The following is a 114,426-nucleotide window of genomic DNA, read 5'->3' as shown; positions in this document are numbered from 1 at the left end:
AGGAAAATTCTATTTTTAACATTTAAACAATCAAGTGGATCAATTGATACGGGCTGCTTAAGATGCGTACATCGAATGCAAACGCAGCAAACCACTGCATTTTCTTATTTCACCGACTGGAGAAAAACATGTCCGTATCGCTGATCAATACCGAAGTCAAACCGTTCAAGGCTACTGCTTTTCACAATGGCAAATTCATCGACGTCAGCGACGCCGACCTGAAGGGCAAGTGGTCGGTAGTGTTCTTCTACCCGGCTGACTTCACCTTCGTCTGCCCGACCGAACTGGGCGACCTGGCTGACAACTACGCCGAATTCTCCAAGCTGGGCGTGGAAATCTACTCGGTATCCACCGACACCCACTTCACCCACAAGGCCTGGCACGACAGCTCGGAAACCATCGGCAAGATCAACTACCCGATGATTGGCGACCCGACCGGCATCATCAGCCGCAACTTCGGCGTGATGATCGAAGAAGCTGGCCTGGCCGAGCGCGGCACTTTCGTGATCGACCCGCAAGGCAAGATCCAGATCATCGAAATCAACGCTGGTGGCATCGGCCGTGACGCCAGCGAACTGCTGCGCAAGGTAAAGGCTGCCCAGTACGTGGCCAGCCACCCGGGTGAAGTATGCCCGGCCAAGTGGAAAGAAGGCGAAGCGACGCTGGCTCCTTCTCTGGATCTGGTTGGCAAGATCTAAGAACCAACTCATGGTCTGCTGCGCTAGTTAAATATGGGGCGATACTGCGTTAAAAACGCCTTCGAAATGCTCATTTACTCCATGTAAATTCCGCTTTCTCAGTCGTTTTCGCCTTGTCTCGCTCTAGCTCGCGAGACCCTGAACAGGCTCTTCGCCCACCATGGTGCCGTGCCGCGTACTGCGGTACGGCCTCCGGGCCGCAGCCAGCGGCCCGTCTCCCTACTACCCGATTGCAGCGGCAAGCTGTTGGCAGCACATGAGCTTGCCAGTGCAATTGCCTGAGGACTTCCCATGCTCGACACCACCATCAAAACCCAACTGACCGCCTACCTGGAAAAACTGCAGCAGCCGATCGAATTGGTTGCCAGCCTGGATGACAGCGCCAAGGCGCAGGAAATGTTCAGCCTGTTGCAAGACATTGCCAGCCTGTCGCCCAAGGTGACGCTGAACAGCAATGGCCAGGCTGCGCGTCGCCCGTCGTTTGCCATTGCCCGTCCGGGTGAGGCGGGGCGTATCGAGTTTGCCGGTATCCCGATGGGCCACGAATTCACCTCGCTGGTGCTGGCCCTGCTGCAAACCGGTGGCCATCCGCCCAAGGTGGACGAGGACACCATCGCCCAGATTCGAGGCCTGCAAGGCAGCTACCAGTTTGAAGTGTTTGTCTCGCTCAGCTGCCACAACTGTCCGGACGTGGTGCAGGCCGTCAACCTGATGGCGGTGCTCAACCCCAATGTGCGCAGCGTGATGATTGATGGTGGCGTGTTCCAGCAGGAAGTCACCGACCGCCAGATCATGGGCGTGCCGGCCATTTATCTGAATGGCGAACAGTTTGGCAGTGGCCGCATGGGCCTGGAAGAAATCATCGCCAAGCTGGATACCGGTGCCGTGGCGCGTGAAGCGGAAAAGATTGCCGCCAAAGAGCCGTTCGACGTGCTGATCGTCGGTGGCGGCCCGGCCGGCGCTGCTGCCGCCATCTATGCCGCCCGCAAGGGTATACGTACTGGTGTGGTGGCCGAGCGTTTTGGTGGCCAGGTACTGGATACGCTGGCGATTGAAAACTTCATCTCGGTGCAGGAAACCGAAGGGCCGAAGCTGGCCATGGCGCTGGAGCAGCACGTCAAATCCTACGATGTGGACGTGATGAACCTGCAACGCGCTGCTGCGCTCAAGCCAGCACAAAACGGCCAGCTGGCCGAGGTGACGCTGGAAAGCGGTGCCGTACTCAAGAGCAAGGCGGTGATTGTGGCCACCGGTGCGCGCTGGCGTGAAATGAATGTGCCGGGCGAAGCCGAATACCGCGCCAAGGGCGTGGCCTATTGCCCGCACTGCGATGGTCCGCTGTTCAAGGGCAAGCGCGTGGCGGTGATTGGTGGCGGTAATTCCGGCGTGGAGGCAGCCATCGACCTGGCTGGCATTGTTACCCACGTTACCCTGCTGGAGTTTGGCGATAGCCTGCGTGCCGATGCGGTACTACAGAAGAAGCTGTACAGCCTGCCCAATGTCCGCGTCATCACCAATGCCCAGACCACCGAAGTGACTGGCGATGGCCAAAAGGTAAATGGCCTGCGCTATCAGGAGCGCATCACCGGTGAAAACCATCATGTGGCACTGGAAGGCATCTTCGTGCAGATCGGACTGCTGCCCAATACCGATTGGCTGAAAGGCAGTGTTGCCCTGTCGCCGCGAGGCGAGATCGAAGTGGATGCCAGAGGCCAGACGTCGGCCGAGGGGGTGTTTGCTGCCGGTGATGCCACCACGGCTCCGTACAAGCAGATCATCATCGCCATGGGCGAGGGTGCCAAAGCCAGTCTGTCGGCTTTTGATCACCTGATCCGTAGCTAAAATCCGTCGTATTCAGGCAAAAATCCCCTTGTGTCCGCAGTGGACGCAAGGGGATTTTGTCATTGCTGGCGCGTGCTCCGGCATGTGCCTTGGCACGGCTAACAAGAGCGTAGCATCCCTGGGGCAAGGCACGCCGATGCAGGCCGTATCAGGGGTACAACGCCGCAACAGGTTTTTTGTTAGCGGTGCTTAGTGGTGGTGCGCTTCACCCTGCTCGGTCACCTGCAACACGGCCGCTGGGGATTTCAGGCTATGCGCATCCTGGCCGGCCGCTGGAATTTCCACCCAGCTGGTACTGCCCTGGGCGCATTGCTGCGTCACCTTGAAAAACAGCTTGCCGGGCTTGGCGGCAATGCGGGTCTGGAATACGAATTCATCGTAAAAATCTGCCGGCAGATTGCCACCGCTCCAGCTGATACGGCTGACATCTTCCTTGAGCAGCGTGCCGTAGTTATCAAAGGGTTTTACCGCGCTCTTGGTAACTTGAACCTGCCAGCCGGCCTTGGGCATGGGGCGGGCCAGTTGGGCACCTTCCGGCAGTTCCACGCTGATGCCGGTGGTGGGGCTGCCGTCGCAACCATGGCCTACCTTCAGCACGGCCTTGTAATAGCTGCCGCTGGCGGCGCTGGGGGTTTCCAGGGTGACGTGGGCTTGGGCCGCGCTGGACAGCAGCAGGGCGAGGATGGCGAGCTTTTGCATGACGTATTTATGAATAAGAATGGTTATCAATACTATATTGTACGTGAAATCCATGCCATCGCCCTGCGACATGTTGTCGCAGCCATTGCTGCCGGCCCTGGCCGGCTGTGGCATGCTGGTGCTTCTTTGCAGGAAAGGAATTGTCGTGCAGGACTACCAGGACATTGAGGACTATCTGTATCAGGCCATCCCGCTGGCACAGGCGATGGCGGTGAAAGTACGCCATGCCGACGAGGATGCCATCACCCTGGCGGCTCCGCTGGAGCCGAACATCAATCATTGCGCCACGGTATTTGGTGGCAGTGCGGCAGCCGTGGCCACGCTCGCCGGCTGGCTGCTGGTATATCGCAAGTTGCAAGTGCTGGGGGTGCGCGGTCAGGTGATGGTGCGGCGCAGCCAGATGGATTACCAGAAAGCCATGCACGGTGCTTTCACTGCCACCACCTTGCCTGTGGCCGCCACAGCATGGCAGCGCATGGCGGCCACGCTGGCCAAGGGGCGCATGGCCCGGCTGCAATTGACGGTAGAACTGGAGTGCGGCGCAGTGACGGCCGGACGGCTGGATGGCGAGTTCGTGGTGCTGCCGCCCAACTGAGTGCAGCAGATAAGGGACCTGGAACCGCTAACAAAACCTCGTAGAGAACCCGGGACAAGACCCACCGCCGCAGACAGTCCATGGCGTATGGCAAGGCGGCGCAACGCTGGAGCGGGGGATTTGTTATCGGGTCTTATTCGCGGTGGTAGGGGTGGTTGTTGAGGATGGAGTAGGCGCGGTAGATCTGCTCGCCCAGCATCACCCGCACCATGCCGTGCGGCAGCGTCATGGCGGATAATTGCAACAGCACGTCGGCGCGCTGCTTGAGTTCGGCGGACAGGCCGTCGGCCCCACCAATGATGAAACAGACATCATCGCCACCCGCCATCCATTCTTTCAGCCCGGCAGCCAGGCGCACCGAGGTCCAGTTCTGGCCGCGCTCATCCATCACCACCAGCTTGCAGCGGGCAGGGATGGCGGCCATCAGTCTGTCGTGCTCGGCGGCAATGCCTTTTTCCGTCGTGACGCCACCACCGCGTTTTTCCGGTTTGATTTCTTTGAGTTCCAGGCTGATGTCGCGGCCAAAGCGTTTGGCGTAGTCGTTATACGCTTCGTCGACCCAGCGCGGCATCTTGGTGCCGACGGCAAGAATGGTGATTTTCATGGCAATGCTTCAGAGCGCAGTAGGCAGCAGGGGCATGACGCTGCCTGCGATGGGGAAAACGGAGGTTGGCGACAGACGGGGCGGGTGCCACTCGTCTGTCGCGCCTGATGCAGCCTGGACGGCCTATCAGGTATTGGCTTGCCACGGACGACCGCCAACCGGGGTAAAGCTCGGCTTCTGGCCGCCCCACAGTTGTTCCAGGTCGTAGTAGTCGCGTACCGCCGGCAGCATGACGTGAACCACCACGTCACCGGCGTCTACCAGCACCCATTCGCCGCTTTCGTGGCCTTCGGTGCCAACCAGATCAACGCCGGCTTCCTTCAGGGTCACCGCCACGTTGTTGGCCAGTGCCTTGACCTGGCGATTGGAGTCGCCGGTAGCCACGATCATGCGCTGAAACAGCGATGTCAGCGCGGAAGTGTCCATTTCGATGATGTCTTTGCCCTTGATGTCTTCCAGGGCGGTAAGTGCCAGTTTGGCAATGTCTTGAACTTCCATGATGTCCTTTGATGTCGGTGGCGATACGTGGCGGCAGCTTGGCGGCCAGAGGTATCTGGTAAAGATCGTTTACCGCAACGTGCGGCAAAAACGGGCAGGGGCCGCGACCTGAGGCGGGCGGCCCGGCCGGCAGTATTGGTGCCGGCACTGGAAAACCGTTGCGCGCTGCCGGTGCAACAGTGTGCGGCGGGCAGGCGTGGAACGGCTTCTTGCTTCAGAGATATAGCCGGTGCTGGCGAATATAATCTAGTACCGGTGCGCAAAGCAGATGCTCGACGCTGGCTCCGCTATGCAGGCGGTGGCGTATCTCGGTGGCCGAGACATCCAGCGGCGGCAGGGCCAGGGGGCGCATTGTACCGGAAGGCGCGCCATTTGAAAAATCAGTGACTTGGCGCGCCTGCCATTGTGTGCGCACTGCGGCGGGAAGACGGGCGGCATCGAAGCCGGGGCGCAGTGCCACGGCGATGTTGGCCAGTTCGAATAATTGCTCCCAGCGCCGCCAGGTATGCAGGCTGGCCAGCGAGTCGCCACCGATCAGCCACCATAGTGCTGGGTCGGGGCCGATTTCGGCACGGATTTCCTGCAGGGTGTCGATGGTATAGGCGGGCTTGTTGCGTTGTACTTCACGCGGGTCGACGGTCAGACCGGGCTGGCCGTCGATTGCCAGTTGTGCCATTTCCAGCCGCTGTTGCGGGCTGGCATGGGTACCGTGCTGGCGATGGTAGGGTTGGCCGGCGGGGATCAGCCGCACTTCGGCCAGCCGCAATTCCTGGCGAAAAGCCTGCGCCATGCGCAGGTGGGCGGCGTGGATAGGATCGAAAGTGCCGCCAAACAGTCCCAGCGCAGCCGTTTGCGTCATTCTTGTACGGGTGGCTTGCCGGTGTAGCCGTCGATGATCAGTTCCAGCCGGCCGGTGGATGGATGAATCACCATGCCGTGGATGGGAATGTCCTTGGGCATCAGCGGGTGATTGCGGATGGTCTGCACACTGTGGCGTACGCTGTCGGACACGTTGTCAAAGCCCTTGAGCCAGTTGTCCAGATCAATGCCGGCATTGCGCAGGGTGTGGATGGTATCTTCGCTGATGCCGCGCTCGGTGGCGTGGGTCAGAATCTTGTTGGGATCAATGGCGCGCATGCCGCAATCACGGTGGGCCACCACGCAGATTTCCTCGGCACGCAGTTCGTAGACCGCCACAATCAGCGAGCGCATGACCGAACCCCAAGGATGGGTGATCAGTGCGCCGGCGTTCTTGATCAGCTTGGCATCGCCGTTTTTCAGGCCCATGGCCTTGGGCAGCAGCTCGACCAGGCGGGCATCCATGCAGGCGAGGACGGCAAGGCCTTTATCGGGAAATTTGTCGGTTTTGAATTGTTCGTACTCGCGGTTTTCGACGAAGCTCCGATTGTGCTCGAGAATGGTATTCAGCACACCCATGCGCGTAATCTCCTGGCTGAGGTTAGATTGAGTGCTCTAATCGGGGCGCCATGCTAACACGGAGTCAGCAGCGAAGAAGGGGTATTTCGCCATGGCACCCGGCTCGACAGCGCGGCTATGGTAGACCAGATTCAGGCGGGAAAGCCAACTTTGTTGCCCTGCGGCATCCGGCCGGCGCAGTCTGATTTGCAAAGAGTTTTTCCCGTTAAAACAGGTAAAGCCAAGTCAGGATGCAGCCGGCAAGGCGCAGGTTTGCGCGGGGGGGCTAGCTGTTGTCGTCGAGTTGCTTGCGGAAGGTATTTTGGGCATTGCTGAGCTGGTAGCCCTGATTCTGGTAGAAGTCCGGCGCTTCTTCGCGGTGGATGGTGGAGCGCAGCGTGACGGTAGTGGCACCCTTGGCCAGCGCCCAGCGTTCGGCCACATGGACCAGGGCGCGGCCGGCACCGCGTCGTCGCCAGCGCAGGCCCACCGCCAGCCCGCCGATTTCCACTGCCGCTGGTGCTTCCAGCAGTGGCCGCCAGAAAGCATGCAGCCAGCCGGCCACTTCGCCTTCGATTTCAGCAACCCACAGCTGGTGCAGATCAGGGCTGCCCAGCAGCATGGTCAGCCGGTTGCCCAGGGCTTCCACTCCAGAGGGGTAGCCCATCTCGGCGGTGAGTGCGGTCAGGGCCGGTACATCCTGGTAGTTAGCCGGCCGGATAATGATGGTCATGGTGTTACCAACGTGCGTAATGGTCTTCGGTGACGCCTGTCAGCGCCTGCACCACATGGCGCGTACCGCTGAGCGGATCAGTCAGGTAGCCGTCGAAACGGCCTATAGCTTGAATATAACGGCTACTGGCGATCAGAAGGTTCTGATTTTTTGCCCGCATGCCTTCCGGGGTGAACTGCAATTCCAGCAAACCGTCGCGGCTGCGCAGTTGCCAGGGTTGTAGCGGCTGTTGCGGACCGAATGTGAATTCAACTGCAGACAGCGGGTATAGCTTGCCCTGTAGCCAGCAGGCATTTTCTGCTTCCCCCATATAACCCTGTTGCAGATTGAAGCCCAGCCCGCTGCTGTGGGCGCTGGCCCAACGCCAGTCAGTGCGGCGTGCCAACAGGCCATTGGAGTAATCCAGGCTGGCGACGGCACCATCCAGCGAAAAGCGCTGGCCCTGGCAATCGGCAAAGCCGCTGACCGCCAGGGCGGTGGATTTGTGGGTGGAGTGGGCCAACCAGTTGGCTGGGCCAATGGCAGCCAGTACGGGTGGCATCGGGTCGAGCCCGACGTGAGCGGCCAGCCGTAACTGGGGTGAGCTGACTTCCACCGCCAGGCGGCTGCCTTGACGCTCAAAGCGCACGGTCAATTCCCTGCCGGCAAAGCGGGCGTCGGCAAATGGCTGGTCGGCGAGCTGTGCACCATGCTGGGGAAAACTGTCGGCGGCGACATCGGCCAGGATACGGCCCTGGCGACGGTCAAACAGATAGGCAAAGGCCGCTGCGGTCCAGCCCACATCCACTACGGCCAAGCCGATAACGTAATCGGCATGTGTCAGCGCCAGATATTGCCAGCGCTTGTGGCGCAGTGGCCGCAGCAGCCGCTGCCAGCGCGTCATCGGCAGGGCTCGCCAGTCGTGCTGGGCGATGCAGCCCTGGTAGCGGCCATGCTGTGGCTGGCCCTGGCTATCAAGCAGACTCGGTGGTGCGGCGGGAAGGGCAGACCAGCTCATGCGGATGACCGTGGCTTAAACACTTGTTCGAGTCTACAGCATATCCAGCGGTATTTTCAGGTAACGCACGCCATTGTTTTCTGCTGCGGGCAACTGTCCGGCGCGGATGTTGACCTGGATGGCCGGCAAGATCAGCTGTGGCATGTCCAGCGTGGCATCGCGTGCCTGACGCAAGGCGACGAATTCGCTTTGGCTGATGCCCGCATGCAGGTGGATATTGTGCTGTTTCTGTTCGGCCACGGTGCTTTGCCAGGCGATGGGGCGTGGCTGTGGCGGATAGTCGTGGCACATCAACAGGCGGGTGTCATCCGGCAGCGTCAGCAATTTTTGCACCGATTGATAGAGCATGGCAGCATCGCCGCCGGGAAAGTCGCAGCGGGCGCTGCCGACATCCGGCATGAACAGGGTGTCACCGACAAACACCATGTCACCGATCTGGTAGGCCATGTCGGCCGGAGTATGGCCGGGTACGAACACAGCCCTAGCCGTGAGCTGGCCGATATGGAAGACCTCGCCATCTGCGAACAGGTGATCAAACTGGCTGCCGTCGCAGGTGAAGTCCTCGCCCAGGTTGAAGACGCCTTTGAACAGCTGCTGGACCTGGGTAATCCCCTCGCCAATGGCCATGCGACCACCCGCCTGCTGTTGCAGCCAGGCGGCTGCCGACAGATGATCGGCATGGGCATGGGTTTCCAGAATCCACTGCAGGCTAAGATGCTGCTGCCGGATAAAATCCAGTACGCGCCCGGCGGATCCGTGGGCGATGCGTCCGGATTTGGCGTCATAGTCCAGCACCGGGTCGATGATGGCAGCGTGGCCTCCCGGCTGGTCGTACACCACATGGGAAATGGTGGCGGTTCCGGGGTCGAAGAAGGAAGCGAGCTGTGGCTGCAGCATGGTGAACTCCGCAACAGGATGGGATGGGTGATAGGCCGGTATGGCTGGCACTATCGCACACTGCGCAACATTATACTATAATGTATATTATAAAAATAAGCCGGTATCAGCCAGCGTTGCATAGCGCACAACGGCCGGGCCGGTAGTCGGGACGGTGACAATGGATTTGAGCATATTGCGTGATAACGCCAGCCGGGCTGCCGCCCTGCTGAAGAGTCTGGCCAACGAAGACCGGCTGATGCTGTTATGCCAGCTGGTGGATGGTGAGAAGACGGTTTCCGAACTGGAAAAACTCACCGGTATCCGCCAGCCCACCTTGTCGCAGCAGCTGGGCGTGCTGCGCAACGAGGGGCTGGTGGCAACCCGACGCGAAGGCAAATGGATTTATTACAGCATCGCCAGCGCCGAGGCCATGATCATGCTGTCGGCGTTGCATGGCGTGTTTTGTGGTGACGGTACGGATGATGGATCTTCCGCGGCACATTGAGGAGAAAGCGTGCAGATAGCCTGGGATAGCTTTACCCCGTTCGCTTCGCTGGCTGGCGGGCTGCTGATTGGGCTGGCCGCCAGCTGGCTGGTGCTGATGAATGGCCGCATTGCCGGCATCAGCGGCATGCTGGGTGGCTTGGTGGACCGGGCCGGTGACTGGCCGCTGCGGCTGGCTTTCGTGCTGGGGCTGATCGCGGCACCTCTGGCCTGGCGTGGGCTGATCGGCCCACTGCCGCTGCCTCAGCTGGGCACACCATTGCCGCTGCTGTTGCTGGCCGGGCTGCTGGTGGGGATTGGCACCAGGCTGGCTGCCGGTTGCACCAGTGGCCACGGGGTATGCGGGCTGTCACGTCTGTCGCCGCGCTCCCTGGTCGCCACGCTCAGCTTCATGGGCAGTGCCGGGGTGACCGTATTTGTGATGCGTCATCTGTTGGGGTGGAGCTGAACATGGCCAAGTTACTGTCTGCACTGATCGCCGGCCTGTTGTTCGGCTTGGGCCTGCTGTTGTCCGGCATGAGTAATCCGGCCAAGGTACTGGGTTTTCTCGATGTGACTGGCCGCTGGGATCCCAGCCTGGCACTGGTGATGGCGGGTGCCATTGCCGTGGCGTTTTTTGCTTTTCGCCGGGCCGAGGGCAAAACCCACGCCTTGCTGGGTGACCCGCTGCAGTTACCCGACAAAAGCCGGCTGACGCTGCGGCTGGTGTTGGGCAGCGTGCTGTTCGGCATCGGGTGGGGGCTGGCTGGCATCTGTCCAGGGCCTGGCCTGGTGCTGGCCGGCATGGCGCTGCCCGCTGGCTGGTGGTTTGTGGCAGCCATGCTGCTGGGCATGTTGTTGTTTCGCCCGCTGTCGCGATGCCTGCCCTGAGCCGGCTATTGCCGGACTGGCTCCGCGACTATCGCCGGGTCTGGCTGGCGGGTGATATTACCGCTGGTGTGGTGGTGACCCTGCTGCTGGTGCCGCAGAGTCTGGCTTATGCCCTGCTTGCCGGCCTGCCGGTGGAGGCCGGTTTGTACGCCAGCGTGGCACCGCTGTTGGTATATGCCTTTATTGGTCGTAGCCCGGCACAGTCGGTCGGCCCGATGGCGCTGACCTCGCTGCTGACTGCCGCCACCTTGTCGCGCTTTGCCGATGCCGGCGCCACCGACTATCTGGTCCTGGCGGTATGGCTGGCGCTGCTCTCCGGCCTGATGTTGCTGGCCATGGGGCTGGCGCGGCTGGGCTTTATCGCCGATCTGTTGTCCGAGCCGGTACTGGCTGCCTTCACCACCGCCTCTGCCTTGTTAATCATCCTGTCGCAGCTGGCCCCTTTGGCTGGCTTGCATAATCCCGGCAACTCCCTGCCGCAATGGCTGGTGGGCATGTGGCATCAGCCAGTCTCGTGGCAACCAGCTGCGCTGTTGGTGGGCCTGCTGGCCCTGGCTTGGCTGCTGCTGGTGCGGCGCTGGGGAGGCCGTCTGCTGCAAAGGCTGGGCCTGTCCGCCGACGCTGCCGGCGTACTGGTACGTACCGCGCCGGTAGTGGCCATGCTGGCTGGCATCCTGCTGCTGCCAGCATCGCTGCAGGTGCCGGTGGTCGGCCCGGTGCCGGCCGGCCTGCCGCGGCTGGTACTGCCTGCCATCGCGCTGGAGCAACTGGCCGACCTGGCCTTACCGGCCTTCTTCATTGCCCTCATCAACTATCTGCAGAGCCTGTCGGTGGCGCAGCTGCTGGCTGCGCGCACTCAGGACCGCGTCGACCCCGACCGCGAACTGGTGGCGCTGGGCCTGTGCAATATCGCGGCCGGGCTGGTGGGTGGCTTCCCGGTGACCGGCGGGCTGAGCCGTTCGGTGGTCAACGCCGAGGCCGGTGCCCGTTCCCAGCTGGCCTCGCTGCTGACCGCCACCGGCATGCTGCTGGTGATGTGTCTGGCCACTTCCGCGCTGGAACACCTGCCTCTGCCGGTGCTGGCCGCCACTATCATTGCGGCGTTGCTGGCCATGCTGGATATCGGCAGCCTGCGTCGTGCCTGGCTGACCGAGCGCGCCGATGCCGTGGCCTGGCTGCTGACCTTTGCGCTGGTGCTGTTGCTGGGCGTGGATAGCGGCATCATGGCCGGGGTGCTGGTGTCGCTGGCGACACTGTTGTGGCGCAGCAGCCGGCCACATATTGCCGAGCTGGGGCGGTTGCCTGGTACTCATCATTTTCGCAACTGCCAGCGTCACGCGGTGGAAACCCTGCCCGGCGTGCTGCTGCTGCGGGTGGATGAGAGCCTGTATTTCGGCAATGCCCGCCAGGTTGGCACGATCTTGCTGCAGAGAGCCGGGCAGACGCCCCACTTGCGACAGCTGGTGCTGGTGATGAGTGCGGTCAACCGGGTGGATACCACCGCCTTGTCCATGCTGGAGAGTCTGGACCAGCGTTTGCAGCAGGTCGGGGTGGTGCTGCATCTGGCCGAAATCAAGGGCCCAGTGGCGGATATCCTGCAACGCAGCGGACTGGGGCAGCGCTTTGCCGGCCGGGTGTATCTGTCGACACAGGTGGCCTGGCAAAGTCTGGCAGGCCTGCCGGATTATCATATCTAAACAATTCTCCTGGCATGATCCTGCCGCATGGCGCTGGTCCGCACGGTGCGGGGCAGCTATGCTGTGGCTGTTTCTGGCGCTGGCTACTTTCCCGGCCGGCATGCAACCAAATCGACGCTGCCCGCTCACATCAAAGATGAAAACAACCCTGCTGGCCAGCCTGTTGGCCATGACCCTGCTGCAACCGCTGGCAGCCTATGCCGATCTGCCTTCCCTGCCTGATCTGGGTGAAATATCCGATGCGTCCTTGTCGATGGCCGACGAAGCCCGTATCGGCCGCGATTTCATGCGCGCCATGCGCGATGCCGGCGATGTGGTGGAGGATGCCGAGGTCAACGACTACATCAATGTCCTGGGACACCGGCTGTCGGCAGCAGTACGCATGCCGGGTTTGCAACTCACCTATTTTGTCGTCAACGACAAGCAGATCAACGCCTTTGCCATGCCCGGCGGCTATGTCGGCATCAATAGCGGGCTGCTGGTGGGTACCCAGAGCGAGGGTGAACTGGCTTCGGTAGTGGGGCATGAAACTGCCCACGTCACCCAGCGCCATATCGCGCGCATGAAGGCTGCCAGCGATGCCACCAGCCCCTTGTTGCTGCTGGGGACCGTACTGGCAGCGGTACTGGCGTCGCGAGCCGGTGGTAGCCAGGCCTCCATCGGCACTCTGTCCGCCGGTTTGGGCTTGCAGATATCCAACCAGCTGTCATTCTCGCGCGATTTCGAACGTGAAGCTGACCGTGTCGGCATGCAATACCTGGCCCAGGGCGGCTTCGACGTGCGCGCCATGCCTGCCTTCTTCCAACGGCTGGATGCCGCCAACCGCTACAGCGACAACAACGCCTATGCCTTTCTGCGCACTCATCCGGTAACTTCACAGCGTATCAGCGAGGCGCAGAACCGCGCACTGGAGTACCCGGTGAAAATGAAGGCGGACAGCACTGCCTACCTGCTGGTGCGGGAAAAACTGCGTGTCATGGCAATGTCGCCGGACGAAGCGGTGCGCTATTACCAGACCATGCTGGAAAAAGGTCAGTATCTCAACGAGGGGGCCGCGTGGTACGGCATGTCGCGCGCGCAACTGGCCAACCACCAGTTGCCGGCCGCACGCAGTGCATTGGTCAAGGCGCAAAGCCGCTTGCCGGCTGATCCCATGCTATTTGGGCAGGAATCGGCCATCGCCCGTGAGGGCGGAGACTGGAGCACTGCCCTGGCCAGCCTGCGGCGTGGGCAGGCGCAGTTCAAAGACAGCCAGCCCTTGCAATTGGCCGAGCTGGATGTCCTTATAGATAGTGGCAACCGCACGGCCGCACTGGCATTGCTGCGCCAGCTGCAAAGCCGCTATCCGCGCGAGGCCGCGCTGTACCGCAGCGAGGCCAGGCTGTTTGCAGACAAGGATGCCCAGCGTTATCACGCGGCCCTGGGTAATGCCTTCTACTTCGAGCGGCGCTACGAGGCCGCTCTGGAGCAGTTCCAGTTTGCTGCGCAAGCCAAGGGCGATGACTTTTATCTGCGTTCTTCCATCGAAGCGCGGATGCGCGAAGTTGAAAAAATGCTGAAAGAAGAAAAGAAGGACTCGGGGAAGTAAACGGGAGTTGCGACTGTATGACACCGTATCGCAAAAAAACAACATGATGCAGCGCAATATACTGATAAACGGAGCAAATATTGAGTGATAACCCTAATTGCCTATTCCGTTGTCGCCTCCTGAAACTATACACTCCGCAACACCAGAAGAGCTTTTCATAAATGAACATTTTTATTGCGAAAGTGATCGTTTATAATCTGTCTCCAACGAGTCCGGTTCGTTTTTTCGTTTTCGATCCGGTAACACAATAAAGTGGGCATGGACTTGATCCCTGCCCCGGTCACCCCCGATGTGAGGATGAGATATGGCTGCAACCTTCCCTGACGATATCGATCCCCTGGAAACCCAGGAGTGGACTGAAGCGCTGGAGTCGGTTCTGGATACCGAAGGTTCCGAGCGTGCGCATTTCCTGTTGGAAAACCTGGTCGAGCGTACCCGCCGCCGCGGCGCTTACCTGCCCTTCGACGCGACCACCGCGTACCAGAACACCATCCCGGTAGGCAAAGAACAGAAATCCCCCGGTAATCACGAGATGGAGCACCGCATCCGCTCCATCAACCGCTGGAACGCCGCCGCACTGGTACTGCGAGCTGGCAAGAAAAACCTGGAACTGGGCGGCCATATCGCCAGCTTCCAATCCTCCGCCACCCTGTACGACGTGGGTTTCAACCACTTCTGGCGTGCCCCGAATGACGAGCAGGACGGCGATCTGATCTACTTCCAGGGCCATATTGCTCCGGGCGTGTATTCCCGCGCCTTCCTGGAGGGCCGCCTGTCCGAAGCGCAGCTGGACAGCTTCCGTCAGGAGGTGGATGGCGATGGCCTGTCTTCCTACCCGCACCCGTGGTTGATGGATGACTTCTGGCAGTTCCCCACCGTTTCCATGGGTCTTGGCCCGCTGATGGCCATCTATCAGGCCCGCTTCCTCAAGTACCTGGAAAGCCGTGGCCTGGCCCGCACGCCGGGTCGCAAGGTATGGTGCTTCTGCGGCGACGGCGAGATGGACGAGCCGGAATCCCTGGGTGCCATCTCCATGGCCGCCCGCGAAGGCCTGGATAACCTGATCTTCGTCATCAACTGCAACCTGCAGCGCCTGGACGGCCCGGTACGCGGCAATGGCAAGATCATCCAGGAACTGGAAGGCGACTTCCGTGGTTCCGGCTGGAATGTGCTGAAAGTGATCTGGGGCAGCCGCTGGGATCCGCTGCTGGCCATGGATACCAAGGGCCTGCTCAAGAAGCGCATGAACGAATGCGTGGATGGCGACTACCAGACCTTCAAATCCAAGGACGGTGCCTACGTTCGCGAACACTTCTTCGGCAAGTATCCGGAGCTGCGCGAAATGGTGGCCAATATGTCCGATGACGAAATCTGGGCACTGAACCGTGGCGGTCACGATCCGCACAAGGTCTACGCCGCTTACCACGAGGCTACCCACAACGCCAACGGTCGTCCGACCGTGATCCTGGCCAAGACCATCAAGGGCTATGGCATGGGTTCCTCGGGTGAAGCGCAGAATATTGCCCACCAGGCCAAGAAGATGGATATCGAAAGCCTGCGCAAATTCCGCGACCGCTTTGGTATTCCGGTATCCGATGCCGACCTGCCGAACGTACCGTACTACAAGCCGGCCGAAGACAGCCCGGAAATGAAGTACATGCGCGAACGCCGCGCCGCGCTGGGTGGCTATCTGCCGGCCCGCAAGCCGGTGAAGGCTCCGCTGGCCATTCCGGGTCTGCACGTGTTCGACAGCCAGCTGGGTGATTCGGGCGAGCGCGAGTTCTCCACCACCATGGCCTTCGTGCGCATGCTGGGCACCCTGCTGAAAGACAAGAACATCAGCAAGCAGATCGTCCCGATCGTGCCGGATGAATCCCGCACCTTCGGTATGGAAGGCATGTTCCGTCAGTACGGCATCTGGTCCACCCAGGGTCAGAACTACGTACCGCAAGATGCCGACCAGCTGATGTTCTACAAGGAATCCAAGGACGGCCAGATGCTGCAGGAAGGCATCAACGAGCCGGGCGCGATGTCCTCGTGGATTGCCGCAGCCACCAGCTACGCCAACCACGGCATCCCGATGATTCCGTTCTACATCTACTACTCGATGTTCGGTTTCCAGCGTATTGGCGACCTGGCCTGGGCTGCTGGCGACATGCGCGCCCGTGGCTTCATGCTGGGCGGCACTGCCGGCCGTACCACGCTGAACGGTGAAGGCCTGCAGCACGAAGACGGTCACAGCCACATCCAGGCTGGCCTGATCCCCAACTGCGTGTCCTACGACCCGACCTTCGCCTACGAGCTGGCAGTCATCCTGCAAGATGGCCTGCGCCGCATGTATGGCGAGCAGGAAGACGTGTTCTATTACATCACCCTGATGAACGAGAACTACACCCACCCGGCCATGCCGCAAGGCGCCGAGCAGGGCATCATCAAGGGCATATACCTGCTGAAGGACGGCGGCGACGCCAAGGTGAAGGTACAGCTGATGGGTTCCGGCACCATCCTGCGTGAAGTGATGGCCGCTGCCGACCTGCTGCGCAACGATTTCGGCATCGCTTCCGACATCTGGAGCGTGACTTCCTTCAACGAACTGCGTCGCGACGGCATGGAAGCTTCCCGCTTCAACCTGCTGCACCCGACCGAAGCTGCCCGCAAGTCCTTTGTCGAGCAGCAGCTGGAAGGCCGCAGCGGTCCGGTGATTGCCGCTACCGACTACATCCGCAACTACGCCGACCAGATCCGCGAATACGTACCGGGTCGCTATGTGGTACTGGGCACCGATGGTTTCGGCCGCTCCGACAGCCGCGCCAAGCTGCGCGAGTTCTTCGAAGTGGATCGTCACTACGTTGCCGTGGCTGCCCTGTCCGCCCTGGCCCGCGAAGGCAAGATCGAAGCAGCCAAGGTGGCCGAAGCGATCGCCAAGTACGGCATCAAGGCTGACAAGCTGCCTTCCTGGAAGGCATGAGGCCGGGCCGGATACGGCCAAGCTTGAGGTAGGGAGTCCGCAGTGCAGCAGCGCGGCGGACTCCGCAACGTAGCCGAATATCGGCGGGGGTGCCGCACCGGTGCCGCCGCCCTACGGATGGAAAGCTCATGAGCAATCTGATCGAACTGAAAGTGCCCGACATCGGTGGGCACAGCAATGTAGACATTATCGAAGTGTTCATCACCGCCGGTCAGACCGTGGCGGTGGACGACTCGCTGATCACCCTGGAAACCGACAAGGCCACCATGGAAGTTCCAGCCGAAGCGGCTGGTGTGGTCAAGGAAGTGAAGGCCGTGCTTGGCGGCAAGATTTCCGAGGGCGACGTCATCGCCATCATCGAAGTGGCTGCCAGTGCAGCTGCTCCGGCAACGGCCGCTGCTGTAGCTGCTCCTGTTGCAGCCCCGGTTGCGGCTGTTGCTGCCGCGCCTGCCGCTGTGCCTGCCGCCCCGGCAGCCAGTGGTCGTATCGATATCGTGGTGCCGGATATCGGCGGCCACAATGGTGTGGATGTGATCGAAGTCTCGGTCAAGGTAGGCGATGTCATCAGCGTGGACGACTCGCTGATCACGCTGGAAACCGACAAGGCCACCATGGAAGTGCCGGCCACTGCTGCGGGCAAGGTGCTTGAAGTCAAGGTTGCCGTTGGCAGCAAGGTAAGCCAGGGTGACCTGATCGTGGTAGTGGAAGGCACTGTTGCCGCTGCCGCTGCACCGGTGGCCGCACCTGCTGCAGCACCGGCTCCGGCTCCGGCTGCTGCGCCTGCTCCGGCTGCCGCCGCAGCCCCTGTTGCCGCCAGCGCCAGCCTGCCGGCCATCAACGAAGCCAGCTTCTCCAAATCTCACGCCGGCCCGTCGGTTCGCCGTCTGGCACGTGAGCTGGGTGTGGACCTGGGCCGGGTCAAGGGCACGGGTCGCAAGGGTCGCATCATCGATGCCGACGTGAAGGCCTTTGTGAAGGGTGTGCTGCAAAACCCGGTGGCTGCTGCGCCGGCTGCTGCGGGTGGTTCCGGTGTGGGTCTGGACCTGCTGCCGTGGCCAAAGGTGGACTTCGCCAAGTTCGGCCCGATCGAAACCAAGCCGCTGTCGCGCATCCAGAAGATTTCCGGTGCCAACCTCAGCCGCAACTGGGTGATGATCCCGCACGTGACGTTCAACGACGAGTGCGACATCACCGAGCTGGAAGACTTCCGCAAGACTATCGGCAAGGAATGGGAAAAGTCCGGCCTGAAGATTTCGCCGCTGGCCTTCATCATCAAGGCCGCTGCTGAAGCGCTCAAGGCTTTCCCCAATTTCAACAGCTCGCTGGATGGCGACAACCTGGTGCTCAAGCAGTACTACCACATCGGTTTTGCCGCTGATACGCCGAATGGCCTGGTGGTGCCGGTGATCAAGGATGCCGACAAGAAGGGCCTGAAGCAGATCGCCCAGGAGCTGACCAATCTGTCCGCGCTGGCGCGAGACGGCAAGCTCAAGCCGACCGACATGCAAGGCGCCACCTTCACCATCTCCAGCCTGGGCGGCATTGGTGGCAGCGGCTTTACCCCGATTGTGAATGCGCCGGAAGTGGCCATCCTGGGTGTGTGCAAGAGCCAGATCAAGCCAGTATGGAATGGCAAGGAATTTGCCCCGCGCCTGATGTGCCCGCTGTCGCTGTCCTTCGATCACCGCGTGATCGACGGTGCTGCCGCTGCACGCTTTACCGTGTATCTGGGCAAGCTGCTGTCCGACGTGCGTCGCCTGATCCTCTGATGATCGGGTCGGACGGGTCCCTGTGGCCCGTCCACGTCTGCCGAACACTGGTGCGGCCCGCGTGCGGGCCCGCGCCCAACGGATGAAAAGCCATGAGCAATCTGATTGAACTGAAAGTCCCGGATATCGGCGGCCACAGCAATGTGGACGTGATCGAAGTCTTTGTGAAACCGGGCGATGTGGTGAGCAAGGACGACAGCCTCATCACGCTGGAAACCGACAAGGCCACCATGGAAGTGCCGGCGGAAACCGCTGGCGTGGTGAAGGAAGTCAAAGTGGCCGTAGGTAGCAAGGTGAGCGAAGGCGACGTGATCGTCATCGTCGAAGCCGCTGCCGCCGCCAGCGCTGCCCCGGCAGAAGCCAAGCCGCTGGAAACCACCGGCGTGGCCTCTGCCCATACCGATGCCGGTTTCGCCCCGCAAGCAGCTCCAGTCGCCGCCAGCCATGGCGGTGGTGCCGATATCGAATGCGACGTGATGGTACTGGGCGGTGGCCCTGGCGGCTATTCCGCGGCCTTCCGCGCGGCCGACCTTGGCCAGAAAGTGGTCATCGTCGAGCGTTACTCCACCCTGGGTGGCGTGTGCCTGAATGTGGGCTGCATTCCGTCCAAGGCCCTGTTGCACAATGCCGCAGTGATCGACGAAGTCAGCCATCTGGCGGCCAACGGCATCAAGTTCGGCAAGCCGGAAGTGGATATTGATCTGCTGCGCGGCTACAAGGAAAAGGTCATCGGCAAGCTGACCGGTGGCCTGGCCGGCATGGCCAAGGCGCGCAAGGTGCAGATCGTGCGCGGTAATGGCCGTTTCATCGACCCGCATCATCTGGAAGTGTCGGTGACTACCGGCAACGGCCGTGAAGAATCCGGCGAGAAAACCATCGTCAAGTTCAGCAATGCCATCATCGCCGCCGGTTCGCGCGTGGTGAAACTGCCGTTCATCCCGGATGATCCGCGTGTGGTGGACTCCACCGGCGCACTGGAACTGAAAGCCGTACCGGAAAAAATGCTGATCATCGGTGGCGGCATCATCGGTCTGGAAATGGGTACGGTGTATTCCACGCTGGGTGCACGCCTGGACGTGGTGGAAATGCTGGACGGTCTGATGCAGGGTGCCGATCGTGACCTGGTCAAGGTATGGCAGAAGTGGAATGCCCACCGCTTCGACAACATCATGCTCAACACCAAGACCGTGGCTGTCGAGCCGAAGGAAGACGGTGTTTACGTCACTTTCGAGGGTGAACAGGCCCCGAAAGAACCGCAACGCTACGACCTGGTGCTGTACGCCACCGGCCGTGCGCCGAACGGCAAGCTGCTGGCCGCGGAAAACGCTGGCGTGGCGGTGACCGACCGTGGCTTCATCCCGGTGGACAAGCAACAGCGCACCAATGTGCCGCATATCTACGCCATCGGCGACATCGTCGGTCAGCCTATGCTGGCACACAAGGGTGTGCATGAGGGCCACGTGGCGGCGGAAAACTGCGCCGGTCACAAGGCCTTCTTCGATGCCCGCGTGATTCCGGGCGTGGCCTATACCGATCCGGAAGTGGCTTGGGTGGGCATGACCGAAGACGAAGCCAAGAAGCAGGGTATCAAGGTGGAGAAATCCGTCTTCCCATGGGCGGCTTCCGGTCGCGCCATTGCCAACGGTCGTGATGAAGGCTTCACCAAGCTGATTTTCGATCCGGCTACCCACCAGGTGATCGGTGGCGGCATTGTCGGCCCACATGCCGGCGACATGATTGGTGAAATCTGTCTGGCGATTGAAATGGGCTGCGATGCCGAAGACATCGCCAAGACCATTCACCCGCACCCGACCATGGGCGAATCCATCGGCATGGCTGCCGAAGTGTTCGAAGGTAGCTGCACCGACTTGCCGCCGCAGCGCAAGAAGTAAGTGACCGGTCCCGGCAACCTTGCCGGGCTGGTGTACTGCAGTGACGGCCCGCATTAGCGGGCCGTGTCGTATCTCTCTCAGTCTTGTGGCGGAACCTTCCGCCTTTTTTTACGGCTGTCAGTCAGGTATATGCTCGGCTGCCGGTAGCGCAGCTACCGACATTCCTCGCCAGAGTGAACCAGTTTCGTTACCATCAGTCGGATTCCAGATGAATGTCGACATGTTGCCACGCACCCATCCTCTTGCCTTGTCATCCGCTCTCACCCTCGCCCTGTGCGCTGCGCCGGCGTGGGCCAAGGTGGATTACACCGTCAGTGTGGAAGCACCGGCGGCTCTCGCTACCCTGCTCAATGACCACCTGGAGTTGATCTCCGCCCGCAACGATGCGGATCTGGACGATTTCCAGCTGCAGGCCATCATCAAGGAAACGCCCTCTGCCGCGCAGGCACTGCTGGAAACCGAAGGTTATTTTACTGCCCGCATCCGCGTGGAAGAGCAGGGGGCGCAGCATTATGTGCTCAAGGTGGATGCCGGCGAGCCGGTGATTATCGACGATGTCACCCTGCAACTGAACGGGCCGATTCGCCAACAGGCGGATTATCAGCAAAGGCTGGCCGCCGTGCTGGAGGCCTGGGCCTTGCCGATGGGCGCGCCCTACCGCCAGGATGACTGGAGCAGCAGCAAGCGCGCCATGCTGCGTTTGCTCACCATCGACCGTTTCCCATTGGCCCGCATCATCAAAAGCCAGGCCGACATTGATCCGCAAACCCATCGTGGGCAGTTGCTGGTACAGGTCGACAGCGGGCCGCTGATCCGTTTCGGTCCCACCCATATCAGTGGCAACCAGCGCTATCCGCTGACGGTGGCTACCGGGCTGGCTGATTTCCGCCAGGGTGACCCCTATCAGCAAAAAAAGCTGCTGGATTATCAATCGGCGCTGGAGCAATCACCGCATTATTCCGGCGTGGTGGTCAGCGCCGATATGGCGCGCATCGAGCAGGATCAGGTACCGGTGGAAGTCAGCCTCACCGAATTCCCCAAGCAGAAGCTGGAGTTGGGCCTGACTTACGACTCGGAAGATGGTCCGGGTACGCGTATCGGTTATGACTACTACAATCTGTTCGGCAAGGGCTGGACCGGTTCGGTATTGCTGGACTGGAAAAACAGCGACCGCAATCTCAGCTTCGGCCTGGGCTTTCCGCGCCAGGCCAATGGCTACTCACACTCGATTACCTCCTCGTTCAAGCAAACCGACATCCAGGGTGTGAAAACCACTGCGATAGATGCCGGTGCCTGGCGTATTCGTTCGCATGACAAGATCAATGCCCGCTTCGGGGTGGAGTTCATCCAGGAAAAGGAAACCATCGGCAACACGCCCAGCAACAATACCCGGGCGCTGTTGGGGGCATTTGGCTGGACCCGGCGCGATGTGGATGATCCGCTGCGCCCACGCTCCGGCACGCTGCTCGATGTCTCGCTGTCCAGCACGCTTGGCTCCTTGTTGTCCACCACCAGTTTTGTGCGCGGTTACGCGCGCGGCGTGAGCTACTGGAGCCCCTGGCCCAAGTACGGCACCTTGCTGACCCGGCTGGAGCTGGGGCAGGTGTGGGCCAAGGACAGTGATGAAGTACCATCTTCCCAGCTGTTCCGCGCGGGTGGCTCCAACAGTGTGCGCGGTTACGATTATCAGAGCCTGGGCCTGCCCGGCCCGGATGGTGCGGTGGTGGGTGGACGCGTGGTAGCGACGGCCACGCTGGAATACCAGATTCCGGTGGCCAAGGATTGGGCCATCGCCCTGTTCCACGATGCCGGTAACGCCGCCCAAAGCTGGCAAAGCTTCAAGCTGGAACACGCCAATGGTGTCGGGCTGCGCTGGCTGAGCCCGGTGGCACCCTTGTCGATGGATATTGCCAAGGCTGAGAAAGACGGCAAATTGCGTTGGAATATGAGTTTGGGGCTGGCATTCTGATGAGTGATCACCTGCCTCCCGTCGTACCGGCTCCGCCGGACACCTCCCAGCCCGCCACGCCACCGGCCCGTCCTCGCCGGCGCTGGTGGCGCTATCTCTGCTTGCTACTGGTGCTGGCTCTGCTCAGTGTGTTGGGCTGGCTGACTGGCAATGAGCAAGGTTTTGCCTGGCTGTGCCAGCAGCTACCGGTGCTGACCGGGCAGCAATTGAGCATCGCGCGTAGCGAGGGCTCGCTGTGGTCGGGCTTCACCCTGCACGATATCCGCTGGCGTGCGCAGTACGAGGATGCCGACATCGACCGCCTGCAGCTGCAATGGCAGCCGGCCGCCTTATGGCAGGGCCAGGTGCAGGTACAGGCGCTCAGCATCGGTCATGTGCGACTGACCACGCGTCCCAGCCCAGCCACGCCTGCGGCGGGCGCACCCGCCTCGCTGTCACTGCCGCTGGCCGTGCAAGTGGACAAGCTTAGTCTGGCCAGCCTTACCATGCTGCCAGACGATGTGCGTTTGTACGGCCTGCAGGCGGCTTATCGCTATGACCGGCAGCAGCACAGCTTGCAGCTGCACAGTCTGCAAACTCCCTGGGGCAGTACCAGCGCCACGCTGCAGCTGGCCGACAGCAGCCCCTTTGCCATCCGTGGCCAGCTACAGGGCCAGGGCGAACTGGAACAGATCGCGCTACTGGCTGGCCTGAAGCTGGGCGGTAATCTGCTGCAACTGCAAGTGGATGGTACCGCCAGCGGCAAGGGCATGCTGGCCGAGGCCCATGGGCTGCTGCACCCTTTCGCTTTCAATCCCTATAACCGTTTCAGCCGGCTGGATGTGCGCGTTGGCGGTATCAACCCGCAGGCCATTATGCCGGCCTGGCCCAAGGCCAGGCTGGGTTTTGCTGTCCATGCCGAGCCTGATGGCGGCCCGCGCATCAAGGGTGGGCTATCCCTGCTCAATAGTCAGCCCGGCCCGCTGTCAGCCAGCCAGCTCCCCTTGTCGCTGCTGGTGGGGGAGTTCCGTGCTGACGAAAAAGCACTGCATCTGGACAAGCTGATGGCCCAGCTGGGCGGTGGTCAACTCAACCTCACCGGCAAGGTCGAGCACAACTCGCTGGACATCGTGGCGTTGCTGGACAATATCGGCCTGCGTACCCTGCATGAGGCTGCGCCGGATGATGTCATCAAGGGAACGGCGCGGGTGGCCGGAGCGCTGAGCGGACCCGACATCAAGGCCAGCTTGTATGGCAAGACCCTGCAATTGCAGACGGCCCTGGGCTTTCAGCAGGCAGCGGCCGGCAAGGTGCTGCTGTTGCGTCAGCTGGACCTGACTGCCGGTGCCGGCAAAGTATCGCTGAGTGGTCAGCTGGGGCTGGAGGGACGGCAGGAGTACCAGCTGGAAGGCAAGCTGCTCAAGGCTGATCCCTCTCGCTTGCAAGCCGGTTTGCCGGCTGGCGAGCTGAATGCTGCCATCAAGGCCACTGGCCAGTTGGTGGCACCACTCAGTGGCAAGGTGGGCCTGCAGTTCGCTCCTAGCCGGCTGTCTGGTGCTGCGCTGTCCGGCCAGCTCAGTGCCGACTGGCAGGGACAGCGTTTACGCCAGCTGGTGGCCGATCTCAGGCTGGCCAGCAACCGCTTGCAAGCCAATGGTGCTTATGGCGCCGCTGGCGACAAACTCAAACTGTTGATCGATGCCCCCAATCTGTCGCTGCTGGGACGGGATTTCTCCGGCGTGATCAAGGGTCAGGCCGAACTAGCCGGTACCCCCAAAGTGCCGCTGCTCAGCGCCAGCCTGCGCGCCGAGCGGCTGCGCCTGCCCGGCAATCTGGCGGTACAGAGCCTGAGCCTGGACGGGGATATCAAGGCTGACCCCAGCAGTCCTTTCCGCTTGCAATTGGCAGCCGACAAGCTGCAGGCCGGCAGCTTCAGTGCCGAGCAATTGCGGGCGCAGGGCAGTGGTACCCGCACCCGCCATCGCTTGCAATTGGATGGCCGACTGCGGCTGGATGGCCGCCCCTATGGCTTACAGCTGGCGGCCAGTGGTGGTCTGCCGGTTAATAGCGGCCAGTGGCAAGGTGTGCTGGAACGTTTGGAACTGACGGGCAAGCCCGGACTGAGCCTGCTGTCACCGCTAGCGCTGGAAGCTGGCGCTGCACGTATCAAACTGGGTAGTACCCGGCTGGCGCTACTGGGTGGCAGCCTGAGCCTGAGCGAGCTGACCCGCACCAGCGACGGTGTCTTGAGCACGCGAGGGCATGCCGAAAGCTTGCGGCTGGCCGAACTGGCCCCGCTGCTACATTTGCCGGTAGAGCAGAATCTGCTGCTGGATAGCGGCTGGGACCTGAAGCTGAACGGTAACCGGCCGCAAGGTCAGTTCTGGCTGAAACGCGTAGCTGGCGATATCAGCCTGCCGGCCGAGGCCGGACGTCCTGCCGCACTGGGCCTGAAGGCCGCGCAGCTCAGGCTGCGTTTTGACGGTGGCAGCCTGTTGTTCGATACCGACATCGACAGCCGCTATGCCCAGCTGACAGGCAAGGGCAGCCTGCCATGGAACGGCGGGGTCATCGACAGCCGCACCCCGCTGTCGGCCACCGCCTCGGTATCGCTACCGTCATTGGCCAACCTGGCGCAGCTGTCTTCGCCCTCGCTCGAACTGGCCGGCCAGCTATCGGCCAATTTATCACTGACCGGGCCACTGGGGCAGTTGCAGGCTCAGGGCTTGATCCAGGGCAGCAAGCTGCTGCTGGCCGACCACAAAACCGGTATCCGGCTGGGGGATGGTGTGTTGCAGGCCAGAATGAGTGGCCGTAGCCTGATCCTGGACAAACTGCGCTTTGCCGGTGGTCAGGGCGAAGTCAGTGCCAGCGGCAGCCTGGACCTGAAAGAAGCCGGCCCGGATGCCATGGTGAGGGTCACCCTGAACAAGTTCAGTGTGTTCGATAAGCCCAGCCGCAAATTGGTGGTATCCGGCAGCACTGAACTGAGCATGGTGGACCGGAAAATTTCGCTGATTGGCCGTATCCGTGCCGATCAGGGCCGTATCGACCTGCCCAAGACCGGAGCGCCCAGCCTCAGCGACGACGTGGTGGTGAAGGGGCGCGAGACTGCCGAGCCTTCAGCCTTTGCCAGCCTGCCGCTCACCGTGGCGCTGGATCTCGACCTGGGCGAGCGTTTCCGCCTGGTTGGTCAGGGGCTGGATGTAGAGCTGACCGGCGTGGTCAAGGTCAGCGCCAATCCGGGCATGCCCCCGGGGGCGCGTGGTCAGGTTCGAGTGGTCAAGGGCCGTTACAAGGCGTATGGCCAGGATCTGGACATCGAGCAGGGCATCATCAGCTTTGTCGGCCCGCTGGACAATCCGGTGCTGAATGTTGTGGCCAAACGTCACCTGTCCCCGGTGGGGGCTGGTGTAGAGGTCACTGGCAGCGTGGCCGCGCCGCGCATCCGGCTGGTGGCCGACGAGTCGATGTCGGAAAAGGACAAGCTGTCCTGGCTGGTGCTGGGCCATGCCGCCAGTGGTGATCGCGACGATGCTGCGCTGGCGGCTTCCGCCGGCATGATGCTGGCCGGTTCCATCAATGATCAGGTTGGCCTGTTTGATGAGCTGGGTCTGGCCAGCCGCAAGGAAAGAACCCTGGCTAATGGTACGGTAAGCCCGGCCGAGCAGGTGGTGACGGTGGGGCGCCAGCTCACCCGCGAACTCTACCTGGGCTACGAATATGGCGTGACCAGCGCGGATCAGGCGGTCAAGCTGGCCTACCAGCTGAGCAAGGGCTGGTCCATGGTCTTGCGTGCCGGCACCAATACCTCGGTGGAGTCGCGCTACACCCTGCGTTTCGATTAGAGCCCCACTCCTGGCGGGCAAGCCTGCACTTTGTCCCGGTATCGCCTGCCAGGGGTTTTCTCCCAGTCTTTGCAGTCCTGTTCCTGATTGCGGAGACTGTTTCCATGCATAGCGCCATCCTGCCCGGCATCCTGCGTATCAACGATGAAATGGTGGCCCTGCGCCGCCAGTTGCATGCCCATCCCGAACTGGGTTTCGAGGAATTCAATACCCGGCGGCTGGTGATGGAAAAGCTGCAGGGCTGGGGCTACCAGCTTACCGAGGGAATTGGCGGTACCGGGGTGGTGGCGACACTGCATTGTGGTCGCGGGCCGACCATCGGTCTGCGGGCCGATATGGACGCCCTGCCCATCCAGGAGGAAACCGGCCTGCCCTGGGCCAGTCGCATCGATGGCAAGATGCATGCCTGCGGCCACGATGGCCACACCGCCATCCTGCTGGCCGCCGCTTGCGAGTTGGCACACAGCCGGCGTTTTGCCGGCACCCTGCACCTGATTTTCCAGCCGGCCGAAGAGGGGCATGGCGGCTCTGGTGCCCAGCGCATGCTGGATGACGGATTGTTTCAGCGCTTTCCCTGCGATGCCATCTTCGCCCTGCACAATATGCCGGGCATCCCGCTGGGCAAGCTGGGTTTCCGTGCCGGTGCCTTCATGGCCTCCACCGATACCATCACCATTCTGATCCATGGCACGGGTGGCCATGGCGCGATGCCACAACGCGCGGTAGATCCGGTGGTGGTGGCTGCGTCGCTGGTACTGGCACTGCAAACCATCGTCTCACGCAATGTGCCACCGCTGGAAACCGCCGTGCTCACCGTGGGCGCCATCCTGGCTGGCGATGCTGCCAACGTGATTCCGGCCAGTGCCGAATTGCGCCTCACCGTACGTGCGCTGAACCCGGCCGTGCGCGATCTGCTGCACCAGCGCATCCACCAACTGGCCGAGCAGCATGCCGCTGGCTTCGGCGCACAGGCGGAAGTGCTGTTTCAGCACGGCTATCCGGTACTGGTCAACGATGATGTCATCACCCAGCAGGCCATGTTGCTGGCGAGCGAGTGGCTGGGTGAAAACAATGTCATCCGGGATCTGGAGCCGCTGACCGGTAGCGAGGATTTTGCTTACTGGCTGGAGCAAATACCTGGCTGCTACTTCATCGTCGGCAATGGCGATGGTGATGGCGGCTGCATGGTGCACAACCCCGGCTATGACTTCAACGACCAGGCTTTGCCGCTAGCCGCCAGTTTCTGGGTGCGGTTGGTGGAACACTGGCTGGGGCCGGCCACGGCCGCCACAGCTGATTGAGCGCGGAAACTGGCGTTTGCGCCAGCATCCACCCTCGTTGCCAGCGGTTCACAATGGCAGCCCTGTCTCAATCGCCCGCTTAAGGACACTCCATGCCCCGCAAGATCATCCTCGATTGCGATCCCGGCCACGACGATGCCATCGCCATGCTGCTGGCCCATGGCAGCCCGGCCATCGAACTGTTGGCCATCACCACGGTGGCTGGTAATCAGACGCTGGAAAAAGTGACGCGCAATGCACTGGCTGTGGCTGAACTGGCCGGTATTCATGTCCCCATTGCCGCTGGCTGCCCACGCCCACTGGTGCGGGAAATCGAAGTGGCACCCTCCATTCACGGCGATAGCGGCATGGATGGCCCGCAGTTGCCGGAGCCACGACGCCAGCTGGATCCGCGCCACGCAGTGGACCTGATCATCGAGCTGATCATGCAGCACCCACCGGGCGAGATCACGCTGGTGCCCACCGGCGCGCTGAGCAATATCGCGCTGGCGGTACGCAAGGAGCCACGCATCGCCAGCCGGGTGCGCGAGGTGGTGTTGATGGGTGGTGGCTACCATACCGGTAACTGGAGCGCGGTGGCCGAATTCAATATCAAGATCGATCCCGAGGCTGCCCACATCGTGTTCAACACTCCTTGGCCGCTTACCATGGTAGGGCTGGACCTGACCCACCAGGCGCTTGCCACACCGGAGGTACAGGCGCGCATTGCTGCGCTGCAGACGGCCCCGGCCCGCTTCGTGCAGGAACTACTGGCCTTCTTTGGCGAAACCTACCTCCGTGAACAGGGCTTTGCCTCTCCGCCGGTACACGACCCCTGTGCGGTGGCCTATGTCATCGACTCGCAGGTGATGACAGTACGCAAGGCACAGCTGGATGTGGAATTGCACGGCACGCTGACGCTGGGCATGACCGTGGCCGATTTTCGTGCGCCGCCGCCAGCAGACTGCCATACCCAGGTCGCGGTACAGCTGGATCATAACTATTTCTGGCAGATGATCATCGATGCCCTGCAGCACATCGCGGCGAAGCAGTCATGAGCCAGCCTGCTCCTTCCACTACCAGCCTGATGACGGCGCTGCTGGCTGCCTGTGTCGCCTTCCAACTCAATGCCAGCATGCTCAGTCCGGTGCTGGTGACCATCGCCCGCGAATTGCAGGCCAGTGACGCGGCAGTGGGCATGTCGCAGACGGCCTTTTTCACTGCGGCGGCCTTGTTTTCGCTGTTCCTGCCCCGTCTGGGCGACATGCTGGGCCGTCGGCGGGTGTTATTGGGCATGTTGTTGATCATGCTGGGTGGTAGCGTACTGGCGGCACTGGCTCCTTCCATCGCGGTACTGCAACTGGCCCGGCTGATCCAGGGGGTATCCGGCCCGGTGGTGCCCATCTGTTTGCTGATGTTGCACCATCAGATAGCGGAGCCTAAGCGTTACGGCCTGCTGATGGGCGTGATCACGGCAGTCAATGGTGGCATCGCCGGCATCGATGCCATTGCCGGAGGGCTGCTGGCGACCCACTTCGGTTTTCGGGCGGTATTCTGGTGTATTGCCATCGTGGCCGCCGTGGCCTGTGTGCTGGTTGCCAGATGTGCGCCAGAGTCACGCCCGTCGGTTGGGGCGGCCATGGACTGGCCCGGTGTGGGGTGGCTGGTGTTGACGCTGGCCAGCCTGCTGTGGGCGCTGAATCTGGCGGCCGCGGCTGGCCCTGCCCAGTGGGGTGGCATCGGTGGCATGGTCTTGCTGGCGCTAGTGGCTTTTGCCCTGTTCCTGCGCCGGCAGCAGCACAGTCCGCAGCCGCTGGTGGCCCTGGATATCCTGCGCCAGCGCAGCACCTGGGCCTTGCTGCTGACCACGATACTGACCATGAGCGGCGTGTTCGCCATCATCAATGGCCTGGTGATGGCGCATGCCCAGCAAACGGGCAGTGGTTTTGGTCTGGCGGCGGATCATGCTTCCTGGTTGTTGCTGACCCCCTATGCGCTGGTGGGCTGGCTGGTGGGGCCATGGGCCGGGCGGCTGGCGCCGCAATGGGGCTATGGCCGGGTATTGCGGCTGGGCTTGGCCGGCAGCATGCTTGCCATCGTGCTGATGCTGGTTTTTGGCCTGTACAGCCTGTGGTGGATGGTGCTTGCCTGCGTGCTGGCCGGCGTGGCTTATGCCGGTACGGCCAACATCATGCTGAATGGCCTGGGCGTGGTGCTGTCGCCTCCGCAATATCCGGGGCTGTTGCCCGGCCTGAATGCGGGTGCCTTCAATCTGGGAGCCGGGCTCAGCTTCGCCGTGCTGCCAGCGCTGCCGGCTTGGCTGCCGGGCGTTCCCGCCGCATCCAGTGGCATGCTGGTTGGCTTGTGCATCGTGGGGCTGGCCTGGCTGACTTCGCTGCTGATACCGCGTCCGCATAAGGCCGAGCTGACGACAACTGCCAGGCGCATGTCAGCTGACCAGCTCGCCTAGCTGACGTGCAATGGAGTTGGCATCCTGTGGCTTGCCCAGCAGATAACCCTGGATGCCGCTGCAACCCAGTTGGCGCAGGAAGTCGCACTGCTCCATGGTTTCCACGCCTTCGGCCAGGGTGCTCATGCCAAGGGCCCGTGCCAGATGAATGATGGCGGACACAATGGCGGCGTCTTCGCTGTCGCCGGGCAGGTCGCTGACAAAGGAGCGGTCGATCTTGATGGTGTCTGGGGCAAAGCGCTTGAGGTAGGCCAGGCTGGAGTAGCCGGTGCCAAAATCGTCGACCGATAGCCGCACCCCCATGGCCTTGATGATGGCCAGTTGGCGCGATGCCAGGTCTGCATCTTCCATCAATGTGCTTTCGGTAACCTCGATTTCCAGGCAATGACCGGGCAGCCCGCTTTCTTGCAGGGCATCCCGCACTTCGTCGGTGAAGTCCAGCCGTGCCAGCTGGCGAGCCGACACATTGACGGCGATCTTGGGCAGCTGCAGGCCTTGTGCGCGCCAGCGTGCCATCTGCAGGCAGGCTTCTCGCAAGACCCAGCGTCCCAGTGGCACGATCAGGCCGCTGTCTTCTGCAATGGGGATAAAGCGACTGGGCATGATCAGCCCCTCTGTCGGGTCCTGCCAGCGTAGCAATACCTCGCAGCCGATCAGCGCCTGGCTGTTGATGTCGTGTTGTGGCTGGAACAACAGGAACAGCTCATCCTGCTCCAGCGCCCGGCGCAGCCGGTTTTCCAGTTGCAGTCGGTCCGCTACCTGGGTATTCATTTCGCGGGTATAGAAGCGGAAGGTATTCCGGCCATGGGCCTTGGCGTGGTACATCGCCAGGTCGGCATTCATCAGCAGGGTCTGGATGTCGTTGCCATCACCCGGCAGCAGGCTGATGCCGATGCTGCATCCCACCACCAGTGCATTGTCATCAATATCAAATGGTGCCTGCATGGCGCGCAGGATGCGTTCGGCAACCTGCGCGGCTTCGTCTGGCTGGGCAATGGCCGGCAGGATGAGTACGAACTCGTCGCCACCGGTACGGCCCACGGTGTCCAGCTCACGCACTGCACCGCACAGCCGGCTGGCTACCTGCTTGAGCAGTTCGTCGCCGCTGTTGTGGCCCAGGGTGTCGTTGATGTTCTTGAAGTGATCCAGGTCGACAAACAGTACCGCCAGCTGGCCGCCATGGCGTTCCGCCAGGCGGATGGCTTGCTGCAGGCGGTCGTTGACCAGGATGCGATTGGGCAGGTCGGTCAGCGCATCGTATTCCGCCAGATGCTGGATGCGTGCCTCGTGTTCCTTGCGTTCCGAGATGTCGGTAAATAGCGCCACGTGGTGGGTGATCTGGCCCTGTTCGTCGGTCAGTACACTGATATTCAGCCACTCGGGAAAGGCTTCACCGTTTTTGCGACGGTTCCAGATTTCCCCGGACCACTGGCCACGCTTGTCCAGGCTTTCCCACATGCGGCTATAGAAATCGGCATCGTGTTGGCCAGAAGCCAGCAGGGCAGGGGTCAGTCCCAATACCTCCTGCTCGGCAAAGCCGGTAATCAGGCTGAAGGCACGGTTGACTGCCAGGATATGGTTGTCGGCATCGGTGATCAGGATGGCTTCATTGCTGGATTCGAATACCTTGGCTGCCAGCCGCTGCTGCCGGTCGGCGTGATGGCGTGGGGTGATGTCGCGGGCGGTGGCACACAGATAACTGTCACCGTGGTAGTCGATGCCGGTGAGGGTGACCTCCAGATGCAGATGCCCCTGGCAGCATTCCAGCCGTGTTTCAAAGGTGTGTGGCAGGCTGACGCCGGTCGGGGCAAACAGCTGTTTTTTCAGTCGCTGCTGTCCTTCTGCTTCGGCCCCCAGGCAATCCAGTGCGGCGCGGTTGGCATAGACCAGCCTGCCATCGGCCGCTTGCAGTGCGACCAGGTCGGTAGCGTGGTCGATCATGAAATGGCTGAGTTTCAACTCGCGGGTACTGGCTTCCAGCTCGGCATGGCTTTGACGCAAGTCCTGCTGATAGCGTGCCACCAGCGCATCCATCCAGCGCACGAAGAACCAGGAAAACAGCGCTGCACTGGCCATGGCCAGCAGCGTCATCAGCAGAGTGGTATTGATACGGCGCAGCAATTGCTGGTCCAGCTGTTCGCGCGCCTGTACGCTGCCATCGCGGATGGACTGGATATGCATGGCCGTCACCAGCGTCCACTCCCAGCCCGGCAAGTGGCGGGCATAGGCCAGGTGAGCGACCGGATTGGCATTGCCGGCCTCACGCACGGTGTATTCCATGAAGCCGCCGCGATTGCCCAGTTGCAGTACTTCCAGCACCCGCTTGCGCAGTTCGGGTGGCAGCGCCAGGTAATGCTTGCCCTGCAAGGCAGGTTCGGCGGGATAAAACTGTAATACCCCCTGGTTGTCCACCAGCATGAAATCGTCACCATCACGGCCCATGTGCATGCGGGAGAGCAGGGTGATGGCCCGTTGCTGCAGGCTGGCCTCGACATTGGCAATGTACTCGCCGCTGCCAATGACCCAGCGATAGGGCTTGAACTGGCGCGAATACGCCACTTTTTCCGACATGCTGTGGCTGCCCGGCAAATACCAGCGATAAGCGGTAAAACCTCGCTGCTCCGGGTTGCTGACCGATTCGATCAGCGCTTGCATGATGTAGCGGCCATGGTCGTCACGGTTATCCAGCAGCGAGCTGCCTTCGCGTTCCGGCGCGGTGGGCAGCAACACGCAGCGCCCGTCCATGGTGTCGATGAAGAAATAGCCACGACCTTCGAAAAAGCGCAGCGGGCGCAGCGCCTCGACAATCAGTGCCTTGACCCGCGCCTCCGGCAAGCGCTGGTGTTCGCGTTGCCAGATGCCTTCGGCCACATGGTAGGCCTGGTCGACCTGTTCTTTCAGTTGCTGCTTGAGGGTGTCGGTGGAGTGGTCGCGCAAAGCCAGCAGGGTCAGGGTGGTGTGATCACCAGAGGATTGCAGGTAATCGCGGGCATGCTGGTAGGCATCGCCTTCGATCTGTTGCTGGCGGGAATGGAAGTCTGTCCAGCTGGTCAGCAGGAAATAGCCTGCCAGCGTTAATGCCAGCAAGAAAATGATGACCAGCGTGCCAAGCAGCTGCAAGCGCGACAGCCTGGCTTGATTCAGCTCCATTCTTAAACGAACCCCGCAGAAATGACCCGCTAGTATAAATGAATGCTATTTGGCTGCAGGAAAAAATGCCGCGTGTTTGATCTGCTTCGGGTAAACTGTCGGCTGGAAGTCAGACAGACAGTCGCCGCGTCGCTGCGCAAGCAGGGGCGGGGAGGAAAGTCCGGGCTCCGTAGAGCATGATGCCGGCTAACGGCCGGGCGCCGTGAGGCGACGGAAAGTGGAACAGAGAGCTGAACCGCCGATGGCTGACTTGTCAGCACAGGTAAGGGTGAAAAGGTGCGGTAAGAGCGCACCGCGGACGTGGCGACACGGACGGCAGGCTAAACCCCATCAGGAGCAAGACCAAATAGGGGGGCGTTAACGTGGCTCGCGTTGTCCCCGGGTAGGTTGCTTGAGACTGTCGGTAACGGCAGTACTAGAGGAATGACTGTCCAACGACAGAACCCGGCTTATCGGCTGACTTCCAATCCCCACCCCTCCAGCAGTACCCGACTGTACCATTTCTTCTCGCTATCGACCTTGCTCAAAAAATAAGCAAAAAGGTTTTTACTGCTCAAAAAAAAAGCATTACAATGGCCGCCCTTTTGCTTGTTTGACCGCAGAAAACCCTGATGCGCATTGGTCCTTATACCCTGAAAAACCGGCTGATCGTGGCACCCATGGCCGGTGTGACGGACAGACCGTTTCGCATGCTGTGCAAGAAAATGGGCGCAGCCATGGCGGTGTCGGAGATGATTACCTCCAACAAATCGCTGTGGGCTACCGCCAAGACCTTGCGCCGGGCTGATCATGCCGGCGAGGTGGAGCCGATTTCGGTGCAGATCGCCGGTTCGGACCCGCAGCAGATGGCCGAGGCCGCACGCATCAATGTCGAGCAGGGTGCGCAGATCATCGACATCAATATGGGTTGTCCGGCCAAGAAGGTATGCAATGTGGCGGCGGGTTCCGCCCTGCTGCGCGACGAAGCGTTGGTCGGGCGCATTCTGGAAGCCGTTGTCCGCGCGGTAGATGTGCCGGTTACGCTGAAAACCCGCACCGGCTGGAGTCCCGAGCACCGCAATGCCCTACGGGTGGCCAAACTGGCGGAAGACTGCGGCATTGCCGCGCTGGCCTTGCATGGCCGCACCCGTGAAGACATGTACCGGGGGGACGCCGAATACGACACCATCCGTGCGGTGAAAGCCAGCATCGGTATTCCGCTGATTGCCAACGGAGATATCGATACGCCGCACAAGGCGCAGCAGGTATTGCAGTACACCGGAGCTGACGCGGTGATGATAGGCCGGGCAGCACAAGGCCGGCCGTGGATTTTTCGCGAGATACAGCATTTTCTCGACACCGGCGCGCTGTTGCCGCCGCCGCAGGTCAGTGAAATCAGCCAGATCATGCTGGAACATCTGGATGATTTGTATGGTTTTTATGGCGAATACTCCGGCTGTCGTATCGCGCGCAAGCATATTGCCTGGTACACCAGGGGGCTGAGGGGCTCCAACGAGTTTCGCCAGGCGATGTATCAGCTGGAAGACACGACGACGCAACGACAGGCCGTGGCCGGCTATTTTGATCAGTTGGCCGCGCAATCGGAGCGGCTGGAATATGACTCCCTGCCGGAGGCGTCGCTGCCGGTCTAGCGGGCAGGGAAGTACGGCGGTAAAGGTGCCCGGGGCCGACATCGGGGCGAAGCAGCAGTGTTCACACGAAATGCTGAAGACAGAACAATAAACATGCAAAACAACGAACATATTTCCCAGTCGGTACGACTGGCGATGGAACAATATTTCCGTGATCTGGACGGCGAGATACCTGCCTCCATCTACGACATGGTGCTGGCCTGCGTGGAAAAGCCACTGATAGAGGTGGTGCTGACACACACCCAGGGCAACCAGACTCGGGCAGCCGAGTTGTTGGGGCTCAATCGCAATACCCTGCGTAAAAAAATGAAGTCGTATGATTTGATATGAAGATAAACCGGCCATACCCCATACAGGATGGCCGGTTTTTTTGTGCCTGCCTGCGGTGCAGGGCATACCGTACCAGACCTGATGCGGGCATCAGGTCCAAGCTTGACCAGTTTTTTTCATTCATTAGCCAAGGTGGTAGAGAAACATGACCAAAATCGAACGCGCGCTGATCAGCGTCTCCGACAAGACCGGTGTTCTGGAATTCGCACGGGAACTGGCCAAACTGGGCGTGCACATCCTGTCTACCGGCGGCACCGCCAAACTGCTGGCCGATAATGGCGTGCCGGTGACCGAAGTATCCGACTACACCGGTTTTCCGGAAATGCTGGATGGCCGCGTCAAGACCCTGCACCCCAAGGTGCACGGCGGCATCCTGGGGCGTCGCGACCTGCCGGAACACGTGGCCAAGATGGCCGAATACGATATCGGCAATATCGACCTGGTATGTGTAAACCTCTACCCGTTTGAAGCCACCATCGCCAACCCGGACTGTGTGCTGGAAGACGCCATCGAGAATATCGACATCGGCGGCCCGACCATGGTGCGCTCTGCCGCCAAGAACTGGGCCCATGTTGCCATCATCACCGATGCCGCCGACTACGCCGCGCTGACTGCCGAACTGCAAGCCAATGACGGCAAACTGGCCAAGACCACCCGCTTTGAACTGGCCAAGAAAGCCTTCACCCACACCGCTGCTTACGACGGTGCCATTTCCAACTACCTGACCAGCCTGGCCGATGGCGTGGTGAGCGGCAAGCCGGAACGCGTGGCCTTCCCGAACCGCCTGAACGCCCAGTTCGTCAAGGTGCAGGACATGCGTTACGGTGAAAACCCGCACCAGTCCGCCGCCTTCTACCGCGATCTGGATCCGGCTGCCGGCACCATCTCCGGCTACCGTCAGCTGCAAGGCAAGGAACTGTCCTACAACAATATCGCGGACGCCGACGCTGCCTGGGAAGCCGTCAAGACTTTCGACCAAACCGCCTGCGTCATCGTCAAGCATGCCAACCCCTGCGGCGTGGCCGTGGCGGGTGACACCCTGAGCGCCTATCGTCTGGCCTTCGCCACCGATACCACCAGCGCCTTTGGCGGCATCATCGCCTTCAACCGTCCGGTGGATGCCGAAACCGTGGAAGCGGTGACCGGCCAGTTCCTGGAAGTGCTGATCGCCCCGTCCTTCACCGAAGAAGCCAAGGCCATCATCGCCGCCAAGAAGAACGTGCGCGTGCTGGAAATTCCGCTGGAAGCCGGTGCCAACCGTTTCGAACTGAAGCGCGTGGGCGGCGGTGTGCTGGTACAGACCCCGGACATCCGCAATGTGGCGCTGGACGAACTGCGCGTGGTGACCAAGCGTCAACCGACCCCGCAAGAGCTGTCCGACCTGCTGTTCGCCTGGCGCGTGGCCAAGTTCGTCAAATCCAATGCCATCGTGTTCTGCAATAAGGGCCAGACCGTCGGTATCGGTGCCGGCCAGATGAGTCGCGTGGACTCCACCCGCATCGCCGCCCGCAAGGCACAGGATGCCGGTTTGAGCCTGCAAGGTGCCGTGGCCTCCAGCGATGCCTTCTTCCCCTTCCGCGACGGCATCGACGTGATTGCCGAGCAGGGCATCAAAGCCATCATCCAGCCGGGTGGCTCCATGCGTGACGAAGAAGTGTTCGCCGCAGCCGACGAGCATGGTATTGCCATGGTGCTGACCGGCGTACGTCATTTCCGCCACTAAGCGCGAACGGCCTCTCCACGCACAGGGCGGCGGGGAGGCCGCACACCTATTGCTTTGCCGCCAGCCGGAGAAGCCGTGACCAAGACCAACAGGACCATGCTGCTGATTGTGCTGATACTCGGCCTGGCCGCTGGAGTCTACTGGCTGGAACAGCCATCCACGCCGCCAGCAGCCCTGCCCGCTGTGACCAGTGCGCCTGACCTGAACCGTCTGGCCGAACAGGCCGTGGCGCTATACCGCAGCAGCCAGGACATGCAGGCCGGGCCAAAGCCGGGACAATGGAAGCTGGAAGCTAAGGCCAGCAATAGCGCAGGACCGTTTGTCGGTGTATTCGGCCCCTTGCAGCAGGCGCAGGATGGCCAGGGCCGCCAGCTGTTGCTGAGCACCTTTGTGGCAGATACGGCAGATTCGGCCGGCGAAGGCATGGACAGCTTTGCCGCCTCTGGCATCAGCCGCCTGCTGCTGTTTGTGCTGCAGAACGGCCAGTATGTGTTGCAGACGGAAAAACAGCTGGAAATGGGGACCAACGGCATGGCAGCCGCTGCCCGCGTGGTGCAGCTTGGCCCGCATGAATGGGGCTGGGTCCTGCAAAGCGGCTATGTGCAGCAAGGCTATACCGCCAGCACGGTGGAGTTTTTCCATGCCACGGCCAGCGACATCCGCAGCATGGGGCATTTGACTGAACAAGCCGACAACAAAGGCGTGTGCGGTGATGCCGCAGGCGCTGGCTGCCCAGCGGTGACGGAACTGCAGACACATTGGCGCTGGTTGCCGCAGGCAGCCACGCCAGGAGGTCGTTTCTACCCGCTGGACATACAGTGGCAGGGCATGATCGATGGCAAAAAAGTCAGCCAGCACAGCCAGCTGCTACCTGATGCCAACAGTGGAAACTACCCGTTTCCCCCCAGCTTGAATGTACAATTCTGACCGTAGTCCCACCATGGCTGCGGCACAATGCCGGCGACGGCAACAAGCCTGTCGCCCAACGATGAAGGATCTCGCAAGATGAAAGTGTTGGTAATCGGCTCTGGTGGCCGCGAACACGCGCTGGCCTGGCGTATCGCCAAGTCCAGCCGCGTCTCCAAGGTGTTTGTGGCACCGGGCAATGCCGGCACCGCGCTCGACCCCAATCTCACCAATATTGCGCTGGCCAGCAACGAAGAACTGGTTGCCTTTGCCCGCAGCGAAGACATCCAGCTGACCGTGGTCGGCCCGGAAGCCCCGCTGGCTGCCGGTGTGGTGGACGCCTTCCGTGCTGCCGGTCTGAAAATCTTCGGCCCCACCCAGTATTGTGCCCAGCTGGAAAGCTCCAAGGACTTTGCCAAGGCCTTCATGCAGCGCCATGGCATCCCCACCGCGGGTTATCAGACTTTCAGCGACGCGGCACAAGCGCATGCCTATGTCGATGCCAAGGGCGCGCCCATTGTGATCAAGGCCGATGGCCTGGCCGCTGGCAAGGGCGTGGTGGTGGCGCTGACGCTGGACGAAGCGCATGCCGCCATCGACGACATGCTGGTGGGCAACAAGATGGGCAGCGCCGGTGCACGCGTGGTGATCGAAGACTTCCTGCAGGGCGAAGAAGCCAGCTTCATCGTCATGGTGGATGGCGATCACGTGCTGCCGATGGCCACCAGCCAGGATCACAAGCGCCTGCTGGACGACGACCTCGGCCCCAATACCGGCGGCATGGGCGCGTATAGCCCGGCACCGGTGGTCACCCCGCAGGTGCACAACCGCGTGATGCGCGAAATCATCCTGCCGACGGTGCAAGGCATGAAAAAGGACGGCCACAATTATACCGGCTTCCTGTATGCCGGGCTGATGATAGACAAGGACGGCAACCCGTTTACCATCGAATTCAACTGCCGCTTTGGCGACCCGGAAACCCAGCCCATCATGGCTCGGCTGAAGTCCGACTTCACCGTGCTCCTGGAGGCCGGCGTCAACGGCAAGCTCGATCAGGTCGAAGCCGAATGGGACCGCCGTGTGGCGCTGGGTGTGGTACTGGCGGCTGCCGGCTACCCCGAAGCACCGCGCAAGGGCGATGTCATCAGCGGCTTGCCGGCCGAAACCGCCGACAGCATGGTGTTCCATGCCGGTACCACCTTTAACGACAGCAAGCAGGTAGTCAGCCATGGCGGCCGCGTGCTGTGTGCGGTGGGCCTGGGGGACAGCGTCAAGATGGCACAGGCCAAGGCCTACACCGTGGCCGATGCCATCCATTTCGATGGTTGCCAGCTGCGTCGTGACATTGGCAGCAAGGCCATCAACCGGCCCAAATAAGCGCAACTCATCCGCGCCATCCAGTGAACGGCATCCGCAAGGCTGCCGTTTTTTTTTGCGACTTTTTTATAGGAGACAGCCATCTCTTGACAGGATATTCACCGGCCCGGGGCTATATTTTTTTCATCGAAGCCGCCTGTGTCCAGGAGAAAAAAATGTTCTGTCAGCACCATGCAAACGCCACATCCCCGGAGCCCGACAGTTGGGGCCATGCCCTGCTACGTTTCATTCGACACGAGCGCCGCTGCTGGCGGCGTGTCGGCTACTGGCTGGCCCGGTCCCGCTGCGAAACCCCCACCATGCGCTGCGAGGCCTGGCATGCACAGGTTTCAGGTCGGCCACAGCAACTGGCAGGCCAGCACCATCAGCATGGTCAGAATGAACCTGATTCGATGACGCGCTGAAGCTGAGGCCGAGCCCGCCTGGTGCATCATCCAGTGGTTGTTACCATAAAAAGCACCATTCAGCTGGGTATGATGCAGCAATGACAGGCGTAGCTGCTGATAGCGTTGCGGGTCAGGCACTGGTATGCACCGCCAGAATTCAGCCAACTGGCACTGCGCAGTCAGCCCAGGCATGTCATACAGCGCGCTACCCAGCGTGATGACTGGTTTACCGTGATGCAGAGCGGACAGCCCGACCGTACTGTTGATGGTAATCACCCCTCGACTGGCCTTGAGCAATGAGGGTAGATGGGCATCGTGCAGGTAATGTACACGCTGGTCGACACCCAGCTGTAGCGCGATCTGGCGTATCTGCTGCCGATACTGCCGGTGCCCCCGGTCCATCGGGTGGTGCTTCAGCAGCAGGTGCTGATCATGCGCTGCATGGTGAGCAAAGGAGGTGATGACCTCGGTAATGAATTCCCGCACATCGCCGTAGCTGCTGTGATGCCGCACCTGGCTATCATTGAATACTTGCAGGGCTACCAGAAAGAATCGATTCTGCCGCAGACCCAGCATATCGCGCCGCAGTCGGTATTCCGTAAGGGTGTAGAGCATTTTGCGCAGGCCGGAGCGTATCCATCGCCAGGCTTCCGGTAAGGGCTGGAGCGATTTGTGGTGCACATAATGTGGATAGCGCCAGTGCAACAGCCAGCAGGCACAGTAATACGCCATCGCCGACATGGCCATGCGTGGATAAGACGCGTTAACCGGTTTGGCTGGAAGATGTTCGCCCAGCGCTGGAGGTGGAAGCGAAGCGAAATACCCGGCTAGCGATGAGCGGGCATTGACACCGTCTTGTTCCAGTGTGATGTAATCCGGGCGCAGGTAGCCTTCTTCAAATACAAAGAATGCCATATTGCACTGTTGAGCAATTGCCGCTGCGACCTGGTGATATTGGCGACAGTCACCGAAGCAGACGATGGCCTCAATGTCCCATTCGGCCAGATAGAGGGGTAACCAGATGGCAAACTCTTCTGCTTTGCCACGGAAATGTTCCGCCTGTCGGCTGCGATAAAACAGCCAGTCACCGCCATTAAACAGCACGCGGTAAACCATATGCTTGCGTTGCTGTAGCCAGTGGCCAAACTGGTAAAAGAAAAAGCCCATGGGTCCTTGCAGCAATAATATGCGCTTGTGGCTGAGCAGGACTTGTAGTGCAGGTGCTGTTGTTACTGCTGCGGGTGTGGGGGAAAAAGGCCCCCATACCGAACTGGTGTCGTTAGGCGGTGTGATCGGGCTGGGTGGAGATAAATCATTGGGCGACAAACGCGACTCCTGCACTGTTTCGGATACCTTGTCCGGAGGCTTGTGTCTTGGCACCTCAGGCAGCTATAAGTACAACCGAAAATGCAGAGCGAATCTGTTACCAGATACTGGTTGCCGAGCGGGAAAACTCCTAGATATGCGACTGATATTCATCAGTTAGATGCTGGATATGCCGGCCGTGGTCAGCGCCTGATACAGCGCCATAGCATGCGCAGTTTGCCCAGTTGTTTGGAAAGCGAATGGCCATGCAGGCGGGTCGTGGTTTTGTCGGCCTTTTGGCAGGCAAGCAGAGTGGCGGCCTGGCTGGCTGAGATGGCATTACCACTGATGGGATCGATATAACAGGGATAGAGCAACAGGCTGGCTGCAATCAATTCTTTCAGTATCAGGCGTCTGGAGCGACGTTCCCAGGCTGGATGAGTCGCGCCACTTGCCAGTGGAGCATGGGCGAACACATCCTCAGTCAGACCCCACCCGGCATAAAAGGGCAGACCGTAGCACACCACGTGCTTACCACGCAGCAATGCTTCAAAACCAGTGAGTGAGGTCATGGTGTGTACTTCGTCCACCTGCTGTAAACAGAGATGTATATCGCATTGTGTCGTGACCATGTCAGCCAAGCCGTCACTGTCTTTAGCCGCGATGCTGCCAATGCGATTGCCACTGACTACATCGGGATGCGGTTTGTAAACGATGAAGGCTGCTGGACGTGCCCGCCGTACCGCCTTGAGTAGATCAAGGTTAGTCTTTATCCATGGCGAACCGGTACAAATTGAGGCATCGTCCTCTACCTGTCCTACAACCAGCACCACGGCCGTTGGCCTGGGTTGAGGCAACGGCAAGGCACCCTGACCGATATTGTATTTACCAAGTCCGGTGCGGATGAGTTGCGCATGTAGTGCCTCTGCCTCTACCAGATCCATGTCTTCAAACTGCTTCGTAGCCAGTAGTGTTTCCAGGCGAGAAGGCTGGCGGGGGTCGAAATATATGCCTTCATCATCTAGAACTAGCGACAAGGGTTGAGTCAGGTTTGAACCTAAACCCACCGAACGAATGAACCCATCTTCTATCCGTAACAGAGGCCAACCGCGCTCGTGCGCCAGATGCAGAAGGTCAGCCTGACCGCTGCCCCATGTGGCGATCTTGCGCATTGGCTGCACGGGTAAACGCTCAAGCGCTTTGGCCGATCGGACAAAACGCACGGTGCAGGAGGGCTGCCGTAGGAAGGGGCTGAGCACTGCCCGCTTCCACCAGCTCATGCCGATACAGACCAATTCCCCGCGTAGGCGATCATTGATTACCTTTTGGCGCTGCAGATGATGGATGACATCGAATAGCGTGCCTATGTCGCCCGTGCTTGGATTCACATAGCGGCAATACTGCAGATAGGCAGCAGCAAACAATTGCGGTAGCGTTGCGGTCCCCCGCCGCACTGCCAGGCTGGTAGCCAAAGGGTGGCGATCATCGCTCAGACCCCAGCCGGCGTACCAAGGTTGGCCGAAGGTAATGACTGGTTTTCCACACAGCAGGGCTTCAAAGCCCAATTGGGAACAGACGGTGTAAACCTGTGACACATGTGGCAGTAGCGTGAGTGGGTTGGCGTCAACACCAAGCAACTGCACGCGCTCCTCCATTCCGACTAGCCGGGTAAGATAGCCCTGCTTCTTGCCGCACAATACATCTGGATGTGTTTTTACCCAGATCTGCTTGGTCGGGTTTTCTTGCACGGCGGCACGCAACATCTGTCGGAAAGTGTCGGCATCCGCATTGCCGTAACGTACAGACATATCCCCTACTGTCTGGTCGACCACCAGTACCGCATCGTGTTGCCAGCCCGCAGGTGGCACGAAGTCCGGCGCATGGTTGTATTTGGACAAGCGGTAAGCCATTAACAAGTCTATGCCACGGCCGGCATCATCTAGCAGAGCTTGTGCTACCACTTGTCGTGCCGGCTCGGCAGTGCTCTCGCCGTCGGCGATCAATTGCCTGATCAGAACCTCCAGTCGTGACGGTTGGCTGGCGTCATAGTAAATACCAAGATCATCCACCACGATGGACAAGGGGGGGTGGCCCTGTACCCCCAATCCCAGTGAGCGGATGAAACCGTCTTCCAGTGCAAGATAGAGCCCGCCATGGCAATGGGCATGTTGGCGTAGTGGCTTGGTTGCTGGCTTATACCCCCAGCCTGCCCAGATGCGATATGTCTGGTTGTAGTTGCTACCCAGAGGGTGCCAATGACAAGGGCTTTGCAGCAGTATTTCCAACCCAGGCAAGTTGAATAGCTGTCGTGAGTGGATGGCGATATCGTCACCGCAGCGATATGTGTTTTGGCTCATCCCAGCAAGCGTCTGTCCCAGTTGATGCCTTGCCGGATAGAGCGGGCAGGAATGCCGGCTATAATCTGGCCACCGTCGGGGAAACTATTACATACCAGAGAGTGAATCCCCACAACGCAGTCGCTTCCTATATGGCTACCTTTAAGTATGGTGCAGTGTGCACCAATCCAGACATGGTTTTCCACACGGATATCAGCTGCAGGATTAATCCGCTTTCCATCGCTGGATTGAAAAATGGCATGTGAGTCGGTTGAACGTATTTCAATCCCCCAGGACAGCATACAGTCTGTTCCAATGAAAATGCTGCTTCCTTCACCACAAATCAAATTGGCACCGCCCATTGTGCAATTATTTCCGATACTTATTTGATTTTTGTCAGTTACTTTCATAATAAAACGACCTTTTATTCGACATGAATTCCCAATGGACAATATATTCCCGCTGCTTTCGATTTGAATGGTTAGTCCATTTAACTCACATCCATGGCCAATAACTATTTTGTTATTATTTCCTTTGGTTTGAATGCTCAGATTTGGCTGGTCGTCTATATCTGTTTTGCTGTGAATCTCATTGCCAGATCCAAAGATTGAAATGTTTGCCATCAGAGTATTTTCCCCAGCAAATTAAGCAGCCGATAGCGAGAGTCTAAGAAAAATGATCTGGGATCGTCGCGCAATTTTTTTATTTTTCGATCGCGAGTGGATGGGTGAAGTTTTGTTATTGCTTTTTCGATTTCTTGTTCAGATTTATTTGGTTGAGTATTAGTGATTGTCTTTTCCGTTGCAATAGGCTGTGGGTGCGAGATGGGTGACTTTTGAACACGGTAGCGATCAAATAAAATTGAATTTTGTGAAACGGGTTTTTCTTGTTGATAATAATTCATACCAACTTGACCTGGTACTCTTATTTGATAAAAATCAATGGACGTTGTAATGGTCATACGGCCAGTTCCTTCCCATGGTATTTCACGCGTTTGGAAATGACCAAATGAGTAGTAGTCCATGATCAGATATTTCAAAAACCGTAAAGTAGTTTCCTGATGTGGTTGGAAATTTTTCAATCCATTTTCAACATCATTGATTGTTGTGACCTGATGGGTTAGTAGTGGAGAACCATAAAATGCCTCGCCTGCTAATAGAACAGGTTTCCCATACATCATGGCTAGTATCCCAACCCCCGAGTTGATGAGAAGGACTGCTGAGCTGATGGAAAGCAGATCTTTGATGTTGATATTGTTAGCAAAAATTGCACCGGGCAGATCAGGGGTTTCATCTTCTAAAGGGTGTTTTTTTATAACAAATACATACTCGTCGTGGAGTCGAGGTATTGCGTCCCTGACGAGGTCAATAAAATGGTCATATCCGCCTATTTTTTTACAAAAGTGGATAATTACTGTATCGCTTGGCCTTTGTAGTGGGACGAAGATGACTTTTTTATGTCGCGGTAACGTTAATTTTTTTCTTGTTGCTTCTATGCCTAGCAGTGCAGGTTGTTTTTCCAATGATTCATTTAATATTTTATCTTCGATAATATAATCGCGAATATAATTCTGTTCATGCTCTGAAATAGGTATGTTCCAAATTTTCTCTTTGAATTTTGTGCTGTCCGCATTGAAGCCGGTATCGTCAAAAAACACCGAATTACGCAATGCGCCTCGCTCTGCAATCAGAAATTCAGTCTTGTTTTTTTTAACAGATTCAAATAGTGATTGGCGATGATCATTTGCATAAGGGTTGTGAAAAAGTACCCGAGTTATATTGTGTTTTTTAATATATGCGATCAATGTTTCTGAAGTGAATTTTTTTTCATCTTCACAGGATATTTTTCCAAGAAAAGGAGCCGTCTTTCTATTGTAGATGAAAGGATTTGTTAGGGAGAAGCATAGTGTATTTCCCTTGTCTAGTGCCGCAAGAGGTGGTGGTTCTTCTCCTCGTGAGCTGAATCGTTTTACTTTTTCTTCAAATAATTGTTTGTTTATGGTTTTTCTTTTCATGTAGCCAGAATGATTATCAATAGCATGCCAGGCGTGAAATAGAACAATTCCTTTTTGGAAGGTAATGTCTCCAAAAAGCCTATAAATGCTTTTCCAGCCCTGATAGCGGTTAATGTGGCGGAATGATTGATTGTCAGTTAGGAAATTTTCTGGCAAAGGGAAGTAGCGCGATGCACGAATGCAGCGTGTGTTGAATTCAATATCTTCATAACCCCACTCAATGAAGTCTTCATCATATCCTCCTCGTGATAGATAGTAATTACGGTTGAATACGGTGACGGATGTTCCTGTAGAGAATTTTTCTATGTAGTTGGTGTTTTCATTAAGCAAATGCTGGATGAATAAATTTTTACGCAAATGAGCGGGAGTCGTATGATAAAGAGCGGTAGCGGGCTGTGTGAGATAGATGACTCCAAACATCAAGAAAAGTGATGCATTATCGTTTAGGTTTTGTATTTGTATTTCATTGAGTACGTCATGATAAAACCCATCGTAAGGCATCAAATCAACATCTTGAAACATGATGAACTGTGCTGGAACAGCACTAACTCCAATATTGCGTGCCCTGCTCATACAAACTGGCTCAAACTCACTTTCAATATGTAGATAATTATATCCGTGAATTTTGCATATTTTTTCCAACTCTTTGCTGATGTGAGTTGGCGAACCATCATCGGCGATGGTGAAATGAACCGAGTCTGGGCGCTGTGTATCCATAAGTGGATAGTTTAAGCGTTCTAGCAGGTCTGGACGTTTGTCAGTCCATCTAAATGGAATAATTACTTCAAGTATTGTTGGTGCGTGATTTGTGCTGAGTTTAAAAGATTTCATATTTTATTTTCGATAAAATTAAGATAAATATTTAAAATGAAAAAATTACTTTAGCTGATACCGCAATTTGATACAAAATCTGAGTGATTCCGCGCGTAATTTCAATGTTTTTTGCTTCTATTTTGGGTAATACCATTATTTCATCGCCGGCAAGAATGGGTGGGTTTCGTTCTGTAATGACGGCACCGTTTTGCCGAATAATGACAATGCGAGAATCGTCTGGCTCTTGCATGAAGCCACCTGCACGTTTGATATAGTCAGTTGCGCCTAGATTGCGTTGCCAACTCAGTGCATTGGGAAACAGCACCTCGCCGTGTACCTGTACCACACTGCTTTTTTCCGGGATGCGAATGATGTCGCCATCTTCCAAGAGGGTGCTGCTCAGATTTTCTTCATTCAGAATCACCTGCCCCTTGGGGGTGACCTTGCGTGCCTGTTCGACGAATTTGCTGATTAGTTCGGCTTCCTTGCTGCGTAGGTCGGCTTCTTCCTTGGTTGCCGAGCGGGCTGAAAGTGCACTTTCCTGTAGTTTATTGAGTGCTACCTCCAGCATTTCCTTTTGTCGTTGAGCGACGGACTGGCGAAACAGTTGTAGCGCACTGGTTTGTGACATGCGGTTGCCGCGCAGTTGGACAAGGATGTCGGCCATACTGGCACCATAGGGAAGAACGATGGCATGTTCGCCGGAGTGGGCTCCTTCCACACGGATCTGGATGGTGCCGGCATAGCGGTCGGCGGTGACGGTTAGTTGGTCGCCGTCTTCCAGTTGCAGCCCCTCTATGGCAGCCAGTGCGTGGTATTCGCTGCGGCGTGCGCTGCCCTGGCCACGCACAATGCTGACGTGGGTGGCACCAGGTTTTGCCCTGGCCATGGCCAGAGCCTGCTGCAGCGTGATGCTGGGATGGGGAAATTCGAAGTCATAGGCGTTGTACACCTCGCCGCGCATGGAGAAGGTATGCTGGCGCGGTCCGACAACGATCACGTCGCCATCAGCAAACTGGGTGACATCCAGCTGTCCGTTCAGCAGGAAACGGTAGAGATCGATCTGCAGTCGCAATTGCCCGGCGCGCAAGATGCGAATATCCACATAACTGCCTCTGGCACTGTCCACGCCTCCGGCCTTGTCCAGATAGCTGAGTGGGCTGTCGGCCGCCAGGCCGCCATAGAGACCAGGTTGTTTGACGTAGCCTGTAACGAAGACCTTGACCGGCTGGGCCGTATCCAGACTGGCGTACATGCGGACATTGGATTTGTACACTTTGCCGAGTTGTTGGTTGATATGTGAGTTCAGTTCGGCATTGCGTACGCCAGCCACTGCGACTGGGCCGACATTGGGGATGAAAATATTGCCTTGCGGATCGACTGGCAATTGGCCTTCGTAGGGAAATGCTCCCCACAGGCGCAGATTGATGCGGTCACCCAGGCTGATCCGGTAGTCTGGATTGAAGCCGCTGCTTTGTATCTGGCTAAAATGACCGTCGAATAATTGCGCTCCAAACATGTTGGAAGTTGTTTTTCCCGGATAAGCCACGGCGGCTTGAGCAGTCACAGCGTTTTCAACACCGGTCGCGGCCAAGGCTGCTGCTCCAGAGGCCAGCCATGCCAGACCGAGCAGTAGCGCGAGGCTTGTGGGCAGCGCAGTAGTCCGTGCGTGTTGGGATGAGATGCGCATGAGTGTGTTGCCTAGGTGTAATGGTCTTCAATGATGGCGCTGGCCAGTTTTAGAGTGCCGCATAGCAGGAGCAGTACGACTGCTGCGCTAATCAGCCACCACCCGCGCTGCGGGTATTCGGCCTCTTCTGCGAGGCTGGGCGCGGCAATAACCGCTAGGCTTTTGATGTTGCGGCCACTATCGACCCGGGCTTTTTCCAGACTGTTTAGTGCTAGTTTGTAGAGATCGGCGGCAAAGTCGAGCCGTCCTTTGAGTTCGGCATATTCGGCAGCAGTGCGGTTGAGGCGATCGCCGGAGGGGGCGCTGAGCTTGGCCTTTTCCTTTTCGATTTGCTGTTTCAATGCCCCCAGGGTATGTCGTGCGGCTTCGATCTGGGGAGCATCTGCCTGAAGGTAGCGTTGCAGATTGTCTAGTTCTGCTTCTTGTTGTGCCTGGCGGGTTTCCATTTCGGCGATCATGCGGCTGGCTGCCAGGCCTTGCTCTACAGGGTTGATGACCCGGTGCTGGTTCTGAAAGCGCAGCAGTCGCTCGCGCGCCTGGCTTAGCGCTAAATAGGCATGATCGGTTTCCTGGCGGGCGAACTGCATTTCTTCCCGTGCAATCTTGTGAGAAAGCTCGTTGAGAAAGCGCCCGCTCTCCTTGAGTAAGATCTGGTTCAGGCGCTGGGCGGCGTCAGGTGTGAACCCTTCGCTACGCACGACCAGCATGCCGGTCTTGTCGTCGAAACGCAGGCTGAGCCGATGGCGGTAGTAGTCCAGCAGTTGTTCCCTACTGGCATCGGCGGGCAGTTGGTAAAACCAGTCCATCCCGGCGGCGCCAAAGGCATGGTGCAGGTTGAACTGGCGGTGGACCAGATACAGCATGTCCGGTGATAGCAGATACTCTTGCAGCAGCATGGCATCGTCGCGCAGGGCGCTATTGCCATTGCCGATGAGGCTGCCCAGCGTCAGTTCTGCATTGCCGGTCTGGCCTGCTTGTTTGACCACGATGCGGGATTCGCTGACATAGCGTGGCTGCGCTAGCAGCAGATACACTCCGAGCAATGCCAGCGGCAGGACGACGAGCCAAAGCGTCAGGGATTTGCCGCGCAAGTGCAGCAGCAGCGCCGGAGTGTCAGACATGGTTCTCTGCCCGGTATTGTGCGATGCCGAGGTCAATATCATCGAAGTAGCGCAGGCCCTGGCTATCTAGCAGCAGGGCGACATCACAGAACTGGCGTAGTTGCTGGATATTGTGCGAGACAAAAATGAATTGGCTGTGCTGGCGGCGCTGTTGGATCAGTGCGGCGCTTTTCTGTCGAAAGACGGCGTCGCCCACCGAGGTGATTTCATCCAGCAGGTAGTAGTCAAAATCGAAAGCCATGGACAGTCCGAAGCCCAGACGTGAGCGCATACCCGAGGAATAGCTTTTGAGTGGCATATCGAAGTAGCGCCCCAATTCGGCAAACTCTTCTACAAAACCTACCTTGGCAGCCAATTCATGCGGCTTTGCATACAGCCGCGCTACGAACTTGACGTTTTCACGGCCGCTCATGCTCCCTTGGAAACCAGTGGATAAGCCGACTGGCCAGGAAATGGTTTTGTCGCTGTGAATGCGGCCACAATCTGGTCGATCCATGCCGCCGATCAGCCGCAGCAGCGTGGATTTGCCGGCACCGTTGCGGCCGAGCAGGGCGATGCTTTTACCGGAAGGAATTTCCAGGTTGACCTGTCGGAACAGATAATGCCGTCCGGCAGGTGTCTTGTACGATTTGCAAAGGTTCTCGAAACGGATCATGAACGCCGCAGGGCATTGGCCCGGCCCTTGTATAACAGCAGGCTGAAAAACAGCAGACCCAGAGTCCACAGCAGCAGATAGCTGCCATGGACATGGCCTGCCGGATAGGATGCCACCAGAGCGTGGCGGATCAGCTCGAGCGCGTGTGCTAGGGGATTCCACAACAAATAGGCCTGATATGGTGCAGGGACCAGTGCCAGGGGGAACATCACTCCGCTGAGGAAATACAGTGGCTTGAGCAGTAGCGGAATGAGCTTTTCACTCTCTGGGTAAGCATGGCCGAGTAGCATGAACAGCAGGCCGAGGCTGAAACTGAAGAGCAATAACAATATCCAGTAGCCGCATAGTGTAGGGAGCTGATCCAGTGCAATGGTCTGTCCGGTGAGTGCCAAGCCCAGCAGCAGCAGCACGAAGACTACGGTGCCGATGACCCCCTCCAGCAGGGTGCGTGCCAATATCAGATCGATGGCTTGCACCGGGCGGTAGCTGAGCAGGCCCTGATTGGCATCAAGTGCGTTGAGGGAGCGGGAGACAATCTGGTTGAACATCAGAAATGGCAGTACTCCGCACAGCAGAAAAAGCGGAAACGGAATGGACGGAATACTGCGGTGCATGATGTAGCCAAACAGCAGTAGCAAGATGCTGATATGGGCCAGTGGCTCCAGTAGGCACCACAGATAGCCCAGCCGGTATTTGCCGAAGCGGGTTTTCATTTCGCGCAGAAACAAAGCCAGTACGGTACGGCGGATCAGATCCAGTTGTGGTTTCATGCGCACAGGTCAAGCAGCCTGATAACCCCGGTCGCCATGTGCTGAGGGTTGATTGCCACCAGTGCGGTCACCTGATGGCGCGCCATCTTCTCCTGTGCTGCGCTTAATGGTGCATCCTGCGGGATGGTGAGTGGAGCGGGCGTCATTAACTGATGTGCCTGCAACTGGCCGAGTGCCTCATGCTGTTCCATGGCACGGCGCAGATCGCCATCGGTAATGATGCCAAGCGTCTCTTGTGTCTCGCCCACGACCAGGGTCAATCCCAACTGGCCGTGAGTCATGACGTTGACGATGGTGCGGAAAGGGGCCGACAGTGAACAGCAGGGAGGGTGTCGATGCATCACGTCGCCGACCCGGGTCAATAGTTTTTTCCCCAGCGATCCTCCGGGATGCCGTCGGGCAAAGTCTTCTGGCTGAAATGCCCGCTTTGTCATCAGTGCCATGGCGAGGGCATCGCCCATCACCAGCATCATGGTGGTCGAGGTGGTGGGGGCCAGATTATTCGGGCAGCACTCGCGGGGAACATCGACATGCAGCGTCAGATCGGCGACGGTGGCCAGTGTCGATACAGCCACCGCAGTGATGGCGATCACCGGTGCGCCTAGTTGTTGCAAGTGTGGGAGTAGTCGCCGGATTTCTTCAGTTTCACCGCTGTAGGACAGCAATAGCACACTGTCCTGTGCGGTAATCATGCCCAGATCGCCATGAAAGGCTTCTGCCGGGTGAACAAAAAAGCTGGGACTGCCAGTAGAGGCCAGGGTGGCGGCAATCTTGCGACCGATGATGCCCGATTTCCCCATACCACAGACCACCAGCTTGCCTTGTGTATCAGCAATCAATTGGACCGCCTGCTCGAAATCCCCTGACAGACTCTCGGCCTGTTTGAGTAGGGCATGTCCCTGCTGCAAGAATACATTCGCACCGATTTGCACGCTGTCGGGCATGAGCGACACTTCCCAGATGATTCGAAGCGTTCACCTTAGGGCTAGCCTGGCTATTGATCTATCAGACTGGTCATGCCATTTGGGCGGATCAGTCTGCTGTGAATCACTTCTATTTCTTGTCAGCGCAAGTACCCGATAGCGCAAGCTCTTATCCTTGACTAATGTGAACAGTGGGAGTCGGTATGGTTACCGCGTGGTATTGGGAGGGGTAAGATGCGCATCCAACTATATTTGGCTAGCCTGTTGTTGCTGTGCAGCCAACTGGTCCAGGCAGCCCCTCCGCTCAGGGTGCTGACCGAGGATTACCCGCCCTTCAACATGATGGGGCAGGGCGGTCACATCAGTGGTTTGTCCACTGACATCGTGCAGGAGCTGTTCCGACGTGCTGGCGTCAGTTATGACATCAGCTTGCTGCCGTGGATACGCGCTTTCAATCTGACGGTACTGGAAGCCAATACCTGCCTTTACTCCACGACGCGGACCGATAGCCGCGAGCATCAGTTCAAGTGGATAGGCCCGCTGGTGGAAAACCCCTGGGTGCTGTATGCGCGAGCCGACAGCCGGCATGCCATCCTGTCGCTGGAGGAGGCGCGCAGTTTCAAGATCGGCGGTTATAGCGGCGATGCCATCTCGCAATACCTGATCGACCGTGGCTTTGATGTGGATTTGGCCAACACCGACCAGCTCAATGTCAAAAAGCTGCTGGTCGGACGCATCGATTTCTGGGCTACCGGCAAATATCTCGGCGCATCCTTGCTGGCACGCGAAAAGGTCAGTCAGCTCAAACCGGTGCTGACCTTCAATACCACCTTGCTCTATCTAGCCTGTAATCCTGCGATGGCGGACAGCCAGGTTCAGCAACTGAATGAATTGCTGCGTGGCATGCAGCGCGACGGTACGCTGGCGCGCATCAATGCCAAATATCTTAACCAGAAAGACTGAAACTGCTGCAGATCGCGGTTTCATCCCGGGGGACGCTGCCGCTACAATGGCAGCTTCTGTTTTTTTGTGGTTTGTTCGCCGATGTCCCACCTGCCATTGCGGTCGTCCCGTCGCCGCTTGCCCAAGGCCGGCCTGATGCAGCAGGCACGCGCGCGCTTGCAAGCGGGCGGCATGATCGCCTATTCCACCGAATCCTGTTTTGGCCTGGGCTGTCTGCCTGAGGATGCGCGCGCCATCCGGCGCGTATTGGCGGTGAAAGCCAGGCCGAACCACAAGGGCCTGATCGTCATCGCTGCCGATGTCAGCCAGATCCGCCACCTGGTCAAGCCGCTGTCGCCGGCACAATGGGCGGAACTTGCCGGCTACTGGCCCGGTCCTTATACCTTTTTGTTGCCAGCCTCGCATAAAGTGCCGCCGGCCTTGCGCGGTCGCCATGCGCAGCTAGCCGTACGCATTACCGCCCATGGCGAAGCAGCTGCCTTGTGCCGGGCGCTGGGCACGGCGCTGGTGTCGACCTCGGCCAACCGTGCTGGCCAGCGTTCGCTCAAGACTGCCCGTGCTTGTCGGCAGGCCTTTGGCGAGCGGGTTTTGACCCTGCCGGGTCGTATCGGCAAGCGCAGAAAGCCTTCCACCATCATCGATTTCGCTAGCGGCCGCGTTTTGCGCTAGGCCGCGCTTTTAGACAAGGAAACATCGTGCAGCAGATTTCCATTTTCAGTCTGGTGATGAATGCCAGTCTGGTGGTGCAGCTGGTCATGGCCGGTCTGGCCGTGGTGTCCGTGCTGTCCTGGGCACTCATCTTCAACAAGATTGCCGTGCTGCGGGCGGCTCGGCGCCATAGTGACGAGTTCGAGCGCAATTTCTGGAGCGGGGCCGACCTGAACCGGCTGTACGAGGATGCCAACCGGCGCAATGACAGCGTGGGCATGGAGCGCATCTTTCAGTCTGGCTTTGCCGAATTCCTCAAGCTACGCGGTCGTAGCGGGGCCGAGCTGTCCGACATCATGGATGGTTCGCGCCGTGCCATGCGCGCCGCTGCCCAGCGTGAGCTGGATGCGTTGGATAGCCATACTTCCTTTCTGGCGACGGTGGGTTCGGTCAGCCCCTATGTCGGCCTGTTCGGCACAGTGTGGGGCATCATGCATGCCTTTATCGGGCTGGGTAATGCCGGCCAGGCCACCTTGTCCACCGTGGCACCGGGTATTGCCGAAGCACTGGTAGCCACGGCCATCGGTCTGTTCGCCGCCATTCCGGCGGTAGTGGCCTATAACCGCTTTGCCACCGATGTCGACCGCCTGGCTACCCGCTTTGACACCTATATGGAAGAGTTTTCCAACATCCTGCAGCGGCTGGCCACCCGCTAGGCTGCAGGGTCGAAGGCCGGGATTGTTCTGCCTGCAGAACAGATATTTTCCCGGCAAGGCTTGAGTTTTCTGCATGCGGAAGGCATGGTAAGCGGCCAGTATCCCCGAGTCCGCCATGCCTTCCCGCCACGCTTCGCTGTCCGTGCTGACCCTGTCGGCCTTCTTCGCCCTGTATGTGATCTGGGGCTCTACCTATTTCTTCATACGCATCGGTATCGAATCCTGGCCGCCCTTCATGATGGCCGGCTTGCGTTTTCTGTTTGCCGGCAGCGTGATGCTGGCTTTCCTGCTGCTGCGTGGCCATCGTCTGCCTAGCCGACAGGAGCTGCGCGGGGCCGCCATTCTGGGGGTGTTGATGCCGGCTATCGGCAATGGCTTTGTCACCCTGGCAGAAAAACAGGTGTCCTCCGGGGTGGCGGCGCTGGTGGTGGCCACCGTACCCTTGTTTACCGTGCTGTTTGGCCGCTTCTGTTTTGGTCTGCGCGCCACGCGGCGCGAGTGGGCGGGCATTGCGCTGGGTATGCTGGGCATGCTGGTACTGAATCTGGGGTCCAATTTGCGTGCCAGCCCGCTGGGGGCGTTCTGGCTGCTGTTTGCTTCGGCCGGCTGGGCGCTGGGTTCGGCCTGGAGCCGGGTCATCGTGCAGCCCAAGGGGCCGATGGGCAGTGCCTGGATGATGATTTTTGGTGGTCTGGCCTTGCTGCTGGGCAGTACTGTGGTGGGCGAAAGGCTGGCAGCCGCGCCGTCATGGCAGGGCTGGGCAGCCATTGCCTATCTGTCGATCTTTGGCTCCATGCTGGCCTACAGCGCTTATCTGCATCTGCTGAAGACCGTGTCGCCGGCAGCGGCTACCAGCTATGCCTACGTCAACCCGATCATTGCGGTGATGCTGGGGGTATTACTGTTGGGCGAACATGTTGGCCAGCAGGAAATCATCGCCATGGTCATCATCCTGTCCGGGGTCATTCTCATCAGCTGGCGCAAGCGCTGATTACGACTTGCGGCAGACCGCTGCCGCTTCATTCCTCCGGCAAAGGGCCCCTGCGAAAGCAGTGGCCCTTTTTCCATGTCTGCGACCATGCTCATACCAGTTGCTGTGGTTTTCTGGCCACGCATCGTGCGGCGATGCGGAGGCCGCGCTGTCCTGTGCAAGGCGTGCTGCGCCCTGCGGCCTGTCAGCGGTGATCAGCCGGGCTCTGCACGGTTTAGCTGCTTATTTATTACCAATTCAATACCAATTTGCCGTTGTGCTTGCTGGGAAGTACTTGTCACTTCGCGTGGAGTGTCACCGGTTTTTCCTGCATTTACTACCTGTTTCCCGTGCTTGCTACATCTTTTTATGGGGGTTTTGAGAAAATTGGTATTGACGTGGTATTTAAGTGGTATTAACTTCATCAGCAATCCAGCCGCTAGGCGCAGCCGGGAATGAGTGCGATATTCAGGCTGTTATCGTCAAGACCACATGCAGACCGCTTATGGAAAATCGCTGGAGTGCACTCAAGCCCGAGGGTGAATCCACCACCCCGCTGTATTTGCAACTGGCCAGAAAACTGGCCGATGCCATTAATGCCGGCTGGTGGCAGGCCGATGAGGCCCTGCCATCGGAGCGGACTTTTTCTGAAGAACTCGGTATTTCGCGGGTGACTGCCCGCAAGGCCATGGATGTATTGCTGGAGCAGGGGCTGATTCGCCGCCGTCATGGCTCGGGCACCTTTATCACGCCCCGGCTGGAGCAGCCCCTGTCGCGGCTGACCGGATTTACCGAACAGCTGCGTCAGCGCGGGTTCGAACCTTCGTCGGTATGGCTGGAGCGGGGCATTCATCCGCCCAGCAACGACGAGGTGATCAAGCTGGGCTTGTCCCCCACCTCGCAGGTGGCGCGGCTGAAGCGGCAGCGGCTGGCTGATGGCGTGGTGATGGCGATAGAGATGACCACATTGCCAGTGGCCTATCTGCCAGAGCCGCATAAAGTAGGCAACTCGCTGTACGCCTACCTGGATGCCGCTGGCCACTCGGTGGTGCGCGCCTTGCAGCATATCCGGGCGGTGAATGCCTCGCCGGAGATCGCTGCGCTGGCCGGCATCCGCCAGGGCGAGGCCATGCTGTTGATTACCCGGATCGGCTTCAATGCCGACAATCTGGCAATAGAACTGACTGATACCTATTGCCGTAACGATTACTACGACTTTGTCGCTGAACTGAGACGATGACGACACAACATGTACTGCAGGGCCGCATCCTGAGCGGCAATGGCTGGCTGGACGGCACGATCACCCTGGGTGCGGATGGCCGCATCGCCGCCATCGATGGCCGGCTGGCCTCTGGCCGCGCGGTAGAGCGTTACATCCTGCCCGGCTTCATCGACCTGCATGTACACGGCGGCGGCGGGGTAGACATCATGGAAGGCGGCCGCGCGGCCGAAGCGGTTGCCCGGCTGCATGCGCGGCATGGCACTACCGCCATGCTGGCCACCACCATGACCGCGCCGATGGACGAGATTGAAAACGTGTTGGCCGCGCTGGGGCCTTGCTGCCGTCAGCGCACCCCCGGCACGGCACGGCTGCTGGGCGTGCATCTGGAAGGCCCGTACATCAATCCGGGCAAGCTGGGTGCCCAGCCGGACGATGCCTGTCGTGCCGTGCTGTCGCAAATCGACAAGCTGGGTCAACTGGCCCCCATCGCGCTGCTGACGCTGGCGCCGGAAATTCCCGGCCATATGGAGATCATCCGTGCGCTGAGCGATGCCGGCATCCGGGTGCAGATCGGCCATACCCTGGGCAGTTACGAGGACGGTGTGCAAGCGCTGCAGCAGGGTGCGGCTGGTTTTACCCATTTGTTCAATGCCATGAGCGGCCTGCATCACCGCGAGCCGGGCATGGTGGGGGCCGCGCTGGCGCATGCCGAATATGCCGAGCTGATCCCGGACCTGCTGCATGTGCATCCCGGTGCCATCCGCACTGCCTTGCGTGCCATTCCCCGGCTGTACTGTGTCACCGACTCCACTGCCGCTGCCGGCATGCCGGACGGTGAGTACAAGCTCGGTTCGCATGCGGTGACCAAGTGCATGGGCGGGGTGCGGCTGGCCGACGGCACGCTGGCGGGCAGTACGCTGACCATGGATCAGGCCTTGCGCAATCTGCTGGCCATCGGGCTGCCGCTGGCCGAGGCCTCGCACCGGCTGTCCTTGTATCCGGCCGACTACCTGGGCCATGCCGACCGTGGCCGGCTGGAAACCGGCGCCTGGGCCGATGTGCTGGTACTGGACGATGCCTTGAATTTGCTGGATGTCTATCTGGAAGGGGAACACCTTGTCGTCTCTGATGTATGAAGAAGCGCTGTCTGCGGCCGATGCCGTAGCCACACAACACATGTATGCCGATGAAGGCCTGGCGGTGCTGGGCCGCGAACTGGCTAATGCCCGGCCCACGCTGGCGCTGACGGTGGCGCGTGGCAGCTCCGACCATGCTGCCAGCTATTTTGCCTATCTGGCCATGCAGCGCCTGGGTGTGCCGGTGGTGTCCCTGCCTATGTCGCTGGTGACGCTGCACCACGCGCCGCTGGCGGTGAAGGGACAACTGGCGGTGGCGCTGTCGCAGTCGGGCCAGAGCCCGGACCTGATCGACACCATGAGCCGCCTGGCCGAAGCCGGTGCCCGCACCGTGGCGCTGGTCAACAAGCATGAATCGCCGCTGGCTGCTGCCTGTGAGTGGTCGCTACCCTTGTGTGCCGGTGAGGAAAAGAGCGTGGCCGCCACCAAGAGCTATATCGCTTCGCTGTCGGCAGTAGCCCGGCTGGTGGCGCACTGGCAGGGTGATAACGGCCTGCTGCGGGCGCTCGATGCCCTGCCGGAGCAACTGAAAGAAGCTTGCCGCCAGGACTGGAGTGCTGCCATTCCCGTGCTGGCCAGTGCCGAACGCATCATGGTGGTAGGGCGCGGTCTCGGTTTTGCCGTGGCACTGGAAGCTGCGCTCAAGTTCAAGGAAACCTGCGCCATCCAGGCCGAAGCCTTCTCTGGTGCGGAAATCAAGCATGGGCCGATGGCGCTGATCGACGAAGGCTACCCCTTGCTGGTGTTTGCCCCGCGTGGACCGGAGCAGCAGGGGCTGATTGCCCTGGCCGCCGAGATGCGTTGCCGTGGAGCGCGGGTGCTGCTGGCCGCGCCGGCCGATGAGCCCAGTCGTGACCTGACGCTCAGTGTTGCGGATGACGAGGCACTGGATCCCTTGCTGGCCATCCAGAGCTTCTACCTGATGGCTGCACAATTGTCCGAGGCGCGTGGCCTCAATCCCGATACCCCGCGTCATCTGTCCAAGGTAACGCGCACGCATTGAAGCCTGATCCAGACATGGCTGCCAGCAGGCCGCCAATGACAGACCAGACACGGTTTGGCGCCGTGTCCGGCCCGGCTTGCGCCTATTGCTGGCGCAGCTGGCCGGGCAGGGCCTGAACGCCAGGAGTCCTCCCTGCGGGACGGCACCTCCTGGCATAGACAGGAGGATGTCCGATGAACCCTTCGCTGCAACTCATAGCCCCATTCAGCGGGCTGCTGCTGCCTTTGTCGCAGGTGCCCGATCCGGTCTTCGCCGGCCTGATGATGGGCGATGGCCTGGCCATCGAACCCCTGTCCTCCACCCTGCTTGCCCCCTGTGATGGCGTCATCAGCCAGTTGGCGCGCACCCACCACGCCCTGACACTGACTGCTGCCAATGGTGCGCAAATCCTGCTGCATATCGGCATCGACACCGTGCAGCTGGCTGGGGCCGGCTTTACTGCCCTGGTGGCACAGGGCGACCGCGTGCGACAGGGGCAGGCGTTGATCGAGGTCGATCTGGATGTCGTGGCGCGCCGGGCAGCTTCGCTGATCAGCATGCTGGTGATCGCCAACGGCGAACACTACCAGCTGGACGAGCGCGCCAGCGGGCTGGCGCAGGCCGGACAAACGCCGTTGCTGCGTCTGCATGCCTTGCCTGCCGCTACCACTGCCTATGCCAGCGAGCTGACTGGCGAAAGCCATGGGCGCGCCACGGTACGGCATGCCGGCGGCCTGCATGCCCGCCCGGCAGCACTGGTACAGAATGCGGCGCGGCCGTTTGCCGCCCAGGTGCAGGTGGCGTTCAAGGGACATAGCGTCAACGCCAAAAGCATGGTGGCACTGATGACTTTGGGTGTTGCCGAAGAGGACGATGTCGAGGTGCTGGCACAGGGCAGCGATGCCGCAGCGGCGGCTGCCGCCGTCATTGCTGCGTTGCAGACCCGTAGCCAGGGCGCGCATGCCACGGCACAGCCGGTGGCGCGGCCTACGGTGGCGGCAGGCATGTTGAGTGGAGTGTGCGCTGCGCCCGGTCTGGCCATCGCCCCGGTACTCAGGCTGGATATCCGCGAGCCGGAACCGGTGCAATGGGCCGATGATCCAGGGCAGGAAGCACGCTGGCTGCAGCAAGCCTTGCAGCAGCTGCGTGGTCGGATAGGCCAGTCCGTCAACGATGCCCTGCGCCGTGGAGCGCAGGCACAAAGCGAAATTTTTTCAGCTCATCTGGCCTTGCTGGACGACCCGGAGCTGTTGCAGGCCTGCCAGAAGGGCATCGCCAGCGGCCTGAGTGCCGGTTTTGCCTTTCGCCAGGCCATCAGTACCCAGTGCCAGCTGCTGGCTGCGCTGGGCAATCCGCTGCTGGCCGAGCGCATTGCCGACCTGCGCGATCTGCAGCGGCAGTTACTGCAGATCTTGCTGGGCGAGGAGAGCCAGCCACCGGTGTTGAGCGTCCCGGTCATTCTGGTGGCCGAAGATCTTGCCCCGTCCCAGCTGGCCAGCCTGCCGCAGGACAAGGTGGCCGGCATGCTCACCGCAGCCGGTGGTGCCACGTCACATGTGGCCATTCTGGCGCGTGCGCTGGGCATTCCGGCACTGGTGGCCTGCGGGCCTGCCGCCCTGCAATTGCACACCGGGCAGCAGGTATTGCTGGATGCCAGCCAGGGCTGGTGCCATCCGGCTCCGGATGAGCGCACCCTGAGCGAGGCTGCCGGGCGCATTGCCGCGCTGGTCCAGCGAAGACAGCACATGCAGGCCTGCGCCAATGCCGCCGCCGTCACGCTGGATGGTGTCAGCATCGAGGTGGCCGTCAATGTCGCCAATGCCGATGAAGCCCGCGACGGCCTGCGTCATGGCGCGGACAGCGTGGGCCTGACCCGGACCGAATTCCTGTTCATCGACCGGCAGCAGGCACCGGATGCCGCCGAGCAGCAACAGGCTTATCAGGCGGTATTGGATGCCATGCCGGAGCGTCCCGTCATCATCCGCACCCTAGATGTGGGCGGCGACAAGGAAGTGCCTTATCTGCAGCTGCCGGCCGAGACGAATCCGGCACTGGGCTTGCGCGGCATCCGCAGCGGCTTTGCCGACCCGGCCCTGCTTGATATGCAGCTGAACGCACTGTTGGCGGTACAGCCGCTGTCACGGCTGCGCATCCTGCTGCCGATGATCAGCGAAGTGGACGAGCTGTTGCGGGTAAGGCAGCGGCTGGAGCTGTTGGCCGGTCAACTGGGCTTGAGCGAGCGTCCACAGCTGGGCGTGATGATCGAAGTACCTGCCGCGGCCCTGCTAGCCGACCAGTTGGCCCGTCATGCCGATTTTCTCTCTATCGGTACCAATGACCTGACCCAGTACACCCTGGCCATGGACCGCTGCAATGCCACGCTGGCATCGCGGATGGATGCCCTGCACCCCGCGCTGTTGCGGCTGATCGCCATGACGGTGGAGGGCGCACGCCAGCATGGCAAGTGGGTGGGTGTGTGCGGTGCCCTGGCTTCCGATCCGCTTGCGGTACCGGTGCTGGTCGGGCTGGGCGTGACCGAACTATCGGTCAGTCCAGGCCTGGTACCGGAAATCAAGAGCCGCATCCGCGCGCTGGATTTAGCCGTATGCCAGCGCGAAGCACGCTCCATGCAGACGCTGAGCTCTGCCAGCGAAGTACGACAACGCGCACAACACTGTTGGCCGGCTGCCTGAGCCGGCTTGCGGACAAAACGGGATGGCCGCCAGGTCATCCGATAAACCCAAGGAGGAGTTGAGGTGAGTACACAGAACAAGTTTGCTGGCATCCAGCAGCTGGGCCGTGCCCTGATGCTGCCGATTGCCGTATTGCCCGTGGCCGGCTTGCTATTGCGGCTGGGCCAGCCGGATCTCTTGAACATCAAGGTGATGGCCCAGGCCGGCGATGCCATTTTTGGCAATCTGGCGCTGATTTTTGCCATCGGTGTGGCCGTGGGCTTTGCCCGCGACAACAACGGCGCGGCCGGGCTGGCCGGTGCCATCGGCTATATGGTGCTGACCGCGGTGCTGAAGGTAATGCCCGACACCCTGCTGGGCTACGATGCTTTCAAGACGCTGGTGCATCTCGATCCGGCGGGCAAGCCTTTCGCCATCAATATGGGTGTGCTGGCCGGTATTCTGGCGGGCCTGGTGGCCGGTGTGCTGTACAACCGCTACAAGGACATCAAGCTGCCGACCTATCTGGCCTTTTTCGGTGGCCGACGCTTTGTACCGATTGCCACCGGCTTTGCCATGCTGCTGCTGGGTGTTGTGCTTGGCCTGGCCTGGCCGCCGGTGCAGAACGGCATCGATGCGCTGGGCAAATGGCTGATTGGCGTTGGTGAGATCGGCCTGTTCCTGTACGGCATTCTCAACCGGCTGCTCATCGTCACCGGTCTGCATCACATCCTCAACACCATGGTGTGGTTCCAGGTGGGCGATTACACCGATGCCGCCGGCAAGCTGGTGCACGGTGACCTGACCCGTTTCTTTGCTGGTGACAAGAGTGCCGGCATGTTCATGAGCGGCTTTTTTCCGGTGATGATGTTCGGCCTGCCCGCCGCCTGCCTGGCCATGTATCGTGCGGCCAAGCCGGAAAACAAGGCTGCGGTAGGGGGCGTGTTGTTCTCCATGGCGCTGACGGCCTTCCTGACCGGCGTGACCGAGCCGGTCGAGTTCGCCTTCATGTTCCTGGCTCCCGTGCTGTATGCCATCCATGCCGTGCTGACCGGTGTTTCTATGGCGCTGATGTATGCGCTGGGCGTGCATCTTGGTTTCGGCTTCTCCGCCGGCCTGTTCGATTACCTGCTCAACTTCGGCATTGCCCAGAAACCGTGGCTGCTGCTGCCGGTGGGCCTGCTCTATTTCGTGGTGTATTACAGCCTGTTCAGCTTCTTTATCCGCAAATTCAATCTGCAAACCATGGGGCGGGAGGATGCCCCGCAAGTTGCCGTACAAGTGGTGGAAGGCTCGGCGCGTGCGCATGGCTTCATCCTGGCGCTGGGTGGTGCCGCCAACCTGAAGTCGGTGGATGCCTGCACAACGCGTTTGCGCCTGCAGGTGGCGGATAACGCCAAGGTGGATGAAGCCGCGCTCAAGGCCCTCGGCTCGCGTGGGCTGATCAAGCCGGCCGCCGGCAGTGTGCAAGTGGTGTTGGGGCCGGAGGCCGATCTGATCTCTGATGAAATCCGCACTGCCTTGCAGCAGGGTGCTGTGGTGACGGATAACGCCGCACCTGCGGTGGTGTTGAGCAGCGTCAGGGCCGTGGCCAGCAGTGGCCAGCGCAATGACTGGCTGCAGGCCCTGGGTGGAGCAGCTAATGTAAAGCATGTAGAGGCAGTAGCCGGCAGTCGCTTGCGAGTGGAGGTGGCGGATACCAGCCTGGTGGATGAACAGGCCCTGCACGCCCTGGGCGCGCGTGGTGTGACCACATTTTCCGGCAATCTGCTACATGTGGTATTGGCAGAAGACCCTGCTCCTTTTGCCAGTTTGTTGCAGGTGTGAGCGCACTCGGCCACTACAGGGCGGCGGGCCTTGTCTGACAAGGATTTCACCGCTTTGTTGGTAGCCTGCACACTACTTTTGTAGTCGCTTGCTTACAGAGCAAAAGGAGCAGAAATTGAATGGCGCAGGGCACGCTTAGATGACCTTGCGCCATTATCATTTTGGAGGATGCATCATGACGTTGAAAGTTGCCATTAATGGTTACGGCCGTATCGGCCGCATGGTGGTCCGCGCCTGGCAGGAGCGTTTTGCTGACCGCGATATCGAAATCGTGGCCATCAATGACCTGGGCAAGCCGGAACTGCACGAACACCTCACCCGTTTTGACAGCGTGCATGGCCCCTTCGGTGGCACCGTTACGCTGGAAGGCGATGCCCTGGTGGTGAACGGCAAGCCGATCAAGCTGCTGTCCATCCGCAACCCGGCCGAGCTGCCGTGGAAAGAACTGGGCGTGGATGTGGTACTGGAATGTACCGGCATCTTCACCAAACGCGACAAGGCTGCCCTGCATCTGGAAGCGGGTGCCAAGCGCGTGCTGATTTCGGCTCCGGCCAACGATGCTGATGCCACCGTAGTATTCGGTGTCAACGACGATGTACTCACCAGTGCCATGACCGTGGTCTCCAATGCGTCCTGCACCACCAACTGCCTGGCCCCGCTGGTACAGCCGCTGATCGACACCATCGGTATCGAACGTGGCCTGATGACCACCATCCACGCCTACACCAACGACCAGGTGTTGCTGGATACCGATCACTCCGACCTGCGCCGTGCCCGTTCTGCTGCCGTGTCGATGATCCCGACCAAGACCGGTGCCGCTGCTGCAGTGGGCCTGGTGCTGCCCAAGCTGAAAGGCAAGCTGGATGGCTTTGCTGTCCGTGTCCCGGTCAGCAATGTCTCGCTGGTTGACCTGACCTTCACTTCCTCCCGTGACACCACGGTGGAAGAGGTGAACGAACTGATTACCACCGCGGCCAAGGGCCGTCTGGCCGGTGTACTGGCCGTCAACACCCTGCCGCTGGTCTCGCGTGACTTCCTGCACCACCCGGCTTCCAGCGTGTTTGATTCCACGCTGACCCGTGTCATCGCTGGTCGTGAAGTCAAGGTACTGTCCTGGTACGACAACGAGTGGGGCTTTGCCAACCGCATGCTGGATACCTCGCTGGCCTGGGTGGCTGCCAAGTAATCCGTTTCTCCCTGGTGGCGTCAGAACCGCCAGAGGGAAACCGGTGCAGTAAACCTGGCTGGCATTGCTCAGAAGATGCCTGCCGGGTGCTTCGTTCGTAGATGTGCTTCTATATGGTCTCTCCCAAGAGTTTGGCCGAAGAATCGTCGATTCTTCGGCCATTTTTTTGTCTGGGCAGGACGATATCTGGTGTGGCAGCCGGCTGCGGAGTGGCTTTCAGTCGTCCTGCAGCAGTTGCGGCATACGCGGTACGACCGGCATGTCGATAATGATGGAGGTTTTGGTATCACCAAACTGCATCAGCTGGGCGATCAGTGCCTGCAGGCTGGGCATGGCGTCGACAGCCACCTTCATCATCAGGCCACTGGTGCCAGTGATGGAGGCGCACTCCAGCACCTGGGGCAGGCTGCGGATGCGCTCCAGCACCACGTAATACTCCAGGTGCTTCACGGTCAGTTCGATCATGCACAGAATCGGCAGTCCCACTTTGGCCGGATCGATCTGTGCCTGGTAACCGGTGATGACGCCCAGACGTTCCAGTTTCTCCACCCGGTCGGCAATGGCCGGTGCCGACAGGTTCACCCGGCGCGCCAGTTCGGCAAAGCTGATACGTGCATTTTCGTGCAGGGCAGCCAGAATTTTTTTGTCGAATTTATCCATGCTTTGAATCGAAAGTTTAATGGCCTAAAAAAGCCATTTTACAAGGCATTAATGCGAAAAATCCCATATTTTTACATTAAATTATTGCTGCTTGCTCCGTACAATGCCTGCCGTATCAGAGCCGTTTCGGCACTGTCCCGCCGGGATGGCTCTTGTCCGGATTCGTTGCTGATGGGTTCATTTGCATGTAACCCGTTTGAAACTGTCCTGGTGATCTCTTTGTCCCTGGTCTCAAGTCAGACAAACAAATTTTTGACGAAGGCCATTCCGGGTCTGCCTTGCGGCAGGCCCGTTTTTTTTGCCTGTTTTCCGGATCAGGCATGGCAAGATGACAGCCTTGCCCGTTGTGTTGGTGCGTGTGGCAAAAGTTTCGGCAACTATTTAAGAAATGTCATATTTCTGTAATCGCTGGTTTTTATCCTTGCCATAATCAAACCGGGACTGGACCGATACATGGCTGCCAATATTTTGCTTGTCGAAGACGAACCGGCGATTCAGGAACTGATCGCCTTTAACCTCACTCAGGCGGGGCATCACGTCTTGCGTGCCAGCACGGCCGAAGCCGCCCTGACCCTGGTGCGCAATGCACTGCCCGATCTGGTACTGCTGGACTGGATGCTGCCGGGTGCCTCCGGTGTGGATATCGCCAGGCGCTTGCGTTCGGACGAACGTACCAAGCATATTCCCATCATCATGCTGACCGCCCGCTCCGACGAGCAGGACAAGATAACCGGGCTGGAGTCCGGTGCCGACGACTACATCACCAAACCCTTCTCGCCGCGCGAACTGCTGGCTCGCATCAAGGCTGTGCTGCGTCGCCGCGCCCCGCAGATGACCGATGATGCGGTCGAGGTGCAGGGCTTGCGGCTGGACCCAATCACCCATCGCGTCAGTGGCAATGGCGGCACCATCGATCTGGGGCCGACCGAATTCCGCCTGCTGCATTTCTTCATGACGCACCCGGAGCGTGTACACTCGCGTTCCCAGCTGCTGGATCAGGTGTGGGGCGATCATGTCTTCGTGGAGGAACGTACGGTTGACGTGCATATCCGCCGCTTGCGCAGTTCGCTGGAAACCACCGGCCATGATGCCCTGATTCAGACCGTTCGCGGCACGGGTTACCGTTTCTCCACCCAGCAGTGAGGCAGTCTTGCGAGAATTCCTGCAGCGTACCCTGGTTTGGCTGATTGTCATCCTCTTCATCGGCCTGGGCTTCTGGGCCTTCTCCGGCCCGATTGAAGGCCTGATCGCTGCCGGCCTCAGCCTGTTGGCCTGGCTGGGCTTTCATCTCTATCACATTGCCCTGTTGCTGCGCTGGCTCGACCACCCCACGGCCGAGCGGGTTCCCGATGGCTTCGGTGCCTGGCATACGGTGTTCATGACGCTGTACCGCACCATGCGCACCCAGATGCAGAGCAAGCGCAAGCTGACCAATGTGCTGGAGCGTTTCATCAATGCTGGTGAGGCCATGCCGGACGGTGTGGTGGTGCTGGATGAACATGATCGCATCGAGTGGATCAATCCGATGGCGATGGAGCACCTGAATCTGGACCGCAAGCAGGATGTGGGTAACCAGATTCTCAATTTGATCCGTCAGCCCAGCTTCCATGCCTATATGAAAAACGCCAGCTTCAGCCAGCCGCTGGTGTTGCAGTTTGTTCAGCCACGCGAACTGGTCATTTCGGTGCAACTGGTGCCCTTCGACTCCACGCGCAAGTTGCTGCTCAGCCGCGACATTACCTCGCTGGAGCGGGTACAGACCGTGCATCGCGACTTTGTCGCCAATGTCTCGCATGAGCTGCGCACACCGCTGACGGTGGTGGGTGGTTTTCTGGAGACGCTGGCCGATATGGAGGAAGTGGATCAGGCCACGCTCAGCCATTTCCTGCCCATGATGATGGAGCAGTCGCGGCGCATGCAAAGCCTGGTGGAAGATCTGCTGACCCTGTCGCGGCTGGAAAACAGCCCCAAGGCGGTGGCAGCAGAAAAGGTCAACATGCAACTGATGCTGGATACCCTGATGGTGGAGGCCGAAGGGCTGTCGCAGGGGCGGCATCAGATCAAGCTGGAAAAGGATTGCAGCCAATGGCTGTGGGGTAGTGCGCAGGAATTGCATTCGGCTTTTGGCAATCTGGTGTCCAATGCCGTGCGTTACACCCCGGAAGGTGGGGCCATCACCCTGTCGTGGAAGGCCGAAGGCGAACGCCTGCGTTTCTCCGTCAAGGACAGCGGTATTGGCATTCCGCGCGAGCATATCCCGCGCCTGACCGAACGCTTTTACCGGGTGGACCGTGGCCGTTCGCGTGGTAATGGCGGCACCGGCCTGGGGCTGGCCATCGTCAAGCATGTGATCGCCCGCCATAACGCCAGGCTGGATATCAAGAGCGAGCCGGACAAGGGCAGTACTTTCAGCGTCATTTTCCAGCGTGAACGATCAGCCGAGCCGGAAAGCGGCACTCATAGTGCCTGATTGACGCGCTGAGTGGCCTGCACGCAGCGCAGGCCACTATCGGCAGGGGCTGGGCAGGCAGTCTGGCCAGGGCTCGTCAGCCCGCCTCATGGCAGGTAGCATGGCAAGTCCCCCTTCTGCTAAGGAACTGGCATGCTGCATCATGTGGTGTTGTTGCGTTTTACTGCGGCGAGCACGCCATCTGACATTGCCGAGATCAGCCGACGCTTTGCCGCCTTGCCGGCACTTATTCCCGGCATCCAGGCTTTTGCCGGTGGGGAGGATTGCAGCCCGGAAGGCTTGCAGCAGGGTTTTACCCATGGCTGGCTGTTAAGCTTTACCGATACGGCTGCCCGTGATGGCTATCTGCACCATCCGGCCCATCTGGAGTTTGTTTCATTCCTCAAACCATTTGTTGATGACGTTTTAGTCAGTGATTTCCATGCAAGTTAGCGGAAAATCGCTGTGTTTGGGGCTTGGCCTGCCTGCGCTGGCGCGCTAGGATATTCCTCCACAATGCAAACTACCCTGTTCCCGGACCACACCATGAATCGTCTGCAATCCATTCGTCCGTTCGGCCAGCGTATCTGGCTGGATAATCTGTCCCGTGAACTGCTGGCTTCCGGCCAACTGGCCACTTTGCTGCAAGAAGACGGCATTGCCGGCGTGACTTCCAACCCGGCCATTTTCTACAAGGCCATTAGCAGCGATGCCAGTTACCAGGGCGATCTGGCCCTGCTGAAGAATAATGCTGCGCTCACGGCAGAGCAGCGTTACGAGGCGCTGGTGGTGCCGGATATTCAGGCCGCATGCGACTTGTTGCTGGAGCAATACCAGAGCAGCCAGGGCAATGATGGCTATGTCAGCCTGGAAGTCTCCCCGGCCCTGTCGCACGACGAAGCTGGCACGCTGGCTGCGGCACGCCGCTTGTGGGCCGAGATCGGCCGTCCCAACGCCATGATCAAGATCCCGGCCACGCCGGCCGGCATCCGTGCCTTCCAGACACTCACCGCCGAAGGCATCAACGTCAACATCACCCTGCTGTTCAGCCTGCCGCAGGTGGAGGCGGTATGGGATGCCTATATCGATGGCCTGACAGCACGCCATGCCGCCGGCCAGCCGGTGTCCGGTATTAAGGCCGTGGCCAGCTTCTTCCTGTCACGGGTCGATAGCCTGCTGGACCCGCAATTGCCGACAGCACTGCAAGGTAAGGCCGCCATTGCCTTGTCCAAGGTGGCTTACGCCCGCTATCAGCAGCGCTTCCATGGCAGCGAATTCGCTGCGCTCAAGGCCGCTGGTGCCTGGCCGCAATTCCTGCTGTGGGCGTCTACCGGCACCAAGAACGCGGCTTACTCCGATGTGCTGTACGTGGAAAGCCTGATTGGCGATGAAACCGTCAATACCGTGCCGGATGGCACGCTGGCGGCCTTCCGCGATCACGGCGTAGCCGCACTGACCCTGCCGCAAGATGCACAGCAGGCGCAAGCCACGCTGCTGGATGTGGCAGAGGCGGATATCGATCTGGTTGCCGTGGGTGACAAGCTGCAGCAGGACGGCCTGAAGCTGTTTGAAGATGCATTCGCTGCACTGTTGCAGCTAACGGCTTAAGACTAGCGGTAGCCGCTAGCGCAAAAAAGGATGCCCGGCGGCATCCTTTTTTGTTTTACGCCCCGGCTGGCGTTCAGCAGGCTTGCTGGCGACGCTGGGCCATGCGCAGGCCGGCATTGCGCAGCTCATCCGTATTCAGCGTGGCTGCTGCGGTGGGAATCAGCCAAGCCTCTTCCGAGGCGGCGTGCTCACGATACTGGCGCACGAATTCGGCCACGGCATTTTCGCTGATGCTGTCGATTTCGCCATTGCGCAGGGCGCGCAGATCATCGCGAATGGCATTCCAGCAGGAATGCAGATAGCCGTGCTCGGCCTCCAGCTGTTCGATGCGCGGGGCCGCCGTGGGGACGCGCTCCAGCAGGATGGGAAACAGTTCCTCTTCCTCGTCGATATGATGGGCAGGGCCAGCGACGTCAAAATAGCGGATGACACCATCGATGGTGTTCTTTACCGCCTCGTTTACGCCATGTTCCGCGATATAGCCGGGCAGCTTGTCCAGCTGGTCGCAGAAGCGGCGGATCTTGTCATGGCAGGCCAGCAGCATGTCCAGGGGTTGTTCGAAGCTGGCGCTGCCGGTGTTGCCGATATCATTCAGGGTAAGCATGGTGGGTGGCCTCAAGCTGGGTGAATGTGTCGAGTGTGCCGTGCTGCATTGCAAAAAACCATGATTCTGCTCAAATGCGCGGCACTCGGTTCGCAGTGGCCGACGCTGCTGGCACAATAGGACATTGTGCGCCCGGCGTGGGTGCTTGCCCAGTGCAATGCGGTGGTGGGGGCAGGGTGGTGATGTTGCGGCGGCAAAGACCGGCGAGAAAGGCAGCAATGGATATTCCTTTTGAAATCAGGACAATACGGTTGGACGACCCGCAGCTGGCGGCCGCGGCCCTACGTATCCAGTTACTGGCTCATCAGGTGGAGTGCGCGTGGCTGGATTATCCCCAGCTGCCGCTGATGTGGCCGGATCTGGCCGCCGTGATGACCTGCCGGGACCGTGTGCTGGGTGCCTTCGAGGGCGATGTGCTACGTGGCGTGCTGGTGGCAAGCCAACGTCAGCAGGGTGGCTGGCATATCGAGCGCACGGTGGTGGACCCGGCCTGCTTTGGTGATGGCTGGGGCTATCGCCTGCTGAATCATCTGCTGGCAGATGCCGACGAGGTCAGCGTGGATACTGCCGAGGTCAATGCCGCAGCCGTGGCGCTGTATCACAAGGCGGGTTTTGTGCTGGAGCAGCGCTGGAAGGTGCCGGATGGCCTGGTGCTGTGGCGCATGGTCTATCAGGCCGGCCGTGTGCAGCCGGCTGTGCATCTGGATGCCAATGGCTGGGTGCGCGAAGCACGACAGATTCCTTCACCCAATTGCGATGCCCGCGAGGGCGGGGTGGCCGAGTTGCTGGTCATTCACAATATCAGCCTGCCGCCCTATCGCTATGGCGGGCAGGCGGTGGAACAGCTGTTTACCAATAGCCTGAATCCGGATGAAGACCCGTTTTTTGCCACGATCCAGCAACTGCGGGTGTCATCGCATTTCTTTATCCGGCGTAGCGGACAGCTGTTGCAGTTTGTTTCCGTGCATCAGCGTGCCTGGCATGCCGGCGTGTCCAGCTGGCAGGGCCGGGAGCGCTGCAATGATTTTTCCATCGGTATCGAGATGGAAGGCTGTGATTTCGAGCCCTTTGCCGATGCGCAGTATCAGATGCTGCTGGCGCTGCTGCGCGAATTGCGTGCTCAGCTCCCTGTGCGTGGCATGACCGGGCATGAAAATATTGCTCCAGGGCGCAAAACCGATCCTGGTCCTTACTTCGATTGGGCCAGGGTGAGACGTGAAATCGACCTGCCGATGTAGTGTTGTCACTACATAGTAAAATTTCATTCGTTTTGCATCATGTGGCCGATGGTTTTGCGTCGGCCATTTTTGTTGCAATGGGTGAGTTAGCGGATGTCAGTTTCCGTTTTTTTCAACTTAAGTGCATGTATTTTATGTAATTTTACTGTGAAAGAAGATGATTTGTAATCGATTACATTGCATGAATTTTGCATGGCAAATAAAAAAGGCAGGCTGAAAAGCCTGCCTTTTGATGTAGTTGCTTGACTACAGTTCGACTTGTGCCCCCAGTTCCACTACCCGATTGGTAGGAATCTGGAAAAAGTCGGTGGCGCGCAAGGCGTTCTTGCTCATCCACACAAACAGCCGTTCGCGCCAGCGTGCCATGCCCGGACGTTCGGTGGAGATGATGGTTTCGCGCGACAGGAAGAAAGACGTATCCATCAGCTCGAAGGCCAGGCCATCGGCTTCGCACAGTTCCAGCACATTGAGCACGCTCGGGTCTTCCTTGAAGCCGTAACGGGCCACCACGCGCCAGAATGATGGTGACAGCTGCACCACTTCCAGCCGCGATTCATTGCTGATGTAAGGCACATCCTCGGTACGGATGGTCATCAGCACGATGCGGTCATGCAGCACCTTGTTGTGCTTCAGATTATGCAACAGCGCATGCGGCACCCCGTGCAGGGTACTGGTCAGGAATACTGCCGTGCCCTGTACGCGAGTGGGCGGGAAGGCTTCCAGGTTCTCGATAAAGCTGTCTAGCGGCAGTGCCTGTTCGCGCAGGCGGTCAAACAGCAGTTTGCGGCCTTGTTTCCAGGTGGTCATCAACAGGAAGATCACCATGCCCAGCACCAGCGGCAGCCAGCCGCCGGAGAACAGCTTGAGCAGGTTGGCCGTAAAGAAGGCGGTATCGATGATGCCGAAGAAAATGGTAATGCCCAGTGCCAGCGGCAGTGGCCAGCGCCAGTTGACCCGTGCCACCACGAAGAACAGCAGGGTGGTGATCAGCATGGTGCCGGTCACGGCAATGCCGTAAGCCGAGGCCAGGTTGTCCGAGCTCTGGAAAATCAGTACCACCACCAGCACGGCCACCAGCAAGGCCCAGTTGACGAAGGGCAGATAGATCTGGCCGATCTCGTTTTCCGAGGTGTGGGAGATTTCCATGCGCGGGCTATAGCCCAGCTGGATGGCCTGACGGGTGAGCGAGTAGGCACCGGAAATCACCGCCTGTGAGGCAATCACGGTGGCCAGGGTGGCCAGGATGATCAGCGGCAGCAGCGCCCATTGCGGAGCCAGCAGGAAGAAGGGGTTCTTGATGGTTTCCGGCTTGAGCATCAGGAGCGCGCCCTGGCCGAAGTAGTTCAGCACCAGTGCCGGGAGCACCAGGCCATACCAGGCACGGCGAATCGGTTTCTTGCCGAAGTGGCCCATATCGGCATACAGCGCTTCGGCACCGGTCAGTGCCAGTACTACCGAGCCTAGCGTCAGGTAGGCCCCTACGCCATGGTGAGCCACGAAATTATAGGCGTACCAGGGGTTGATGGCCGCCAGGATGCCGGGTGCCTGCACGATTTGCAGCACGCCCAATACACCCAGAATGGAAAACCACGCCAGCATTACCGGGCCAAACATCATGCCTACGCTGGCCGTGCCAAAGCGCTGCAGGGCAAACAGCCCCACCAGTACGGTGATGGCAATGGGCAAAACATAGGGCTGCATGCTGGGGCTGAGCACTTCCAGTCCTTCGGCGGCAGACAGTACCGACATGGCCGGGGTGATGATGGCGTCGCCATAGAACAGGGAGGCACCAAACAGGCCCAGCAGCACTACTTTCCAGCGTGCAGCATGGGTGACGTAATGCCGTGCCAATGCCATCAGCGCCATGATGCCGCCTTCGCCATGGTTATCGGCGCGCAGTACGAACACGACGTATTTGATGGAGACCACGAAGATCAGCGACCAGAAGATCAGCGACAGGATGCCGAAAATATTGTCAGGGGTCGTGGCAAGACCATGCCCGGTAAAACATTCGCGCAGCGTATAGAGCGGGCTGGTGCCGATATCTCCGTACACCACGCCCAGCGCAGCCAGCGTCAGGCCGGTCATGGCTTGTTTATTGTGAGCCTGCATGATGTGAGTGTGAGTTCTTTGTGTAGTTAAGCATGCAATGCCATCCGACTTGCGTTCATGTTGCGGTGCAAGAAACGGGAATGGCCTGTGAGCGCGAAGGTTACTACTGAGTCGGGGCAGCGCCAAGCTAATGCTGTATTCCTGCTATTTTTACCTTGCACCATGTAGGGGGAAAACGACAAAGCGCCACGGAATTCCTGCGGCTACCCTGACAGCATGCCGCGCAGGACAGGATGCTTTCCCGTCAAGGCTGCAAAACGCTACAATCATCCCCATTTAGCCGAATACCGAAGGACGCATCATGCGCGCATCGCAGTTTTTCATTTCCACCCTGAAAGAAGCTCCCGCCGACGCCGACATCACCAGCCAGAAGCTGATGATTCGTGCCGGTTTTATCCGCAAGGTTGCCGCTGGCATTTATTCCTGGATGCCGATGGGCCTGCGCGTGGTGCGCAAGGTGGAAAACATCGTGCGTGAAGAAATGAACCGTGCCGGTGCCATTGAAGTGTCGCTGCCGGTGGTGCAGCCGGCTGGCCTGTGGCAAGAGTCCGGCCGCTGGGACACCATGGGCGAGGAAATGCTGCGCTTCAAAGACCGCCACGAGCGCGATTTTGCGCTGCAGCCGACTGCAGAAGAAGTGATTACCGATATCGCCCGCAGCGAGCTGCGCAGCTACCGCGCCCTGCCGCGCAATTTCTACCAGATTCAGACCAAGTTCCGCGACGAGCGTCGTCCGCGTTTTGGCGTGATGCGCGGTCGCGAATTCACCATGAAGGATGCCTACTCCTTCGACCGTAGCCCGGAAGCCGCTGGCCTCAGCTACGAAAACATGTACAACACCTACTGCCGCATCTTCGACCGCCTGGGCCTGACCTACCGTGCTGTGGCTGCCGATACCGGTGCCATCGGCGGCGACCGTTCGCACGAATTCCAGGTGATTGCCGATACCGGCGAAGATGCCATCATCTACTGCCCGGATTCCGACTACGCCGCCAATATCGAGCTGGCCGAAGCCGTCGCCCCGGCTGGCGAACGTCCGGTGGCTGCCGCGGCCCTCACCAAGGTGCATACCCCCAAGGTCAAGACCATTGCTGATCTGGTCAGCTTCCTCAATATCGAAATCACGAGCACAGTCAAGGCGCTGGTGGTGGAAGGTGAAGCCGGCGAAGCCGTGCTGATGTTGGTGCGTGGTGACCACGAACTGAACGAAGTGAAGGCCGAGAAAATTACCGGTATCAAGAAACCGCTGACCATGGCTTCGCCGGCCGTGATCCGCGAAGCCTTTGGTGCCAATCCGGGTTCGCTTGGCCCAGTAGGCTTCAAGGGCCGCATGATTGCCGACCGCACCGTGGCCAAGATGGCCGATTTTGTCATCGGCGCCAACGAAGACGACCAGCACTACACCGGCGCCAACTTCGGCCGCGACTGCGCCGAGCCGGAAGTCGCCGACATCCGCAATGTAGTGGCTGGTGACCCCAGCCCGGACGGCAAGGGCGTGCTGGCCATCCAGCGTGGTATCGAAGTGGGCCATGTGTTCTACCTCGGTACCAAGTACTCCGCCGCCATGAACGCCACCTTCCTCGATGAAGACGGCAAGCCGAAACCGTTCGAAATGGGCTGCTACGGCATCGGCGTGACCCGCATCCTGGGCGCGGCCATCGAGCAGAATCACGACGACAAGGGCATCATCTGGCCGGACAGCCTGGCCCCGTTCAATGTGGTGATCTGCCCGGTGGGCTACGATCGCTCGGCCGAAGTCAAAGCCGCTGCCGACACGCTGTATGCCGCTCTGCTGGCCAAGGGCGTGGATGTGATCATCGACGACCGTGGCGAGCGTCCGGGTGCGATGTTTGCCGACTGGGAGCTGATCGGTGCACCGCATCGCGTCACCATCGGCGACCGCGGCCTGAAAGAAGGCAAGGTGGAATACCAGCAGCGTCGCGATGCCGCGGCAACGGCGGTTGCGGCAGATGCTATTCTGGAACATCTGCTCGCCAAGCTCGCCTGATGAAACGCCTCCTGACGCTGTGTGCCCTGTCTTTCCTGCTGGCCTGGTCGCCGGCGTGGGCGGGTGCGCAGCGCGAGGAGGCGCTGGCCGCCAATGTGGCTTCGGCCATGAGCCGCACCATCGCCGACATCAATGCGCCGCGCCTGGTGTTCGATACGCCGCAGGAAGGCCAGGCCTGGCTGGCCGAGATGTCGCGCCGGCTGCAAAAGCGCATTCCCGACAGCTGGATGCGCGAACGCCTGCTCACCACCATCCAGTACGAAGCCACCCGTGCCGGACTGGACCCGCAACTGGTGCTGGGGCTGATCCAGGTGGAAAGCGGCTTTAACAAGTACGCCATTTCCCCCGTTGGAGCCCGCGGCCTGATGCAGGTAATGCCCTTCTGGGTGCGCCAGATCGGCAATCCGCAACACAATCTGTTCGAACTCACGCTCAATCTGCGCTATGGCTGCACCATCCTGCGCCATTATCTGGATATCGAGCGGGGCAGCCTCTATCGTGCCCTTGGCCGCTATAACGGCAGCCTGGGCCGGCCGGAATATCCCAATCTGGTGATTGGTGCCTGGAAGAAAAACTGGGCATGGACGCCAGTTGAGTCGGTGAAAATGGCCGGTGTCAATTTGCCTTTAGGTCAGTAGATACCACTGCGTCCGGCGCGCATTTTCGGCCTTTCTGTTTGAGGAAGTTGCATGTTTTCCCTCCCGCGTACCGCTACCGCTCCATTTTGCCCTTCCGAAGTTCAAGGCAGTATCCGCATCGACGCCCATGCCGCATGGTGGCAGCGACTACGCCGCTTTGCCGGCCCCGGCCTGTTGGTGGCTGTCGGCTATATGGACCCGGGCAACTGGGCAACGGATATCGAGGCCGGGTCGCGTTTTGGCTATGGTTTGCTGTGGGTGGTGGCGCTGTCCAGTGTGATGGCCATCGTGTTGCAGCTGATGGCGGCACGGCTGGGCCTGGTCACCGGCATGGATCTGGCACAAGCCAGCCGCGAACGTTACGGCCCGGCCGGGCGTTTGTTGCAGTGGCTGAGCGCTGAGTTGTCCATCATCGCCTGCGATGTGGCAGAGGTGCTGGGCTGCGCCCTGGCTTTCAAGCTGCTGTTTGGCGTGCCGCTGGCCTGGGGAGTGGGGCTGACTGCCTTCGATACCCTGATCGTGCTGGGCATGAAGGGCAAGGGCTTCCGTCAGATCGAGGCTGTGGTGCTGGGCCTGATTGCCACCATCGCGCTGTGTTTTGCCATCCAGGTTTTCATGGTGGGGCCGGATTGGCAGGGGGTGGCACGGGGTCTGCTGCCTTCTAATCCCGGTGCGGACCTGCATCAGGCGGTGGTACTGGGCCTGGGCATCGTCGGTGCCACCATCATGCCGCACAACCTGTATCTGCATTCTTCCATCGTGCAGACCCGGCGGGTGGAAGGTGGCAGGCATGGCCTGCGCGATACGCTGGCGCTATGCCGCATCGATACCGTGTTGTCGCTGCTGCTGGCCATGCTGGTGAACGGGGCCATCCTGGTGCTGGCTGGCTCGGCTTTTCATGCTGTTGGGCAACCGGTGGTGGATGATATCGAACAGGCTTATCAGCTGATCACGCCGCTGGCCGGCGGAGCGGCGGCGCTGCTGTTTGGCCTGGCCTTGCTGGCGGCCGGGCAAAGCTCCACGCTTACCGGTACCGTGGCCGGGCAGGTGATCATGGATGGTTTTCTGCAGATCAGGATTCCCTGCTACCAGCGACGACTGATTACCCGTGGGCTGGCTTTACTGCCGGCGCTGCTGGGTGTGCTGCTGTTGGGGGAGGGGGCGGTGGGGCGCATGCTGGTGTGGAGTCAGGTGGTACTCAGCCTGCAATTGCCCTTGGCCATGTGGCCGCTGCTGCGCATGACGGCCAGCCGCCAGTTGATGGGAGAGTTTGCCCTGGCACCGTGGCTACAGCTAGTGGGCTGGTTGTTGTTTGTGCTGATCTGTGGCGCAAACCTGCTGCTGATCATCGGGCTGTAAATGAAAAAAGCCGCAGCAATGCGGCTTTTTTGTGGCTGGCGGCTGGGGGCCACTCAGTCTTGCTGTTTAGTCTTCCTGGGTCTGCAGCAGCTTTTTCAGCAGGCCTGCCAATTGCAGCTTTTCGCTGTCGTCCAGGTTTTCCATCAGTTCGGCTTCGGCTGCCAGATGATTCACCACGGCCTCCTCGATTACGGCAAAGCCCTTGGCGCTCAGTGTAACGATGACGCCGCGACGGTCTTCCGGATCGGGCGAGCGGGTGACCAGGCCGGCTTCTTCCAGCCGGTTGATACGGTTGGTCAGTGCGCCGGAGGAAATCAGTACCATGCCCTGCAACTGGTTGGGCGACAACTGATAGGGTTCACCACGGCGGCGCAGTGCCGCCAGCACATCAAACTCGCCTACGTTGAGGTTGTAGCGCGCCAGATCCTGCAGTACCCGGCGGGTAATGAAATATTCCATTCGAACGATACGACCGATAACCTGAGTGGACGAGGGGTCCAGGTCGGGACGTACTTCATTCCAGAGGGCGACGATGCGGTCGATCTGATCGGGCTGTTGATGCATTCTGCGGGCTTCCAGGTAAAGGAGGGGCAAGGCTTTCCGTTCCGGGCGCAAAGAGTATCATGACTTCGGGGTGAAATATCTTTTGATGAAGATATTTTGCCAAGATCAGCCACACCGGCCCGGTGACGGCTGGGTCTTGGGAGCAAGCGCGGACTCAGCTTGTTTGTCGTGCCCGGCCCTTGCCTGGGTGAGGGGGCTTGGGCAGGGTGATCTGTCGGGTGCGGGCCAGGCGGTCGTGCAGAAACAGCCGCTCCTTGTCATAGCAGGCCGCCAGATAGGGCAGGATGCACCAGGCCAGCGAAATCAGCAGCGCCTCGCGCCCATGCCCCAGGTTGCGCGACCAGGCCAGGTAGGAAATCGCCGGCATACCAACAAACAGCAGCAGGCCGACGATGTAGCGGAAGCCTGCCTGACGCCAATCCATCAGCTGTCCGTCATCCTGCCGCACTATCTTCACCCGCCAGGCCTTCATGGCGACGGTCTGGCCTGATTTGACCCAGCTGCTGCCGAAATAGCCGAACAATGAGCCAGCGAGTGCCAGCTGGGTGAGCAGGTCCAGCAGCAGCGATTGGCCCAGCCAGGCTTGCAGGCCGGTCATGACGGCGGAAACGGTAAGCAGCAGGGCGGCAATCAACAGCAATTCGTAAAGCTGGCTACACAGGCGGCGACCAATGCTGGCCGCGGTAAAGGTTGGGCTCATGATGATGACGGCAGGGTGATGCTCAGCCGGAAGCCTGGGGCTTGGGCTGGCTTTGTTTCAGGCGCTGAATGGCTTTCTCCCGCTCGGTAGCGGGAAGGCCTTGCAGCGTTTTCCAGTTTTGGCGGATTTGCTGGCGTTGCTCCAGCGTCAGGTCAGACCAGCTTTTCAGCTTGCTTTGCAGACGCAGGCGTCCGGCAGGGTCCAGGCTGCGATATTCCGGCACGATGGCCAACAGGTTTTTCTTTTTCTCCGGCGCATAGCGGTCCCATTCGGCGGCCAGCGGCGCCATGACTGTCTGTTGCTCGGTATCCAGCTGATCCCAGCGGGGATTGTTCAGTGGGCTGGCTAGCGTCGGCTGGGCCAACAGGCAGCCTGCCAGCAGTAATGGTAATAGCCACTGTGTTTTAGTCATGCAGGCTTCCCGAAAAGTGCGGGTCCATCAGCATTTCCAAAGGCAGCTCATGGGCCAGGATGGCTGCATCGACCGCCTCTTCCTCTACCAGCAGGCCCTCCATCACCCACAGGCCCGTGCCTGCCATCATGGCAAAGCTCAGCGCGAGTACGCTGCGGCGCAGACCCTGAGTATGGCGCTGTAGCCAAAGCGACAGCCGTTCGCGCATACGCGGCGCTTCTCCAGCACGTTCGTCAAAGCGGGCCAGTGCCTGCTCCCTGGCCTGCCGCAGGCGTTGCTGTTGGGCAGCACTGAGCTGGTTGCCCGGTTGGTTCAGTATTGTGGTCACACTGTGCTTGAGCTTGTCGTCGGCACCGGCATGCGTGCCGGTACCTTGCTTCGAGGGGGTCATAGCACCACTCCTTTTTGCTGCAGGATGGCCGCCAGCGTGTGGGTGGCGCGCGAGCAATGCGTCTTGACGCTGCCTTCCGAGCAGCCCATCACCCGTGCGGTTTCGGCGACATCCAGTCCCTCCCAGTAACGCAGCAGGAAAGCTTCCCGTTGACGATTGGGCAGCAGTTGCACCGCGCCGTCGATCAGTTGGGCGACTTCTTTGCGGGCATACCATTTTTCCGGATTACTGCTGGCCTCGTCCGCTGCGATGTTCAGCGTTTCCAGCGGATCGGCGCTTTCGTCTTCCTCGCGGGTGGGCAGCAGCGAAGACAGCAGTGTGCCAAAGAACTGACGCACCTTGGCGCGGCGGAAGTGATCGCGAATGGTGTTTTGCAGGATGCGCTGGAAAATCAGCGGCAATTCGGCCGCCGGTGCATGGGCGTAGCGGTCTGCCAGCTTCATCATGGAGTCTTGCACGATATCCAGCGCATTTTCGTCATTGCGCACGGCGTACAGGGCTTGCTTGAAGGCGCGTCGTTCCACCGACTGCAGAAAGTCGGCCATTTCCTTGCGGCTTGCCATGTGTAGGGGAAGATTCTGGTTGATGCCAACGAAAGATAGTAGCAGAGCCGGACAGGCAAGGCCACCCCGCGGATTTCCCTGTTTTTACCGTGGCTTAGCGTGTTTTTGCACCTGCACAAAAGCACTTGACCGCTATTTGAGGGATAGGCTAAGGTCTTTCATCACAACGGGATGAAACACAAGTCAATTGCCAAGATTGACTGCAAGACAAGACAAAGAGGCACAAGATGCAGATATCGGGCGCGGAAATCCTAGTCCGTTGCCTGCAGGAAGAAGGAGTCGAATTTCTGTTCGGCTACCCCGGCGGCGCGGTTCTGGAAATATATGATGCCATCTTCCGGCAGGAAAAGTTCAAGCACGTTCTGGTGCGTCACGAGCAGGCTGCAGTGCATGCGGCTGATGCGTACTCGCGTTCCAGCGACAAGGTAGGCGTAGCGCTGGTGACCTCCGGTCCTGGTGCCACCAATGCCGTTACCGGCATTGCCACCGCTTATATGGATTCGATTCCCATGGTGGTGATCTCCGGTCAGGTGGCCACTCCGGCCATCGGTCTGGACGCCTTTCAGGAAGTGGACATGGTGGGCATTACCCGCCCGTGCGTGAAGCACAACTTCCTGGTGAAGGATGTCAACGATATCGCTGAAACCATCAAGAAAGCATTCTACATCGCCAAGAGCGGCCGACCCGGCCCGGTGGTGGTGGATATTCCCAAGGACATTACCCAGCAACGTGCCGAATTCCACTACCCGGAAAGCGTGCACATCCGTTCCTATGTGCCTGCCACCCGCGGCCATCCGGGACAGATCAAGAAGGCCATCAACCTTCTGCTGGAAGCCAAGCGTCCTTACATCTACGTGGGCGGCGGTGCCGTGCAAGGCAATGCTGCAGCCGAAGTCACCGAGCTGGTGAAGTCGCTGGGCCTGCCATGTACCAACACCCTGATGGGCCTGGGTGCCTATCCGGGTTCCGATCCGCAGTTCCTCGGCATGCTGGGCATGCACGGTACTTACGAGGCCAATATGGCCATGCAGTACTGTGATGTGCTGATTGCCGTGGGTGCGCGTTTTGACGACCGTGTCATCAGCGTGCCATCGCATTTCCTGTCGCAGCCGAAGAAGATCATCCACATCGACGTGGACCCGTCTTCCATTTCCAAGCGCGTGAAAGTGGATGTGCCCATCGTCGGCGACGTCAAGCACGTGTTGCGCGAAATGCTGGACATCCTGCGCCAGTCGGGCCAGAAACCGGATGCACAGCATCTGGCGCACTGGTGGAAGCAGATTGAAGAATGGCGTGGCCACAACAGCCTGCTGTACACCCCGTCCACCGAGCTGATCAAGCCGCAGTACGTGGTGGAAAAGCTGTATGAAATCACCGGTGGCAAGGCCATCGTCGCCTCCGATGTGGGACAGCATCAGATGTGGGCGGCCCAGTATTACAAGTTCGACAGTCCGAAGCAGTGGCTGAATTCCGGCGGCTTGGGTACCATGGGCTTCGGTTTGCCTGCAGCCATGGGTGCGCAACTGGCCAATCCAGATGCAACCGTCGCCTGTATTACCGGCGAAGGCTCCATCCAGATGAATATCCAGGAGCTGTCCACCTGCAAGCAGTACCACACACCGGTCAAGATCGTGGCGCTCAACAACCGCTATCTGGGCATGGTGCGTCAGTGGCAGGAATTCTTCTACGGCACCCGGTATTCCGAGTCCTACATGGATGCGTTGCCGGATTTCGTAAAGGTGGCCGAGGCCTATGGCCACGTTGGCTTCAAGATCGAAAACCCGTCCGATGTCGAGCCGGTACTGCGCGAGGCCTTTGGCCCTGCTCTGAAGGAACGTCTGGTATTCCTGGACTTCCGTACCGATCAATCCGAGAACGTGTTCCCGATGATCCAGAATGGCAAGGGTCTGGACCAGATGGATTTGCCGCCGCACATGCGCGACGTCCAGCAGGTCCCCTTCGAGAACAACCGTGACTACGGCAATATGTGCTGAGGCGGACGGTATGAGACATATTCTTTCGATTTTGCTGGAAAACGAAGCGGGCGCACTGTCCCGCGTGGTGGGGCTGTTTTCGGCCCGGGCTTACAATATTGACTCACTGACGGTGTCGACTACCGAGGATCCGACACTGTCACGGATGACGATCGTCACGCATGGTTCCGACGAAGTCATCGAGCAGATCACCAAGCAGCTCAACAAGCTGATCGAGGTGGTCAAGGTGATAGACCTCAATGAATCCGAGCACATCGAACGCGAGATGATGCTGATCAAAGTGCGCGCTACCGGTAAAGACCGGGAGGAAATGAAGCGCATGGCGGATATTTTCCGCGGTCGCATCATTGATGTTACGGAAAAGACTTACACCATCGAGCTGACTGGTACGAGCGACAAGCTGGGGGCCTTTATCGAGGCCATCGACCGCGCAGTGATCCTGGAAACGGTCCGTACTGGCGCATCCGGCATTGGCCGTGGTGAACGGGTTCTGAAAATCTGATATATCTATACATCTGACGGCGGGCCACAGCGGTGGCCGCCCGGATAACAAGGGACAAAGCAAATGAAAGTGTATTACGACAAGGACGCGGATCTTTCCATCATCAAGGGTAAGAAAGTCGCCATCATCGGCTACGGCTCACAAGGCCATGCTCACGCCCAGAACCTGAAAGAGTCTGGCGTTGATGTGATCGTGGGTCTGCGCAAGGACGGCGCGTCCTGGAGCAAGGCCGAAGCTGCTGGCCACAAGGTGAAGGAAGTGGCCGAGGCGGTGAAGAAGGCCGATGTCGTGATGATTCTGCTGCCGGACGAATCGCAGCCGGACGTGTACCACAAGGAAATCGCCCCGAACATCAAGAAGGGCGCTGCCCTGGCTTTCGCTCACGGCTTCAACGTGCATTACAACCAGATCGTTCCGCGTGAAGATCTGGACGTGATCATGGTGGCTCCGAAAGGCCCGGGCCACACCGTGCGTTCCGAGTATGTGAAGGGTGGCGGCGTGCCGACCCTGATCGCCGTATACCAGGACAAGTCCGGCAAGGCCCGTGACGTGGCCCTGTCCTATGCTGCTGCCAACGGCGGTACCAAGGGTGGCGTGATCGAAACCAACTTCCGCGAAGAAACCGAAACCGACCTGTTCGGCGAACAGGCTGTACTGTGTGGCGGCGCGGTTGAACTGGTGAAGGCCGGTTTCGAAACCCTGACCGAAGCTGGTTACGCTCCGGAAATGGCTTACTTCGAGTGCCTGCACGAACTGAAGCTGATCGTCGACCTGATGTACGAAGGCGGCATCGCCAACATGAACTACTCCATCTCCAATAACGCGGAGTATGGCGAGTACGTGACTGGCCCGGAAGTGGTGACCTCCGCCACCAAGGAAGCCATGAAAAAGGCGCTGTACCGCATCCAGTCTGGCGAATACGCCAAGATGTTCATCCTGGAAGGCAAGACCAACTATCCGAGCATGACTGCCCGTCGTCGCCTGACCGCCGATCATCCGATCGAAAAGGTGGGTGCCGAACTGCGTGCCATGATGCCCTGGATTTCCAAGAACAAACTGGTCGACCAGTCCAAGAACTGATTTCGAAGTCAGTCAGTGTGCCAAAGCCGGGGAAACCCGGCTTTTTTCATTACTGAATAGCGGTCACGAGTGTGGCCGGACCGGTGCTTTTGCTGCCGGGGCCAGCTTGGATTAAAATCAGCGGCTCTGCGCGCATGCGCCCTTTGTCTAGATCGTCGACGTACTGACAGCCGGCCCGCGCCGGTATGTGCTCAGCGCCGTACCGATAGCTTCGCTTACGGATAACACCATGATCCATGACCCCGTTCCGGGTAAGCCGTCCCTGCGCCGTCAGGGTATTTACCTGCTGCCCAATTCCTTTACCCTGGCAGCCTTGTTTGCCGGTTTCTACGCCATCGTGCAGGCGATGAATCAGAATTTCCAGATTGCTGCCGTTGCTATTTTTGTTGCCATGATTCTGGATGGCATGGATGGCCGGGTAGCCCGGCTAACCCATAGCCAGAGTGCCTTTGGTGCCGAGTTTGACAGCCTGTCGGACATGGTGAGCTTTGGCGTCGCCCCCGCGCTGGTGGCCTATGAATGGCTGCTGAAAGACATGGGCAAGCTGGGCTGGATGGTGGCATTCATCCACTGTGCTGGCGCTGCGCTGCGCCTGGCGCGTTTCAACACCATGATAGGCAGCACCGACAAGCGCTGGTTTACCGGCCTGCCCAGCCCGGCGGCAGCGGCGCTGGTGGCGGGGCTGGTGTGGATCTGCCATGCCTATGACTACACCGCGCTGCCGGGGCTGAAGTGGGTATTGCTGGGCTTTACCGCTTTTTCCGGCATCACCATGGTGACCAATGTGAAGTTCTGGAGCTTCAAGGAAATCCATCTGCGCCGCCGTGTGCCTTTTGTCATGCTGCTGGCGCTGGTGGTGGGTTTGTTGCTGCTGATGTCGGAGCCGCCGCTGGTGCTGTTCGGCTTCTTTGTCTGCTATGCCTTGTCCGGTTATGTGATGGCTGGCTGGAGTCTGTTGCGACGCAAGCCGGCAGAGACGATCGCGCCCTGATTGTCCTTGTTGCGATCAAGCCCCGCTCCTGCCCTGGCAGCAGCGGGGCTTTTTCTTGGTGCTACTGTGTGATTGGACAAATTCGTCTGATATTTCTTATCGACTGGGTAGAAAACACCGGGTGGTAATGGCCGGGCTGGGCTTGGGTAAGCTGGCTTTTTGATCATTATTGGACTTTGTGTCTAATAATTGCAAATTTGACACACGCTCCGCCGAGTTTTTTACGAATGTTGCACTGCACGTTTGACGTTATGTCGTCCAATCGCTACATTGAATCAAAACTTGCTGCAGGAGCACAACATGCAATTGGACATTGAACGACTCATTGACGATCTGGGCGGCCCCGGTGCGGTGGCTGAAGGTCTGAGCCGGATTTTTCCCGATGAGCCGGTCAGCCGTGCAGCAGTCTACAAGTGGAGAGAACGCGGCAGCCTACCGCTGGCGCAGTTGAACAAGTTGGCGCAACTGGCGGCAAGCCAGGGCAAGAGATTCGATTTCAACGATTACCTGAACGCAGCCGGGACAGCAGCACAGGGACAAGGGAGAACATTCGACATGGGCGATCGTCTTTATATTTTTGATACCACCTTGCGTGATGGCGAACAGTCGCCGGGCGCTTCCATGACCAAGGAAGAAAAGATCCGCATCGCCCGCCAGCTGGAACGTCTGGGTGTCGATGTGATCGAGGCCGGCTTTGCCGCCGCCAGCCCGGGTGATGCCGATGCCATCCACGCCATTGCCGAGGTGATCAAGGATTCCACCGTCTGTAGCCTGGCCCGTGCCAATGAGCGCGATGTGCGTGCTGCTGGCGAAGCCATCAAGCCGGCCGCCCGTGGCCGTATCCATACCTTTATCGCCACCAGCCCCATCCATATGGAAAAGAAGCTGCGCATGACGCCGGACGAGGTGGTGGATGCTGCGGTAAAGGCCGTCAAGCTGGCGCGTGAATATACCGATGATGTCGAGTTTTCTGCCGAAGATGCCCTGCGTTCGGATATCGATTTCCTCGCCCGCATTTTTGGCGAAGTGATCAAGGCCGGTGCCACCACGCTGAACGTGCCGGATACCGTGGGCTACGCCGTGCCGCGTGCTACCGAGGCCTTCTTCCGCGAATTGATCAGCAAGACCGAAGGTGGCGACAAGGTGATCTGGTCGGCCCATTGCCACAACGATCTGGGCATGGCCGTGGCCAATAGCCTGGCTGCGGTATTGGGCGGTGCCCGTCAGGTGGAGTGCACCATCAATGGCCTGGGTGAACGAGCCGGTAATGCCGCGCTGGAAGAAATCGTCATGGCGGTGCGTACCCGCAAGGACATTTTCGCGGTGGATACCCGCGTCGATGCCACCCAGATCGTGCCGGCTTCCAAGCTGGTGTCCACGGTGACCGGCTATCCGGTGCAGCCGAACAAGGCCATCGTCGGTGCCAATGCCTTTGCTCACGAATCCGGCATCCATCAGGATGGCGTGCTCAAGCATCGCGAAACCTATGAAATCATGTCGGCAGAGAGCGTGGGCTGGAGTGCCAACCGCCTGACGCTGGGCAAATTGTCCGGTCGCAATGCCTTCAAGACCAAGCTGACCGATCTGGGCATCGTGCTGGACAGCGAAGAAGCGCTTAACGCCGCCTTTGCCCGCTTCAAGGATCTGGCCGACCGCAAGCGTGAAATCTTCGACGAAGACCTGCACGCACTGGTGTCGGACGAGCTGGTGGCTACCTTGCAGGAAGACTACAAATTCGTGTCGCTGAAGGTGAATACCGAAACCGGCGAAGCGCCGCAGGCCGCCATCGTGTTTGTTGAACATGGTGTGGAAAAGCGCTGCGAATCCAGTGGCTCCGGCCCGGTGGATGCTGCGTTCAAGGCCATCGAAAGCACGGTCAACAGCCAGGCCGAACTGGAACTGTACTCGGTGAATGCCATTACCAAGGGTACCGAGTCGCAGGGCGAAGTCACCGTACGGCTGGCCAAGGATGGCCGCGTGGTGAATGGCCAGGGCGCTGATACCGATGTAATTGTCGCCAGTGCCAAGGCTTACCTGTCAGCGCTCAACAAACTGAGCAACCGTCAGGAACGCGTCAAGGCGCAAGGCAATGTCTGATTAGCAATACCTGCCGGGCCAGCCCCGTGCTGCTTTACTGTCTGCCGGATTTTCCCATCCCGTTCCCGGCCGGCGGCAAGGCAGTCAGGGGCAAGCCCTGGCAAACCGGTTTCAGTCCACTCCGATATTGAAACCCTAAGGCTCACAAGGCCGCATCCATACAGCCCAGGCTCACAAGGCCAGCGTGGCAGATCGCCGACCCAGGAGGTCGGCGCCGCTGCGCTGGCGGGCTGGCCCCCGGTTTCCCGCATTGTCTTTTCCCGCGCTATCATCCAGCCTGCTTCATTGATGCAAGGCAAACTCACCATGGCTCAAGGCTTTTTCATTACCGGCACCGATACCGAAATCGGCAAAACCCATTCTGCCGTCGCCCTGCTGCGCCATTGGCAAGCACAGGGCCAGCGGGTATTGGCGATGAAGCCGGTGGCCTCCGGCTGCGAAGTGCTGGCCGACGGCAGCTGGCTGAACGACGATGTGGCACGGCTGGTGGCGGTGACCGGCCAGCAGGATCTGGACCTGATGAACCCCTATCGCTTTTTGCCGCCGGTTTCGCCGCATATCGCCGCACGCCAGGCCGGAGTGGAGATTGCGCTGGATACCATTGTCAGCCATTACCAGCAACTGGCGACGCAGGCGGACACCGTGCTGGTGGAAGCGGCTGGTGGCTGGCTCGCCCCGCTGGCCGAGGGTCTGTATATGGAAGACATGGCGCGGGCGCTGCAACTGCCGGTGATTCTGGTGGTGGGCATGCGGCTGGGTTGCATCAACCATGCCTTGCTGACGGTGCGGGCCATTCAGGCCTCAGGACTGACGCTGGCCGGCTGGGTGGCCAACCGGGTGGTGCCGCAGCAACTGGCCTATGCCGACAATCTGGCTACCCTGCAAGCAGCCATCGACGCGCCCTTGTTGCTGGAGCTGCCCTACGCGCCAGCCTGAACGGAGGGTTCCGGCTGGAGGCTGGCCAGCAACACGCTGCTCAGCGGCTGGAACAGCATGGCATCATCCGGGCCCAGCCTGTCCTGGGCCAGGCTCAGATCGCGGCCCAGATTGCGTAGCCGCCAGTTGATTTCCTCGGTCACCAGCAGGATTTCTAGCTGTAGATCCTCCTCCTGCCCCAGTGGCTGGTTGGCTTGCATGCCGGTGCTGAACAGCGAGCGCTGGATGGTATCAAACTGGCCCATGCAGCGGCCGAGCGCCGCCTGGCCGGCCACTGTCAGCGTTTCTTCCTGCAGATTGAGCAGCAGGTGGGTGATTTCGCCGATGCGCTTGAGCAGGGCGTGCAATGCCGCCATTGCCGGTGGTGGTGTCGGCGTGTTCGGCGCGTTCTTGCCCAGCTGTTTGAGCACGCGGTTCATCACCGCCACCGCCGGGCGGTGAAATTCACCGGGGATGATGCGCAGGGCAATATCCAGCCGTTGGCAGGAGTGGCTTTTCTGCAGCAGCCGGCAGCTAAGGTCGGCCACGGCGATCAGCTGGCCGGCAATACCCAGCTGTTTTTCCTTTTCCCGCCGCGGATAGCCGCTGCCGTCCAGCCGCTCGTGATGCTGCAGCATGGCCAGCGCAATCGCCTCCAACTGTGGGTGCTGCCCCAGTTGCAGCATCTGCCGATAAGCAATCAGCGGATGCACCATCCTTTGCCGCCAGGGGAGCGTCCCGGTCCCATTGGTGGCCGCGCTTGGCCGTCCGGCAGCCAGATACAGCTCACCGATATCGTGAAACAGCGCCGCCAGAGCGATTTGTTCCAGTAGTGCGCTGGATTGCCCGGTGCGCAGGGCCAGCCCCAGGCTGATCAGGCAGCACAGCAGGCCATGTTCCAGCAGTTGTTGTTCTTCCAGCATCGCCAGCAAGACGGTAAGTGCATGATTGAGAGGCAGATTTTCCAACACGGCCAGGCAGGCATGTCGATGTGCTGTTTTTTCCAGTAGCTGCAGCAGCAGTGGCTGACTGGCGAGCAGCTGGCTGCTTTTTTCTTTGAGCAGGCGCTGTGCAGAAAAATCGGGCAAAACCAGGCTGGATTCCAGCGGAGAGCGGAGCAATTGCTGTAGAAGTTGCTGGAAGTGTCGTGCTTGCAGGCGGCTGCCGCTGGTCAGCAGGATGCTGCCGTCGGGCGCGCTGATGGCATGCTCTACCACGATGGCCTGTCTGGCCAGCAGGCCGGACAGGGTGCGCAGAAAATGCGGATTGGCGCTGTACTGCGCACGGCTGGCATTGGACATGATGTTGGTTATCGTCTGGACTACTTGCGTTTTAGACCCACTGACAAAACCACCGCTGCTGCCTTGTGCCTCCAGGCCGTACTGCTTGTACTGTCTGCGGCGGCAGGCTTTGGATTGGGTTCTCTGCGAGCGTTTGTTAGAGGCTTTTAACCAAAATAGCTATCGCTTCATTCTCATTATTTGTCATCTCATTCCAATTACAAGTTTATGCATTAGAGATAATGATTCCCTTTTGCATTGCATCATGAAAGATTCTTGTTTTTATCTGGGGGTGGCCTAGCATTTCAAGCAGTTGCTGATGATTGTTATTGTCAGCACTTGAAAGGCCAGTATCGCAGCCGGCTGGCCAGAGAGGGGGGACCATGTCCTGCCGGTACATGCTGGGCAGTACCGCCGCCAGCAGTTTGTTCGCCAGCACAGCCATACAGGCCCAGGTCGCGGCCATTAATCTGCAAGCCCCCGCCACCTCGCTTGCCAGGCTGGAATACGATCTGCACAGCATGCTGCTGCTGGTGACCGGTGGCATCTTCCTGCTGGTACTGGCCGTCATGTTGTATGCCATCGTGCGTCATCGCAAATCGGCCGGCCACGCGGCCAAGCTCTTCCACGAGAACACCACGGTGGAAATCATCTGGACGATCATCCCGCTGCTGATCCTGCTGCTGATTGCCTGGCCGGCAACCCAGGCCGTGCTGAACCAGAAAAGCACGCGTGGCGAGGAGCTGACCATCAAGATCACCGGCTATCAGTGGAAGTGGCGCTACGACTATCTCGATGACAATTTCGGCTTCATGAGCCACCTAGCTACGCCGGCTGCCGCCATCGCCGGTACGGTGGCCAAGCCGGTGAATTATCTGCTGGAGGTGGATGAGCCGCTGGTGGTGCCTACCGGGCGCAAGGTGCGGCTGCTGCTGACTGCCAACGATGTCATCCACTCCTGGTGGGTGCCGCAGCTGGGCATCAAGCAGGATGCCATCCCCGGTTTTCTGCGTGATGCCTGGTTCATGGTGGACAGGCCCGGCATTTATCGCGGCCAGTGTTCCGAGCTGTGTGGCAAGGATCACGGCTTCATGCCCATTGTGGTGGATGCGCGTAGCCCGGAGGACTATGAACACTGGCGCGCTGCGCGGCTGAAGCAGGCGGCAGCCAGTGCTGACGACCCGGCGCGGGTATGGACGCTGGCGGCACTGCGCGAGCGTGGCGAGAAGGTGTATGGCCAGAACTGCATTCCCTGCCATCAGGCAAACGGCAAGGGCATCCCCGGCAGTTTCCCGGCGCTGGATGGTTCGCCCGTAGTCAATGGCGACAAGGCCGGCCATATCAATATCGTGCTCAATGGCAGCCAGAAAAACCCCGCGATGCAGGCCTGGGGCAAGCAATTGTCCGATACCGACATCGCGGCGGTCATCAGCTACGAGCGCAATGCCTGGGGCAATCACACCGGGCAACTGGTGCAGCCGGCCGAGATCAGGGCCGCCCGTACCGGTGCCGCATCCTGAGGAGGGCAGCATGGCTATTGCCGGTCTTGCCGCAGTACCGCAGCAGTCGCACCGGCCACATGGCTGGCGGCGCTGGCTGTTTGCCACCAATCACAAGGACATCGGTTCGCTGTATCTGTGGTTTGCCTTCTGCATGTTTCTGGTGGGCGGTGTACTGGCCCTGTGCATACGGGCCGAGCTGTTTCGCCCCGGCCTGCAGTTTTTCCAGCCGGAGTTGTTCAACCAGCTCACCACCCTGCATGGGCTGATCATGGTGTTCGGCGCCATCATGCCGGCCTTTACCGGCCTGGCCAACTGGATGCTGCCGCTGATGATAGGCGCGCCGGACATGGCGTTTGCCCGCATGAATAACTGGAGCTTCTGGCTGTTGCCACCGGCCATGGCCCTGCTGCTGCTGTCCTTTGTAGTGCCTGGCGGTGCGGCGGCGGCTGGTTGGACGCTGTACGCGCCCTTGTCGGTGCAACTGGGCATGGGCATGGATCTGACCATTTTTGCCATCCACATCCTGGGGGTCAGCTCCATCATGGGGGCCATCAATATCGTGGTCACCATCATCAATCTGCGGGCGCCCGGCATGGGCATGATGAAGATGCCGATGTTTGCCTGGGCCAGCCTGATCACCGCCTACCTCATCATCGCCGTCATGCCGGTGCTGGCCGGTGCGGTCACCATGGTGCTGACCGATCGCCACTTCGGCACGCATTTTTTCAATGCGGCCGGCGGGGGCGATCCCATCCTCTACCAGCATGTGTTCTGGTTTTTCGGCCATCCCGAGGTCTACATCATGGCCTTGCCGGCCTTCGGCATTGTCAGCCAGGTGATTCCCACCTTTGCCCGCAAGCCGCTGTTTGGCTACACCTCCATGGTGTATGCCACCAGCTCCATCGGCGTGCTGTCCTTCATGGTGTGGGCGCACCACATGTTTGTCACCGGCATGCCGGCTACCGCCCAGCTGTTTTTCATGTACGCCACCATGCTGATCGCCGTGCCCACCGGGGTGAAGGTATTCAACTGGATAGCCACCATGTGGGAGGGCAGCATGAGCTTTGAAACCCCCATGCTGTTTGCCATCGGCTTCATCCTGCTGTTCACCATTGGCGGGCTGTCCGGGGTGACGCTGAGCGTGGCTGCGGTAGATGTGCAGCTGCATGGCAGCTATTACGTGGTGGCGCATTTTCATTACGTGCTGGTGGCCGGAGCCCTGTTCAGCCTGTTTTCCGCCGTGTATTACTGGTTTCCCAAGATGACCGGACGCATGTATGTGGAGCGGCTGGGCCAGCTGCATTTCTGGTGGTCGCTGCTGTGGTTCAACGTCACCTTCTTTCCCATGCATTTTCTTGGCCTGGCCGGCATGCCTCGGCGCATTCCCGACTACGCACTGCAATTTACCCAGTTCAACCAGATCGCCAGCGTCGGTGCCTTCATGTTCGGCCTGGGCCAGCTGATTTTCCTGGTGAACATCCTGTACTCGCTGAGTCATGGCAAAACGGCTGCCCAGCAGCCGTGGGAGGGGGGCAATACCCTGGAGTGGCGGCTGCCCACGCCCGCGCCGTATCACAGCTTCAGCGAGGCTCCACAGCTGGACGTGGCAGAAAACGGCGTGGTGGTCGCCATGCAGGGCGGCAAGCACGGCTAGCGCGGGAGACAGCCATGGCCAGCGGTATGCGGGCAGCCAATCTCACCTTGTTGCGTAGGTTGCTGCTGCTGGTGTTGCTGATGTTCGGTTTTGCCTGGGGGCTGGTGCCGCTGTACCGGGTGATTTGCGAGGTGACCGGTCTGAACCGGGTGGTGGTGGCCGATGCCATGCCGGGCAGGGATGGGGCGCAGGTCGCGGCACGGCCGGTGGTGCTGCAACTGGATGCCATGGTGCAGCCGGGCCTGCCCTGGCAGGTAAGGCCGCTGCAGTCGCGGCTGCAGGTGAAAACCGGGCAGTTCATCCAGCTGCAGTACGAGCTGCGCAATAACAGCCGGCAGCAGGTGGTGGGGCAGGCGATTCCGCGTTATTTGCCGGCCGAAGCGGCGGCTTATGTCAAGAAGCTGGAGTGCTTCTGTTTTCGCCAGCAAGTGTTTCTGCCGGGTGAGACACGGCGTTTCCCGGTGGTGCTGGTGATAGACCGGACGCTGCCGGCAGCAATAGACAGCATCACCCTGTCGTACAGCGTGTTCGATGTACCGCAGGGGGAGGGCAGGCCATGAGCTGGTGGCGTGGTGTGCTGGCGGTACTGGCGGCGTTTGCCGGCATCCGCCGTCAGCAGGCGGCACAGCAAGACGGGCGTTTGCGGCCGCTGCAGCTGATTGCCACTGCCTTGTTGCTGGTGCTGGCGCTGATCTGCGCGCTGCTGCTACTGGTGAACTGGATCAGCCATTGAGGAGAACATCATGGCGCTACTGGATGAGCATGGGCAGGCACATTATTTTGTCCCCGCACCATCGCACTGGCCGGTGCTGGGGGCGGTGGCATTGTTCTGCCTGGGACTGGGGGCGGCTTTCGCCGTCAACGGCATGCTGCTGGGCTGGTGGGTATTGGCGCTGGGTGGGCTGATCCTGCTGCGCATGTTGTTCGGCTGGTTTGGCGATGTCATCGGCGAGAGCGTGGGTGGCCGCTATCACGGGCAGGAGGCGCTGTCCTTCCGCTGGGGCATGGGCTGGTTCATTTTTTCCGAAGTCATGCTGTTTGGCGCATTCTTCGCCGCACTGTTCTGGGTGCGCCAGGTGGCACTGCCGACGCTGGGCAGCCTGGATTACAAATTGCTGTATCCGGATTTTTCCGCCAGTTGGCCATTGCAGACCGCCCCGGCAGCGGGGCCAGCGTATCAGGCCATGGAAGCCTGGGGGCTGCCGGCGCTCAATACGCTGATCCTGCTATCTTCCGCGGTCAGCCTGACCTGGGCGCACTGGGGCCTGCTACTGGGGCGACGGGCACAGCTGAAGCTGGGCCTGCTCATCACCATTGTGCTGGGGCTGGGTTTTCTCTGTTTGCAGGCCATCGAATACCACCATGCCTGGACGGCACAGCAGCTGACATTATCGGCCGGGGGCTACGGCATGACCTTCTACATGCTGACCGGCCTGCATGGTCTGCATGTCTTGCTGGGCAGTGCCATCCTGCTGGTGGTGTGGTTGCGGGTGCTGCGCGGGCACTTCGACCAGCAACACCATTTCGCTTTCGAGGCGGCTGCCTGGTATTGGCATTTTGTCGATGTGGTGTGGCTGCTGCTGTTTGTCTTCGTCTACTGCCTGTAGCCGCAGCCAGCCTAGCTGGGCTGATGCGGCCGCCACCAGCCAAACAGCACCCCCAGCAACAGCAGGATGAACAGACCAATGGACAAGCCAAGCCGCAGGGTCAGCGAACGGATCAGCCGCTGTGAGCCGGACTCGGCCTTGAGCAGGCCCGATAGCCCCCAGAACAGGGCCAGCACGATGCAGGCAAGCAAAAAGACGATGACGATTTTCATGGCTGAGCCCCCCGGTGCTGCTGCGCCTGCAAAAACATGCTTTCAGTCTAGTGGCAAAAAGCGCAATCGTGGGCTTCTGTTGCTATGTGTGTTGTTACCTTTTGTATTGGCCTGCTGGCAGGTGTTGCGCGGCATGGACGCATGGCAGCGTGAACAGGCGCTGGCACGGGCAGCCAGTCAGCCGGCGCAGTCGTGGTCTGCGATGCCGCTGACCCAGGCTCCGGACTATTCCCGCCGCAGCGTGGCAGGGGCCCGCCCGCTGGGGGCGGTGATCCAGCTGGGCAACAGCCTGCGGGACGAGCAGCCGGGGGCCAGGCTGCTGCTGCCGGTGCGGCTGGCAGATGACAGCATGCTGCTACTCGACCTGGGTTGGCTGGCTGATTCCCGCCCGCAGCCCTCCTTGCCGCTGCCACTGCTATTCAGTGGGCAATGGCTGCCGTGGCATGGGCGCTGGACCTTGCCCGGCGCGCGGTCGGGCATTGCCGGCCGGGTGGATGAGGTTGCCGTGGCCAGCTTGCCGCAGGTGTATCCGGGCCGCTGGCGCCAGGGCATGCTGGTGTTGCAGCCCGCGCTGCCCGGTTTGCAGCCGTGGCCGTTGCAGCCACCCCTGTCGGCGCAGCGACATTTTGCCTATGCCCTGCAATGGGCGGTGCTGGCGCTATGCCTGCTGCTATTGCTGCGGCCATGGCAATGGAGAGGAAGACCGCGATGAACCCGGGACGCTACAGCCGGCTGGTGTTGCTGCTGATCTTGCTGCTCTGTCTGCTGCCGCTGCTGGCGGCTTGGTTCAGTTATCGCTACTGGCCGCCGGCAGGGGGCAACAGCGCTGGAGAATTGCTGCCGACCCAGCCCTTTGCCGCTGCCAGCCGGGCGGACTGGCCCGGTAAGCGCTGGGTGCTGGCCGGGCAGTTTCAGGGGCGTTGCGAGCAGGCCTGCCAGCAGCGTCTGTTCACCATGCGACAGATTCATCTGGCCCAGGGCGAAGCTGCCGGCCGCTTGCGTCGGGTGCTGTTGTACAGCGCCGCCGCACCGGCTGCGGCAGAGGGCTTTGTGCAGCTGGCGGTGGCGAGCGACCGGTTACCGGCCCGAGCCGACGGTTTTTACCTGATCGACCCGCTGGGCAACCAGGTGCTGTTTTACCCGGATGCACTGCGTCCGGACAAGATCATCAAGGAAGTGCAACAACTGATGAAGGTTAACAACGGCTTGGGATGATGCCGTGCAGCTGCCGGCGTTGCGCGCTGGCAAGGAGGCCGCAATGAAAAAACTGGCCTGGCTGGCCCTGTTGCTGGCCTGTGTGGTCCTGCCGCTGGGGGCGTATGTGCGTTTGTCGGATGCCGGCCTCGGCTGTCCGGATTGGCCGGGTTGCTATGGCCGGCTCAGTCCGGCGCATGCCGCCGCGGCCATCGAGCAGGCCATGCAGCTGCAGCCGGATGGCCCGGTCAGCCCGGACAAGGCCTGGAAGGAAATGCTGCATCGCTATCTGGCGGGCAGTTTGGGCTTGTTGATCCTGTGGCAGGCGCTGCAAGCCTGGTGCAGCGGCCGGCAGCGGCGTATCGCCGGCCTGCTGCTGCTTTTTTTGGCCTTGCAGGCAGTATTGGGCATGTTGACGGTCACCATGCGCCTGCAGCCGCTGGTGGTCACCGCCCATCTGCTATTGGGCATGAGCCTGCTGGCCTTGTTGCTGTGGCAGGCAGCTGGCAGCCGCTGGCCGGGCGTGCGGGTGAGGGCTGGCCAGCGCAGGCTGGCCTGGCTGTTGCTGTTATCGGTGGCCGGGCAGATTGCTTTGGGCGGCTGGGTGTCGTCCCATCAGGCGGCGCTGGCCTGCCAGGGTTTTCCCAGCTGCAACGGCAGTTGGTGGCCATCATCTCTGGCTGACGCTTTTGTATTGCAAAGCGGAGCCTTACCCATGGCCAGCCTGGTAGCCATGCACTGGCTGCACCGACTGGGTGCGCTGGTGGTGATGCTGGTGCTCGGCCTGCTGTACTGGCGTTTGTGGTCGATACCCGGTCTGCGTCGTCAATTGCTGTTGCTGCTGGCGGTAGGCTTGCTGCAGCCTATGCTGGGCGTGGCCAATGTGCTGTGGCTGCACCCCTTGCCCTTGGCGCTGGCCCACCATGCCGGGGCCATGCTGCTGCTGGCGAGCAGCTGCATGCTGCTGTGCCGGCTGCAGGTGCCGGCCGCTTATCGGCCCTTGCGTCAGCACTGGCTGGGCTGGCAGAGCCGCAGCAGTCCAGTCCAGCCCTGGCGCGGTGGCATGTTGTCGCGCCGGCAGGAAAACGGGCGAGAGGGAAGCAGGCCATGTCTGCCAGTGTGAGACTGCAAGCCGGCTATGCGCATGCGCTGGCCATGTTGCAACTGGCCAAGCCGCGCGTGGTGGCGCTGATCGTGTTCTGCGCCGTGATCGGCATGTTGCTGTCGCAGCCAGCGTTGCCGGCGCTGCGGCTGTTATTGCCGGCCACCCTGGGTATTGCGCTGATGGCCGGCGCGGCGGCGATGCTCAACTGCCTGCTGGAGCGTGCGCTGGATGCCCGCATGCTGCGTACCGCCTGGCGTGCCACGGCGCGGGGCAGCGCCGGGCGCGGCGAAACCCTGCTGCTGGCGGTGCTGCTGGGCGCTGTTGGCATGCTGCTGCTGTGGGGCTGGGTCAATGCGCTGACCGCCTGGCTGACGCTGGCCACCCTGCTGGGCTATGCGCTGGTGTATACCCTGCTGCTGAAACCGTACACCCCGCAAAACATCGTCATCGGCGGCATCAGCGGGGCCATGCCGCCACTGCTGGGCTGGACGGCGATGACCGGGCAGGTCAGCCCGCATGCGCTGTTGCTGCTGCTGATCATCTACACTTGGACGCCGCCGCATTTCTGGGCGCTGGCGCTATACCGGCGTGCCGACTATGCCCGCGCCGGCCTGCCCATGCTGCCGCTGACGCATGGCCAGGATTTCACCACCTTGTCCATTCTGCTGTACACCCTGCTGCTGACCGCCGTCACCCTGTTGCCGGTGGCGCTGGGCGTGGCCGGCTGGCTGTATCTGCTGGCCGCCCTGGCACTGGACGGACGCTTCTTGTTTCTTGCTGTGCAACTGCATCGTCAGTATGCTGACGCCTTGGCTCGCCGCACCTTTTCCTGGTCGATCTGGTATCTGACCTGGCTGTTTGCCGCGATGTTGTCCGATCATTATTGTCTGCTACCGGTTTCCTGATGCGCCATCTGCTACGTTTGCTCTCCCTGTTCATTCTGTTTGCCGCACTGACTGCCTGCGCGCCGCCAGCGGCCCCCAAGCTGGATCTCAACGGCACGGATATGAGCGATACCCAGCTGGGCGGCGATTTCAGCCTGACCGACCACCTGGGCCAGCCGCGCAAGCTGTCTGACTTCTCTGGCAAGGTGGTCGCGCTGTTCTTCGGCTATACCCATTGTCCGGATGTCTGCCCCACCACCATGCTGGAATACGCCACAGTCATGAAGAAACTGGGGCCGGACGCTGACAAGGTGCAGGTCCTGTTTGTCACGGTCGACCCGGAACGCGATACCACGGCGGTACTGGCCGGCTATGTGCCGCACTTCGACCCCCGTTTTGTCGGCCTGACCGGCAGCGCGGCGCAGATCGAGCAGGTCAAGTCGGCCTACAAGGTGGTGGCACAGAAAGTGGCGGTGCCGGGTGGCGCTTACACGGTAGACCACAGTGCCGGCTCTTATCTGTTCGACAAAAGCGGAAAATTACGGGTTTATGAGGCTTATGCCACGCCGGCAGACAGCCTGACTCATGATATTCGTCAGCTGTTACGCTAGAATTCAGGCAATCACCCAACTTTGACTGCGGAAAGAAGCGCCCATCGTGAGCGAAGACAACAACCCCGGTATGCTGCACAGCAACCATGCCCAGCCCGATCTGACCAGGTATATCCTGGCCACCCCGGTTGAGGTCGTGCATCATCTGGCGTCTATCGCCAGGTCCGGGCATATGGTGACGGTATTTTCCAACAAGGGAAAAACCTTCATTCTCACCCGCTTTCTGGAGGTGGATGCCAAGCGTGGTGTGCTGTTGCTGGACTGGGGTGCGGATCCGGCCACCAATGAACAACTGCTCGCCAGCGAACGCAATGTGTTTGTCTGCTCGCCAGACGGGGTAAAGACCCAGTTTGTCACCACCGCCGCCCGCAAGGTGATGCTGGATAGCGGCCCGGCTTTCGAGGTGGACCTGCCCGAGCAGGTGATCAAGCTGCAACGGCGCGAGTTTTTCCGCATCCAGACCCCGGTCAGCAATCCGGTTAGCTGCCATGTGGCCGATTATCCTGGCCGGCCGCTGGATCTGGTGCTGTTCGACATCAGCCTGGGGGGCTGCAGCCTGTGGCTGCCGGCACCACATGCGCCCGGTTTTGATCTGGGCCAGAAATACCAGAATTGTTCATTCGAATTGAAACCGCTGGGCAGCTTGCGGGTGGGTATCGAAATCCGCCACCGCCTGACTACCCAGCTGCGCAACGGCAATGAAGCCGTCCGTGCCGGTTGCGCCTTTCTCAATATGACTCCGTCGTCGGAAACGCTGGTGCAGCGTTATGTCGGCCAGCTGGAGCGCGAACGGCGCGCCCTGGTCGGCTGATGATGGTTTCTCTTCTTTTCCCTATTGCCTGCTTAATATCATGACCCTGACTATTGCCCTGTCCAAAGGGCGCATCTTTGAAGAAACCCTGCCCCTGCTGGCCGCCGCCGGCATCGTTCCGGCGGAAGATCCGGAATCCTCGCGCAAGCTCATCATCGAGACCAATCATGCAGATGTGCGGCTGGTGATTGTAAGAGCCTCGGATGTCCCCACCTATGTACAGTACGGCGCTGCCGATCTGGGCATTGCCGGCCGCGATGTGCTGATCGAACACGGTGGCGATGGCCTGTACCAGCCGCTGGACCTGAATATTGCCAAGTGCAAGATGATGGTGGCGGTGGAAAACGGCTTCGACTACCAGAACGCCGTGCGCCAGGGTGCCCGGCTGAAAATCGCCACCAAGTATCCCAAGATCGCGCGCGAGCATTTTGCCGCCAAGGGCGTGCATGTGGACATCATCAAGCTGTATGGCTCGATGGAGCTGGCACCGCTGGTCGGTCTGGCCGATGCCATCGTCGATCTGGTGTCCACCGGTGGCACGTTGCGCGCCAACAATCTGGTGGCGGTCGAACACATCATCGACATCAGCTCGCGGCTGGTGGTGAACCAGGCTGCGCTCAAACTCAAATACGACCGCATCCAGCCAGTGCTGGATGCCTTTGTCTCTGCCGTGCCGGCATAAGGCAGGAACGGAATCCCATGCTGAAACTGTCTTCTACCCAAGCTGATTTCCAGCAGCAATTGCAAGCCCTGCTGGCTTTTGAAACCGCGCAGGACCCGGCGGTGGATAGCGCCGTGGCCGCCATCTGTGATGATGTCAAAACACGTGGCGATGCCGCCGTGCTGGAATACACCAACCGCTTTGACCGCATGCAGGCAGCCTCCATGGCTGATCTCACCTTGTCGCGCGAACAGCTGGAAGCCGCCTGGCACCGTTTGCCGGCCGAGGTGCAACAGGCACTGAGCGCCGCTGCCGAACGCGTGCGCCGCTACCACGAAAAGCAGCTGGCCCACTCCTGGAGCTACGAAGACGAAGACGGCACGCTGCTGGGGCAGCAGGTGACGCCGCTGGACCGCGTCGGCATCTATGTGCCGGGCGGCAAGGCCGCCTATCCCAGCTCGGTGCTGATGAATGCCATGCCGGCTAAGGTGGCGGGTGTCGCTGAAATCATCATGGTGGTGCCCACCCCGCAGGGTGAGCGCAATGATCTGGTGTTGGCTGCCGCCTTCATCGCCGGTGTGGACAAGGTGTTCACCTGTGGTGGCGCGCAGGCCGTGGCCGCGCTGGCTTATGGCACGGCCACCATTCCGCAGGTGGACAAGATCACCGGGCCGGGCAATGCCTATGTGGCTGCCGCCAAGCGCCGCGTGTTCGGCGTGGTGGGTATCGACATGGTGGCCGGCCCCTCCGAAATCCTGGTGATTTGTGATGGCAACACCCCGGCCGACTGGATTGCCATGGACCTGTTCAGCCAGGCCGAGCACGACGAAATCGCCCAGGCCATCCTGCTGTGCCCGTCGGCCGAATACATTGCCGAAGTGGAAGCCAGCATCGAAAAGCTGCTGCCGACCATGCCGCGCCGCGCCATCATTGAAGCCAGCCTGGGCAACCGTGGCGCGCTGATCCAGGTGCGTGATCTGGCCGAAGCCTGCGAGATTGCCAACTACATTGCGCCTGAGCATCTGGAATTGTCGGTGAGCGAGCCGGAACAGCAACTGCCGCTGTTGCGTCACGCCGGTGCCATCTTCATGGGCCGTTTCACCTCGGAAAGCCTGGGCGACTACTGTGCCGGCCCAAACCACGTGTTGCCGACCAGTCGCACCGCGCGTTTTGCCAGCCCGCTGGGGGTGTACGACTTCCAGAAGCGTTCCAGTCTGATCCGCGTTTCTGCGGCAGGAGCACAGAAGCTGGGTAAGATTGCCAGCGTGCTGGCACATGGCGAAGGCCTCACCGCCCACGCCCGTGCTGCCGAGCTGCGCCTGGAGTCCTGAGGCTATCAAGCTAAGCCCTTCCGAACAGGGCCAGACAGCGTCTGGCCCTGTTTCTGCCATTATCGCCGCAGGATCTGCGTGGCATGCCGGGTAGCCCAAACCGGCCGAACACGGTAGGATAGCCACCTGCTGCGTTGTCCCGACAACGCCCCCTGTTGACCTGCATGGCTGGCCTGGTCGCCATGACCGCCACCGCCCTATCGTGATGACATTGACTGCCAAGCAACTGGTCCGTCCGGAAATAACCGGAATCAAGGCCTACCATGTACCTGACGCCGCCGGCCTGCTCAAGCTGGACGCCATGGAGAACCCGTACGCCTTGCCGGCCGTACTGCGCGCCGAACTGGGGCAATGCCTGGCCGATGTCGCCATCAACCGCTATCCCGATCCGCATGGCGGTGGCCTCAAGGAAGAACTCAAGGCCGCTTTTGCTATTCCGGCCGCGGCCAGTGTGCTCTTGGGCAATGGCTCGGACGAAATCATCACCCTGATTGCCCAGGCGCTGGCCCGGCCCGGTGCGGTGATGCTGGCGCTGGAGCCATCCTTCGTCATGTACCGCATGAACGCGCTGTTCTCCGGCCTGCAGTATGTGGGTGTGCCGCTGCATGCCGATTTCAGCCTTGATCTGCCGGCCCTGCTCGAGGCGATTGCCCGCCATCAGCCGGCGGTGGTGTTTCTGTCCTACCCGAATAATCCTACCGGCCCACAGTTCGCCCGCGAGCAAGTGCTGGCCGTGCTGGATGCCGCACCGGGCCTGGTGGTGGTGGATGAGGCCTATCAGGCCTTTGCCAGCGACAGTCTGATGGAGCTGGCGGGTAGCCAGCCGAATCTGCTGGTGATGCGCACCCTGTCCAAACTCGGCCTGGCCGGCCTGCGTCTGGGCTATGCCGCAGGCTGCGCCGAATGGATAGAAGAGCTGGACAAGGTCCGCCCGCCCTACAACATCAATGTGCTGACCCAGGCCGCTGCCCGTTTCGCGCTGCGCCACCTGGACGTGTTCATGCAGCAGGCGCAAACCCTGCGCGACGAACGCCAGCGCCTGTTACGGGCCCTGCGCCAGTTTGCAGCGACTACCGTTTTTGATTCGCAAGCCAATTTCATCACGCTACGGGTGCCGGATGCCGGTGAGCTGTTTGCATGGCTGAAGAAAAATGGCATCCTGATCAAGAACTTGCATGGCAGCCACCCGCTGCTCGACAACTGCCTGCGCCTGACTGTGGGCAGCCCGGAAGAAAACACGGCCGTGCTTGCCGCACTGGACCGCTACTTTGCCTGAAATCATGAGAACCGCATCCGTTACCCGCAATACCCTGGAAACCCAGATCACCGTCACCATCAATCTGGATGGTAATGGCCGCAGCCATTTCGATACCGGCGTGCCTTTTCTCGACCACATGATGGACCAGATCGCCCGCCACGGCCTGATCGACCTGGACATCGTTGCCAAGGGTGACCTGCACATCGATGCCCACCACACAGTGGAAGACATCGGCATCACCTTGGGCCAGGCTTTTGCCAAGGCCATTGGCGACAAAAAAGGCATCCGCCGTTACGGCCATGCCTATGTGCCGCTGGACGAAGCGCTCAGCCGCGTGGTGATCGACCTCTCCGGCCGCCCCGGCCTGGTGTACAACGTCGATTACACCCGCGCCAGCATCGGCCAGTTTGATGTTGATCTGTTCTCCGAGTTTTTCCATGGCTTCGTCAACCACAGCATGGTGACGCTGCACATCGACAATCTGCGCGGTGTGAACAGCCATCACCAGGCCGAAACCATCTTCAAGGCCTTTGGCCGCGCACTGCGCATGGCCTGTGAAGTGGACGAACGCATGGGTGGTGCCACACCGTCCACCAAGGGTACGCTGACGGCCTGAGCCGCAGGCCATCTCCACCTGAACAGTTAGGGGCATGATGAAAGTCGCAGTAATCGACTATGGCATGGGCAATCTGCACTCGGTGCTGAAATCCATCCAGGCAGTCAATGAGACGGGGGCGGATATTTTCCTCAGCCGCGACCCGGAAGCCATCGTCAAGGCAGACAAGGTGGTGTTTCCCGGCCAGGGTGCCATGCCGGACTGCATGCGCGAGCTGAACAGCTACGGTCTGGCCGAAGCCGTACGTGAAACCACGCAGACCAAGCCGTTTTTTGGCATCTGCGTGGGTGCCCAGTTGCTTTTCCAGCACAGTGAAGAAGGCGATACGCCCGGACTTGGCTTGTTTCCGGGCAATGTGGTCCGTTTTTCGGCTAACCTGACTGACGCCGCTGGCGAGCGCCTGAAGGTGCCGCACATGGGCTGGAACCGCGTTTACCAGACTGTATCCCATCCGCTGTTTGCCGGGATCGAGGATGGTGAGCGTTTCTATTTTGTCCACAGTTACCATTTCGCCCCGGCTGATGCAGCGCTGACGCTGGCGGAAAGTGAGTACCCGGACAGGTTTTCCTGTATCGTCGGGCGTGGCAATATCTTTGCGACGCAATTTCATACCGAAAAGAGCCACCGTGCCGGACTTCAGATGATGAAGAACTTCCTGGCATGGGACGGCAGTGTTTAACTTACGTTGATCTAGCACCATGCTGCTTATACCCGCTATCGACCTCAAGGATGGTCAATGCGTACGCCTGAAACAAGGCGTTATGGACGATGCCACCGTGTTTTCTGACGATCCGGTCAAGGTGGCCACTCACTGGCGAGACCAGGGAGCCCGTCGTCTGCATCTGGTTGACCTGAACGGTGCCTTTGCCGGCAAACCCAAGAACCTGAACATCATCCGCTCCATCCTGCAGGAAGTGGGCGATGACATGCCGGTTCAACTGGGTGGCGGCATTCGCGATCTGGACACCATCGAAAAATACCTCGACATGGGCCTGTCCTACGTCATCATCGGGACGGCGGCGGTGAAAACCCCCGGTTTCCTGCATGATGCCTGCGATGCCTTCCCCGGTCAGGTGATTGTCGGCCTGGATGCCAAGGATGGCATGGTTGCCATCGATGGCTGGGCCAAGATCACCAATCACAATGTGATTGACCTGGCCAAGCGCTTCGAGGACTACGGCGTCAATTCGGTGATCTACACCGACATCGGCCGCGACGGCATGATGAACGGCGTCAATATCGAAGCCACCGTCAAGCTGGCACAGGCACTAACCATCCCGGTCATCGCCTCTGGCGGCCTGACCAATCTGGATGATGTGCGCAATCTGTGCGCGGTGGAAGACGAAGGCATCGAAGGCGCCATCACCGGACGGGCCATCTACGAGGGCAGCATTGATTTCGCTGCCGCACAGACGCTGGCCGACTCACTGTCCGAGGCCTGATCCTGCCTTAAACCCCAGCTTGGCCGAAGACTCTTCGGCCAAGCTTTTTTTGTGTCGTGAACATGACTCTGGCCAAACGCATTATTCCCTGCCTGGACGTGACTGCCGGTCGCGTCGTCAAGGGCGTCAACTTTGTCGGGCTGCGCGATGCCGGCGACCCGGTGGAAATCGCCCGTCGCTACAACGAGCAGGGTGCGGACGAACTTACCTTCCTGGACATTACCGCCAGCTCTGACGACCGTGATCTGATCCTGCATGTGATCGAATCGGTAGCCGAGCAGGTGTTCATCCCGCTGACGGTGGGTGGTGGCGTGCGCAAGGTGGAAGACATCCGCCGCCTGCTCAATGCCGGTGCTGACAAGGTGAGCATCAATACCGCCGCCGTGACCAATCCGGATCTGGTGCGAGAAGCTGCTGCCAAGTTTGGCAGCCAGTGCATCGTGGTGGCGGTGGATGCCAAGGCGGTGACCCCGGAAAACGACCGCTGGGAAGTGTTTACCCATGGCGGGCGCAACCGTACCGGCATCGATGCAGTCGAGTGGGCGCAAAAAATGCAGGAATACGGTGCCGGGGAAATCCTGCTCACCAGCATGGACCGCGACGGCACCAAGATCGGCTTCAATCTGCCGCTGACCCGTGCCGTGTCCGAAGGGGTGGGCATTCCGGTGATTGCCTCTGGCGGCGTGGGCAATCTGCAGCATCTGGTGGATGGTGTGAAGCTGGGCAAGGCGGATGCCGTGCTGGCCGCCAGCATTTTCCACTTCAGTGAATACACCGTGCGCGAGGCCAAAGAGGCCATGCGTGATGCGGGCATCGAGGTGCGGCTATGAGCAACTGGCTGGATGAAGTCAAATGGGATGCCCAGGGCCTGGTGACCGCCATTGCCCAGGACAGTGCCACTGGCCGTGTGCTGATGGTGGCCTGGATGAACCGGGAAAGCCTGCAACTGACCGCTGACACCGGCATTGCCCACTACTGGAGCCGTTCGCGCCAGAAACTGTGGAAAAAGGGTGAGGAGTCCGGCCACTTGCAAACCGTGCAGGAGCTGCGACTGGACTGTGACGGCGATGTGATCGTGATGCAGATCCAGCAAGCCGGTGGCATTGCCTGCCATACCGGTCGCGAAAGCTGCTTCTATCGCCGTTTTGAACAGGGCGGCTGGACGGTGGTGGATGCCGTGCTCAAAGACCCGGATGCCATCTACCAGCACAAGCATTGAGTTGCGCCGCATCAAACCGCGCTCAGCCACGGCCGCTACAATGGCAGCCCATGCCAAGCGCTAACGGCCGATGTCCGAATCGGCCTATACTTGCCGAATTCCCAGTATGCAAAGGTGAAGCATCATGACCTTCGATGTGCTCAAGACGGTTGCCGATACGCTGGAAGCCCGCCGTGAAGCGAGCCCCCAGTCCTCTTATGTCGCCTCGCTGTTTCACAAGGGCGAAGACGCCATTCTGAAAAAAGTGGCAGAAGAAGCCGCCGAAACCCTGATGGCCTCCAAGGACAAGGACAAGCTGCATCTGGTGCGCGAAGTGGCTGACCTGTGGTTTCACACCATGGTCTTGCTGGCTTATCATGGCCTGCGCCCGGAAGATGTGCTGATGGAGCTGCATCGCCGCGAGGGCATTTCCGGCATCGACGAAAAAGCCTCCCGTCCTTCCTGAACCCTTCGTACAGGACCAAGTAATGAGTGACTGCATTTTCTGCAAGATCGCCGCAGGGGACATCCCTTGCAACAAGATTTACGAAGACGCCGATGTCGTCGCCTTTCATGACATCCGCCCGATTGCGCCGGTGCATTTCCTGATCATTCCCAAGTTGCATGTGGCCTCGCTGGCCGACTGTGGCCCGGAGCACGAAGCCTTGCTGGGCCGCATCATGGGTCTGGTGCCGAAGCTGGCAGCAGAGCAGGGCATGAGCGCCGGCTTCAAGACCGGCATCAATACCGGGCGTGGCGGCGGCCAGGAAGTGTTCCACCTGCATGTGCATGTTTTCGGCCACAAGGGCTGAACGGTTTTGATGGTGCGCCGCTTGTCGGCGCGCCAGACTATTTGGAAAGGAAGTGGCAATGGGTTCTTTCAGTATCTGGCACTGGCTGGTGGTGCTGTTGATCGTGGTGCTGATTTTCGGCACCAAAAAACTGAAAAACGTGGGTGAAGACCTGGGCGGCGCGGTGCGCGGCTTCAAGGAAGGCATGAAGGGCGAGAACGACAAGGCCGATAAGCCTGCCGAATCTGGCCGCATCATCGACAACGAATCCGACAAGAAATAACCCACAGGGCGCGCCGTGTTCGATATCAGTTTTGGTGAGATCCTCCTGATCGGCATCGTGGCCCTGGTGGTGCTGGGGCCGGAGCGGCTGCCCACCGTGGCCCGTACGCTGGGTGCGCTGGTGGCGCGGGCGCAGCGTTTCGTTGCCAGCGTCAAGGCCGACATCCATCAGCAGGCCAATCTGAGCGGGCTGGATGGCCTGCGCAACGATATCCAGGATGCGGCCAACAGCTTCAAGTCGCAGATGGAAAGCGAAGTGCAGGGCGTGCGCCAGGTGATGGCCGAGCAGTCCGCCCAGTTGCAACAGTTATCCGGTGAGGCCAGCGCTCCATTTGTGGAGGCCGAGCGCAGCATTCACGGCGCGCTTGATCTAGAAGCACCTGCCGCGCCGGCTGCCGTGGCGTCGGCCCTGGTGGTGGAAAACAGTGCGGCCGAACCGCCAGCGCGCGACGAAAACCAGCTCGACCTGTTTGATGATCCTCCTCCGGCTGCTGCGCAGCCTGCTACCGAATCCCGCCCTCACGCATGAACGAACAACCTCTGCTTGTCCACCTGCTGGAATTGCGTACACGGCTGGTGCGCGCGATTCTCGGCCTGCTGCTGGTGTTTCTCGGCCTGTTTCACTGGTCTGGAGACATCTACCATCTGCTGGCCAAGCCGCTGCTGGATGCGCTGCCCAATGGCGGCAGCATGATCGCCACCGAAGTTACCGCCACCTTTTTCGTGCCGATGAAGCTCACCATGCTGGTGGCCTTCCTCATCTCGCTGCCTAATACCCTGTATCAGATCTGGGCCTTTGTGGCCCCGGGGCTGTACAGCCATGAAAAGAAGCTGATCCTGCCCTTGGTGGTGGCCAGCGTGCTGCTGTTTTTGCTGGGGATGAGTTTTGCTTATTTCCTGGTGTTTCCGGTGGCATTTCACTTCTTTTCCATGATGACGCCCAGCGGGGTGAGCATGATGACGGACATCGACAAGTATTTGTCCTTCGTCATGGGCATGTTCCTGGCCTTTGGCGTCACCTTTGAAGTCCCCATCATCGTCATCGTGCTGGTGCGCATGGGAGTGGTGTCGGTGGCCAAGCTGCGCGAGGGCCGGCCTTATGTCATCGTCGGCGCCTTCGTGGTGGCTGCGGTGGTGACTCCCCCCGATGTCTTGTCGCAAACCATGCTGGCGGTGCCGCTGTGGTTGCTGTACGAAGTAGGCATCATCATGGCGGCATTCATGGCGCGTCCCGCGTCGGTCGAACCCGCCGGAAATCAGGAAAAATGAACCGCAAACTGTTTCACTATGGAGCCACCGCCAGTCTGGTGGCGCTGATTCTGCTGACCCTGGCCTGGGAGCTGTGGCTGGCACCGCTGCGGCCGGGTGGCTCGTTTCTGGCACTGAAAGCGGTGGTGCTGCTGGCCCCGCTGATGGGCATCCTGAAAGAGCGGCTGTATACCTATCAGTGGTCCAGCATGTTCATCCTGGCTTTCTTCACCGAAGGCATCATGCGCAGCTGGGCTGACCATGGCCTGTCGCAGACGCTGGCCTTGTGCGAGGTGGCCATCAGCGTACTGTTTTTTGCCTGTGTGCTGGGTTTTGCCCGTACTTTCAAACGCCCGGCACATTGAGTGCTTGCTGCGGTAATTGATCGAAAACCTGTCTTTAATGGCAGGTTTTTGTTTTTAGCGGCGGATTTAAATAAAGTGATGAAAGTCTGTAGAGAATTTTCTTGTTTTTTTAATCAATTATTTTAATTATTTGAAAGAATTTGCCGATATAAAAGCTTCCATTAGAATGTCGGCATTAACGGCGACCCGCTAAACAGCCGCCAACAACAAAAGCATAGTGAGGGCAGCGCATGCATTCCCCTTCCACGGAACCGCAACATAGCTCCATTCCCCTGCAGGCAACTCATCTGGACCCCTTGCTGGATTGCCTGTTCGCTCTGGCGCGTTCCTATGGCATCAATGCCACCCGTGAATCGCTGGTGGCCGGTATTCCCCTGATCAACAACCGGCTGAATCCCTCGATGTTTTCGCGCTCGGCGCGGCGCATCGGCCTGACTTCGCGCGTGGTGCGCCAGCCGCTGGACAAGCTGCGCGAGCAGCTGCTGCCGGCAGTGCTGCTGTTGCACGGCGACGAGGCCTGCATTCTGCGCGGCATCGACCGCGAAAGCGGCATGGCGCGGGTGAGTTTTGCCGAGCTGACCGAAGCGGAAACCAGCATCCCGCTGGCTGATCTGGCGGAGAAATATGCCGGTCTGGCTATTTTCGTGCGGCCACGCTTCAATTTTGAACGGCGGGCGCCCGAGCTGGGTGAAATCCGCTCGCGCCACTGGTTCTGGCAGACGGTTTACGGCGGCCTGCCGCTGTATCGCGATTCGATGATTGCCGCCTTGCTGATCAACCTGTTTGCGCTGGTCATTCCATTGGTGTCGATGAATGTCTACGACCGCGTGGTGCCAAACATGGCGACGGAAACGCTATGGGTACTGGCCATTGGCGGCCTCTTGGCGCTGATTTTCGACTTCCTGCTGAAGATGACCCGCGCTTATCTGATTGATCTGGCCAGCAAACGGGTGGATGTGACGCTGTCCAGCCTGATCATGGAACGGGTGCTGGGTATCCGCATGGAAGCGCGGCCGGCCTCGGTGGGGGCGTTTTCGTCCAATTTGCGTGCCTTTGAAACGGTGCGCGATTTCATCGCCTCGGCCTCCATCACCGCGCTGATCGACCTGCCTTTCGTGCTGATCTTCCTGCTGGCCATCCTGTGGGTGTCGCCGCTGCTGACCTTGCCGGTGGTAGTGGGTGGGGTGCTGATGATCGTGTTTGCCTTGCTGATCCAGGAAAAGATGAAGGAGCTGACCGAAGCCACCCTGCGTGCCTCGGCCCAGCGCAATGCGCAGCTGGTGGAGAATCTGGCCGGCCTGGAAACCATCAAGATCCTGGCGGCGGAAGGCCAGCAACAAGGGCGCTGGGAGCAGGGCACCTTGTATCTGGCCCAGGTGGGTGCGCGGCTGAAGCTGCTGGCGACCTCGGCCAATACCTTTGCCGGCTTCATCACCCAGCTGGTTTCCATTGTGATGCTGGTGCTGGGGGTGTACCAGATCATGGATGGCAATACCTCGCAGGGTGGGGTGATTGCGGCGGTGATGTTGTCTGGCCGTGCCATGGCACCGCTAGGCCAGCTGGTGGGGCTGCTGACCCAGTACCACAATGCCAAGACCTCGCTGTCTTCGCTGGATGGTTTCATGAAAATGCCGGTGGAACGCGAGCAGGATGCCAACTTCTTCCATCGCACCAGTTTTAAAGGTGAGATCGAGTTCCGCAATGTGTCCTTCAGCTACCCGGACAATCCGCAAGTGGCCTTGCGCAATGTGTCATTCAAGATCAAGGCGGGTGAGCGGGTGGCCATCATCGGCCGTGTCGGCTCCGGCAAGACCACCCTGCAAAAGCTGATTCTCGGCCTGTTCCGGCCTACGGAAGGTTCGGTACGGGTTGACGGCATCGATATCAACCAGATCGATCCAGCCGAATTGCGCCGCCATATCGGCTATGTGCCGCAGGATTCTGTGCTGTTCTATGGCACCTTGCGCCAGAACATCGCCATGGGTGCACCGCATGCGCACGATGCCAGCATTGCCGCCGCTGCCGAACTGGCCGGCCTGGCCGAGTTCATCAATGGCCATCCGCAGGGTTTTGACATGATTATCGGCGAGCGCGGCGACTCGCTGTCCGGCGGCCAGCGCAAGGCGGTCACCATCGCACGAGCCCTGCTGAATGCACCGCCCATTCTGTTGATGGATGAGCCGACCAGCAATATGGACAACAGCACCGAAAACCAGATCAAGCAGACGCTGGTGAAGGTGATGGCCGGCAAGACCATGATCATGGTGACCCACCACAATGCCTTGCTGGACCTGGCAGACCGGCTGATCGTGATCGATAACGGTGCCATCGTGGCCGACGGCGAAAAAGCCGCGGTGATTCAGGCATTGCAGCAGGGCCAGGTAGGGAGGGCGAATTGATGAAAACGACCTGGAAGCAAAAGCTGCAAGGCTGGATTCAGCGCGGGCAGGATAAAACCTCGCCCTACTGGGACAAACTGATGGACTGGGCCGCCGCGCGCGACCTGCAAGACCGCTTGGATTTTGCTACCGACGGCGATTGGGCCATTCTGGAGCAAAGCCCGGGGCGGCCACGGGTATTTGTCTGGACCATGCTGGGCTTGCTGGTGGTGGCGTTGCTGTGGGCCGGTCTGTCGCAGATTGATGAAGTGGCCCGTGGCGAGGGCAAGGTGGTGCCGGTTTCGCAAAACCAGCATATCCAGAGCCTGGACGGTGGCGTGGTCTCCAAGATTCTGGTGAAGGAAGGCCAGATCGTGCAAAAAGGCCAACTGCTACTGAATATCGACAATACTCGCTTTGTTTCCTCGCTTAACGAAAACCAGGCGCAGTACCTGTCCCTGCTGGGCAAGGCGGCGCGCTTGCGGGCCATTGCCAATAATGTGCCGTTCGAACTGCCCAAGGAAGTGAGCTCTCAGGCACCGGATGTGGCCAAGCAGGAAATGGATCTGTACCTGACCAAGCGCCGCGAACTGGAAGCCACGGTATCCATTGCCCGCCAGGAACTGACCCAGCGCTCACAGGAGCTGAACGAGGTGCGCGCCCGCTACGAACAGGCGCAGCAAGGCTATCAGCTGACCCAGCGCGAGTTGGCTGTTACCAAGCCGCTGAAAGAATCTGGTGCGGTATCCGATGTCGACCTGCTACGCCTGCAGCGCGATGTGTCGCGTTATCTGGGGGAGCGCGATATGGCAGGAGCGCAGATTCCCAAGCTGCAGGCCGCCATCAGCGAAGCCAACCACAAGATTCAGGAAGTGGAGCTGAATTTTCGCAATCAGGCCAGTGCTGATCTGTCCGACACCATGGGCAAGATCAACAGCCTGTCCGCCGGTAGCTCTGGCCTGGCCGACAAGGTGAAGCTGTCCGAGGTGCGTTCGCCGGTAAAGGGTGAGGTCAAGCGCCTGTTCGTCAACACCATTGGTGGTGTGGTACAGCCAGGCAAGGACATTCTGGAAATTGTCCCGCTGGAAGATTCGCTGATGATCGAAACCCGGGTTTCGCCACGTGACATCGCCTTCCTGCGCCCAGGTCAGCGCGCCATGGTGCGCTTTACCGCCTATGACTACACCGTTTACGGTGGTATGGAGGGCAGCCTGCAGGAAATTGGTGCCGATACGGTGACTGATGACAAGGGCAATGCCTTTTATATCGTCAAGGTGCGTACCAAGCAGGGCGCGCTGGGCGAGAAGCACCTGCCCATTATTCCGGGCATGGTGGCCCAGGTGGATATCATGACTGGTAAGAAGAGCATTCTTTCCTACCTGTTGAAACCGGTGCTGCGCGCCAAGGCAGAGGCTTTGACCGAACGATGAGCAACAGTGTGATCCTGATTACCGCCAGCCCGGCGCTGGCCGACTACTGGGCCGACAGCCTGGGCCTGCAAGATGCCTTGCGCCTGGCTGATCTGGCGGCGCTCAACCACCATGCCGTGGCGGCCGACAGCCTGGTGCTGGTAGATCTGGCCCAGCAAAACGTGGTGGAGCAGGACATCGTCCAGGCCTGCCGACATTGCCGGGTGCTGGCGCTGTCCTCGCAGCCCAGCGATGCAGAAGGCTTGTACTGGCTGCAATGTGGCGCGGTGGGCTATGCCCATGCCATGAGCACGGGTGACCTGCTACTGCAGATGTTCGAGACGGTAGCCGCTGGTGGTACCTGGGTGGGCCGCAGCATCATGCAGCAGTTGTGCGCCCGCTTTGGCAGCCGTCTGCCTGCGACGCCAACCTCGCCATTGGCAGCCAAGTTGTCCGAACGCGAGCTGGCGGTGGTAGAGGCGCTGCGCCAGGGCAAGGCCAATAAGGAGATTGCCCGCTTGCTGGATATTTCCGAGCGCACGGTCAAGGCACACCTGACATCGGTATTCCAGAAATTCGGGGTAGAAGACCGGCTGCAGCTGCTGCTGAAGCTGACCGGCGGCTAGTCTTCCCCCTGCTCAGCGTGCAAAGCCGTAGTGCCTGCTTGGTACTGCGGCTTTGTTTTTAAACGATGTCAGGAAGTTTCTGAAAATAATTAGGAAATTGCCCTTCAGTACAATAGGTTTTTCCCAGCCGCCTGACTAATCTGGGCGCAATACTTATTGCGTCTTCAGGAGTCAGTTATGAATGCCCCCGCGATCCAAGGTCAGGTTGTTGCCATCCACGGTGTTGTCAAAGTCATCGATGCCCAAGGGCACGAGCGCATCCTGAAGGCGGGCGACATCATTCAGCCGGGCGAGCATGTCGTGCTGCTGGATGGCGCCACACTGACCGTATCCCGCGCCGGGGGGGACAGCATCACGGTGGATGGCCCGCGTGATCTGGCACTGACTGACGAAACCCTGACACCGCAAAGCACCGACAAGAGCGAGGCGGCCGTAGCCAAGCTGGCCCCGGAAGCACAACAAGTATTGGCCGCCCTGGAAAACGGGCAGGACCCGCTGGCACAGCTCGACTCCGCTGCTGCCGGTTTGAATGCTGGCGGCGCTACTGATGAAGGCAGCCACGGCTTTGTCCGTCTGATGCGCATCAGCGAAACCCTCAACAGCCTCAGCCTGGACAGTAACGCCACGACGGAAGTCCTTGTACCCACCGTACAGGGCGACACTTTCAGCACCACGCCTGTGCAAGCAGTTGCCGCTGCTACGCCCATCAGCGTATCCATCGACAATATCAGCGCCACCAATAATGCCACCCCCACCATTCACGGTACCGGCATTCCCGGCCTGACCGTCGTGGTGAGCAATGCTGCCGGCACCGTGATTGGCAGCGCAGTCGTGGGCAGTGACGGCAACTGGAATTTGACGCCGTCGTCGCCGCTGCCGGATGGGACCGACACCCTGATTGCCACCAGCACCAATGCGGCCGGTTCTTCCGCCAGCGCTACCGGTACTGCGATCATCGATACCACACCGCCGGCAACGCCGACGGTAACCATCACCGAACATAATGATCCCAACGGCGTGATTGGTGCTGGTGATCTGGTCAATGGCAAGGTGGAAGCCACCGTCAAGCTGGATGCCGCCGATCTGGCCAAGAACGGCAGCGCCACCATCGTGGTCAACGATGGCGGCCATATCACCACGCTGGTGGTACACAGCGATGGCAGCGTGACCGGTGCCGACGGCACGGTCAGCGGCAGTTACAGCAATGGCACGGTTACCATCAGCATGACCCCGCCGGCACAGGACGCAGCGGTCACCATCACCGCCACCCAGACCGATGGCGTAGGCAACACATCCGGTCAGGGTAACGACAGTGGCAAGCTGGATACCGTGGCACCGAGCGCGCCGACGGTAAGCATTGCCACCGATACCAACCACGACGGCTTCATCAACAAGACCGAGCAAGGCAGTTCCACCACCGATACGGTAAACATCGGCCTGCCGAGTGATGCCAAGGCGGGCGATACGCTGAATGTCACCATCAATGGCGTGGCGCAGCCAGGTCATGTGCTGACTGCTGCTGAAATTACTGCAGGTCAGGTTGTTCTCACTCCGGCAGCGCCGGCCGATGGCGCTACGCTGACGGTAACTGCCACCATCACCGATCCGGCTGGCAATACGTCGGCCAGCGGCAGCAGCACTGCCCAGCTCGACTTGAGCGCCACCATCACCATCGGCAACGATGGCTCGGGCGGCGATCACATCTACAACAAGGCTGAAAGCACGGCTGTTGTGGTCAGCGGCAGTACCGGCAGCGTGGAAGCCGGCCAGACCGTTACTGTCACCTTCACCGACAGCCAGGGCCATACCGCCACCACCACCGCTACCGTTGATGGCAACGGTAACTGGACGGCCAACCCGGCCAACCTGTCCGGCCTGACGGATGGCAGCATCAGTGTCAGCGCCAGCGTCAGCGACAAGGCCGGCAACACCGCCACCGCCAACACCGATACCGGCAGCGGCCAGCCGGGCGAGGGTCTGGATACCACCGCCCCGTCGGCCCCGACCGTGGTCATCGCCACCGATGCCAATAACGACGGCTTCATCAACAAGGCCGAGCAGGGCAGCGCCACCACCGATACGGTGAACATCGGCCTGCCGGCAGATGCCAAGGCTGGCGACACACTGAACGTCACCCTCAATGGCGTGGCCCAGCCGGGTCACGTGCTGACTGCAGCTGAAATTACTGCAGGCCAGGTCGTCCTCACTCCGACCGCTCCGGCCGAAGGTGGCACGCTGACGGTGGCCGCTACCATCACTGACGTGGCAGGTAATACCTCGGCCAGCGCCAGTGACAGCGCCAAGCTGGACACCACCGCGCCGTCGGCACCGACTGTGGTCATCGCTACCGATGCCAACAACGACGGCTTCATCAACAAGGCCGAGCAGGGCAGCGCGACCACCGACACGGTGAACATCGGCCTGCCGGCAGATGCCAAGGCTGGCGACACGCTGAACGTCACCCTGAATGGCGTGGCCCAGCCGGGTCATGTACTGACTGCTGCTGAAATCACTGCGGGTCAGGTCGTTCTCACTCCGGCTGCACCGGCCGATGGCGCTACGCTGACGGTAACTGCCACCATCACCGATCCGGCTGGCAATACGTCGGCCAGCGGCAGCAGCACTGCCCAGCTCGACCTGAGCGCCACCATCACTATCGGCAACGATGGCTCGGGCGGCGATCACATCTACAACAAGGCTGAAAGCACGGCTGTTGTGGTCAGCGGCAGTACCGGCAGCGTGGAAGCCGGCCAGACCGTTACTGTCACCTTCACCGACAGCCAAGGCCATACCGCTACCACCACCGCTACCGTTGATGGCAACGGCAACTGGACGGCCAACCCGGCCAACCTGTCCGGCCTGACGGATGGCAGCATCAGTGTCAGTGCCAGCGTCAGCGACAAGGCCGGTAACACCGCCACCGCCAACACCGATACCGGCAGTGGCCAGCCGGGCGAAAGCCTCAACACCGCCGCCAGCATCAGTATTGGTACCGATGGTGCTGGTAACGATCACGTCTACAACAAGACCGAAAGTGGTGACGTGGTAGTCAGCGGCAGCACATCTGGTGTGGAGGCCGGCCAGACCGTCACTGTCACCTTCACTGATAGCCAGGGCCATACCGCTAGCACTACCGCTACCGTTGATGGCAGCGGCAACTGGACGGCCAGCAGCGCCAACCTGAGTGGTCTGGTGGATGGCAGCGTCACCGTCAAAGCCGACGTCACCAGCGTGGCCGGTAATAGTGCCAGTGCCAGCATCAGCGACAGCAAGGACACCACCGCCACCATCACCATCGGCAACGATGGCTCGGGTGGCGATCACGTTTACAACAAGGCTGAAAGCGGCGCCGTCGTCATCAGTGGCAGCACTGGCAGCGTGGAAGCCGGCCAGACCGTCACCGTTACCTTCACTGACAGCCAGGGCCATACCGCCACCACCACCGCTACCGTTGATGGCAACGGCAACTGGACGGCCAACCCGGCCAACCTGTCCGGCCTGACGGATGGCAGCATCAGTGTCAGCGCCAGTGTCAGCGACAAGGCCGGCAACACCGCCACCGCCAACACCGATACCGGCAGTGGCCAGCCGGGCGAAAGCCTCAACACCGCCGCCAGCATCAGCATTGGTACTAATGGTGCTGGTAACGATCACGTCTACAACAAGACCGAAAGTGGTGACGTGGTAGTCAGTGGCAGCACCTCTGGTGTGGAGGCCGGCCAGACCGTCACTGTCACCTTCACTGATAGCCAGGGCCATACCGCTAGCACTACCGCTACCGTTGATGGCAGCGGCAACTGGACGGCCAGCAGCGCCAACCTGAGTGGTC

General features: G+C 60.0%; 102 protein-coding genes, 1 other RNA gene and 1 pseudogene. 76 read left to right on the top strand and 28 right to left on the bottom strand.

Translation table 11 applies throughout. From position 1 onward, the window contains the following. The first annotated feature begins 128 nt into the window (after window positions 1-128). Together ahpC and ahpF are read left to right on the top strand one after the other, a co-directional pair. Window positions 129-698 (top strand): alkyl hydroperoxide reductase subunit C, encoded by a 570-nt coding sequence (ahpC, locus tag H2Z84_RS03325; protein WP_045845828.1) that lies wholly within the window; start codon window positions 129-131, stop codon window positions 696-698. A 291-nt stretch (window positions 699-989) separates the two neighbouring features. After that, entirely contained in the window at window positions 990-2,540 is a 1,551-nt protein-coding gene (ahpF, locus tag H2Z84_RS03320; protein ID WP_181834712.1) for an alkyl hydroperoxide reductase subunit F, read from the top strand. Window positions 2,541-2,729: 189 nt separating this feature from the next. Here ahpF and H2Z84_RS03315 read toward each other — a convergent pair whose 3' ends face one another. After that, entirely contained in the window at window positions 2,730-3,239 is a 510-nt protein-coding gene (locus H2Z84_RS03315) for a YcnI family copper-binding membrane protein (protein ID WP_181834711.1), read from the bottom strand. A gap of 145 nt (window positions 3,240-3,384) precedes the next feature. Between H2Z84_RS03315 and H2Z84_RS03310 the strand changes: the two genes are divergently transcribed. After that, on the top strand, window positions 3,385-3,834 hold the full coding sequence (locus H2Z84_RS03310; protein WP_181834710.1) for a YiiD C-terminal domain-containing protein: 450 nt from the start codon (window positions 3,385-3,387) through the stop codon (window positions 3,832-3,834). A 133-nt stretch (window positions 3,835-3,967) separates the two neighbouring features. On the opposite strand, the gene rlmH is transcribed toward H2Z84_RS03310, so the two are convergent. From rlmH to H2Z84_RS03275, 7 genes are all read right to left on the bottom strand, one after another. After that, window positions 3,968-4,438, bottom strand: a complete 471-nt coding sequence (gene rlmH / locus H2Z84_RS03305; RefSeq protein WP_181834709.1) for a 23S rRNA (pseudouridine(1915)-N(3))-methyltransferase RlmH — start codon at window positions 4,436-4,438, stop codon at window positions 3,968-3,970. A gap of 126 nt (window positions 4,439-4,564) precedes the next feature. Next, a complete protein-coding gene (gene rsfS / locus H2Z84_RS03300) occupies window positions 4,565-4,936 on the bottom strand; it encodes a ribosome silencing factor (protein WP_103524800.1) in 372 nt (123 codons plus the stop codon). Between the two features lie 214 nt (window positions 4,937-5,150). Further along, on the bottom strand, window positions 5,151-5,795 hold the full coding sequence (nadD, locus tag H2Z84_RS03295; protein ID WP_181834708.1) for a nicotinate-nucleotide adenylyltransferase: 645 nt from the start codon (window positions 5,793-5,795) through the stop codon (window positions 5,151-5,153). After that, entirely contained in the window at window positions 5,792-6,373 is a 582-nt protein-coding gene (locus H2Z84_RS03290; RefSeq protein WP_059285809.1) for a beta-class carbonic anhydrase, read from the bottom strand. The genes nadD and H2Z84_RS03290 overlap by 4 nt, the downstream gene beginning before the upstream one ends. A 265-nt stretch (window positions 6,374-6,638) precedes the next feature. Next, window positions 6,639-7,085 (bottom strand): GNAT family N-acetyltransferase, encoded by a 447-nt coding sequence (locus tag H2Z84_RS03285; protein WP_181834707.1) that lies wholly within the window; start codon window positions 7,083-7,085, stop codon window positions 6,639-6,641. Window positions 7,086-7,089: 4 nt separating this feature from the next. Further along, complete coding sequence (locus tag H2Z84_RS03280) at window positions 7,090-8,082, bottom strand: DUF2804 domain-containing protein (RefSeq protein ID WP_181834706.1); 993 nt, start codon at window positions 8,080-8,082, stop codon at window positions 7,090-7,092. 33 nt (window positions 8,083-8,115) lie between these two features. Further along, window positions 8,116-8,979, bottom strand: a complete 864-nt coding sequence (locus H2Z84_RS03275) for an MBL fold metallo-hydrolase (RefSeq protein ID WP_309545430.1) — start codon at window positions 8,977-8,979, stop codon at window positions 8,116-8,118. 160 nt (window positions 8,980-9,139) lie between these two features. On the opposite strand from H2Z84_RS03275, the gene H2Z84_RS03270 reads away from it, so the two are divergent. The 13 genes from H2Z84_RS03270 (at window position 9,140) to uriT (ending at window position 29,795) form a co-directional block, all read left to right on the top strand. Then, window positions 9,140-9,466, top strand: coding sequence for an ArsR/SmtB family transcription factor (locus tag H2Z84_RS03270; protein ID WP_181834705.1), 327 nt, complete (start codon window positions 9,140-9,142; stop codon window positions 9,464-9,466). A gap of 9 nt (window positions 9,467-9,475) precedes the next feature. Then, window positions 9,476-9,913, top strand: coding sequence for a YeeE/YedE family protein (locus tag H2Z84_RS03265; protein ID WP_181834704.1), 438 nt, complete (start codon window positions 9,476-9,478; stop codon window positions 9,911-9,913). 2 nt (window positions 9,914-9,915) lie between these two features. Further along, a complete protein-coding gene (locus H2Z84_RS03260; RefSeq protein ID WP_181834703.1) occupies window positions 9,916-10,335 on the top strand; it encodes a DUF6691 family protein in 420 nt (139 codons plus the stop codon). Next, entirely contained in the window at window positions 10,323-12,032 is a 1,710-nt protein-coding gene (locus tag H2Z84_RS03255) for a SulP family inorganic anion transporter (RefSeq protein ID WP_258869274.1), read from the top strand. The genes H2Z84_RS03260 and H2Z84_RS03255 overlap by 13 nt, the downstream gene beginning before the upstream one ends. A 136-nt stretch (window positions 12,033-12,168) precedes the next feature. Beyond that, window positions 12,169-13,620, top strand: coding sequence for a M48 family metallopeptidase (locus H2Z84_RS03250; RefSeq protein ID WP_181834702.1), 1,452 nt, complete (start codon window positions 12,169-12,171; stop codon window positions 13,618-13,620). Between the two features lie 304 nt (window positions 13,621-13,924). Then, the gene (gene aceE, locus H2Z84_RS03245) at window positions 13,925-16,588 is read left to right on the top strand and encodes a pyruvate dehydrogenase (acetyl-transferring), homodimeric type (RefSeq protein ID WP_181834701.1); all 2,664 of its coding nucleotides are present in this window, start codon (window positions 13,925-13,927) and stop codon (window positions 16,586-16,588) included. A 128-nt stretch (window positions 16,589-16,716) separates the two neighbouring features. Further along, window positions 16,717-18,357, top strand: coding sequence for a dihydrolipoyllysine-residue acetyltransferase (gene aceF / locus H2Z84_RS03240; protein WP_181834700.1), 1,641 nt, complete (start codon window positions 16,717-16,719; stop codon window positions 18,355-18,357). 92 nt (window positions 18,358-18,449) lie between these two features. Further along, window positions 18,450-20,249 carry a dihydrolipoyl dehydrogenase gene (lpdA, locus tag H2Z84_RS03235; protein WP_103524791.1) on the top strand — a complete coding sequence of 600 codons (1,800 nt, stop codon included), beginning with the start codon at window positions 18,450-18,452 and terminating at the stop codon, window positions 20,247-20,249. A gap of 220 nt (window positions 20,250-20,469) precedes the next feature. After that, window positions 20,470-22,218: an autotransporter assembly complex protein TamA gene (locus H2Z84_RS03230; RefSeq protein ID WP_258869273.1), complete on the top strand. Its 1,749-nt coding sequence runs from the start codon at window positions 20,470-20,472 to the stop codon at window positions 22,216-22,218. Next, on the top strand, window positions 22,218-26,045 hold the full coding sequence (locus H2Z84_RS03225; RefSeq protein ID WP_181834699.1) for a translocation/assembly module TamB domain-containing protein: 3,828 nt from the start codon (window positions 22,218-22,220) through the stop codon (window positions 26,043-26,045). The genes H2Z84_RS03230 and H2Z84_RS03225 overlap by 1 nt, the downstream gene beginning before the upstream one ends. 104 nt (window positions 26,046-26,149) lie before the next feature. After that, window positions 26,150-27,346 carry a M20 aminoacylase family protein gene (locus H2Z84_RS03220; RefSeq protein ID WP_181834698.1) on the top strand — a complete coding sequence of 399 codons (1,197 nt, stop codon included), beginning with the start codon at window positions 26,150-26,152 and terminating at the stop codon, window positions 27,344-27,346. 92 nt (window positions 27,347-27,438) lie between these two features. Next, window positions 27,439-28,383, top strand: a complete 945-nt coding sequence (gene uriH, locus H2Z84_RS03215; protein WP_181834697.1) for a uridine-preferring nucleoside hydrolase UriH — start codon at window positions 27,439-27,441, stop codon at window positions 28,381-28,383. After that, window positions 28,380-29,795, top strand: coding sequence for a uridine transporter UriT (uriT, locus tag H2Z84_RS03210; RefSeq protein ID WP_181834696.1), 1,416 nt, complete (start codon window positions 28,380-28,382; stop codon window positions 29,793-29,795). Before uriH ends, uriT begins: the two co-directional genes overlap by 4 nt. Here the strand turns inward: uriT and H2Z84_RS03205 are convergent. Further along, on the bottom strand, window positions 29,775-32,945 hold the full coding sequence (locus H2Z84_RS03205) for a bifunctional diguanylate cyclase/phosphodiesterase (RefSeq protein WP_181834695.1): 3,171 nt from the start codon (window positions 32,943-32,945) through the stop codon (window positions 29,775-29,777). The two genes, uriT and H2Z84_RS03205, sit on opposite strands and share 21 nt — an antisense overlap. Window positions 32,946-33,050: 105 nt before the next feature. Here H2Z84_RS03205 and rnpB point away from each other — a divergent pair. The 6 genes from rnpB to purD all read left to right on the top strand — a co-directional run bounded on the left by rnpB (window position 33,051) and on the right by purD (window position 38,912). Then, window positions 33,051-33,413, top strand: an RNA gene (gene rnpB / locus H2Z84_RS03200) — RNase P RNA component class A. Window positions 33,414-33,556: 143 nt separating this feature from the next. Beyond that, a complete protein-coding gene (gene dusB / locus H2Z84_RS03195) occupies window positions 33,557-34,576 on the top strand; it encodes a tRNA dihydrouridine synthase DusB (protein ID WP_181834694.1) in 1,020 nt (339 codons plus the stop codon). Between the two features lie 93 nt (window positions 34,577-34,669). Then, on the top strand, window positions 34,670-34,906 hold the full coding sequence (locus tag H2Z84_RS03190) for a helix-turn-helix domain-containing protein (RefSeq protein WP_045845804.1): 237 nt from the start codon (window positions 34,670-34,672) through the stop codon (window positions 34,904-34,906). 145 nt (window positions 34,907-35,051) lie between these two features. After that, window positions 35,052-36,629, top strand: a complete 1,578-nt coding sequence (purH, locus tag H2Z84_RS03185) for a bifunctional phosphoribosylaminoimidazolecarboxamide formyltransferase/IMP cyclohydrolase (protein ID WP_181834693.1) — start codon at window positions 35,052-35,054, stop codon at window positions 36,627-36,629. A 75-nt stretch (window positions 36,630-36,704) separates the two neighbouring features. Then, window positions 36,705-37,556, top strand: a complete 852-nt coding sequence (locus tag H2Z84_RS03180) for a hypothetical protein (protein WP_181834692.1) — start codon at window positions 36,705-36,707, stop codon at window positions 37,554-37,556. 78 nt (window positions 37,557-37,634) lie between these two features. Beyond that, complete coding sequence (gene purD, locus H2Z84_RS03175) at window positions 37,635-38,912, top strand: phosphoribosylamine--glycine ligase (protein WP_181834691.1); 1,278 nt, start codon at window positions 37,635-37,637, stop codon at window positions 38,910-38,912. A gap of 329 nt (window positions 38,913-39,241) precedes the next feature. Here purD and H2Z84_RS03170 read toward each other — a convergent pair whose 3' ends face one another. From H2Z84_RS03170 to H2Z84_RS03130, 9 genes are all read right to left on the bottom strand, one after another. Next, complete coding sequence (locus tag H2Z84_RS03170; protein ID WP_181834690.1) at window positions 39,242-40,465, bottom strand: capsule polysaccharide biogenesis protein; 1,224 nt, start codon at window positions 40,463-40,465, stop codon at window positions 39,242-39,244. A gap of 341 nt (window positions 40,466-40,806) precedes the next feature. Beyond that, window positions 40,807-42,960 carry a capsule polysaccharide biogenesis protein gene (locus H2Z84_RS03165; RefSeq protein ID WP_181834689.1) on the bottom strand — a complete coding sequence of 718 codons (2,154 nt, stop codon included), beginning with the start codon at window positions 42,958-42,960 and terminating at the stop codon, window positions 40,807-40,809. Continuing rightward, on the bottom strand, window positions 42,957-43,562 hold the full coding sequence (locus H2Z84_RS03160) for an acyltransferase (RefSeq protein ID WP_181834688.1): 606 nt from the start codon (window positions 43,560-43,562) through the stop codon (window positions 42,957-42,959). The genes H2Z84_RS03165 and H2Z84_RS03160 overlap by 4 nt, the downstream gene beginning before the upstream one ends. After that, on the bottom strand, window positions 43,562-45,784 hold the full coding sequence (locus H2Z84_RS03155; RefSeq protein WP_181834687.1) for a capsular polysaccharide export protein, LipB/KpsS family: 2,223 nt from the start codon (window positions 45,782-45,784) through the stop codon (window positions 43,562-43,564). Before H2Z84_RS03155 ends, H2Z84_RS03160 begins: the two co-directional genes overlap by 1 nt. Before the next feature lie 31 nt (window positions 45,785-45,815). After that, window positions 45,816-47,456 carry a polysaccharide biosynthesis/export family protein gene (locus H2Z84_RS03150; RefSeq protein WP_181834686.1) on the bottom strand — a complete coding sequence of 547 codons (1,641 nt, stop codon included), beginning with the start codon at window positions 47,454-47,456 and terminating at the stop codon, window positions 45,816-45,818. 11 nt (window positions 47,457-47,467) lie between these two features. Then, window positions 47,468-48,577 (bottom strand): KpsE/RkpR family capsule polysaccharide export protein, encoded by a 1,110-nt coding sequence (locus tag H2Z84_RS03145; RefSeq protein ID WP_181834685.1) that lies wholly within the window; start codon window positions 48,575-48,577, stop codon window positions 47,468-47,470. After that, the gene (locus H2Z84_RS03140; RefSeq protein WP_181834684.1) at window positions 48,570-49,232 is read right to left on the bottom strand and encodes an ABC transporter ATP-binding protein; all 663 of its coding nucleotides are present in this window, start codon (window positions 49,230-49,232) and stop codon (window positions 48,570-48,572) included. The genes H2Z84_RS03145 and H2Z84_RS03140 overlap by 8 nt, the downstream gene beginning before the upstream one ends. Next, a complete protein-coding gene (locus H2Z84_RS03135; protein WP_181834683.1) occupies window positions 49,229-50,002 on the bottom strand; it encodes an ABC transporter permease in 774 nt (257 codons plus the stop codon). The genes H2Z84_RS03140 and H2Z84_RS03135 overlap by 4 nt, the downstream gene beginning before the upstream one ends. Continuing rightward, window positions 49,999-50,946 carry a KpsF/GutQ family sugar-phosphate isomerase gene (locus H2Z84_RS03130; RefSeq protein WP_181834682.1) on the bottom strand — a complete coding sequence of 316 codons (948 nt, stop codon included), beginning with the start codon at window positions 50,944-50,946 and terminating at the stop codon, window positions 49,999-50,001. The genes H2Z84_RS03135 and H2Z84_RS03130 overlap by 4 nt, the downstream gene beginning before the upstream one ends. 213 nt (window positions 50,947-51,159) lie before the next feature. On the opposite strand from H2Z84_RS03130, the gene H2Z84_RS03125 reads away from it, so the two are divergent. The 10 genes from H2Z84_RS03125 (at window position 51,160) to gap (ending at window position 63,247) form a co-directional block, all read left to right on the top strand. Then, window positions 51,160-51,888 (top strand): substrate-binding periplasmic protein, encoded by a 729-nt coding sequence (locus H2Z84_RS03125; protein WP_181834681.1) that lies wholly within the window; start codon window positions 51,160-51,162, stop codon window positions 51,886-51,888. An 81-nt stretch (window positions 51,889-51,969) separates the two neighbouring features. Continuing rightward, a complete protein-coding gene (gene tsaC, locus H2Z84_RS03120; RefSeq protein WP_258869272.1) occupies window positions 51,970-52,557 on the top strand; it encodes an L-threonylcarbamoyladenylate synthase type 1 TsaC in 588 nt (195 codons plus the stop codon). Window positions 52,558-52,583: 26 nt separating this feature from the next. Beyond that, window positions 52,584-53,252 carry a protein TolQ gene (gene tolQ, locus H2Z84_RS03115; RefSeq protein ID WP_181834680.1) on the top strand — a complete coding sequence of 223 codons (669 nt, stop codon included), beginning with the start codon at window positions 52,584-52,586 and terminating at the stop codon, window positions 53,250-53,252. A 115-nt stretch (window positions 53,253-53,367) separates the two neighbouring features. After that, window positions 53,368-54,243: a drug/metabolite exporter YedA gene (gene yedA, locus H2Z84_RS03110; protein WP_181834679.1), complete on the top strand. Its 876-nt coding sequence runs from the start codon at window positions 53,368-53,370 to the stop codon at window positions 54,241-54,243. 484 nt (window positions 54,244-54,727) lie between these two features. Further along, entirely contained in the window at window positions 54,728-55,462 is a 735-nt protein-coding gene (locus tag H2Z84_RS03105) for a GntR family transcriptional regulator (RefSeq protein WP_059286461.1), read from the top strand. After that, window positions 55,459-56,580 carry an N-acetylglucosamine-6-phosphate deacetylase gene (nagA, locus tag H2Z84_RS03100; RefSeq protein ID WP_181834678.1) on the top strand — a complete coding sequence of 374 codons (1,122 nt, stop codon included), beginning with the start codon at window positions 55,459-55,461 and terminating at the stop codon, window positions 56,578-56,580. The genes H2Z84_RS03105 and nagA overlap by 4 nt, the downstream gene beginning before the upstream one ends. Further along, on the top strand, window positions 56,561-57,583 hold the full coding sequence (locus tag H2Z84_RS03095; protein ID WP_258869271.1) for an SIS domain-containing protein: 1,023 nt from the start codon (window positions 56,561-56,563) through the stop codon (window positions 57,581-57,583). The genes nagA and H2Z84_RS03095 overlap by 20 nt, the downstream gene beginning before the upstream one ends. Before the next feature lie 173 nt (window positions 57,584-57,756). Then, window positions 57,757-60,255 (top strand): phosphoenolpyruvate--protein phosphotransferase, encoded by a 2,499-nt coding sequence (gene ptsP / locus H2Z84_RS03090; RefSeq protein ID WP_181834677.1) that lies wholly within the window; start codon window positions 57,757-57,759, stop codon window positions 60,253-60,255. A gap of 63 nt (window positions 60,256-60,318) precedes the next feature. Then, window positions 60,319-62,061, top strand: a complete 1,743-nt coding sequence (gene nagE / locus H2Z84_RS03085; RefSeq protein WP_181834676.1) for an N-acetylglucosamine-specific PTS transporter subunit IIBC — start codon at window positions 60,319-60,321, stop codon at window positions 62,059-62,061. 175 nt (window positions 62,062-62,236) lie between these two features. Further along, window positions 62,237-63,247, top strand: a complete 1,011-nt coding sequence (gap, locus tag H2Z84_RS03080; RefSeq protein WP_181834675.1) for a type I glyceraldehyde-3-phosphate dehydrogenase — start codon at window positions 62,237-62,239, stop codon at window positions 63,245-63,247. Between the two features lie 216 nt (window positions 63,248-63,463). On the opposite strand, the gene H2Z84_RS03075 is transcribed toward gap, so the two are convergent. Continuing rightward, window positions 63,464-63,907, bottom strand: a complete 444-nt coding sequence (locus H2Z84_RS03075) for an Lrp/AsnC family transcriptional regulator (protein WP_181834674.1) — start codon at window positions 63,905-63,907, stop codon at window positions 63,464-63,466. A 453-nt stretch (window positions 63,908-64,360) separates the two neighbouring features. Here H2Z84_RS03075 and phoB point away from each other — a divergent pair, with 453 nt between their 5' ends. The 4 genes from phoB (at window position 64,361) to tal (ending at window position 67,964) form a co-directional block, all read left to right on the top strand. Then, window positions 64,361-65,050, top strand: a complete 690-nt coding sequence (phoB, locus tag H2Z84_RS03070) for a phosphate regulon transcriptional regulator PhoB (protein WP_124644101.1) — start codon at window positions 64,361-64,363, stop codon at window positions 65,048-65,050. Window positions 65,051-65,057: 7 nt separating this feature from the next. Then, window positions 65,058-66,377 (top strand): phosphate regulon sensor histidine kinase PhoR, encoded by a 1,320-nt coding sequence (phoR, locus tag H2Z84_RS03065; RefSeq protein ID WP_181834673.1) that lies wholly within the window; start codon window positions 65,058-65,060, stop codon window positions 66,375-66,377. Between the two features lie 132 nt (window positions 66,378-66,509). Continuing rightward, on the top strand, window positions 66,510-66,809 hold the full coding sequence (locus H2Z84_RS03060) for a Dabb family protein (protein WP_181834672.1): 300 nt from the start codon (window positions 66,510-66,512) through the stop codon (window positions 66,807-66,809). A gap of 93 nt (window positions 66,810-66,902) precedes the next feature. Further along, on the top strand, window positions 66,903-67,964 hold the full coding sequence (tal, locus tag H2Z84_RS03055) for a transaldolase (protein WP_181834748.1): 1,062 nt from the start codon (window positions 66,903-66,905) through the stop codon (window positions 67,962-67,964). Between the two features lie 73 nt (window positions 67,965-68,037). Here the strand turns inward: tal and H2Z84_RS03050 are convergent, their stop codons facing one another. Beyond that, the gene (locus H2Z84_RS03050; RefSeq protein WP_181834671.1) at window positions 68,038-68,568 is read right to left on the bottom strand and encodes a hemerythrin domain-containing protein; all 531 of its coding nucleotides are present in this window, start codon (window positions 68,566-68,568) and stop codon (window positions 68,038-68,040) included. Window positions 68,569-68,642: 74 nt separating this feature from the next. On the opposite strand from H2Z84_RS03050, the pseudogene H2Z84_RS21430 reads away from it, so the two are divergent. Further along, window positions 68,643-69,227 (top strand): annotated as a pseudogene (locus tag H2Z84_RS21430) (GNAT family N-acetyltransferase); the annotation flags it as partial. 3 nt (window positions 69,228-69,230) lie between these two features. Then, the gene (gene ampD / locus H2Z84_RS21215) at window positions 69,231-69,806 is read left to right on the top strand and encodes a 1,6-anhydro-N-acetylmuramyl-L-alanine amidase AmpD (RefSeq protein ID WP_258869275.1); all 576 of its coding nucleotides are present in this window, start codon (window positions 69,231-69,233) and stop codon (window positions 69,804-69,806) included. A 246-nt stretch (window positions 69,807-70,052) separates the two neighbouring features. Here ampD and kup read toward each other — a convergent pair whose 3' ends face one another. Next, window positions 70,053-71,918, bottom strand: a complete 1,866-nt coding sequence (gene kup, locus H2Z84_RS03040; protein WP_181834669.1) for a low affinity potassium transporter Kup — start codon at window positions 71,916-71,918, stop codon at window positions 70,053-70,055. A gap of 301 nt (window positions 71,919-72,219) precedes the next feature. Between kup and H2Z84_RS03035 the strand changes: the two genes are divergently transcribed. Genes H2Z84_RS03035 through H2Z84_RS03025 form a run of 3 tightly spaced genes read left to right on the top strand, consistent with a single transcriptional unit; the run spans window position 72,220 to window position 75,923 of the window. Beyond that, window positions 72,220-73,926 carry a proline--tRNA ligase gene (locus tag H2Z84_RS03035; RefSeq protein WP_181834668.1) on the top strand — a complete coding sequence of 569 codons (1,707 nt, stop codon included), beginning with the start codon at window positions 72,220-72,222 and terminating at the stop codon, window positions 73,924-73,926. Continuing rightward, window positions 73,926-74,564, top strand: coding sequence for a lytic transglycosylase domain-containing protein (locus H2Z84_RS03030; protein WP_181834667.1), 639 nt, complete (start codon window positions 73,926-73,928; stop codon window positions 74,562-74,564). The genes H2Z84_RS03035 and H2Z84_RS03030 overlap by 1 nt, the downstream gene beginning before the upstream one ends. Window positions 74,565-74,615: 51 nt before the next feature. Beyond that, on the top strand, window positions 74,616-75,923 hold the full coding sequence (locus H2Z84_RS03025) for an Nramp family divalent metal transporter (protein WP_181834666.1): 1,308 nt from the start codon (window positions 74,616-74,618) through the stop codon (window positions 75,921-75,923). 66 nt (window positions 75,924-75,989) lie between these two features. Here the strand turns inward: H2Z84_RS03025 and H2Z84_RS03020 are convergent, their stop codons facing one another. The 5 genes from H2Z84_RS03020 to H2Z84_RS03000 all read right to left on the bottom strand — a co-directional run bounded on the left by H2Z84_RS03020 (window position 75,990) and on the right by H2Z84_RS03000 (window position 78,553). Next, on the bottom strand, window positions 75,990-76,487 hold the full coding sequence (locus H2Z84_RS03020) for a MarR family winged helix-turn-helix transcriptional regulator (RefSeq protein ID WP_181834665.1): 498 nt from the start codon (window positions 76,485-76,487) through the stop codon (window positions 75,990-75,992). Window positions 76,488-76,641: 154 nt separating this feature from the next. Continuing rightward, the gene (locus H2Z84_RS03015) at window positions 76,642-77,187 is read right to left on the bottom strand and encodes an RDD family protein (RefSeq protein ID WP_181834664.1); all 546 of its coding nucleotides are present in this window, start codon (window positions 77,185-77,187) and stop codon (window positions 76,642-76,644) included. 22 nt (window positions 77,188-77,209) lie between these two features. After that, the gene (locus H2Z84_RS03010) at window positions 77,210-77,599 is read right to left on the bottom strand and encodes a DUF3106 domain-containing protein (protein ID WP_181834663.1); all 390 of its coding nucleotides are present in this window, start codon (window positions 77,597-77,599) and stop codon (window positions 77,210-77,212) included. After that, complete coding sequence (locus H2Z84_RS03005; RefSeq protein ID WP_181834662.1) at window positions 77,592-77,990, bottom strand: DUF3619 family protein; 399 nt, start codon at window positions 77,988-77,990, stop codon at window positions 77,592-77,594. The genes H2Z84_RS03010 and H2Z84_RS03005 overlap by 8 nt, the downstream gene beginning before the upstream one ends. Then, complete coding sequence (locus H2Z84_RS03000) at window positions 77,987-78,553, bottom strand: RNA polymerase sigma factor (RefSeq protein ID WP_103524754.1); 567 nt, start codon at window positions 78,551-78,553, stop codon at window positions 77,987-77,989. The genes H2Z84_RS03005 and H2Z84_RS03000 overlap by 4 nt, the downstream gene beginning before the upstream one ends. 227 nt (window positions 78,554-78,780) lie before the next feature. Here H2Z84_RS03000 and ilvB point away from each other — a divergent pair, with 227 nt between their 5' ends. From ilvB to bioD, 6 genes are all read left to right on the top strand, one after another. Further along, on the top strand, window positions 78,781-80,547 hold the full coding sequence (ilvB, locus tag H2Z84_RS02995; RefSeq protein ID WP_103524753.1) for a biosynthetic-type acetolactate synthase large subunit: 1,767 nt from the start codon (window positions 78,781-78,783) through the stop codon (window positions 80,545-80,547). A 10-nt stretch (window positions 80,548-80,557) separates the two neighbouring features. Continuing rightward, a complete protein-coding gene (gene ilvN, locus H2Z84_RS02990) occupies window positions 80,558-81,049 on the top strand; it encodes an acetolactate synthase small subunit (protein ID WP_059284698.1) in 492 nt (163 codons plus the stop codon). A gap of 63 nt (window positions 81,050-81,112) precedes the next feature. Next, window positions 81,113-82,129 (top strand): ketol-acid reductoisomerase, encoded by a 1,017-nt coding sequence (ilvC, locus tag H2Z84_RS02985; RefSeq protein WP_103524752.1) that lies wholly within the window; start codon window positions 81,113-81,115, stop codon window positions 82,127-82,129. Window positions 82,130-82,358: 229 nt separating this feature from the next. Continuing rightward, complete coding sequence (gene pssA / locus H2Z84_RS02980) at window positions 82,359-83,120, top strand: CDP-diacylglycerol--serine O-phosphatidyltransferase (RefSeq protein WP_181834661.1); 762 nt, start codon at window positions 82,359-82,361, stop codon at window positions 83,118-83,120. A 300-nt stretch (window positions 83,121-83,420) separates the two neighbouring features. Next, the gene (locus tag H2Z84_RS02975) at window positions 83,421-85,217 is read left to right on the top strand and encodes a 2-isopropylmalate synthase (protein ID WP_181834660.1); all 1,797 of its coding nucleotides are present in this window, start codon (window positions 83,421-83,423) and stop codon (window positions 85,215-85,217) included. Window positions 85,218-85,523: 306 nt separating this feature from the next. Next, window positions 85,524-86,153, top strand: coding sequence for a dethiobiotin synthase (gene bioD / locus H2Z84_RS02970; RefSeq protein WP_181834659.1), 630 nt, complete (start codon window positions 85,524-85,526; stop codon window positions 86,151-86,153). On the opposite strand, the gene H2Z84_RS02965 is transcribed toward bioD, so the two are convergent. Continuing rightward, window positions 86,138-87,433, bottom strand: coding sequence for an HD-GYP domain-containing protein (locus H2Z84_RS02965; RefSeq protein WP_181834658.1), 1,296 nt, complete (start codon window positions 87,431-87,433; stop codon window positions 86,138-86,140). The two genes, bioD and H2Z84_RS02965, sit on opposite strands and share 16 nt — an antisense overlap. 362 nt (window positions 87,434-87,795) lie before the next feature. On the opposite strand from H2Z84_RS02965, the gene coxB reads away from it, so the two are divergent. Genes coxB through H2Z84_RS02940 form a run of 5 tightly spaced genes read left to right on the top strand, consistent with a single transcriptional unit; the run spans window position 87,796 to window position 92,175 of the window. Beyond that, window positions 87,796-88,932, top strand: coding sequence for a cytochrome c oxidase subunit II (gene coxB, locus H2Z84_RS02960; protein ID WP_258869270.1), 1,137 nt, complete (start codon window positions 87,796-87,798; stop codon window positions 88,930-88,932). A gap of 10 nt (window positions 88,933-88,942) precedes the next feature. Then, complete coding sequence (gene ctaD, locus H2Z84_RS02955; RefSeq protein ID WP_181834657.1) at window positions 88,943-90,568, top strand: cytochrome c oxidase subunit I; 1,626 nt, start codon at window positions 88,943-88,945, stop codon at window positions 90,566-90,568. 14 nt (window positions 90,569-90,582) lie between these two features. Beyond that, window positions 90,583-91,128 (top strand): cytochrome c oxidase assembly protein, encoded by a 546-nt coding sequence (locus H2Z84_RS02950; protein WP_181834656.1) that lies wholly within the window; start codon window positions 90,583-90,585, stop codon window positions 91,126-91,128. Further along, complete coding sequence (locus H2Z84_RS02945) at window positions 91,125-91,301, top strand: DUF2970 domain-containing protein (protein ID WP_103524744.1); 177 nt, start codon at window positions 91,125-91,127, stop codon at window positions 91,299-91,301. Before H2Z84_RS02950 ends, H2Z84_RS02945 begins: the two co-directional genes overlap by 4 nt. Before the next feature lie 10 nt (window positions 91,302-91,311). Beyond that, window positions 91,312-92,175, top strand: a complete 864-nt coding sequence (locus H2Z84_RS02940) for a cytochrome c oxidase subunit 3 (protein ID WP_103524743.1) — start codon at window positions 91,312-91,314, stop codon at window positions 92,173-92,175. An 11-nt stretch (window positions 92,176-92,186) separates the two neighbouring features. Here H2Z84_RS02940 and H2Z84_RS02935 read toward each other — a convergent pair whose 3' ends face one another. After that, a complete protein-coding gene (locus tag H2Z84_RS02935) occupies window positions 92,187-92,387 on the bottom strand; it encodes a DUF2909 family protein (protein ID WP_059284703.1) in 201 nt (66 codons plus the stop codon). Here H2Z84_RS02935 and H2Z84_RS02930 point away from each other — a divergent pair. The 24 genes from H2Z84_RS02930 to H2Z84_RS02815 all read left to right on the top strand — a co-directional run. Next, window positions 92,353-93,099 (top strand): SURF1 family cytochrome oxidase biogenesis protein, encoded by a 747-nt coding sequence (locus tag H2Z84_RS02930; protein WP_309545429.1) that lies wholly within the window; start codon window positions 92,353-92,355, stop codon window positions 93,097-93,099. The genes H2Z84_RS02935 and H2Z84_RS02930 overlap by 35 nt on opposite strands. Further along, window positions 93,096-93,602: a redox-active disulfide-containing membrane protein gene (locus H2Z84_RS02925; RefSeq protein WP_181834654.1), complete on the top strand. Its 507-nt coding sequence runs from the start codon at window positions 93,096-93,098 to the stop codon at window positions 93,600-93,602. Before H2Z84_RS02930 ends, H2Z84_RS02925 begins: the two co-directional genes overlap by 4 nt. 43 nt (window positions 93,603-93,645) lie before the next feature. After that, entirely contained in the window at window positions 93,646-94,704 is a 1,059-nt protein-coding gene (locus H2Z84_RS02920) for a COX15/CtaA family protein (protein WP_181834653.1), read from the top strand. Beyond that, window positions 94,689-95,591 carry a heme o synthase gene (cyoE, locus tag H2Z84_RS02915; RefSeq protein ID WP_181834652.1) on the top strand — a complete coding sequence of 301 codons (903 nt, stop codon included), beginning with the start codon at window positions 94,689-94,691 and terminating at the stop codon, window positions 95,589-95,591. Before H2Z84_RS02920 ends, cyoE begins: the two co-directional genes overlap by 16 nt. Beyond that, window positions 95,591-96,181: an SCO family protein gene (locus H2Z84_RS02910; RefSeq protein ID WP_181834651.1), complete on the top strand. Its 591-nt coding sequence runs from the start codon at window positions 95,591-95,593 to the stop codon at window positions 96,179-96,181. The genes cyoE and H2Z84_RS02910 overlap by 1 nt, the downstream gene beginning before the upstream one ends. 46 nt (window positions 96,182-96,227) lie before the next feature. Beyond that, complete coding sequence (locus H2Z84_RS02905) at window positions 96,228-96,992, top strand: flagellar brake protein (protein ID WP_309545428.1); 765 nt, start codon at window positions 96,228-96,230, stop codon at window positions 96,990-96,992. Window positions 96,993-97,032: 40 nt separating this feature from the next. Beyond that, window positions 97,033-97,674: an ATP phosphoribosyltransferase gene (gene hisG / locus H2Z84_RS02900; RefSeq protein ID WP_181834650.1), complete on the top strand. Its 642-nt coding sequence runs from the start codon at window positions 97,033-97,035 to the stop codon at window positions 97,672-97,674. Between the two features lie 17 nt (window positions 97,675-97,691). Continuing rightward, the gene (gene hisD / locus H2Z84_RS02895; protein ID WP_181834649.1) at window positions 97,692-98,984 is read left to right on the top strand and encodes a histidinol dehydrogenase; all 1,293 of its coding nucleotides are present in this window, start codon (window positions 97,692-97,694) and stop codon (window positions 98,982-98,984) included. A gap of 205 nt (window positions 98,985-99,189) precedes the next feature. Continuing rightward, the gene (hisC, locus tag H2Z84_RS02890; protein ID WP_181834745.1) at window positions 99,190-100,260 is read left to right on the top strand and encodes a histidinol-phosphate transaminase; all 1,071 of its coding nucleotides are present in this window, start codon (window positions 99,190-99,192) and stop codon (window positions 100,258-100,260) included. 4 nt (window positions 100,261-100,264) lie between these two features. Continuing rightward, window positions 100,265-100,858: an imidazoleglycerol-phosphate dehydratase HisB gene (hisB, locus tag H2Z84_RS02885; RefSeq protein ID WP_103524837.1), complete on the top strand. Its 594-nt coding sequence runs from the start codon at window positions 100,265-100,267 to the stop codon at window positions 100,856-100,858. A 37-nt stretch (window positions 100,859-100,895) separates the two neighbouring features. Further along, window positions 100,896-101,537, top strand: coding sequence for an imidazole glycerol phosphate synthase subunit HisH (hisH, locus tag H2Z84_RS02880; RefSeq protein WP_124644159.1), 642 nt, complete (start codon window positions 100,896-100,898; stop codon window positions 101,535-101,537). 19 nt (window positions 101,538-101,556) lie between these two features. Then, window positions 101,557-102,300, top strand: a complete 744-nt coding sequence (gene hisA, locus H2Z84_RS02875) for a 1-(5-phosphoribosyl)-5-[(5-phosphoribosylamino)methylideneamino]imidazole-4-carboxamide isomerase (protein WP_181834648.1) — start codon at window positions 101,557-101,559, stop codon at window positions 102,298-102,300. A gap of 62 nt (window positions 102,301-102,362) precedes the next feature. Then, on the top strand, window positions 102,363-103,130 hold the full coding sequence (gene hisF, locus H2Z84_RS02870) for an imidazole glycerol phosphate synthase subunit HisF (RefSeq protein WP_103524733.1): 768 nt from the start codon (window positions 102,363-102,365) through the stop codon (window positions 103,128-103,130). Beyond that, window positions 103,127-103,519: a phosphoribosyl-AMP cyclohydrolase gene (gene hisI / locus H2Z84_RS02865; protein WP_103524732.1), complete on the top strand. Its 393-nt coding sequence runs from the start codon at window positions 103,127-103,129 to the stop codon at window positions 103,517-103,519. Before hisF ends, hisI begins: the two co-directional genes overlap by 4 nt. A gap of 124 nt (window positions 103,520-103,643) precedes the next feature. Then, window positions 103,644-103,964, top strand: a complete 321-nt coding sequence (locus tag H2Z84_RS02860) for a phosphoribosyl-ATP diphosphatase (RefSeq protein ID WP_103524731.1) — start codon at window positions 103,644-103,646, stop codon at window positions 103,962-103,964. A gap of 22 nt (window positions 103,965-103,986) precedes the next feature. Beyond that, entirely contained in the window at window positions 103,987-104,310 is a 324-nt protein-coding gene (locus H2Z84_RS02855; RefSeq protein ID WP_059286604.1) for a histidine triad nucleotide-binding protein, read from the top strand. 58 nt (window positions 104,311-104,368) lie between these two features. Next, window positions 104,369-104,572, top strand: a complete 204-nt coding sequence (gene tatA, locus H2Z84_RS02850) for a Sec-independent protein translocase subunit TatA (protein ID WP_181834647.1) — start codon at window positions 104,369-104,371, stop codon at window positions 104,570-104,572. Between the two features lie 15 nt (window positions 104,573-104,587). Then, window positions 104,588-105,100: a Sec-independent protein translocase protein TatB gene (gene tatB / locus H2Z84_RS21575; protein ID WP_181834646.1), complete on the top strand. Its 513-nt coding sequence runs from the start codon at window positions 104,588-104,590 to the stop codon at window positions 105,098-105,100. Then, window positions 105,097-105,840 (top strand): twin-arginine translocase subunit TatC, encoded by a 744-nt coding sequence (gene tatC / locus H2Z84_RS02840; RefSeq protein WP_181834645.1) that lies wholly within the window; start codon window positions 105,097-105,099, stop codon window positions 105,838-105,840. Before tatB ends, tatC begins: the two co-directional genes overlap by 4 nt. Beyond that, the gene (locus H2Z84_RS02835) at window positions 105,837-106,184 is read left to right on the top strand and encodes a DUF2069 domain-containing protein (protein ID WP_103524727.1); all 348 of its coding nucleotides are present in this window, start codon (window positions 105,837-105,839) and stop codon (window positions 106,182-106,184) included. Before tatC ends, H2Z84_RS02835 begins: the two co-directional genes overlap by 4 nt. Before the next feature lie 230 nt (window positions 106,185-106,414). After that, window positions 106,415-108,583, top strand: a complete 2,169-nt coding sequence (locus H2Z84_RS02830; RefSeq protein ID WP_181834644.1) for a type I secretion system permease/ATPase — start codon at window positions 106,415-106,417, stop codon at window positions 108,581-108,583. Next, window positions 108,583-109,992, top strand: a complete 1,410-nt coding sequence (locus tag H2Z84_RS02825) for an HlyD family type I secretion periplasmic adaptor subunit (protein ID WP_181834643.1) — start codon at window positions 108,583-108,585, stop codon at window positions 109,990-109,992. The genes H2Z84_RS02830 and H2Z84_RS02825 overlap by 1 nt, the downstream gene beginning before the upstream one ends. After that, a complete protein-coding gene (locus H2Z84_RS02820; RefSeq protein WP_181834642.1) occupies window positions 109,989-110,597 on the top strand; it encodes a helix-turn-helix transcriptional regulator in 609 nt (202 codons plus the stop codon). Before H2Z84_RS02825 ends, H2Z84_RS02820 begins: the two co-directional genes overlap by 4 nt. A gap of 177 nt (window positions 110,598-110,774) precedes the next feature. Next, window positions 110,775-114,426 (top strand): retention module-containing protein (locus H2Z84_RS02815; protein ID WP_181834641.1); only part of this gene is annotated, 3,652 nt, incomplete at its 3' end.

This window comes from Aquitalea aquatica (assembly GCF_013911085.1).
In the GTDB taxonomy this organism is placed as follows: domain Bacteria; phylum Pseudomonadota; class Gammaproteobacteria; order Burkholderiales; family Chromobacteriaceae; genus Aquitalea; species Aquitalea aquatica.
The sequence above is the reverse complement of the archived record's forward strand: the minus strand, read 5'-3'. Positions and strand labels throughout refer to the sequence as shown.

Excerpts from the sequence above, each read along its gene's own strand:
- ahpC (WP_045845828.1), top strand. The coding sequence starts at position 129 with ATGTCCGTATCGCTGATCAATACCGAAGTCAAACCGTTCAAGGCTACT.
- ahpF (WP_181834712.1), top strand. The coding sequence starts at position 990 with ATGCTCGACACCACCATCAAAACCCAACTGACCGCCTACCTGGAAAAA.
- H2Z84_RS03315 (WP_181834711.1), bottom strand. The coding sequence starts at position 3,239 with ATGCAAAAGCTCGCCATCCTCGCCCTGCTGCTGTCCAGCGCGGCCCAA.
- rlmH (WP_181834709.1), bottom strand. The coding sequence starts at position 4,438 with ATGAAAATCACCATTCTTGCCGTCGGCACCAAGATGCCGCGCTGGGTC.
- rsfS (WP_103524800.1), bottom strand. The coding sequence starts at position 4,936 with ATGGAAGTTCAAGACATTGCCAAACTGGCACTTACCGCCCTGGAAGAC.
- nadD (WP_181834708.1), bottom strand. The coding sequence starts at position 5,795 with ATGACGCAAACGGCTGCGCTGGGACTGTTTGGCGGCACTTTCGATCCT.
- H2Z84_RS03290 (WP_059285809.1), bottom strand. The coding sequence starts at position 6,373 with ATGGGTGTGCTGAATACCATTCTCGAGCACAATCGGAGCTTCGTCGAA.
- H2Z84_RS03285 (WP_181834707.1), bottom strand. The coding sequence starts at position 7,085 with ATGACCATCATTATCCGGCCGGCTAACTACCAGGATGTACCGGCCCTG.
- H2Z84_RS03280 (WP_181834706.1), bottom strand. The coding sequence starts at position 8,082 with ATGAGCTGGTCTGCCCTTCCCGCCGCACCACCGAGTCTGCTTGATAGC.
- H2Z84_RS03275 (WP_309545430.1), bottom strand. The coding sequence starts at position 8,979 with ATGCTGCAGCCACAGCTCGCTTCCTTCTTCGACCCCGGAACCGCCACC.
- H2Z84_RS03270 (WP_181834705.1), top strand. The coding sequence starts at position 9,140 with ATGGATTTGAGCATATTGCGTGATAACGCCAGCCGGGCTGCCGCCCTG.
- H2Z84_RS03260 (WP_181834703.1), top strand. The coding sequence starts at position 9,916 with ATGGCCAAGTTACTGTCTGCACTGATCGCCGGCCTGTTGTTCGGCTTG.
- H2Z84_RS03255 (WP_258869274.1), top strand. The coding sequence starts at position 10,323 with ATGCCTGCCCTGAGCCGGCTATTGCCGGACTGGCTCCGCGACTATCGC.
- H2Z84_RS03250 (WP_181834702.1), top strand. The coding sequence starts at position 12,169 with ATGAAAACAACCCTGCTGGCCAGCCTGTTGGCCATGACCCTGCTGCAA.
- aceE (WP_181834701.1), top strand. The coding sequence starts at position 13,925 with ATGGCTGCAACCTTCCCTGACGATATCGATCCCCTGGAAACCCAGGAG.
- aceF (WP_181834700.1), top strand. The coding sequence starts at position 16,717 with ATGAGCAATCTGATCGAACTGAAAGTGCCCGACATCGGTGGGCACAGC.
- lpdA (WP_103524791.1), top strand. The coding sequence starts at position 18,450 with ATGAGCAATCTGATTGAACTGAAAGTCCCGGATATCGGCGGCCACAGC.
- H2Z84_RS03230 (WP_258869273.1), top strand. The coding sequence starts at position 20,470 with ATGTTGCCACGCACCCATCCTCTTGCCTTGTCATCCGCTCTCACCCTC.
- H2Z84_RS03225 (WP_181834699.1), top strand. The coding sequence starts at position 22,218 with ATGAGTGATCACCTGCCTCCCGTCGTACCGGCTCCGCCGGACACCTCC.
- H2Z84_RS03220 (WP_181834698.1), top strand. The coding sequence starts at position 26,150 with ATGCATAGCGCCATCCTGCCCGGCATCCTGCGTATCAACGATGAAATG.
- uriH (WP_181834697.1), top strand. The coding sequence starts at position 27,439 with ATGCCCCGCAAGATCATCCTCGATTGCGATCCCGGCCACGACGATGCC.
- uriT (WP_181834696.1), top strand. The coding sequence starts at position 28,380 with ATGAGCCAGCCTGCTCCTTCCACTACCAGCCTGATGACGGCGCTGCTG.
- H2Z84_RS03205 (WP_181834695.1), bottom strand. The coding sequence starts at position 32,945 with ATGGAGCTGAATCAAGCCAGGCTGTCGCGCTTGCAGCTGCTTGGCACG.
- dusB (WP_181834694.1), top strand. The coding sequence starts at position 33,557 with ATGCGCATTGGTCCTTATACCCTGAAAAACCGGCTGATCGTGGCACCC.
- H2Z84_RS03190 (WP_045845804.1), top strand. The coding sequence starts at position 34,670 with ATGCAAAACAACGAACATATTTCCCAGTCGGTACGACTGGCGATGGAA.
- purH (WP_181834693.1), top strand. The coding sequence starts at position 35,052 with ATGACCAAAATCGAACGCGCGCTGATCAGCGTCTCCGACAAGACCGGT.
- purD (WP_181834691.1), top strand. The coding sequence starts at position 37,635 with ATGAAAGTGTTGGTAATCGGCTCTGGTGGCCGCGAACACGCGCTGGCC.
- H2Z84_RS03170 (WP_181834690.1), bottom strand. The coding sequence starts at position 40,465 with ATGGGCTTTTTCTTTTACCAGTTTGGCCACTGGCTACAGCAACGCAAG.
- H2Z84_RS03165 (WP_181834689.1), bottom strand. The coding sequence starts at position 42,960 with ATGAGCCAAAACACATATCGCTGCGGTGACGATATCGCCATCCACTCA.
- H2Z84_RS03160 (WP_181834688.1), bottom strand. The coding sequence starts at position 43,562 with ATGGCAAACATTTCAATCTTTGGATCTGGCAATGAGATTCACAGCAAA.
- H2Z84_RS03155 (WP_181834687.1), bottom strand. The coding sequence starts at position 45,784 with ATGAAATCTTTTAAACTCAGCACAAATCACGCACCAACAATACTTGAA.
- H2Z84_RS03150 (WP_181834686.1), bottom strand. The coding sequence starts at position 47,456 with ATGCGCATCTCATCCCAACACGCACGGACTACTGCGCTGCCCACAAGC.
- H2Z84_RS03145 (WP_181834685.1), bottom strand. The coding sequence starts at position 48,577 with ATGTCTGACACTCCGGCGCTGCTGCTGCACTTGCGCGGCAAATCCCTG.
- H2Z84_RS03140 (WP_181834684.1), bottom strand. The coding sequence starts at position 49,232 with ATGATCCGTTTCGAGAACCTTTGCAAATCGTACAAGACACCTGCCGGA.
- H2Z84_RS03135 (WP_181834683.1), bottom strand. The coding sequence starts at position 50,002 with ATGAAACCACAACTGGATCTGATCCGCCGTACCGTACTGGCTTTGTTT.
- H2Z84_RS03130 (WP_181834682.1), bottom strand. The coding sequence starts at position 50,946 with ATGCCCGACAGCGTGCAAATCGGTGCGAATGTATTCTTGCAGCAGGGA.
- H2Z84_RS03125 (WP_181834681.1), top strand. The coding sequence starts at position 51,160 with ATGCGCATCCAACTATATTTGGCTAGCCTGTTGTTGCTGTGCAGCCAA.
- tsaC (WP_258869272.1), top strand. The coding sequence starts at position 51,970 with ATGTCCCACCTGCCATTGCGGTCGTCCCGTCGCCGCTTGCCCAAGGCC.
- yedA (WP_181834679.1), top strand. The coding sequence starts at position 53,368 with ATGCCTTCCCGCCACGCTTCGCTGTCCGTGCTGACCCTGTCGGCCTTC.
- H2Z84_RS03105 (WP_059286461.1), top strand. The coding sequence starts at position 54,728 with ATGGAAAATCGCTGGAGTGCACTCAAGCCCGAGGGTGAATCCACCACC.
- nagA (WP_181834678.1), top strand. The coding sequence starts at position 55,459 with ATGACGACACAACATGTACTGCAGGGCCGCATCCTGAGCGGCAATGGC.
- ptsP (WP_181834677.1), top strand. The coding sequence starts at position 57,757 with ATGAACCCTTCGCTGCAACTCATAGCCCCATTCAGCGGGCTGCTGCTG.
- gap (WP_181834675.1), top strand. The coding sequence starts at position 62,237 with ATGACGTTGAAAGTTGCCATTAATGGTTACGGCCGTATCGGCCGCATG.
- H2Z84_RS03075 (WP_181834674.1), bottom strand. The coding sequence starts at position 63,907 with ATGGATAAATTCGACAAAAAAATTCTGGCTGCCCTGCACGAAAATGCA.
- phoB (WP_124644101.1), top strand. The coding sequence starts at position 64,361 with ATGGCTGCCAATATTTTGCTTGTCGAAGACGAACCGGCGATTCAGGAA.
- H2Z84_RS03060 (WP_181834672.1), top strand. The coding sequence starts at position 66,510 with ATGCTGCATCATGTGGTGTTGTTGCGTTTTACTGCGGCGAGCACGCCA.
- tal (WP_181834748.1), top strand. The coding sequence starts at position 66,903 with ATGAATCGTCTGCAATCCATTCGTCCGTTCGGCCAGCGTATCTGGCTG.
- H2Z84_RS03050 (WP_181834671.1), bottom strand. The coding sequence starts at position 68,568 with ATGCTTACCCTGAATGATATCGGCAACACCGGCAGCGCCAGCTTCGAA.
- ampD (WP_258869275.1), top strand. The coding sequence starts at position 69,231 with ATGGTCTATCAGGCCGGCCGTGTGCAGCCGGCTGTGCATCTGGATGCC.
- kup (WP_181834669.1), bottom strand. The coding sequence starts at position 71,918 with ATGCAGGCTCACAATAAACAAGCCATGACCGGCCTGACGCTGGCTGCG.
- H2Z84_RS03035 (WP_181834668.1), top strand. The coding sequence starts at position 72,220 with ATGCGCGCATCGCAGTTTTTCATTTCCACCCTGAAAGAAGCTCCCGCC.
- H2Z84_RS03030 (WP_181834667.1), top strand. The coding sequence starts at position 73,926 with ATGAAACGCCTCCTGACGCTGTGTGCCCTGTCTTTCCTGCTGGCCTGG.
- H2Z84_RS03025 (WP_181834666.1), top strand. The coding sequence starts at position 74,616 with ATGTTTTCCCTCCCGCGTACCGCTACCGCTCCATTTTGCCCTTCCGAA.
- H2Z84_RS03020 (WP_181834665.1), bottom strand. The coding sequence starts at position 76,487 with ATGCATCAACAGCCCGATCAGATCGACCGCATCGTCGCCCTCTGGAAT.
- H2Z84_RS03015 (WP_181834664.1), bottom strand. The coding sequence starts at position 77,187 with ATGAGCCCAACCTTTACCGCGGCCAGCATTGGTCGCCGCCTGTGTAGC.
- H2Z84_RS03010 (WP_181834663.1), bottom strand. The coding sequence starts at position 77,599 with ATGACTAAAACACAGTGGCTATTACCATTACTGCTGGCAGGCTGCCTG.
- H2Z84_RS03005 (WP_181834662.1), bottom strand. The coding sequence starts at position 77,990 with ATGACCCCCTCGAAGCAAGGTACCGGCACGCATGCCGGTGCCGACGAC.
- H2Z84_RS03000 (WP_103524754.1), bottom strand. The coding sequence starts at position 78,553 with ATGGCAAGCCGCAAGGAAATGGCCGACTTTCTGCAGTCGGTGGAACGA.
- ilvB (WP_103524753.1), top strand. The coding sequence starts at position 78,781 with ATGCAGATATCGGGCGCGGAAATCCTAGTCCGTTGCCTGCAGGAAGAA.
- ilvN (WP_059284698.1), top strand. The coding sequence starts at position 80,558 with ATGAGACATATTCTTTCGATTTTGCTGGAAAACGAAGCGGGCGCACTG.
- ilvC (WP_103524752.1), top strand. The coding sequence starts at position 81,113 with ATGAAAGTGTATTACGACAAGGACGCGGATCTTTCCATCATCAAGGGT.
- pssA (WP_181834661.1), top strand. The coding sequence starts at position 82,359 with ATGATCCATGACCCCGTTCCGGGTAAGCCGTCCCTGCGCCGTCAGGGT.
- H2Z84_RS02975 (WP_181834660.1), top strand. The coding sequence starts at position 83,421 with ATGCAATTGGACATTGAACGACTCATTGACGATCTGGGCGGCCCCGGT.
- bioD (WP_181834659.1), top strand. The coding sequence starts at position 85,524 with ATGGCTCAAGGCTTTTTCATTACCGGCACCGATACCGAAATCGGCAAA.
- H2Z84_RS02965 (WP_181834658.1), bottom strand. The coding sequence starts at position 87,433 with ATGTCCAATGCCAGCCGTGCGCAGTACAGCGCCAATCCGCATTTTCTG.
- coxB (WP_258869270.1), top strand. The coding sequence starts at position 87,796 with ATGTCCTGCCGGTACATGCTGGGCAGTACCGCCGCCAGCAGTTTGTTC.
- ctaD (WP_181834657.1), top strand. The coding sequence starts at position 88,943 with ATGGCTATTGCCGGTCTTGCCGCAGTACCGCAGCAGTCGCACCGGCCA.
- H2Z84_RS02950 (WP_181834656.1), top strand. The coding sequence starts at position 90,583 with ATGGCCAGCGGTATGCGGGCAGCCAATCTCACCTTGTTGCGTAGGTTG.
- H2Z84_RS02945 (WP_103524744.1), top strand. The coding sequence starts at position 91,125 with ATGAGCTGGTGGCGTGGTGTGCTGGCGGTACTGGCGGCGTTTGCCGGC.
- H2Z84_RS02940 (WP_103524743.1), top strand. The coding sequence starts at position 91,312 with ATGGCGCTACTGGATGAGCATGGGCAGGCACATTATTTTGTCCCCGCA.
- H2Z84_RS02930 (WP_309545429.1), top strand. The coding sequence starts at position 92,353 with ATGCAGGCAAGCAAAAAGACGATGACGATTTTCATGGCTGAGCCCCCC.
- H2Z84_RS02935 (WP_059284703.1), bottom strand. The coding sequence starts at position 92,387 with ATGAAAATCGTCATCGTCTTTTTGCTTGCCTGCATCGTGCTGGCCCTG.
- H2Z84_RS02925 (WP_181834654.1), top strand. The coding sequence starts at position 93,096 with ATGAACCCGGGACGCTACAGCCGGCTGGTGTTGCTGCTGATCTTGCTG.
- H2Z84_RS02920 (WP_181834653.1), top strand. The coding sequence starts at position 93,646 with ATGAAAAAACTGGCCTGGCTGGCCCTGTTGCTGGCCTGTGTGGTCCTG.
- cyoE (WP_181834652.1), top strand. The coding sequence starts at position 94,689 with ATGTCTGCCAGTGTGAGACTGCAAGCCGGCTATGCGCATGCGCTGGCC.
- H2Z84_RS02910 (WP_181834651.1), top strand. The coding sequence starts at position 95,591 with ATGCGCCATCTGCTACGTTTGCTCTCCCTGTTCATTCTGTTTGCCGCA.
- hisG (WP_181834650.1), top strand. The coding sequence starts at position 97,033 with ATGACCCTGACTATTGCCCTGTCCAAAGGGCGCATCTTTGAAGAAACC.
- hisD (WP_181834649.1), top strand. The coding sequence starts at position 97,692 with ATGCTGAAACTGTCTTCTACCCAAGCTGATTTCCAGCAGCAATTGCAA.
- hisC (WP_181834745.1), top strand. The coding sequence starts at position 99,190 with ATGACATTGACTGCCAAGCAACTGGTCCGTCCGGAAATAACCGGAATC.
- hisB (WP_103524837.1), top strand. The coding sequence starts at position 100,265 with ATGAGAACCGCATCCGTTACCCGCAATACCCTGGAAACCCAGATCACC.
- hisH (WP_124644159.1), top strand. The coding sequence starts at position 100,896 with ATGAAAGTCGCAGTAATCGACTATGGCATGGGCAATCTGCACTCGGTG.
- hisA (WP_181834648.1), top strand. The coding sequence starts at position 101,557 with ATGCTGCTTATACCCGCTATCGACCTCAAGGATGGTCAATGCGTACGC.
- hisF (WP_103524733.1), top strand. The coding sequence starts at position 102,363 with ATGACTCTGGCCAAACGCATTATTCCCTGCCTGGACGTGACTGCCGGT.
- hisI (WP_103524732.1), top strand. The coding sequence starts at position 103,127 with ATGAGCAACTGGCTGGATGAAGTCAAATGGGATGCCCAGGGCCTGGTG.
- H2Z84_RS02860 (WP_103524731.1), top strand. The coding sequence starts at position 103,644 with ATGACCTTCGATGTGCTCAAGACGGTTGCCGATACGCTGGAAGCCCGC.
- H2Z84_RS02855 (WP_059286604.1), top strand. The coding sequence starts at position 103,987 with ATGAGTGACTGCATTTTCTGCAAGATCGCCGCAGGGGACATCCCTTGC.
- tatA (WP_181834647.1), top strand. The coding sequence starts at position 104,369 with ATGGGTTCTTTCAGTATCTGGCACTGGCTGGTGGTGCTGTTGATCGTG.
- tatC (WP_181834645.1), top strand. The coding sequence starts at position 105,097 with ATGAACGAACAACCTCTGCTTGTCCACCTGCTGGAATTGCGTACACGG.
- H2Z84_RS02835 (WP_103524727.1), top strand. The coding sequence starts at position 105,837 with ATGAACCGCAAACTGTTTCACTATGGAGCCACCGCCAGTCTGGTGGCG.
- H2Z84_RS02830 (WP_181834644.1), top strand. The coding sequence starts at position 106,415 with ATGCATTCCCCTTCCACGGAACCGCAACATAGCTCCATTCCCCTGCAG.
- H2Z84_RS02825 (WP_181834643.1), top strand. The coding sequence starts at position 108,583 with ATGAAAACGACCTGGAAGCAAAAGCTGCAAGGCTGGATTCAGCGCGGG.
- H2Z84_RS02820 (WP_181834642.1), top strand. The coding sequence starts at position 109,989 with ATGAGCAACAGTGTGATCCTGATTACCGCCAGCCCGGCGCTGGCCGAC.